Origin of the sequence: Campylobacter hyointestinalis subsp. hyointestinalis (assembly GCF_013372145.1) — a bacterium.
Classification (GTDB): Bacteria; Campylobacterota; Campylobacteria; order Campylobacterales; family Campylobacteraceae; genus Campylobacter; species Campylobacter hyointestinalis.
The window spans coordinates 170,610-283,884 of the sequence record NZ_CP053827.1; the positions used below are offsets into that span (position 1 = coordinate 170,610).

A 113,275-nucleotide genomic window follows, 5' to 3' on the forward strand; every position below is an offset into this window, starting at 1 on the left:
TGTTTTCTTGCTCATTGATAGAAAATGAGATGCTTTTTGCATATTTTGATAATATGCCATCGGATTTTGAGTTTGGTATTGTTGGCTCACCTACAAAGTTATAATTTATATTTATACCAGATAGCTCTAAACTCAACTTTCCAGTTTTGCCTATAAAAGTAGCAGTAACACTGCTGGCAAATAAAAAACTTGCAAAAACTATAAAAACTAGTAACTTTTTCATTTTATACTCCTTAGCTTAAAATCCCAGCTCCATTTATCGCTTGACTTCTATCTTTGGCATAGATTCTTTGGGCGTTTTTTAGATCATATTTCCAGATCGGAGCGTTTGCTTTAAAATCCTCCACAAAGTCATTTATAAGACTTAGTGCTACTTTCCTTTTTGGACTTAGCACACCTGCTATGAAGCTTGAGGCGTGATTTAACACGTCGCCTTTTGAATGTGCCATAAATATAGTAGCATTTTTTTCTTTTGCCTTTTCTTGCCACGCATCAAACCATTTTTTGAGCAGCGGTTCATAGATATCAAAACTAAGGCCGTCTATGCCGTCTTCATCTCGCACAACGCCTACAAAGGTTATGATAGCGCCGTAATTTTTATCTTTATTTTGTATAAACCAGCGGTTTGTTATCTCAGTGACGTTTAGTTCGCCGTTGTATAGTTCCATATTTAGCCCCCACAAACTGGCGGTAATATACAAATTTTATCACCGTTTTTTAAAGGAGTATCAAGATCCGTAACGATCTCGTCATTTAGTGCAACGGCGCAGAGTTTTAGCCACTCTTTGAGATTCTCATTTTTATTTAAGATCTCTTTTAACTGCCTTAAATTTGCTACATCTAGCTCTAAAGCGTCCGTATTTATCGGCCCTAAAAACTCGACTTTTACCATATTTTCTCCTTTAAAATATAATCATATCTTATGATATTAAATTTTAATTCCTACTGTTTTGTAATTTACATAATTTACAAAGGCTTCATTTACGACTTTGACGTTTTGCCTTTTCGTATAATCGACGTTGTAGCTTCCGCGTTCGCTAGTGCTAAAATTTATACAAAGTTTTGCAGCAAAATTTATGATATCTTCACTCAAATTTTGTTTATTTGTCTTTAAGATGACGTGAGCGCTTTTGATATCTTTTAGATGAAACCAAAAATCATCTTTTTTTGCGTTTTTAAGTAAAAATGCATTCCCTTTTTCATTCTTTCCGACACTGATCTTAAACTCGCCTACGTAAAAATCACGAACTATGTCGCTAAATTTAGCACTGTTTTTATTTAGCGATTTTTTAGGCGATATGATGAGTAACTCGCTGCTGGTATTTGCTAGGTTTATAGCATTTTTTAGTTTGAGTAAAAAGTCTATTTTTTCATTTAAATTTGAGCGCTCTATCTCTATGCTTGCTGCTTTTTGTTTTAGCTTTTTACTTTCTTTAAACATAGCATTTGCACTATTTTTTGGAGTATCATTTAGCTTTAAATTTATATTGTTGCCATCTTCGTCAATCAAATTTAACTCTCTTTGAAATCCTTGTAAAAGATATAAATTTGAGATTATAAGGCTCGCGTTTTTATTTAGCTCTTTACTCTTTGCTTCTAAAAATTCCTTGCTTTCAAGCTTATCTAAGCTAGCTTTTAAACTCGATATTTTTTTATCTAAGTTCGCCAATTTCGCAGATTTTAAATTTTCTAATCTTTTCGTTTTGAGTTTTAAGAATTCGTTTTGAAAATATTCGTCAAAGTCAGTGATCTGCTCACAATCACTTTCTTTTATGTCAAATGGCTCAAGCATGATTAATTTTTTGGCCGGTTTTATGACTCTTTTATCGTTTTGCATATGCCTTAAGGCTTCTAAGATGATACCGTTTTCATCTGTTAAAATGATATTTGTAAATCGTCCGGTAAATTCTAGATATAAAACTGAATTTACCTTCTTATATGAGCCGCTAAGGCTTGCTTGTATTTTCAGTATCCTGTTGTTTTTTAGCGTTTCTATGCTATCTATCTTGGCTGAGTTTAGGCGTTTTTTGAGCATTATATCAAATGGAGCTTTATACTCTTTAAAAGCTATCTTTTCATCTGTTTTATAGATGCTAGAGCTGCTTTTATTTAGATCAAAAACTAAAGAATAATTCCCATCAAACGTGATTTGCAAAGCCAAATCATCAACTCTTTTGATGTTATTTATTTTTTTAAATTTGGTTAAAAACTCTGAGATACGAGTTAAAATTTTGTACTTCATAAGCCTGATTATACCAAAAATTTGCTACAATAGACCAAATTTAGCTAAGGAAAATCATGAAACAAACTATTACTGAAAAAATTTTTAGCGAGCATGTTGGACACGCTGTTTATGCGGGGCAAATAGTAGAAAGTAAGATCGATATGGTCATAGGAAATGACATCACTACGCCGATCTCTATAAAGGCTTTTAAGGAGAGTGGAGCAAAAAAACTAGCAAATCCAGACGGTTTTGCTATAGTAATGGATCATTATATCCCGGCTAAAGATATAGCAAGCGCAAATCAGGCAAAAATCAGTCGTGATTTTGCTTATGAACATGATCTAAAGAACTTTTTTGATGAAAAAGATATGGGCATCGAACACGCTTTGATGCCAGAAAAAGGTCTTGTAGTACCAGGAGATGTTATCATAGGAGCAGATTCTCACACCTGTACACACGGTGCTCTTGGCGCGTTTAGCACGGGAATGGGAAGCACGGATTTGGCTTATGCTATGATAACTGGTAAAAACTGGTTTAAAGTACCTGCGACCATAAAAGTTGAGTTCGTGGGAAAACCTGCGAAGCACATCTACGGCAAGGATTTGATACTTGAAGTTATACGTCAAATCGGTGTTGATGGAGCTTTATACAAAGCTTTAGAGTTTTGCGGGGACGCTATGAAATATCTTGATATGGATAGCCGTTTTAGTTTATGTAATATGGCTATAGAAGCAGGCGGAAAAAGCGGTATAATCGCAGTAGATGATATAACAAAAGAATTTTTAGCTAGTAAAAATTTACGTTCAAAACCAAAGTTCCACTATAGTGATGAGGACGCAAACTATGAGCAAATTTTACGCATAGATGTGAGTAAGCTTGATCCTGTTATCGCGTATCCGTTTTTACCGAGCAATGGAAAAAGCATAAATGAGGCTTTGAAAGACGACCTAAAAATAGATCAAGTGTTTATAGGAAGCTGTACGAATGGACGTCTTAGCGATCTTAGGATAGCTGCTGGAATTTTAAAAGGAAAAAGAGTAGCTAAGCACACTAGGCTCATCATCACTCCAGCTACGCAAAAGATCGCACTTGCAGCGCAAAAAGAAGGGCTTATGGATATCTTTGTAGAAGCAGGAGCTGTGGTCAGCAACCCTACATGTGGAGCTTGTCTTGGTGGATATATGGGGATTTTAGGGGCAGGGGAGAGATGCGTGAGCACTACAAATAGAAACTTTGTAGGCAGAATGGGCGATAGAACTAGCGAAGTGTATCTTGCAAACTCTGCAGTCGCGGCGGCTTCTGCGATAGCTGGTAAGATAGCAGATCCAAGAGTGCTATAAGAAAGTCAAACGTGAAAAATGCACTGATTTTGGCAGGAGGAAAAAGTAGCAGAATGGGAAGCGATAAAACGCTTCTTGCTTACAAAGATTATCCTAGCATTACGCACTTTTTATTTGAGCGTTTAAGCAAGATTTTTGAAGATGTTAAAATCAGCGCAAAAAATGATAAATTTGAGCCTAAACTTCCTGTTTTGATCGATGATTTTGGTGAGTTTTCCGTCTTAAAAGTCATAGCAAATTTAGATAAAAACTATGATGAGCCGGTTTTCATCATAGCTGCAGATACACCGTTTGTAAAACTTGAAACGATAAAAGAGCTGTATTTAAATTTAAAAAATAACGATATATCTCTTCCAAGAGACGGCGAGTTTGTGCATGGGCTTTGTGGATTTTATAATCCTAAAGTGAGCCTAGCAGCGCAGTCTTTGTTAAAAAATGGTATGCAAAAAGTCTCACTTTTGCGAGATCTTTGTCCTACTGCTATGACTGAATTTAAAGATAAAAAGCAGTTTTTAAATTTAAACACTCAGGCTGATTATGAGCTTGTAAGATGATGTTAAAGATATCTGTTTTGATTTCAAGTTTATGCTTGATAGCTTATGCAAACTCAGCTGATGAGCTATACAAAAAAGCTGGTGAATTTGAAAAAAATGGAGATACGAAAAATGCACTTTTTTTCTATAAGCAAGCAGCGAAAGCTGCTTTAGATATAAAAGATCTAAGCGAGGAGCCGCAAATCGATAAAAAGCAAGATCATAGCATGAATTTTGCTCATACAGATGAGCCGATAACCGGTTTTTTCGGTCTTGAAACTTTTCATACAAATTATCTTTTACCAGCAACTTATACAAAAAATATACCAAATGACGGACGCAAGAAATTTGAGACTAAATTTCAAATAAGTGTTAAAAAACCTCTTGTTAGAGATATTTTCGGTTTAGATGAAACCTTATATTTTGGTTATACTCAGCGTTCGTGGTGGCAAACTTCAAAAGATTCATCTCCATTTAGAGAGAGTAATTATGAGCCTGAATTCTTTGTAAATTTTCCTACAGATATCTTAGAAATTCCGAGTTTAAAAAATTTCCAGCTTGGAGTTTTGCATAGTTCAAACGGTAAAGACGGCGAGCAGTCGCGTTCTTGGAATAGGGTTTATCTAAGGGGAAATTTTGTTTATGATAATTTTAGCATAGCTCCGCGTCTTTGGTGGAGAATCCCAGAACACGATGATGACAATCCAGATATTAAGGATTACGCAGGAAATGGCGATGTGAGTATGTTCTATAAATTTAACAAGCATATATTTAGTCTAAAGCTTACAAATAACCTTCATTTTGATAAAACAAATAGAGGATCTGCTGAGCTTGGATGGATGTTTCCACTATTTTATACGGGACTTTATGGATATATCCAGTACTTTAACGGTTACGCAGAGAATTTAGTGGATTACGATAAACATACAAATAAAATAGGCATAGGATTTTTGTTTTTTAAATAAGCTAGATTTTCTAGCTTATTTAAGGATGAGAGTATAGCCGCCCTCGCTTTGTCTGATACCATAATGATAGTTTCCATCCAGCCATATAACTACTCTATAAAACTCTTCGTGCGATCCAAAAGTTATCTTTTTTACTACCCCTTTATCCACTTTTAACGTTTTAGTATTTAGGCTTGTTTTTGGTCTTTTAAAGTCTATGACGATCTTGTTTGGCTGATCGATGATAAAATCACGGATCTTCTCGTCTTTGGTAAAGATATTGATTTTTGAGTTATAAATATCAAATTTAACAAGTTTTGAAAAATTTACGTTTTTAAGTGGGGGCTCTATTTTAGGTGCTTTTGTGGTATTTAGACCTATATTTACATTTTCTTTTTTGATATCTGGTTTGCTGGTTACTGATACGTCTAAGATCTTTGTGGCGCTTTTGTTTGGATTTGCTTGATTTCTTAGCACGAACTCATCGTGCCAATCAAAACTTCCATTTATATCTATGATCTTTTGTTTTATGCTACCGTCTATACTTTTATAATAAAAAACCGCATGAGTTAGCTCTCTAGCATCGCTTGGAAATTTGATTATCTTTGTTTCAAATGCTGGAGCGCTCTCAATGACGTTTGATGCGACCATATCAGTTTCATTGATATCGCTCGGTAAAAATGGATTTTCACGTCCGTAAAAAATAGACGCAAAAGCTAATAAAGTTAAAAATCGTTTCATATATTGCCCATTTATTTGTTGTAATTATCCGGATCTAAGCCTATAAGCTCAAAATACTCTTTTTGTAGTGCCGAGTTTGCCTCTTGTAGTTTTTGTACTTCTGTTTTCAAGCTATTTTTTTGATTGTGAAGATCTATCATCACATCAAGAGAGCGTGAACCAAAAAGTGCATTTCCTACGTAAATTCCTGCGACAACTACAAAAAAAGCTGCTCCAAGATATAATATTAGAAATTTAAAAGAGCTATTAGTCTTTTTTTTAGGGACGCTTAGCTCATCTAAAATTTCATTCAAATTTTATCCCCCAAATACTCACTAGTTTCAAGCTCGATCTCAAGTAAACGGTTGTATTTTGCGTTTCTCTCGCTTCTGCTTGTAGCTCCTGTTTTTATCTCGCCAGTGTTTAATGCTACTGCAAAGTCAGCTATAAAGCTATCTTCACTCTCGCCACTTCTGTGGCTCATAATGCAGCGATAACCATTTCTTTGAGCTAGACGCACTGTTTGCATGGTTTGACTTACTGAACCTATTTGATTTGGTTTTATAAGTATAGCGTTTGCTATGCCTTTTTCTATACCGACTTTTAGGATTTTTTCATTTGTTACAAATAGATCGTCTCCGACGAGCTGAACTTTGCTACCAAGTCTATCTGTTAGCAGTTTCCAGCCCTCCCAATCGTCTTCGCTAAGTCCGTCTTCGATAGAAAATATCGGATATTTGTTGCAAAGTTCTTCATATCTATCTACTAGTTCTTTGCTTGTTAGCGTTCTACCCTCAAGTTTATAAACACCGTCTTCGTACAGTTCGCTACTAGCTACGTCAAGAGCGATTTTGATCTGCTCTCCGGCCTTGTATCCGGCTTTTGCTATAGCTTCCATAATGATTTTTATGGGTTCTTCATTGTCTTTTAAATTTGGAGCAAATCCGCCCTCATCGCCAACGGCCGTGCTATGTCCTAAGTCATTTAGGATCTTTTTAAGTGTTTGGTATATTTCAGCTACGGCACGCAAAGCATCGCTAAAGCTTGAAAAACCAAAAGGCATTACCATAAATTCTTGAAAATCTACACTGTTGTTTGCGTGAGCTCCGCCATTTATTATGTTAAACATAGGAACGGGCAACGTGCAGGCATTTGTGCCGCCAAGGTATCTATAAAGTGGCAAATTTAGACTATTTGCGGCTGCGCGAGCTACTGCCATCGATACGCCAAGAACTGCGTTTGCACCTAAATTTGAGTAGTTGTCTGTGCCATCAAGTCCTAGCATAGCATCGTCTATAGCTTTTTGGTCGAGCGCGTCCATACCGCTTACTTCTTCTGCTATTAACGTATTTACGTTATTTACGGCTTTTAAAACGCCTTTTCCGCCGAATTTGCTTTTGTCGCCGTCTCTTAGCTCTAAGGCTTCTCGTTTACCGGTACTTGCACCGCTTGGCACGATAGCATCACCAACGCTACCGTCGCATAGTTTTACTTTTACTTTTAATGTTGGATTTCCTCTACTATCCAAAACCTCTATCGCTTTTACACTTTTTATAACAGGCATTATTCTTCTCCTAAATCTTCTTCATCTATATCCGTGCTACTCATAACACCATCGTCCATGTTTGCACGTATTTTTTCTATGATTGCTTCTGCTACTGCTTTGTTTTCTTTTAAAAATGCTTTTGAGTTTTCTCTTCCTTGTCCTAGCTTGCTGTTGTCATAACTAAACCAAGCGCCGCTTTTATCGATAATATCAAGTTTTACACCATAGTCTATTATCTCACCTTCTTTGCTTATACCTTCACCAAACATTATGTCAAATTCGGCTTGTTTGAATGGAGGCGCGACTTTATTTTTTACGACTTTTACTTTTACGCGGTTTCCGATAGGCTCGTCGCTCTGTTTTAAAGTGGCGATTTTGCGTACGTCAAGACGAACTGAAGCGTAAAATTTGAGTGCGTTTCCGCCAGTCGTAGTCTCAGGAGTACCATATCCCATGGCACCGATTTTCATACGAATTTGGTTGATAAATACAACCGTAGTCCCCATTTTATGTACTATGCCAGTTAGTTTTCTAAGTGCTTGACTCATAAGTCTTGCTTGAAGTCCGACGTGTTGATCTCCCATATCGCCTTCTATCTCGCTTTTTGGAGTGAGCGCCGCGACGCTATCTATGACTATGAGATCAACTGCGCCGCTTCTAGCTAGAGTTTCTACGATATCAAGAGCTTGTTCGCCGAAATCTGGTTGTGATATATATAAATTTTCAGTATCAACGCCTAAATTTCCTGCGTATTTTACGTCTAGTGCGTGCTCTGCATCTACAAACGCGCAAACTCCGCCGGCTTTTTGACATTCTGCTATGAGGTGTAAAGTAAGAGTTGTCTTACCTGAGCTTTCAGGTCCGTAAATTTCGATAATCCTACCTTTTGGAATGCCGCCGATGCCAAGAGCGATATCAAGTCCTATAGAGCCTGTACTGATACTGTCGATTGGCTCAAACTCTTTATCTCCTAGTCTTAAAATAGTGCCTTTTCCAAAAGCTTTATCGATCTGCTTTAAAGCTAAATCTAAGCTTTTTTTCTTATTTTCATCCATATTTTTCCTTGCAAAAATTTGAGCCATTTTATCAAAAAGTATTAAAAATTAAGCTAAATTTGAATACACTGCTAACAAAAAGTCAAAAAAAGGTGCAATTTTGAAAAATATAACAGTAGCTCATTCTCCAGATGCCGATGATATCTTTATGTACGAGGCTATCAAATTTGGTTGGATCGGTAGTGAAAAACTCTCGTTTTCTAATACCCCATCTGATATCCAAACTCTAAATTTCGAAGCGTTAAAAGGCACTTATGACACGACTGCTATAAGCTTTGGTCTGTATCCATTCATTTGGGAAGATTACGCACTTCTACGGACTGCTGTGAGTTTTGGTAATGGGTATGGTCCAAAACTTATCAAGAAAAAAGGCGTGAGCTTAAAACCGAATTTCAAAGTTGCTTTAAGCGGCGAGCATACTACAAATGCGCTTTTATTTAAGATAGCCTATCCAAAAGCTAGGGTGATTTATAAGAACTTTTTGGAGATAGAAAGTGCTGTTTTAAGTGGTGAAGTAGATGCTGGCGTACTTATACACGAAAGTATTTTGGACTTTAGCAGTGAGCTTTGTGTGGAGCGTGAAATTTGGGATATCTGGTGTGAGTTTAGAAATGATGATACTTTGCCATTGCCACTTGGTGGAATGGCAGTGCGAAGAAGCTTGCCTCTAACTGACGCTATAGAGTGTGAAAGAGTTTTGACAAAAGCCGTAGATATCGCAAATAAAAATAAAAAATTACTTTGCAAAATGCTTTTAGAGCGAAATTTAGTCAGAGTAGATGATAAAAAACTTGAAATTTATCTAAATTTATATGCAAATGATAGCTCTATAAGTATGGACAAACTTCAGATAAAAGCGTTAGATAGGCTTTTTGAGCTAGGTTTTGAACACGGATTTTATCCTAACCTTATAAAAGCAGAGCCAAATTTTATCCCTACTGAGTATTTAGAAAGCAGAAACGCCTGATGCAAAGCGATCTTATAGGGCTTGGAGTCGAGACTTTTAAGCTTACTCTTATGATAAGTCTCCCTATGCTTTTAGCCGGTCTTATTGCCGGACTTCTTATTAGTATATTTCAAGCTACGACTCAAATAAACGAAATGACTTTGAGCTTTGTACCAAAGATCATTTTAGTCGTCGTGATAATCATCTTCCTAATGCCTTGGATGATGAACCAAATGACGGATTTTACGGCTAGAATTTTAAATATGATACCGACTTTTATACAATGAAGATCGACTTTTCTAAATTTAGCTCTGTTAAGATCGGCGGAGTTTTTGATGTAGAACTTATAGACGAGATACGTGAATTCAGCGGAGTGATGATAGGCGGTGCAAATAATATTTTGATCTCGCCAAATCCACCTAAAATGGGGATTTTAAGCTCTAAATTCGACTATATCAAATTTGAAAACCGTATCTTAAAAGTGGGCGCAAAAACTAGCAGTGCAAAGCTTTTTAAATTTGCCAAAGATCATAATATCGGAGGATTTGAGTTTATAAAAAAAATCCCTGGTAGCATTGGTGGAATGATCACTATGAACGCCGGAGTAAAAGAGCACGAGATCAGCTTGAACTTAAAAAATATAACCACTAGTTATGGTGAATTTTCTAAAAAAGAGTGCGGCTTTAGCTATCGTCATTCAAATATCAAAGGCGTGATATTTGAAGCTAGTTTTGAAGTGATACGTGAGTTTGATGATGAACTATTTAAAGTGTTAAATGCAAAAAGGGCAAACCAACCAAAAGGCGCTAGTTTTGGTTCTTGTTTTGCAAATCCGCCAGGACATTACGCTGGAGCTTTACTCGAGAGTGTTGGGCTAAAAGGATTTAGGATAGGGGATTGCGGATTTAGTGAGGTGCATGCGAATTTTTTGATAAATTATGGTGGTGGTAAATTTGAAGATGCTTTGAGCCTTATAAATTTAGCCAAAGAGCGAGTTTTAGACAAATTCGGTGTAGAGTTAAAAAGTGAAGTCGTGATCTTGTAACGTTTTGATATTTTATTTTGAGCTTTTTATGTTTTGAAATGTTGTAGCTTAGTAAAATTCGTATTTTAGTTTTGTGCTTAAAAATAAATCAATGTTATTGACAAACAAAAAAGTTTTAGGTATAATTCCCACTCTTTTTTATTCCGGATTAGCTCAGCGGTAGAGTAGTCGGCTGTTAACCGATTGGTCGCTGGTTCGAATCCAGCATCCGGAGCCACTTTTATTAAAATCATATAAATTCCATAAAAATATCTTTGGCTACATTAAGCACAATAAAATAAATATTATTTTTTCTTCGCATACCCATTTATATTTTATTAAATTTATTAAAATAAAGCTGTTTTTTGTGGTATAAATAGTGCCGCGGATATGGATATTTCACGTAATTTTTCTTTTTAATTTACCGACTTTAGTTAAAATGCCGATATAGATAAAAAAGGAGATGCTATGGCTATAACTCCAGTAGGTGGAACTATCTACGTTAATCAAAATGCGCCAGCAGTCGCTAGCGTACAAAGTGATTTTCAATCAAAGTTGGAGCTCCAAAACGTCGTTGCCGCAGAGCTTGCTAATGAAAAGAAAAAAGAAGTTGCCCAGATCAGACCGACTGAAGAGACTTATAAGATAGATCCGCAAAATGAGCATGAAAAACAGCATGAGCGCGAATCCTTAGAAGAGCAAACCAAAGATCAAAATGAAAAAAAAGAAGAAAATAGCGATCAAAAAGATGAGCTAAGCAGCGAGCATAAGTTAAATATAGTCGTATAATGATGAAAAAAGTTTTATTATTTTTTATATTTTTGACTGTTTTTACTATAAATTTAAATGCTTCAAATATCAATAAAATCAGCATTATAAGCATTAGCCAAAGAACTCTTTACGCAAAAGTATTTGGGACAAATACAAACTCTTTGCTAGTTATGTACAATAATGAAAATCAGGGATCTAAATGCAGTTTGGTAGCTGCAGGCGCGTCTTTTGATGGGATCATTAGAAAATGGACGCTTAAATGTAAGCTTCCTAAGAGCTCTGGCAGACTTGTTATTTCATTCACAGATAGCTTTGGCAAAAGACAAGAAATTTCTAAATTTATCGAGTGATTTTCAGACTAAATTTAAAGTAATGTTTTAGTTAAATTTAGATAAAATCCCGCCAAAGGAAGTTCTATGAAAAATCGTATAATCATCGGCTTATTGCTTTTTGTTCTGTTTTTGGGCATAGCTTTGCTCGATATATTTTGGCTTAATTTTTTGATATTTGGTATTATATTGGCTACTGCGTTTTTAGAAAGTCTGAAGCTTTATAAAATAGAGCAAAAAAATCTCGTTTTTATAGCTCTCGTTTTTTATGGTATTTTACCATTTTTGCAAGGAATTAATGATATTTTTAAAGTAATACTTCTAAATTTGATCATCATATCGTCTGTTTTAGCATACACAAAATCAGATAATATGAAGCTTATATTACCTTTTTTGTATCCTACGGTGCCGATATTTATGATGTTTGCATTGTATCAAAACTACGGTATAGAGTGCTTGTTTTGGCTTATTTTTACTATAATAATCAGCGACACTGCGGCGTATTTCGTCGGGAAATACCTGGGAAGACATCCGTTTTCGGCTTCTAGTCCAAATAAAACCATAGAGGGCGTTATTGGCGGAGTGGTTTTTGGTAGCGTATTTGGAACTGTATTTGCGTTTATTTTTGTTGATGTAGGCTATTTTATGGCTGCTAGTTGTTCTATTCTTTTAACTATTTTTGGCGTATTTGGCGATCTTTTCGAGAGTTATTTAAAAAGAAGAGTAGACATCAAAGATAGCGGGGCTTTGCTTGGAGCTCATGGCGGTATTTTAGATAGAATGGACGGATATTTATTTGGCGTTGTGGCTATGTTTTTGGTGCTTGCATGATTATTTTGGGAAGCACAGGAAGTATCGGTAAAAATAGCGTAATACTAGCTAAAAAGCACGATATAAAAGTAAAAGCTCTAGCTTGTGAAAAAAACTATACAGAACTAAATCGTCAAATAAAAGAACTAAATCCAAAATTTGTTTATATAAAAGATCCTAGTTTAAAAAATCTAGTAGATCATGGCAATGTTTTTACATCTAATGATGGCATAGATACTTTTTTAAAAGCTATCAGCGACGAGTTTGACCCTACTTCTTGCATTCTCATAAACGCTCTTGTGGGCTTTAGTGGTTTAAAGCCTAGTATAGTGGCGCAAGGCCTTGGATTTAAGCTATGTTTAGCAAACAAAGAAAGCTTAGTAACCGGCGGTAAATTCTTAGATGCTAAAAGCATAGAACCTATCGACAGTGAGCATTTCGGGCTTAAATTTTTACTAAAAAACAGACCTAAAATTCAAAAACTTATCATCACTGCAAGCGGCGGAGCATTTTATAAATTTCCTTTAAAGTCTCTTAGCTCAGTCACTCCAGAAATGGCTTTAAATCATCCAAACTGGAACATGGGATCAAAGATCACGATAGATAGTGCGACTATGGCAAACAAGCTATTTGAAGTGCTTGAAGCGTATCATCTTTATTCTGTTAAAAACATAGACGCGCTCATAGAGCGAACTTCGGTTGTACATGCTCTTATAAATTTTTATGATGGCTCGACTACGGCTCATATCTCAAAAACAGATATGAAACTAGCTATCGCGCACGCCATAGGTTTAGGGGGCGAGCAGACGCTAGAATGTGTGGATCTTTTAGGCTTAAAAAGTATCAAATTTAAAGAGATAAACTTAAAAAAATACCCTATATTTTCATTAAAAAACGATGTTTTAAATAATCCAGATTTAGGCGTCATCATAAATGCGGCAAATGAAGAAATGGTATATAAATTTTTAGGTGGCCAATGTGGATTTTTAGATATAGCAGGAGCAATTTTTAAAGCGCTTGATAAATTTGGTTCGCCTAGAGTAGATGACATTGAGGGCGTTTTTGAAATAGATAAAAAAGTAAGAGAGTTTTGTAAAGGATTTTGATGAACGATAAGGGATTTTATGACGGCTACCATTTTAGAGCCGGTGATGCTTTATTTGGTGCTCAGTTTTTATTTGTAGCGTTTGGCGCTCTTGTGCTTATGCCGATCTTGACGGGGCTTGATGTAAATGTAGCGTTATTTACTGCTGGAATTGGTACTTTGATATTTCAAATTTGTACTAGAAAAAGAGTCGTTCCGATATTTTTAGCTTCAAGCTTTGCTTTTATAGCGCCTATTACTTTTAGCGTGGCTCAGTGGGGTATGAGCGCTACTATGGGAGGGCTTGTGGCTGCTGGTGGATTTTACGTAATCCTTAGCTTTATAGTTAGATTTAAAGGTCAAGATTTTATCTATAAACTTCTCCCTCCTGTTGTCGTAGGTCCTGTCATCATCACTATAGGTCTTATACTATCTCCAAGCGCTGTAGATATGGCTATGGGCAAAGGCGCTAGCTACTCTAGTCAGACTTCTCTTATCATAGCTGGGATCTCGCTAGTAGCTACTATCATAGCCATTACTTTTGGAAAAGGCATGATGAAGCTTATTCCGATTTTGATAGGTATTTTTGTCGGATATATTGTTTCGATATTTTATGGGATAGTGGATTTTTCTCCTATTACAAAGGCTAGTTGGTTTAGTATACCAAATTTTAGTACCCCTACGTTTGAGCTAAATGCTATGCTTTATATGATCCCAGTCGCCATAGCTCCTACTATCGAGCATATAGGAAATATCCTAGCTATAGGCAATGTGACAAAAACCGATTTTATAAAAAATCCTGGGCTTAAAGATACACTTTTGGGTGATGGTTTAGCTACGTCTGCGGCTGCGTTTTTTGGTGGGCCGCCAAATACGACTTATTCAGAAGTGACAGGCGCAGTAAGACTTACAAAAGCTTACAATCCTGGCATTATGACCTGGACTGCTATAGTTGCTATCTTGCTTGCTTTTGTGGGGAAGCTGGGTGCGCTCATTGCTACGATACCAGCTTCAGTCATCGGAGGCATCATGGTCTTGCTTTTTGGTATCATAGCAAGTGTCGGTATGGAAACTCTCATAAAGCATAAAGTCGATCTTGCCGATCCTAGAAACATGATAATAGTATCGCTCATACTCGTATTTGCTATAGGCGGTATGGTGTTTGATTTTGGCGTGGCTAGTTTTAGCGGTATAGGACTTGGCGCGTTCATAGGCGTGATATTAAATTTAGTACTACCAAAAACAGATAAATTTAGTGGATATAATGGATATTGATCTGATTTAAATTTAAAAAACGGAGTTTAGCTTGAGAGGGATTTTTATTAAATTTTTTATTTTAATAATTTGCTGTTACGTCTTAGAAGCAAATAATTTACAGTATTCTCTTATAAAAAAAGGTACGCTTGATGACAATACCGTTCTTGTCATAGGCGGGATCCAAGGAGACGAGCCTGGAGGCTTTTTAGCTGCTAGTTTGCTAGCTACTGAATACAACATTACAAAAGGCTCTTTGTGGGTCGTACCAAATTTAAATTTTATCAGTATCATCAAACGAGATCGCGGAATTTACGGAGATATGAACCGTAAATTTGATAAGATAAAAGAGAATGATCCAGATCTTAAAAGCGTAAATGGTATACAAAGTCTCATCGTAGATAAAAACGTTTCTATGGTATTAAATTTACACGATGGAAGCGGATTTTACAGAGATCACTATATAAATGAGTTAGAAAATCCAAAACGCTGGGGAAATAGCTGTATAATTGATCAAGAAAGTCTTGAAGGCTCCAAATACACCGATTTAAAGGGCATAGCTTTAAGAGTTATGGATAATATTAACCAAAATATCTTAGACGCCAAACATACGTATCATCTAAAAAATACGCAAACCGCAAAAGGCGACAAAGAGATGTTGAAATCTCTTACTTATTTTGCTATCAAAAATAATAAATCCGCATTTGCGAATGAAGCGAGTAAAACCTTACCTAGTCATCAAAGAGCGTATTATCATCTACTAGCTATCGAAGAGTATCTAAAGGTAGCTGGAGTGGAGTTTGAAAGAAGTTTTGAGCTAAATCCGCAAAATGTAAAAGAAGCTATAGAAAAAGAGATAGAAGTCGTACTATTTGATAATAAATTCTATCTTAGTCTAAATAATCCAAGGGCGAAGATAGGCTATGTACCGATACCTAAAAACACGGCGCTTGAGTATAACTCTACAAATCCGCTAACCGCTCTTATAGAGGACAAAGGCGGATACGTCGTGCATTATGGAAATAAAGTTCTTACAAAACTTATCCCTGAATATTTTAATTATTCAGATATAGAAAGTAGCGTAAAAATAGAAGCCGATGGTGTTTTAAAAGAGATCTCTCTTGGTTCAAAAATTAATGTTGAAGAAAATATAAAAGTCATAAGTCGTCCTAACGTAAGAGTAAATATCATAGGTTATAATTCAAAACTAAAAGACGAATCAGACATCACAGTAAATAAAAAAGACATCATCAGAAACTACTCTATAGATAAAAAAGGCAAAATCTTTAGGATAGAGCTTTATGAGCAAACAGACGGCGCTAATGATAAATTTATCGGTATGTTTTTGGTAGAATTTGCCATGCTAGATCTACCAAATGATGGAGCCTTATCATGATACTTGGTATAGAAAGCAGTTGTGATGATAGCTCGGTAGCTTTGATGAAATTAGGTACTTTTGAGCTTAAATTTTATAAAAAAATCACTCAAGAAAATGAGCATAGTAAATACGGCGGCGTAGTTCCAGAACTTGCGGCTCGTCTTCACGCCGCAGCTTTGCCGCGCTTGATAGAAGAGATAAAGCCATATTTTAGTGGTATTAAAGCCATCGCAGTTACAAACGAACCGGGTCTTAGCGTCAGTTTGATCAGCGGTGTGAGCGTCGCTAAATCCTTAAGTGTAGCTCTAAATTTACCTATTATCGCAGTAAATCATCTGATAGGACATATTTACTCTTTATTTTTGGGTAATGAGCCGGTTTTTCCGCTTGGAGTTTTGCTTGTCAGTGGCGGACATACGCTCGTGCTAAATATCGATGAAAACGGTGTTATAAGCATACTTGCTACTACTAGTGATGATAGTTTTGGTGAGAGTTTCGATAAAGTAGCAAAGATGATGGATCTTGGCTATCCAGGTGGAGAAGTTATACAAAATTTGGCTAAAAGTGGTGATAAAAATCGTTTTAAATTTAGCGTTCCTTTAAAATACGATAAACGTTTAGAATATAGCTTTTCTGGGCTTAAAAACCAAGTACGCGTTCAAATTGCGAATTTAGGAGATCTTGGCGAACAAGACATAAGTGACGTAGCTGCTTGCTTTGAAGAGACTGCCGTAAATCATATAATCGATAAATTAGAAAAGATTTTTGATAAATTTGAATTTAAAAATTTCGGAGTGGTAGGTGGAGCTAGCGCGAATTTAAATTTAAGAAATAAGCTAGAAAAACTTTGCTCTAAATTCGGTTCAAATTTACTTTATGCGCCTCTTAAATTTTGTAGTGATAATGCGGCTATGATAGCGCGCGCTGGAGCCACTAAATTTAAAAATGGCGAGTTTGAAGACGCTTTAACGATGCAGATTCATCCACGTTCAAATTTAGAGCTCATAAGACTTAAATGATAGTTATGATATAATTTAAAGATGAAATTTCTAGCATTAATAATTTTTGTCAGCGTTAATGTTTTCGCGTTTTCTCTTACGATAAACAGCGGTAGGCAAAACGGTAACGATTATTATGTTTTACATTTAGAAGATATCTTTGATATAGAATGCAAGGCAGAGCAAGACGCACAAAACATTTATACTTGTAAAGTTTTAGGTAGTCTTGATGATAAGATCAGAAATCAAAATTTACCGTTTGCAGATATTTTATTTGAAAAAAGCGGCGATAGTTACAATGTTATCATAAGAGCAAAACAAAAATCTAGGCTTATAAATGCTGGCGTGAGTCTGTTTAATACACAAAATCCAAAGCAAAAAACAGCTGATTTTTCTAAACATTTTACTATACTCATCGGACAAAACATAATAGAATCGCCGAAAAATAGGGGCGTCGGTATAGATTTTCCTATCACGTTTTTTAATGTTTTAAGACCTAGTATAGGTGCGCTAGATCTCAATAAAGAGCCGTTATCTTATGGAGATGGCGCTGATGTGGGCTCATACCTTAGTATCAAAAAAAGCTATGATAGCAAAGCATATAGCGAAGCGTTAAAAGATGCTAAAAAAGCACTTGAGCTTCATCCTCAAAGTATCTTTGCAAGTGAGTTTTGGCTTTATTATCTACGCTCTTCGCAAAAGTTGGCAAAAAGAGCAAACGACTATAAGCTAGCAGAGCAGTACGCTGATGATATAATAAATAGTGGTAAAAGGTGGATGAAAAACTATCCTTCTGATAGAAATTATCCTGAAGTTTTATATCTCATCACAGAAGCTTACCTTGATAAAGATATGACAAGTGATGCAAATTACGCTCTTGATATACTTATGACGGAGCATCCAGACTCGCCTTGGACGAAAACTACCATACTAGCTTACGCAAACGCTCTTTTAAATAAAGGAAAATTAGAAGATGCGGTGCGACTTTACGAAGATGTTTTATACTCGACAAGCGATCTCGATCTAGCAAGCAGAGCAGCCATAAAGCTAGCAGATGCTAGTATATCAAAGCAAAAATTTGATGATGCAAAAGAATATATCCAAAAGGTTATAGACTCAAATCAAAAGTATTTTGCTGAGGATCTTGCAAACTCTATGGAACAAGCCGCCGCTTTTAGGGATAAGGGTATGCAAGGTATTGCTTCACAAATTTATAGGATTGTTTTTGAATACTCAAAAAGAGGTGACAACTTTTATGAAACAGCGCTTCGAAATTTAGGCCTAAGCTTGTCAAAAATATCTGGGGCTAAAGAAGCTTATGAGTACTTGCAAAGATATCAAAAAGAATTTAGCGGTAGCGAGTTTATACCTGAGGTATCAGTCGCTTTAGATAGATTGTTTTTTGATTTAAACGGTACAAACGAAGAAAAACATAAAAACTACGCTCAGCTTATGGACAAATACAAAGGCTTAGATATAGGGAAAAAAGCTTTAAAAGAAGAAGTTAAGCTTAGCTTTGAAGAGAAAAATTATAAAAAAGTTTTAGGTTTTGGTGAGCAAATTTTGGATCTAAATGATAGTGATTCTACAAAATTTCTTAAAGATTCGGCTAGTTTTTTAGCAAATTTAGCAAATCAAAGCGGAGATTGTAGAACGCTAGTAAATATAACAAATAAATACGATTTAAAAGATGCTATAAAAGATAAGTTCAAGCTTTTTAATTGTCTTATGAGAACTGCAAAATACGATGAAGCGTTGAATTTAGCAGTATCTCACATCAGAGATGATGACTTGCACGATAGAGTCGAGTGGCTCTCAAATACAAGCAGGGCTCTTTATGAAGTAGGCAGGTATGAAGAGTGCATAAGGGCTTGCGATGAGGCTATGAGCCTAGCTTCTACTATAAAATATTCCGATCCGACAGCGGCGATTTTTTACCGTTTTTATTCGCTTTTAAAGCTAAATAGATTTGAAGAAGCACTAAGTAGTATAAATGCTCTTGAAAGTTTAAGGGGAAATGATATACGTTTAGTCGAAATTTACGATGCTGCAGCAAAATATGCAAAAGACAAGGGCTTTGATAGTGCTGCGCTTAATTATTCAAAAAAAGCTATTGATATGCAAAGAAAATTAGGCATTAGTACGTTTAGTCCAGATATTGATTTTATATATATATCATCACTCTTAAAAATAGCCAAATTTAATGAAGCCTTAAGTGTGGCTAGAGCTTTGCTAGGCATTAATATGCCTCCGCAGAGTAGAATCAGAGCCTTATATCAAGTGGCTGAAATTTATATCTCTATGAATGAGCCAAACTCGGCTAAAATTTATGTAGATGAGTGCTTGAAGATGAGACTAGACTCGCCTTGGAAAAACCTATGTGAGCAGCAAAGTAAGCTTATAAATTAGCTTTTATATCGGTCAGAATTTCATCAAATCCGCTTTGGAATTTTACTTTTTTTGTATTTGGGAACTGAGATTTATTGAACGTGCGTTGCCTTTTTGCTAGCTGGATAGTATGAGTAGCTATAAGCCAGTAAAGCTTATATACGCTAGATTTTTGGTTTTTAAGCTCATTAAGAATGCAGTTTTTATCAAATTTATCTGAATTTAGATCATTCAAACCGAAATTTTCGAATTCTCCCTTGCCGCGTAAGAATTCCCCACATTCCTTAAGCCCTATACATTTTAACGATTTTGCTTCAAATCCGTATTTGTCAAAAAGCAGATGAGCTTCGTTTAAAAGCCCTACTTCAAGCATCTTTTTGGTTCTTAGATATATCCTATCTTTGAGCTCTTCTTTATCCCAGCAGATCTCATAAATATCGATATTTTCGATAACTTTTTTATTTGTGTTTTGTTCTAGCCAAATAGTTGGAATACACTTTGAAAATTCATAAATTTGATACCATTTGTGAAGTCGAAATTTATCATTTTTACTAAATTTAGCACAAAATTTCTCATCGATTTTTAAGGCTATTTCCCAGATCTCATCATCGCTTAGTTTTATGTCGCATTCTGGAATTTTGGGGCTTAGCCCTTCTAGCATAGCTTTTAGATAAAAACCGCTTCCTCCTGTGATGATGAGCGGACAATTTTTAGATCTCGCGTAAGACACTGCTTTTTTATACTCGTCTATGAAGTTTCCTACACAAAAATGCTCGTTTGGATAGACTAAATTTATACCAAAATGGGTTATCTCTTCTAATTGTTCTTTGCTAGGTTTTGCGCTTGCTATATTGATATCTTTATAAAGACAGAGCGAATCAAGGCTCAAAATGACAGCGTCAAGCCTTTTTGCTAGTTTTATCCCCAGCTCACTTTTACCACTAGCAGTCGTTCCGATAAGTGCAAACTCAAAAAACACGAGCAACCTTTTTTTGGTTTAATTTTATCAAAAAAATATCAATAATTATAAATTTATGAAATATTTGCTACAATGATAAACTTAAAGGAAAATAATGAGCAAATTTATTCAAATTTTAAAAGATATAAATGAACTTATAGTTTTTAAACATTCCGTTTTTGCATTACCGTTTATATTTATGGCTATGATAGTTTCTAGTAAATTAGTAAATGGTACTATGTGGTTTGGTTTGTCGTTGCTTTTTTTAGGAATTTTGTGCGCAGTTAGCGCTAGAAACTACGCAATGGCGCTAAATCGTTATCTTGATGAGGATATCGATAGGCCAAATCCAAGATGTGCTTCTCGTCCTAGTGTAGATGGTCGCATAGGTAGAAAAAATTTACTTTTATTTATAATCGCAAACGCTGTTATTTTCGTTGTTACCGCATATTTTATCAACTCTTTGGCTTTTTGGCTCAGCTTTGTATTTCTTATCATTTTAGGCGGGTATTCTTATTTTAAGCGTTTTTCTCATTTAGCTCATCTTGTTTTAGGACTAAGTCTAGGACTTTCTCCTATAGCCGGCGCCATCGCTGTAAGTGGCACTATACCGCTTTGGTCTATTTTATTATGTCTTGGAGTCGTATTTTGGGTGGCTGGATTTGACGTGCTTTATTCATTACAGGATATGGATTACGATAGAAAAACAGGACTTTATAGCATACCAGCGATATACGGACAGCAAGCATCTATGTTTATATCTGCTTTGTTTCACGGCTTGTGCGTTCTGTTTTGGCTGCTATTTATAGGTGCTAGTCATTTGGGCTTTTTTGCGTATTTAGGAGCTATTATAGCGGGATTTATACTTTTTAAAGAGCATAGGATAGTAAGGGCCGATTTTCAAAAGATCGATAAAGCTTTTTTTACGTTAAACGGTTACTTAGGCATTATGTTCTTTGTTTTTATTTGGATTGACTTATGGTAGACTTTAGACTTATAGCTTCGCAAATTTCAGTGAAATTCGAAGAGGATGATGGTAATAAGTTTGAGCTTGAGTTTAACTCGTCTCGTGCAAATATAGAAGAGTGGCTTAGTCTAGCAAAAGCTAGAGGCGAGGCTGAAAACTCAGATCCGCTTACTTTAAAATTGCTAGTTGAGCTTTATAAAAAAGTAGATGAGCTTTCAAATTTAATAAAACATGAAAAGTCGCCGCAGACTCCTTTAAAATATCATGAGATTACGAGTTTGATAGGATTTGAAGGTTTTGAGTTTAAAAACGAATGCTTAGATCCTAGCAAAATCTACTTTGCAAGAGTTTCCTTGCCTCTTTTTATAAAACGTGACATTCTTTTGTATTTTGAAGCACTAAGTACTAAGACTGCAAAGATAATAAGAGTATCAAGAAATGATGAAAAAGAGTGGTCGATGTATGTAGCAGAGAGTGAAAGACTAGAGATAAGGAAGCAAAAAAGCAATGGGTAGTGAGGTTTTGATCTACATATGTTTTAGCGTGATTTTAGTAGTGATGTTTGTTTATATAAATTTGAAAGATAAAGAAGCTAGGAAAAAGTTTTCTAAATTTGAGATAGTTTTAGAAGAACTTATAAAAGAAAATTATCAGCTCAAAAAGCAAATTTCATCTCTCCCTAAAACCCAAGTAAATGACGATAGTGGTATTATAAAAGTCGCTTTAGAGCATGTTGATGAAGCGTTAAATTTAAAAGTAGCGCCGATGTTAGAGAGTCTAAAAAGCATAGAAAAAGTTATAGACGACTTTCAAAATGATCAGCAAAATAGACTTTATAGCTTAGAAGAGCGAACAAAAACATTTACTAAGATCACTCCGCCTAGCTTTGATAGTGAAGAAGATAGGATAATAGAGCTTTATAACGCTGGAAAAAGCGTAGAAAGCATAGCAAGAGACCTAAGGCTAAGCGTCGGAAGAGTAAATATGGTCTTAAAATTTCATAAGGTGATTTGATGTTAATTGATAGTTATGGTAGGGTTGTTGATTATCTTAGAGTTTCGGTAACTGAAAGGTGTAATTTTCGCTGTCGTTACTGCATGCCAGAAGAGGGCATTGAAAATATCTCTCATCAAAATGTGCTAAGCTACGAAGAGATGTTTGAGTTTATCAAAATTTGTTTAGATAACGGCGTTACGAAGATCAGGCTAACGGGCGGCGAACCGCTTGTTAGAAAAGGTGTTGAAAACTTTGTGGCTATGATAAATAACTATAAGCCAAATCTTGATCTTGCTATGACTACAAATGGCTATCTTTTGGCAAAAAAAGCAAAAGCCCTGAAAGAGGCGGGACTCAAACGTTTAAATATATCTTTAGATACTTTAGACAGACAAAAAGCTGCTTTTATAGCTAGAAAAGATGTTCTTGATGAGGTTATAGATGGTATAAATGAAGCTGCAAATTTGGGCTTTGGGGTTAAGCTAAACACTGTGGCGTTAAAAGGTGTAAATGATGGCGAACTTCTTGATCTAATGGAATTTGCAAAAAGTAAAAACGCCCAAATTCGTTATATAGAATTTATGGAAAATAGTAGCGCTTGTAGCGAGTTAAGAGGGCTTAAAAAAGATGATATTTTGAGCTTGATCTCAAAAAAATATAAAGTAAAAGAGATAACAAAAAGTCCACATAGTCCATCAAGCCTTTTTGAGCTTGAAGACGGTTATAAATTCGGTATAATCGATCCACACAAACATGACTTTTGTGCTACTTGTAATCGCCTAAGACTCAGCGCGGAAGGGCTTTTGATACCATGTCTTTACTACGAAGATGGAAAAAGCATAAGAGAAGCAATGAGGGCTGGAGACATCAAAAAAGCATGCGAGATACTAAGAGAAGTCATAGAAAAAAAGCCAGAGAAAAACAAATGGGAAAATGACGGTAAAGGCGAGATATCTAGCCGTGCATTTTACCAAACAGGCGGCTGATGGTAAGAGTAGTCGAGCATTTTACTAGCATTCAAGGCGAGGGTAAATTTAGTGGTCGTTACTCACTTTTTATCCGCCTTGGAGGATGCAACCTTTCTTGCAAGGGTTTTGGCGTCAAGACAAGGTCTCCAAAAACAGGCGAGATATTAGTCGGTTGTGATACGATCAAAGCGGTGCAAACATCGCATTTTGGGCATAGTAAATTTGATTATAAAGCTCTTGTAAATTTAGTAAAAGAAACGGAGTTTAAACCTCTCATCGTGATAACGGGCGGTGAGCCGCTACTTTGGCATAAAGATGAAGATCTGATCAAATTTGCACAGTGGTGTTTTGAGCAAGATTATGAAGTGCATTTTGAAACAAACGGCACTGTTTTTGTGGATTTTGATAAATTTGAAGTGTATAAAAAGTCTAAATTTGCAGTAAGCGTAAAACTATCCATAAGCAGTGAGCCAAAATCCAAAAGAATAAATCAAAAGGCCTTACAAGCGATCTTTGCTAACGCTGATGCATTTTATAAATTTGTGATTTGCGGAAGTGAGATTGATGAGATAAACGAGATATTGGAGCTACAAAACGGCGAAGTTTGGTGTATGCCTCTTGGCAAAGACCGCTTTGAGCTAGGCAAAAACGCCTTAAATGTAGCAGAGTTTTGTATCAAAAACGGTTTTAACTACTCTGATAGACTCCACGTGCGCTTATGGAATGATAAAGAAGGCGTGTAAGTCAGCTTCTAGGTAGGGCTTTGTCTTTTTGGTCTATTGTAAATATAGGTTTTAAGCTTAGCACTCTAAAAGTATCTGTTTTACAGCTTTATAGTCGATATTTTCGTGTTCTCCCGCTATTAAATTTCTTTGCTTAAAACGTTCACTTATCAAATTTGCAACGCTATTTTTTTCTAAGCCGATTTGTGCTAGAGTAGTTGCTATGCCAATGCTTTTAAAAAAGCTTTCGATCTCGTCTATACAGCCTTTTGCTGTGTTTAGCTCGTCTAAATTTAGCCCAAAAATTTCACGCCCCATTTTGGCTAATTTGGCTTTTTTAAACTTGAGATTATATCTTAAAAGTCTAGGCGTAACGATAGCAAGGCTTAGTCCATGATCCAAACCATAAACCGCGCTTAGCTCGTGACCTATGGCGTGACTTGACCAGTCCACAATACATCCTACATTGCACCAGCCATTTAGCGCACAAGTTGCAGCCCAGCATAAATTCGCTCTCGCATCATAGTTTTGCGGATCATTTATGGCGATTTTTGCGTTTTTTATCACGGTTTTTAATACTGAAAAACAAAATCCATCTTGTACGCTCGTATTTAAATCTACAGTCGCATACTGTTCTAGTATATGTACGAAAGTATCAACTATACCGTTCTGAATTTGGGCTAGCGGAAGGCTAAAAGTTGTTTTTGGGTCTATGATGCTAAACTTAGGATATAAAAGCTCATTTCTAAAGCTTCTTTTTATCTTTAAGCTATCATTAGATATAACCGAAACACAGTTCATCTCGCTTCCAGTAGCCGGTAAGCTCATCACACAGCCAAGCGGCAAAGCTTTATCAAAATACACTCTTTTGCCGACTATATCCCAAGGATCCCCATCAAATTTAGCTGCAGCGGCTATAAATTTAGTGGCATCCAAAACACTTCCACCCCCAACACTAAGTAAGAAATCTATACTCTCACGCTTTATTAAATTTACAGCTTTTAAACAAGTTTCGAGTTTAGGATTTGGCTCTATACCCCAAAACTCGCTTATGTTATGCTTATTTAGAGCGTTTTTTACTTGTTCGTATATGCCATTTTTTCTTACGCTTCCGCCACCGAAAATAACTAGTATTTTTAAATTTATTGGCACTAAATTTGATAAATTTTGTATCGTATCGCTACCGAAAATCACCCTTGTCGGACATATAAAATTAAAATTGTTCATTTAAAACCACGCTATAAATTTGATAATTTTTTTCATTGTATCTTAAATTTTCTAAAATTATACAATTAGGTTATTCAATGCATGAAGCTAAAATGATCTTATTTTGTCCAAAATGTAGACAATCTACATATAATTCTATAAAATCTCTTAGGGTAAATACGCTATCTTGCTGTCATTGTGGCGAGAAATACTATGCAGATGCATTGCCAAAACTAGCTTTCAAATTAAGCAAAGAGTGGCATAGATTATTCAAAAAACACGCCAATGCCTATTTTTATTCTAGGATAGAGTTTGAAGGGATTTCAAGCAATACAACTCCACATCAGAAATTTTTTTTAAAGAAGTAGATAACCATCAAGACAAAAACTATAAAATACACATTTCCCCAAGATTTGATATAATCGGTTATCAATTTAAATGTATAAATACAAGTGTAAAGATGTTTTTACACGATGATAGTATATTAGACCCTAGATATTATGATATACCAGCGTTTTATAATTTTTCATATACTTTTAGCGAAATTACGGAAAAACCATATTATAAAGCTTCGCATAAAGATCTTTCTAGCACAAATGATGAATTTGCTGGATTATATCTTCTTGACTATTCGGATCTAATCCATTACACAAAATTGTACAACGCATATCTTCTAGCTTTTTGCACGGCCAATAAGACTTTTGCGATGTTTTTATATTAGCAATTTGTTTTGTTATTTCAAAATCACAACGCTTAATAAAGTCATAATTACACCCCATAAAGCTGAGTGTTTTTAAAAATCTTTCCGCTACCTTACCTATCTCTTGACTATCCATACATCTATTGCACGATTCAATACGACATCTTTTATTCATCTCACACCTTTCTTGCCAACTTAACAATAAAAATTTAAATAACATTTGTTAAATTTATCTTTTTGTGATAAAATTTTTAAATTGATTTCAAAATTATAGTATAAAATTTTAGACTTGTCAAGGTATTTTAATGAATTTAGCTCAAAAAATTAAACTTTTAAGATCGGAAAAAGATTGGACTCAGTATGATTTAGCACAAAATAGCGGAGTATCATTACAAAGCATAAAAATGTATGAGGCTGGAAAAAATAAAGGTATTACAACTACTATATTAAAAAAAATCGCTAATGCTTTAAATGTAAATGTAGAGTTTTTTCTAGACAGTGAATTTGGTTCGCCAATAAGTTCGCCAATAAGTTCGTCAAAAAATAAAAAATTGTCGTCAATAGTTCGTCAATCGCCAAATTTGTCTCCTAGTAAGCCTTTAAACGCTCCAAACCTTAAAAAGTCACAAGATACTATAAATATACCTTATTTTGAAGATACTTACGCTAGTGCAGGATCTGGAATTATAAATTATGATGAAACTCCTATTATCATGAGTTTTGATATAAATTTTTTGCGTGTATTTTTAAAGATTACTGGCTCTTTAAATAACTTGCATATCATAAACGCAAAAGGCGATAGTATGGAGCCTACTATAAGCGGTGGGGAACTACTATATATAAATCCTTACGAGAATGAACAGGGCGTTATTAGTGGGTGTATATATGTGATAAACTATGATGGCGATATTTTTGTTAAAAGAGTAGATAAAAATCCAGTCACAAAATCTCTTACGCTCATTAGTGATAACCCAAAGTATGAACCTATTAAGATAGAAGTAGCAGATCTAACAAATTGCAAAATAATAGGAAGAGTAGTAGCTCATACTTCTAGGATTTAAAAGCGATTTAATGGGCTTTTAAATGATTTTTAAAAACTTTGTAAAGTTTATGGAAAGAAAATGCAAAGAAGTGTAAAGTTAAATTCATTAGTTTGATTTTGCTAAAAATACTCTCAAATATCGCTAAAATCAATCTCTAAGCCATTTTTATATCAGTTAGATTTTAAATAACTCTTTACAGAATAAAAGCGGATGAAATCAATAAAGAGAACATCACAAAGCCGTTAAATGAGTTTAATAAAAAAGTGGAATACTTATCAAAGAAATACGATTTTTTAGAACCACGGGCAAAAAATAGCAAAGTAAAAGAGCTATATGGATGCAATATAGCCAAATTTAGAGAAATAGAGACAAAAGTAAAATGTTTAGCAGGAATGAGAGAGTGCTATAAAAGACTAGATATTATCTGTAGAAAGATAGAAAAAGATTATTCAAGACAAAGATAAAAAGGGAAAAAATGGCCGTTTTTTAAACTTTAAGACTTATATAAGCTTATAAAATATAGCACTAAAGCCGATAAAATCGCTATTTAATAGTATTTTATGAATTGCTATTTTTTACAAAATGTTCTAAAAAAGTAAAAAAAAAGGGGGGGGGATAAAATATGGATAGACGTTATAATATATTTCAAAGGGCATACGAGACAATGACCGAGCTATCAAATACTCCTCTCCCTTTTGAGCAAATAAGCAATATGAGCGACAGAGAGATTATGTTTTTAAAAAAGACCATAGGGATGATGGCAAATTATCTTGACTCAATAGGCTTCGAATTTAAAGGTTTAAGCCAAGAAATCCTAACGTTTATCGATGAAGAGATAGAACAAAGAGGACAATCAAACTCGCTTTTGAATTAAAAACTCAATAATTAAAAAAGCACCGCTAAATATAACAGCAGTTCAAGACAAAGATAAAAAAGGAAAAAATAGCCGTTTTTTGAACTTTAAGCATTACGTAAGTTTTTATAAAGTTGTGTTTTACCACCTTTTTATAGGTATTTGGTGGAGTTTTTGGGCTAGTAAATTTTTACAAAATCTCAACAAAATGTCGGAAAATTTAGCGAAAATTTAGCAAAGTTTGGTGGGGCTTGATTGAAAATATCAAATGATACATAAAAAATTAATCTTATATATGTTTTTTATTGTTTTAATATATCTAAATTATACTTTAAAATATATTTTTATTATTTGTTTTTTATATGTTTTTAAACTAATAAATGATATAATTCATAAAATTTCAATACGCAAGGAAACGCAATGATTGTATCAATTTGTAATGAAAAAGGGGGAAGCGGGAAAAGCACTCTAGCAACAAATATTGCCATTAATCAAAGTCTATCTAAAAAACGAACTACCGCTATTAATAGATACGGATCCACAAAAATCAATAGCTACATTTTTAAATATAAGAAATGAAGAAAATAACCCAAAGGTTTTTGATTTTACATATAAATACGGTGAAAATTTAAAGGAATTTTTACAAAGTTATAATAGTAATAAAGACGTGATAATTGATACAGGCGGAAGAGATAGTAGAGAGATGAGAATAGCTATAGCTTTAAGCGATATGATTATAATTCCAACAATCCCAAGTCAATTTGACGTCAGCGTATTAGATAAAATGGTGAATATAATCAAGATGGCAAAGGAGCAAAACGAAAAACTCGTAGCCTATATAGTAATCAATAGAGCCTCGACAAATCCATTTTTATATAAAAAAATTGAAAGTCTAAGAAACTTTATAGAAGAGATAGAACAAGATTATATAAAACTGTCTCAAACAATCGTATACGAGAGAGAACGATATAAAGTAGCAACCCAACTAGGTCTTGGTGTAGTTGAAATGAAAGACGGCAACAAAGCTGAACAGGAGATAAGAGATTTATGTAATGAGATTTGTACCTGATATATAAAATAACAAAAGAAGAGCGGTAATGGCAACTGTAGAAGTAACTTCAGTAGCACTGATTTTGCTAACATATTTAATGCTTTGGGATTAAGTGGAGGATACGTTCACAAAGATAAAATAAGAGAACATTGCTTTGAGATGAGCGATGGAGTATATAAAATGGATAGAGCACTATCACGCTCTATCACAAGCATCTTAGTAAAAAATTAAAAATAAAAAAAGGATAATAAAGATGAATTTTAAAAAAACTACAAATTCAATTGAAAATTTAGATGCGTTTATAGATGGGGCAGATACACAAAAGGATACTTCAATAGATAAAAAAGTCTCAGTTGTTACAAAGATATCTAAAGAGTTAAGCAATAAAATTAAACTAAAATATCCAAAAATGCCATTAACAAAATATATAGAACAGGCATTAATGGTAAAAATTCCACATATAAATGAAGATATACTGCTAACGATATGCCAACAAGCAGAATGGTTTAACACAAGCATAGCGGACTTTGTGCGATATAAAATGGGATTAATGGAGGCACCAGAGCCAAATGAGCTAAATAAAAACGAAGAAAAACTTGAAAATAAAATTTTATATGTTAGCAATGATAATAAGAAAATTATAAAAAGAAATGCAGAGAATATAGGCTTAAGCCTATATAGGTATTCAGAAATTAAAATTAAGGCAACCTATGAACTAAAAGATATTTTTACATTTGAAGAATTGATGCAATTTAAAGCAGAAGCGATGAATTACGATCTAGAATTAGATGAATATATTGCAATGAGAATAAAGGGATGATATAAACAATAAAAAATGCATGAATGATAGAAAACACTAAAGTTCCTACAAAGTAGGGTGACTCTCTACACCCTCAAATCATCTGCTTTATCTGGTGGAAGACAATATGAGAGCTGTAACTATTCCTATTATCATAAGTGAGCAAACGCCAAATATAGCAAAATTCTCAAATGTCATTTCTAAAGAATGCAAACTTTCTCTTGCTATTTGCTCTATGGTTTTATTACTTTCTTCTATCATTTTCAATCATATTCAACCAAGTTATTCAAAAAGCTCAATCCAAATTTTTGTAAAAACAACACCTAATAAGAATGCAATAACGTACATTGCAAGAAATCCTACTAACTCGTCCATAATCAATAATTCCTTATTAGTCTTAATTTGTAAGCTCTGTATTTTATGGCAATTTATTATTTATTATTATATCCATTCTCTATGAAGCATCTTTTAAAATAAATTTAAAAGAATAGCCGATAACATTTTTCTTTGAGCCATCTGCTATTTTCTTTTCAAAAATAATCTTTTTAAAATAGCTTTCGTCAAGTTCGCTAATGGATGGTTTTATTACAAAGCGATCTAGGTCGGTGACATTATAGGTCATAGGAGTGCTCATAAATTTTTCAAAATCATCTCTACTAAAATTTACACATTTAAAACCATCTTTGTCGGCTTTGATGTTATCATATTGATGTAGCAAGCGATACAACGTCTTAGCAAATTTACCACGAATGGAGACAAAGTCGTTTAAATCTATTCTCATAAATTTAAGAGTACTAAATAAAACATCAAGAGCGATAGGATTTAATCTAAAGCTTAAAGATTGTTTATTTCTAAAAATTTTTATATCAGTAAAAAATACGCCAACAGTAGTTATTTCATCATCTTTGGTAATTTCAACACTTCTATAAATGGCAGCACCATTTTGCCCCAATACCTTAGATCTAAAATTCTTTACTTCATCATTAAATCTAGTTTTATTCAAGCCAGACGGCATAAATCTACAAATTTCAGAGTAAGGCATTTCTATGAAGCCTCTATTTTCAACATATCCTTTTTGCTTTGCAAACCAACAAATCGTAAAGAATATGTCATAATCTCTAGCTGTAAAATTAACAGGGAAAAGAATAGAATTCATCTTATTTTTAAAAACAAGAGAACCATCTGATTTTTTGAAATTCTTTTTTGAGACCTCTAACACAAATTCACCTTTCTCAAAATAGAAAGAAAAGTCGCTCATATTTATACCTCATAATCTAAAATTTGATTACGATTTTAAAATACTTTTAATGTGTTAAAGCTTAAATTTAAATAAATTTAGCTTCCGCTTCTATTTTTCTCTATTTCTGCCAAACTTGCGGATACTTCTGCTATTTGGGATAATAGACTACTTGCTTTTTGAGATAGAGTTTGAACCATATCTTGAGCATATTTGTTCGTATCGTTTTGATACTGTGCTATTTGCTTTTGAATAGTTTCGAGCTGTTTTTGTAGCTGTTCTAAGCGCTTTTCTAACATTTTCTTTATGGCTTCTATGCTGCTAGAACTGCTACTTGTTTTGCTTGTTTGAGATGAGCCTGAAGATCTGTTTTGATCTGCTTTAACACTAGGTTTTAGTGAGTTTTCATTTTGTGATACAACTCTATTTATCTGAGAAATATTTAAATCATAAGACACTATATATCCTTTAAAATAAAATATCTAAGTTATATATCGTCAAATTTGATTTTATTGTGATTTTTAAGTGTGAGTAGAAAGATAAATAAAAAGCAAGCCTTTTTAAGGCCTGCTTAGCAACGATTATAGTTTATCGCCATTTTCGCTAAGATAAGAAGCAACACCATCAGTAGAAGGTTTCATACCCTTATCGCCTTTACTCCAACCAGCAGGGCAAACTTCACCGTGCTCATTTGTAAATAGCATTGTATCTACCATTCTTACCATTTCATCAATGTTTCTTCCAAGTGGAAGGTCATTTATAACAGCGTGTCTTACTGTTCCGTCTTTATCTAGTAAGAAGCTACCTCTTAGAGCAACTGCCTCATCAAATAATACGTCAAATCCTTTTGCCCACTCTTTTTTAAGATCTGCAACTAATGGAAATTGAACTCTGCCGATACCACCGCATTTTACGTCAGTCTCTCTCCATGCAAAGTGGCAATACTCGTTATCGCAACTTACACCGATAACTTCGATGCCTCTTTCTTTAAATTCTTTATATCTATGATCAAATGCTATAATCTCACTTGGGCAAACAAAAGTAAAATCTTTTGGATAGAAAAATACTACCGCACCTTTTGGTCCTATATTTTTGTAAAGTTCGAAATTCTCTTCGATTTGTCCATTGCCAAGTACTGCTACACCGCTTAGTTGTGGTGCTTTGTTTGTTACTATCATAAGTAATCTCCTTAATAATTTTTATTTGTACGTATATTATATTAAATATAGTTTAATTAATTTTAAACGCTACTACCTTTTTTAGGTTATTTATACAAAAACATACAAATTTAGTACAAAATTACACATTTAATATATTTTTATTGAATTTAAATGCAATTTTTCTTTAAAGATAAATTTGGCTAAATTTAGCTATAATCGACCAATTTTTTAATGTAAGGAAAAAAATGTTTGGTGACTTTTTTTCAAAAATAAGACGAAAACAATCAGATCCTAGCGAAGCACCAACCCACTGGATAAAGTGTAATAGCTGTAACTCTTTAATGTATTATAAAGAAGTCGAAGCATGCTATAATGTATGCCCAAAATGTGGCTACCATATGAGACTTAGCCCTAAAAAAAGAATAGAACTAATAGCAGATGATGGAAGTTTTGTTGAATTTGATTCAAATTTAAAGCCGATCGATCCACTTAAATTCGTAGATAAAAAATCATATAAAAAAAGAATTAGCGAGAGCGAAGAAAAGACGGGCAAATCAAGCTCCGTTATCTCAGGAGAGGCCACCATAGACTCGGTTCCTATACAGCTAGTTGTGTTTGATTTTGGATTTATGGGAGGAAGTCTTAGCTCAGTAGAAGGCGAAAAAATCACAAGAGCTGCCAAAAGAGCCATAGAAAAAAGGCAAGCTCTTATTATAGTAAGCGCCAGTGGTGGTGCAAGAATGCAAGAAAGTACGTTTAGCCTTATGCAAATGAGCAAAACAAGTGCTGCCCTCAAACTTTTAAGTGATGAAAAACTTCCATTTATATCTATTTTAACAGATCCTACTATGGGCGGAGTTTCAGCCTCATTTGCTTGGCTTGGTGATTTGATCATCGCAGAGCCAGGAGCACTTATAGGATTTGCCGGCCAAAGAGTGATCGAACAAACCATAAAAGCCAGCTTGCCTGAGGGTTTCCAAAGAGCAGAATTCTTACTTGAGCATGGTCTGATAGACGCCATAGTCCCTAGAGGCGAACACAAAAAATACATTGCAGATATGGTAAGATTTTTAACAAATAACCCAAAAATAGAACAAAAGATAGATTTTAAATTTAAGGCGGTTTGATGCAAATTTTAGTTCATTGTATTCAAAAAAACAGTGATGATTTTAAAGAAATAAACGAATACATAAAAATGAGCTCAAAATGGGCCGATATAAAAGATATAAATAAATTTAATTCTCAAATAGCAAAAGCACAAAGCCTATCAAAACAAAATGCTCACGTTGCTTATGACAACGTTTATATGCCTTGTGTAGATGGTTTTTGCATAGGGCTTGACGAAAAAGGCGACGAACTAGACAGCCCACAGTTTGCAGATCTTCTAAAAGACAATCAAAAAATTTCATTTTTTATCGGCGGTGCTTACGGTCTAAGCTCGGAATTTAAGTCAAAAATGAACAGGTTAGTAAGTCTATCTAGGCTTACTTTGGCGCACAAAATAGCAAAGCTTATGCTTTTTGAACAAATTTTTCGTGGTCTTTGCATAAATGCAAATCATCCATACCACAAATAAAGGAATTCGATGACAAACAGCGATTTAGAGTATTTTAAAAAACTTCTTGAAGAAAGAAAATTACAAATCAAAAAAAATATCTTAGATGCCACCGATGAAATAAATGGATTAAGAGACAGCGGAGCAAGTGATGAGTTTGATTTTGCAAATATAAGCGCAGACTCCATTTTAGAACAGTCTATCTCTTCAAAACAAAAACAAGAGTTAAACGAAATAGGCGTAGCTTTAACAAAGATAGCAAACAAAACTTATGGAATTTGTGAAATGTGCGAAGATGACATAGACATAGAACGTCTAAAAGTAAATCCTCACGCACGCCATTGTATAAGCTGTAGAGAACTGATAGAAAAAAATAATAAAAACAAGGATTTAAGATGAAAGCAAGAAGATATATACTGTATTCTATTTTATATGTTGCCTTGGTTTGGGTACTAGTTTTCACATTTTTTAATGGACGTTTTACGATAAGCGTACTTGAATACAGTATAGACTTGCCTATCGCATCATGGGTCATCTTACCAGTAGGGCTATTTGCGTTACTTAGCATCTTACATATGAGTTACTACGGGTTTAAAAACTTTTTAGATGCTAGAGCAGTAAGAAGCGATCTTCAACTCTATAACATACTTGCAAAAGAGGTTTTTTTAGGGCTTGAGTCAAATAAAGAGTTTAAAACAGATCTTTTTTTAAATCCTAGCGAGGCTACTAAAGCACTATCTCCATGGCTAAATTTAGGTGAACCTAAATTTAATAATGATGATCTAAAGCTGGCTTACGAGACTTCGCAAAAGATCAAAAACGGTGAAGCTTGTGAAATTAAAAAAGTTAAACTTTTAAAAACAAATCCACTATTTATACAAAATGAAAAAAATAAGATAAAAGCCGACTATAAGTACGCCTTGAGCGTATTATCCACAAAAGGCGATATAAACGAAAGTCTATACAAAGAAGCATATAACGCCTTGATAGAGTATGGAACTTACCTAGAAATATCTAAATTTGATCTAAAATATTCTAATGAAGATATCATAAAACTCATAAATAGATATGTTGAAGATAAAAACTTTGAGATAGCAACTTCTGATCTGTTTAACATCATCAATAAAAATCAATTTGAGTGTGAAGAATATATCAAAATGGCTATAAATTTAAAAACAAAAGTAGCTCCAGATAAGCTAATGGGCATATTTGACAAGCTTAGAAATGAGCATTCAAATGCTAGTGAAGCTTACTTATATCTGCTTTATGATTTTCAAATGATAGAAGAGCTAAGAGAAGCTTTGGCAAGCTCTCAAAACGATGATTTTGACAAATTAAAAACTCTTATGTTTTTAAGAGATAATGGAAAAATGATATCCGCAGATATTTTCTATAAATGATAGACTTTAGCTCAAAGCCTCTGTTTTTAGCCCCTTTGGCCGGATTTTCTGATATCGCGCTCAGGGGCGTAGTCAAAAAATTCGGTTGTGATGTTACGACAAGTGAAATGATAAGCTCTAACGCTTTGGTTTATGAGTCAAGCAAAACTCTTGCTATGATAGAAAAAAATACGGCAGAAACGCCATATATAGTTCAAATAGCAGGAAGCGACAAGCGCATTATAGAACAAGCCGTTTTGATATTAAATGATATAGAGGGTATAGACGGTATAGATCTAAACTGTGGATGTCCAGTTCCTAAAGTAGTCAAACAAAATGCCGGTTCTGCTCTTTTAAACGATATAAATTTACTATGTGGCATTTTAGAAACTATCAAAAAAACTTCCAAAAAAAGATATACATCGGTTAAAATTCGTCTTGGATTTAACCAAAAAACGGCACATTTGATAGCGCGAGATCTACAAAACGCCGGATGTGATTATATCTGCGTTCATGGACGTACAAGAGCCGGTGGATACAGCGCAAAAGTTGATTATGATGCAATCGCTAAAGTGAAACAAAGCGTAAATATACCAGTCATTGCAAATGGCGATATAAACAGTAAGAACATCGAAGAGGTTTTTGAACAAACCGGCTGCGATGCAGCGATGATAGGAAGAGCGGTAATCGGTCAGCCGTGGATCTTTTATGAGATAAAAAATAAAAAAAGTATAGATCCTAAGCTCAAAAAAGACATTATTATAGAGCATTTTGATCAGATGATAAAACATTATAAAGATCAAGGAGTAGCGATCTTTAGAAAACACCTACACGAATACTCAAAAGGTATAAACGGTGCAAGTTCTTTTAGAAACGATATAAATTCCATAAGAAACAAAGATGAAATGCTCCAAGCCATAAAAGCCTTTTTTTAGATGCAAGGCTATATATTGCGCGTACAAAAGGTGCGTGATGAGGACTGTTTAGTCTTTATACTTACCGAAAATAAACTAGTAAAATCATATAGGTTTTACGGCGCAAGACACCCTGTTATCACTCAAGGCTTTAAGCTTGATTTTGAGCTTGAAGGCGGAGGAGTATTTTTACCCCACCTTAGAAATACTATGCATTTAGGATTTAAATGGCTTTTTGAAAGAGAAAGACTGCTGGTTTGGCAACATTTTATGAGATTGCTTTACGAGCATTTAAAGGACGTAGAAGAACCTGGTGATTTCTACTATAATTTACTAGATGTATGCGCGTATAAATTTGAAAAACAAAATCCAAAACGAGTAATTATAGAGGCATATCTACAAATTTTGGATTTTGAAGGAAGACTGCATAAAGATATCTACTGTTTTTTATGCAATCAAAAAATAAAAGGAGAGCTATCTTTAGCTAGGAGTTTTCTACCATCCCATATCAGTTGTCTTAATAAGACCAAATTCTTGCATCAAGATATCACAAAACTATTTTCTTCAAAAAAATGTGCGCATATTAGCGATAATGACATAGACAGCCTTTATTATATCGTATTAGAAGGTCTTTAGCTAGTCAAAAGTTATAGCAAAAATAGCGGGTTTAAACAGTTTTTTGATATTATCTTTTACCATCGAAAAGTTTTTTATACCCTTTATATGCAACGTATGATTTATAAACTCAAGACCTACTTCATCAGATACGCTTAGAGATTTCGCAAGTCCTAGCAAAAAGCTTAGCCACCAGACATCGCTCACATCAGGAAGTAAATTTGCAAACTCACCAAGATCCGTAACTTGCTTATTTTGATACTCTATGATAAGGGCTATCAAGGCTTTTTGCTCGTGAGTATAACCGTAATTAAGTCCATTTTGAACTAAATAACTACTATGTGCATGTTCTGAATAAAATCCGATAGACCTACCTATATTATAAAGTTTAGTCGCACAAAGCAGGTCTGGAAGATATCTATCATCGACTTTATGGATAGGTTTTAAGATATCAAACAACCTTTTTGCATATCTATATGTATTTTCATTGCCTCTTTTAGAAAATCTATCTTGCAAACTTCTAAGGCTTGGATTAAAGTTTTTTGGAAATTTGATACCAGGTCTTAGTATATTTGTAAGAAATATGCCTTCTCTAACTCCAGCACCACTTGTATATATAGTTTTAGCCCCTAGTTTTTTACTAAGTTTTGAAAAGATTATCGCGCCTTCTCTAATGGTATCATATCTGTCTTTTTTTATAGGAAAATCCTTCATATCAAAGATATTTGAATTTGCTAATTTTTCTATAAATGCAGAATGTTCAGCGTAAGGGTAAGAAAAGTTATGAACAAGCTTTAATGGATGTTTTTGTATCTGCATAATAGCATTTGATATAGCTCTAAGACTTCCTCCTATAGCCACTATATTGTTACTGGCAAACTCTTTTGGTAAGTTCTGCAAGACTTCATCTATAAATTTAGAAGCACCTGCTGTATTTTTCTTATCAAAAAATAGCTCTTTTATCCTCACTGTTCCTATATTTAAAGATATAGTATTCTCTATCTTGCCGTTTTTTATCTTAGCTAACTCAGTAGATCCGCCGCCTATATCTATAGTAGTAGCCTCATCAAGCGGAGAAAGTAAATTTAGCGCGGCGATCCCACCGTAGTACGCTTCTTTGTTGCCATCTATCACTTTTAGTCCGAGTCCAAGCTCTTTTTTGATCCTATTTATAAAGATATTTGAATTTGGTGCATCCCTAAGGGCCGAAGTACCTGCACATAAAACCTTATTAACTTTATAAAGTTTTATAAAATAGCTAAATTCTTTAAAAGCATAAAATACCTTATCCATAGCCGCGTCTTGTAACACTCCGCCGTTTTCATACGCGCCCTCTCCTAATCTTACTTTGATCTTATACTCACGCAATATATAAAATCCTAGCCTACTCGTACGTTCAAAAATAGCCATTCTAGCCGAATTTGAACCGAGATCGATGACTGCTACACGTTTAGGCATTAATTCCCTTCTAAATACTGTTCATGTTTAAATTTAAGCTCTTCTGGAGTTTCGATGTTGTCTGGATCTGGAATGATACAATCAACTGGACAAACCACGATACAAGCCGGTTCGGCATAATCGCTAATGCACTCGCTGCATCTATCTGGATCTATCATATATGTAGGCTCATCTTCATAAATAGCCTCATCTGGGCACTCTTCGCGACACGCATCGCAACTTATACAATCTTTTGTTATCATTAAAGACATTTTTAACCTTTCAAAGTAATTATTTCAAAGCAGGTTTATACTATATTTTCACTTTAAAATATTTGAATTTGGCATAATTTAACGCTTTTTTAAATTTACTGGTATGGTTAAAGTCGCTATCGCTCCGCTTAAGTCTTCTTTGTTTTTTATACTAACCGTGCCACCCATAGCCTGAGCAGCACCTTTTGCTAAGAAAAGCCCAAGTCCCGTGCCACCTTTATCGCCATATCTTTTAAATGGCGCAAACAGATCCTTGCTCTCATCTATCCCGCTACCGCTATCTATAACATAGACGCTAAACTCATTTCCTACTAAATTTGATCTGATCTCGATAGTAGCTCCAGCTGGAGAAAATTTGATCGCATTTTGCACGAAATTTTGTATCACGTGTAAAAAAAGCGTTTGCTGGACTAATATCTTTAAAGCTTGCGGTTTTAAATTTAGTTTTATATCTTTATTATCGCCTCTAGCTAGTATCAAAAAGTTATTTCCTATCTCATTTAGATAGGCTATGATATCGATATATACGGGCTTTTCAAACTGAGCTCCTTCTTGACGACCTATTTCTAAGATAGAAGTGATCATTTTATTCATTTGATTTATGGATTCGTTATTATTTTTCAGAGCTTCGATATATTTTTCAGCCTCTCTTTGTTTTATGAGCGTAACTTCATTTTTAGTTTTCATAACAGCAAGAGGGGTTTTTAGCTCGTGAGCGGCACCGACAAAAAGTTCTTTTTGATATTTAACAAACGTAAGTATCCGTCCGATCAGACGATTTATACTATCACCAAGAGGCTTAAACTCATCTGGAAGCTCATCTACACTAACTTCTTCTAAAAATCTCTCGTTTAATTTACTAAGCTTTAAACTCAAAAGCTTTATAGGAAGCAGCAACATCCTAGATAAAAATAGAGCGTAAAATAGTACTAAAAATATAGCAGTCGCGTTTATTATCAAAATATCAACCAAAATTTGATTTACTATATCGCTGTATTCCGTAGTATCTTTTTCTATCACCAAAAGCATAGTATCTTTAAATGGATAATACAGTGTTAAAAAAGTACTTTCTTCTCTTTGAGTTTGGATAAATTTAGGACGTGAAAGATTTTCTGAGTTTTCTTCTATTTTTATAACAGTCAAATCTTTGATATTCGGATAATAAAATTCCATATTTCCGATCTGCAGAGATTCGTTTGATAAAAGTATATTTTTAGCTTGTAAAGTTAAGCTTCCTACTATGTTTTCAAATATAGTGATCTTGATATAATGATACAACATCACCGAAAAAATTACAATCAGCATCGCTCCAGCAGATGCTAATTGTAATGCGAATTTAGTCCTTAAGCTTTTTTGGGAAAGCAAAATCTATATCCGCGACGTCTTACTGTTTCTATAGTAGAGATATTTAACGGTTTATCCATTTTTTGACGAATTTGATTGATAGCAACTTCGATAACGTTTGGAGTAACTAGCTCAGGTTCTTCCCAAATAGCATCTAAAAGCTGTTCTTTACTTACTATTTGATCGCTATGACGCGCAAGGTGAGTTAAAACTTCAAAAGGCTTTCCTTTTAGCTCTATCTCTTGACCTAGATATGTGATCTTTTCTTCATCTGGATCTATGGTTAGTTCATCTATCTTAATAACATTTGTACCACCAAAACGAAGTCTAGCTTCAAGACGAGCTACCAAAACATCAAAATCAAACGGTTTTTTGATGTAATCATCAGCGCCAGCTCTTAAAGCCTTTATTTCGCTTTCTTTATCGTCTTTTGCTGAGATTATGACAGCAGATGTACGCGGGCTTTTTTGTTTTATAACATTGATCAGATCTACGCCATCTCCATCAGGCAGCATCCAGTCGCTCAAAACTAGATCGTAATTTCTAATACCTATATAATACTCGGCGTCTTTAAAGCTTTCTGAGCTATCTGTTTGGTAACCAAATTCCTGCAACCCCTCCGCTATGGTTTTATTTAGCGTAACTTCGTCTTCTACTATCAAAATTCTCATTATGTTTTCCTTAAAATACAAATTTTAATCGTGATTCTACCATAAATTAAGTAATATTTCAAGTTATTTTAAAGTAAATTTAATAATACTTCTCTATCTGAGCCCCAACTCTAGCATTTGGTATAATATCTATTTTTGAAATTTTCATATAAAAATATCTTAAAGTAGGAAATATTTTTTTAAATTTTTTTCTAAAATGTTTCAATGCTTCTTCAACAGTTTCAAATTTCATCTCGTTAAACTCGGCAACTAAATACTCACAAACCAAAGCATAATCAACAAATTCTTTAGCTCTAAATTTAGCATCAACGACGATGTATTGCGGCGTTATCCGCTCAAAATCCAAAAGCCCAATTATGGTTTTAAATTTAAGTTCCTCAATAAAAATAGTCGTCAAATCACTCTCTTTTCATCGCCTAAGATCAGCCTCTTGATGTTTGGTATGTGCTTGTAAAATACGATAAACGCTATGATAAACACAGGAGCATGAGTATTGATAACTGGCATATCATAATCAAAAATAAATGAAGTTATCACTAGAGTAAGCAGGGCAAATAAAGAAGCCAAACTTGATATCTTCAAGACCTTTGCGACCAAAAACCAAACTACAAGAGCGCAAATGAGCTCGATAGGTAAAAAATATGCAAGCACTCCAGCTCCTGTCGCGATGCCTTTCCCGCCTTCAAATTTAAGATACGGCGAAAAGCAATGTCCAACCACGCTAAGAACGCCCATAGTCCATAAAGTCTGCTCACTAAGATCAAAAGCGAATTTAGCTACTAAAATCGGAACAATGCCTTTTAGAGCATCGAATATTACCGTGGATAGCGCTACTTTTTTTGCTAATTTCGGATCTTTTTCTTTAAGAACTCTTAAAACATTTGTAGCTCCGATACTATGGCTGCCTTCTTTTGCTATATTTGTCTTACCATAGATCATACCAAAGATCAAGCCAAACGGAATTGCGCCTATCAAATAAGCGAGCAGATAAGCGATTATATTTTCATTCATTTTTATCCTTTTTATTTTTGCTACGCGTAAAGCTTTACTTTATTATTTAGCTCTTCTAACGTCTCAATTTCCCTTTGTTTTGCAAACTCTATTATATCTTGTTTTACGGCTTGCTCTTTTATTATCTCACAGCAATATCTCATAGAACCTTGATAATTAAGTGCTATCACAAGACAAACTTCAAGACAAACTTTTATCTTTTTACCATCTTTTGGCATAGTCAGTTCAAACTCCGCTAACAGATCATCTCCACTACTAAATTTACCATTTTCCAAACTAACAACACTGATACCGCCTTGCGAAATATCATAAAGTTTTCCATTTATGATAGTGCCGTTTTTATTTTTAAGCGTTACGCGAGTAAGGGCATTTGGATGAACTCTTGGGTATCTTCTTTGGTTGGCAAGCATCTTTTCTATATGTACGAAATTGCCTAGCAAAACAGTGTTATTACTTAAATTTATACTCAAGATATCGGCTTTTGTATTTCGTAAAAGCCCGTCTTTCTTGACTATATAAGCGTTTCCTTCTTCTTTCATAGCTACTATTTGCATCAAAGTTACTTCACATAAAATGTTATTTTCGTCTATTTCTACTATCCTACCGCTACATTTTATAGGAACGCCGTTGTATAAATTTAAAAAATCAATACTCTCATTGAGTGCTTTTACATGTTTAAACTGATCTATACTGCTAGAAAAAAACATCGAATTTGCATCTGCATTGAAATTTATAATCTTTTCTTCGTCGTTTTCTTCTTCGTCTAAGATTTTAGCTTTTATAAATAATTTTCCAAAAGCTTCAATCGCATTTTGTAGATAAATGATATAGTCTATAGCTTTAGCTATGTTTTTTACGGCTAAACTAAAACGTTTTAGCAAGAAAAAGAAGGAATTTAAAATGATATATTTAGTATAATTTTTATCATCATTAAAAAGTTTATAAACGTCTTTTAAAATCAAAGAATTATCTGATTTTTGACTATATAAAGAGTCAAATATCAGAGAAAAAGCCTCTTCTAGATCATAATGATCTACATATATATCGCCTTGTTTTACCAAATTTGTGACGTATTTAAGATAATCGTCTTTGACATCTTGTAAGATATCCATACAATCCATAATAAGTATCTCTCTACCAGCGTAGTCCAAGAAAATCCTTTATAAATAAGAAGAGATTATATCACAGTAATGTAAATCCGAGTCGATAAATCTATCTACCACCAAATTTTATAAGTGCCGAACCCCAGGTAAATCCGCCGCCAAAGGCGTCAAGCAGTATCAAGCTTCCGTTTTTTAGGCGACCTTGCTCATAAGCATCATTCATAGCCATAGGTATGGAAGCTGAGCTTGTGTTACCGTAGTTTGCTACTGTCACGACACACTGCTTATCAGTGAAATTTAATCTCTGTTTTACTGCTTCTATAATCCTAAGATTTGCTTGATGAGGGATAAAAAGATCTATTTTATCACTGGTTATCGAGTTTTTTTCTAAAATACCTTCAACATCTTTAGTCAAGGTTTGAACGGCTATTTTAAAAACTTCATTCCCAGCCATATGAAGATAATTTAGTCTATTTTCGATAGTCTCTTTGTTAGCTGGATGAGCTATGGCGCAACCAGGAGTTATAAGAAGATCTCCCTTAGAACCATCACTTGATGTATGGACATCTATGATATAGTTATCTTTTGCTTCGCTGATTATAGCAGCTCCCGCTCCATCTCCAAAAAGTACGCAGGTGCTTCTATCTTGCCAGTCGATTATAGCGCTTAATTTTTCGGCGCCTATTATGAGAACATTTTTTTTAGCACCACTTTTTACAAGCGAATTTGCAAGCTCTAAAAGATAGATAAAACCAGTACAAGCAGCACTTATATCAAACGCAGTTATATCATACAATCCAAGTTTATTTGCCACTTTACAAGCAGTCGATGGCATACAAAAATAATCAGGAGTTATAGTAGCGCAGATGATAGCATCAATATCGCTTTTGTTGATATCTGCCCTATCTATAGCAACCAAAGCGGCTTTGTAAGCCAGATCGCTAGTAAGATCATCTTTTGCTATATGTCTTGTTTTTATACCAGTACGTTTTACAATCCAATCGTCGCTAGTTTCAACTATTTTTTCAAGGTCTGCATTTGTCAAAATATGTGGCGGAACATAGGCTCCTACCGAAATCATCGATGCTTTTTTCATATATTACCTAAAGTTTATCTCGCAAAATGCGATAATTCATCTTCAATAGTCTTATTTATATCAGACCCGGCAAATTTTAATGCTTGAAAAATAGCATTTTTAACTGCCTTTGGACTACTTTTTCCATGGCTTATTATAACACACTCTTTAACACCAAGAAGCGGTGCTCCGCCATACTCATCATAGTCAATCTGAGTTTTTAAATTTTTAAATATACCTTTCATCAAAACTGCACCTAGCATCGCAAAAGGTGATTTTTTAACATTTTCTTTAATAATTTTTTTGATGGCGCTAGCCACGCCTTCACTTGTCTTGAGCAAGATATTACCAACAAAACCATCACATATTATCACATCCACGCTACCATCAAAAATTTGATGCCCTTCAACGTTTCCAACAAAGCTATCAAGCTTAGACATCATCAAGAACGCATCTTTTGTGACTTCGTTGCCTTTACAGTCTTCTTCACCGTTGCTAAGCAGTCCAACTTTTGGATTTTGGATTTTCATAATTTGTTTTGAGTATGCTTCGCCCATGACAGCAAACTGAAACAGATGTTCAGCTTTGCAATCCACATTGGCTCCAACATCTAAAACGAGAGTTTTTTTGCCTATACTTGTTGGCATAAGAGTAGCGATCGCCGGTCTTGCAACACTTTTTAGCCTACCTATTCTTAGAGTAGCTAAACTCATAGTAGCACCGCTGTGACCGGCTGAAACTACTGCTTTACATTCGCCATTTTTTACTAATTCTATAGCTTTAAATATACTGCTGTCTTTTCTTTTTAAAACATCAGTAGCACTTTCTCCCATAGAAAATACTTCGGTTGATTCTACAAAAGTTATAAACTTTTTGTAATTATCTGGTATAAGGGGCTTGATCTTTTGGATATCGCCGACTAAAACAGCATGAAACTCCTTTGTTTTTAGAGCATCGATCACGCCATTTACAATAGGATCCGGACCAAAATCCCCTCCCATAGCGTCTATTGCTATACTAATCATAGTATTTATCAATATTCGCCGGTTGTTTTATTCATACGATGTGGCATCTTCCAGCTACCGTCTTTATCTTTTACAGGCATAGGAAGAGTTACTTTATAATGAGTTCTACGTTTTGCTGCACGTGTATGACTCACTCTACGTTTAGGTACTGCCATTTTATTCTCCTTCTAAAATTTTACATTCATCACAGTAAAAATAGCCGCTTTTATAAGCTTCTATCTCACTTTTAAAAATTTCATCGATGTCAATCTCGCCATCATAAAATTCAATAGTATCACTAAGCACGTTATCTAAATCTTTATAAATACCGTTACTTAAATTTACAATTATATCTTCATCTAAATTTAAAATCAGATCTTTACCGCATCTATCACAATAGTGGTTTAATCTGCCAAAAATCTTTGCTTTACACTCTACCATTTGCGGATTATTTTTTCTAAAATTCCCAGTAAATTTAAGATCTTCATATATAACTTCAAATGGATATAGTGAAGTAGTTATTTTATCAAATGGTATTTTCAATGTTTATTCTTAAAAATTTAGCAAATTTCTCTTTTTGCGAAGAAAAACGCTATCTCTATAGCTGCATTTTCCAAGCTATCGCTTCCATGAACCGCATTTGCATCTATACTTTCTGCAAAGTCTGCTCTTATAGTGCCTTTAGCAGCTTCTTTTGGATTTGTAGCTCCCATAAGCTCACGATTTTTTGCAACCGCATTAGCACCTTCTAATACCATAACAACAACAGGTCCGCTAGTCATAAACTCAACTAATTCGCCATAAAACGGTCTAGCAGCATGAACTTCATAAAATTTTTTTGCATCTTCTGTGCTAAGTTGAACTTTTTTTACAGCCGCAATTCTTAATCCGTTGCTTTCAAATCTATCGATTATTTTACCGATAACGCCTTTTTTTACGGCATCAGGTTTGATTATAGATAAAGTTTGTTCCATTAAATCTCCTTCTCAATGATGGTTGAAATTTTTTACAGAACGGTGATTATATCAGATATTAACTTAAAAAAATAATAAAGCCACTTAAATGTGGCTTTATTATTTATGCGATAACTGGAGTTTGTGAATTTCTTAAGCTTGCGTCTATATCACTTCTGCTTGGCTGACCAGCTACTACTTCGCTCCAAACGATACAGCCATCAGTCGGACAGGCATCAGCACAAGCTGGAGTATCATTGTGACCTACGCACTCTACGCATTTATCTGCATAAACATAGTATGCATCCTCACCTGTCGGGTTATCACTATCATCAACTATAGCGCTCACTGGACACTCGTCAATGCAAGATCCACAGCTTATACATATATCTGTAATTTTTACTGCCATAAATATCTCCTGAATTTAGATTTAGTTTATAAGATTATCAAAATTTGACTAAAATATGACTTAATATACCATTTATTTATTTGACTTCACTGATGATGTCAAGCACGGACATTTGGGCTTTTTTATCTTTTATATCCACTCTAAAATAGATTTTAGCTAGTTTAAGATCTGAATTTTTTATTTTTACACTATCACCAAATGATGAATATCTAAGTCTTTTTGGATCTATACCATTACTTATAAGCATTTTTAAAACATTATAGGCTCTATCAGATCCTAATTTATAATCATCTAATTTGTTATCGTAGTCATTAGCAAATCCCCTGATCTCCACAGATACTGACTCTGGCATTTTATTTATTATCATAGAGATTATCTTTATGAAATTTATCATATCTGGATTATAAATTTCAGCACTTTTATCATCAAATTTAACGCCGGTAGGAAGATCTATAGCTACTTGATTTTCTGCTTGATCTAAAGAAACTTTATATCTTTCGTTATTTGTATTTTGCTGCTCTATCGTATTGTCGCTATTTTGCATAGCAATACCAGGACCATCAAACTGTTTTTCACTTTTTGAGTTTTTAGAACTCTCTTTTACGCCCTTAGAGTCTGGAAAATCAAATATCTTTATAATCTCAGTTTTTAGAGCTTCAACTTTTGCGGTATTTACGGCTGATATCGCGTAAAGTGCGATAAAAAGAGCAAGAAGAAGTGAAAGAAAGTCCGCGTACGGAACAGCCCATTTTTCACCAGCTGGACACTCCGGACATTTCTTTTTTTTAGCCATTTGTTTTCCTAATTAAACTGTGAAACTCTAGGTTCATTTTTATCTAAAAAGTTAAAGAGCTTAGCCTCTAAACTTCTTGGATTTGCGCCCTCAGCTATACCGACTAAAGCTTCTATTATCATAGTCTTTTCTTTTACTATATCTTTTGCGTTTCCAAGTATTTTTTGCCCCCATGGTCCAAAAAAAGCGTAAGACCCCATAATTCCAGTAACAGTTGCCGTAAATGCTCCTGCGATACCTGCTGCCATCGCTGCTGGATCATCTAGTAGTTGAAGGGCGAGCATAAGACCCATAACGGCTCCTACTAGCCCAAACGTAGGGCAGCTTTCGCCGGTTTTTATCCAAAAGTGTCCGCACTCATGATAATACTCTTCGGTTGTTTCTATGGCAAGCTCAAGATTTTCTTTTACCTCATCTATAGGCTGACCGTCAACTAGCATACTAAGTCCGGTTTTTAAAAACTCGTCATCTATCTGAGCGGCTTTTTGCTCTAATGAGAGAATTCCATTCTTACGAGCGAGAGTACTATACTCTACCATTTCTGATATACGCTTTGACATATCAACGCCAGAGCCTTTAAATGCGACTTTGAGCTCCTTAAATGCTGCCTTTACGTACTTTTTATTTGTAGCCGTAACAGCAGAAAACAGAGCTGTCGGGATAACGATCAAAACCGAACTTATGTGTATAACATGAAGCGGGTTTCCGCCTTCTAGTATATCACCCACAGATATACTAGTTATAGCAAGTACCATACCGAATATAGTTGATAAATCCATAAAATCCCCGATTGTTAAAATGGCTAATTATCGCATAAATAAGCAAAAAATTAACTTAATTTTAGCTTTAATACAAATAATTGCTTTAAATTTACTTTAAATCACCCCAGTTTTTAGCTATAGCCCAGTTAGCTATCAAAGGTACTTTTAGACTTACGGCGTTTTGCATAAGCTCTTTTACTTGAGATGCAAAAGGCTCTGCTTTTTCATCACGCACTTCAAAGATAAGCTCATCGTGAATTTGCAAAAGCAGTCTTGCATCATCATTAAGAAGATCTTGAACTCTGAGCATGGCTATTTTTATGATATCGGCTGCACTACCCTGAAACTTCGTATTTACTGCTTCTCTTTCGAACATCGCAAATTGCATAGGTGATGCATTTGAAAAATCAAACAGACGTTTTCTACCTAGTAAAGTTTCGATAAAACCATTGTTTTTAGCTGATGTTTTTAAGCTTTCTAAAAAATCTTTTATCGTTGAAAAAGCTTTAAAATATAGTTCGATATACTCTTTTGCACTTTTTTTATCGATCCCCAACTCGCCACTTAGTTTATTTGCTCCCATTCCGTAAATCAAACCGAAATTTATCGATTTTGCTATGGCTCTATTTTTAGGATTACTCTGTCCAAATATACTTATGGCCGTTCTTGCGTGGATATCCTCACCACTGAAAAACGCATTAAGCAAAGCCGGATCTTCACTAAAATGTGCCAGCAATCTAAGCTCTATCTGCGAATAATCAAGAGAGATGAAACTATACCCCTTTTTAGCTTCAAAAACAGATCTCATCTCTTTAGCAAGGCTTCCTCTAGCAGGTATATTTTGTAAATTCGGATTTTTACTAGAAAGCCTTCCGGTTGCTGTTCCAGTATGTATAAAATTCGTATAAACTCTATGATCTTCGTCTTTTATGGCTAAATTTAAAAGAGGTTCACAATACGTACTTTGAAGTTTATAAAGCTCCCTATAAACTAGTAATTTTTCTATGACGGCGTGAGTTTCTTTAAGCTCTAAAAGCACACTTTCATCGGTACTATATCCCGTCTTTGTCTTCTTTTTAGTAGGAAGCTTAAGATGTTCAAACAAGATAACGCCAAGCTGTTTAGTGGAGTTGATATTAAACTTTTCGCCGCAAAGCTCATAAATTTCAGAGGTTAAAGCTCTTAGCCGCTCGGCATTTTGCGCTATCAAATTTCTAAGCTTAAATGTATTTATACCGATACCATTACTCTCCATATCAAGCAAAACACGGATAAATTTAAACTCTATCTCATCTGCGATCTTTATCAAATTCTTATCCATAGTATTCATAAAAGTACGGTAAAATCTAAGAGTTATCCATGCATCTTCACTAGCGTATTTTAGTGCGTCTTCTAGATCTACACTCGCAAATGTTTCACCTTTTTTCACGATACTTTCAAATTTGATAGTATCATAATCGTAAAGTTTTTTTGCCAAATTATCCATACCTACGCTACTTTGCGGATCATTTAGCCAAGCTAGTATCATCGTATCTGCGTAATGTTTTGGCGGATTTAATCCAAAGTTATTTTTGATGATTCTAAAATCATATTTTAAATTTTGCCCAACTACAAAACCTTTGTAAATTTGACTTATAGCCCATTTTGCGCTGCTTATTGAAATTTGCTTTGGAGCGCCTAAATAACTATGATTTAAAGGTACATAATAGCTTTTTTCTAGGTTAAAACAAAAACTAAATCCGACTATTTTCGCAGTTTTTGCATCTATACTTGTGGTTTCAGTATCAAAGCTAATCAACGTATCTTCATCTATGCTTTGCAAAATTCGCTCAAGCTCGTTTTCGTCATTTAAAAGCGTAGGTTCAAAACTCATCTCTTTTACTTCATTTGATGATTTTAATGACGCCAAAAGCCTATTTAAAGAGTAGTCTTTTAAGGTTTGTGTAACTTTTATGAGTGGATTTTCTTTTGGAAATACAGCCTCATCTAAACTAGGCGTAGCAAGCCCGTCATATAAAGTAGCCAACCGCTTTGACACAAAGGCACTGTCTTTGCTCTCATACAACATATTTTTCATGCGTTCATTTCTGACTTGTGATAGATTATCATATAAAGTCTCTATGCTTCCAAATTCGTCAAGTAGCTTTTTAGCACCTTTTTCACCTATGCCTTTAACTCCTGGTATATTATCGGCGCTGTCGCCGCAAAGCGCTAAGAAATCTCTAACTTGCTCGGGATAAACACCGTATTTTTCATAGCAACCATCTCTATCATAAAGCTCTTTTTTTGCAGGAGAAAAAATGCTAACCCGGTCGTCTATTAGCTGATACAGATCTTTATCGTGAGTTACGACTCTGATCTGAAGATCTTTGTTTTTGTTATTTTTGATAAAACTTGCGATGATATCGTCTGCTTCATAGCCTTCTACTCTTAGGCTACAAAGCCCCATTTGTTCTATCATTTCTATACAAACTGGAAGTTGAGCTTTAAGATCCTCTGGCGGACTTACGCGATTTGCTTTATAGTTTGGATCTATCTCATTTCTAAATGTTTTGCCGCCACTATCAAGAGCAAAAACTATATAATCGCTTGGGAAGTCTTGTTTTAGGTTGTGAATAAAATTTGCAAAACCATGCACCATACCACTTGGTTTACCATCGCTACTTTTTAGTCCACTCATCGCGTAATAAAGCCTAAAGAAAAATCCAAATGTATCTATAATAGTAACTGTTTTCAACGTTTTCTCCTAAATTTATCACAAATCTTACAAAATCCAGCTGCTCGTTTTGCCATATTTTTAAATCCATAAAGAAGTACCAAACCTATGTAAGTACCAAAAAAATCTTCAAAGAAATATATAAAGCTCTTTTGTACTCCCAAATACGGCTCACTGATCAATAATCCACAAGATAAAAGAAACGCAAAAAATAAAAATAGCCACTTTTTGTATCTATTTATATCCCAAAAAAATCCTATGATAAATCCAGGTAGTAAGCACAAGATCGCATGCGTGATACAAACTAAAAGCAATAAAACTATAGCCATATCGTCCTCTTTTATAAAAGCATTTTAGCAGCTACGCTTATGATAGCGGTGTTTGATCTAAGGATATTTGGCGAGTTTAAAGCGTAACTTTTTGCAAATTTAGTTCGTTCAGCATCGCTAAATCCACCCTCGCTTCCTACAAAAAGTATCTCATTTTTAGAAGCCATATCTAAATTTACTCCACCAAAATCCACCAAACTCACGTTTTTATAAGCATTTAAAAGCTCACTTACACTAGCAAAAGTTTCAAATTTGATTATAGAATTTCTACCGCATTGCTCAGACGATCCTATCAAAATACGCTTAAATCTATCAAAATCAAGCTTTATATTTTTTTGTGAAAAATCAGTATAAACAAAAAGTATTTTTCTAACGCCTATTTCATTTAGGCTAGGCAAAGTTTTTTCTATCACGCTTGGCTGGACTACAGCCCACGCTAGGGTAAGATCACTTTCGTAATTTTTAGCAAGACTTTTAAAAACTAGCTCACAGACCGCTTTTCTACTAAATTCTTTTATTTCATAAAGATAGCTATAGCCGTCTTTTAAATTTCTTATATCTAAACGCTCACCTACGCTAACGCGCCTAGCTTTTAGGTGATTGAAATTATCGCCTTTTATCTCTAAGAAGTCATTTCCGGCATTTTCATCGTATAAAAATCTCAAAATAAAACTCCAATCAAAGTAGCAAAAACTACAAGAGCTATCTCGCACACTATTTTTACTAGCATAAATTTCTTAAATTTATCAAATTCCTTTGTAACTTTGACTCTTTTTAATCTTTTAAATCCTATAGCTCCAAGCGGGATCAAAGCAATCCAGCAAAATATCATAATCCAAACAGAAATTCCTACACTAAAATGCGTAATAGCCAAATTCAAAATGCCGGTAAAAAACACAAAAGCCATAAAAAGATAGTAAGTAGGTAAAAAATACATAAGCCTTTTTATATAAGCAAATTTAGCCGTGTCACCTACAAAAACGAGTAAAATATGAAGTATCAGTAGCCCAAAAAGCACCTTTATAAAAAGCAGGTGCAAATTTAGACTCATTTCATAAACTTCACTCATAACTCACTCCGCTACTGGAGATGGCGGAAAATCTTTATCTATGGTGATGTTTGCATCGCTTTTTGCGATAGGCACATCAGGCGGGGGCGTAGTTTGATTTATATCTATAGATATAGGTTGTTTTTCGTCATTAGAACAGCTTACTAAAAATAGAGCTAAAAATAGCAATAAAACTTTCACTAACACTCCTTTGGATTGGTAAATTTAACACCGTTTTTTAAATTTTCATAAAAGTCTTGTTCATCCCATTCTTCTTTGATACCGTCGCTAAAAATGATATCTTCTAAGTTTATCTTACCCATATTTGGATTATAAGCATCTTCTCTAAAACACTGCGCGTAACCAGATGCTGTTTCATGCACGATGATGCTATGAAGCTTTACGCCCTTTTCTCCGTTTATCATATCAGTAAGCTCTAAAAGCCTGTCAATGAGAACGAAAAACACCCTGCTAAACTGCTCGGCGCTTGGATTAAAAGGTAGTTCTATCCAACGACGCGAATGCCTTTTTATATCGTTTTTATACCCAATGTCATCTTTTGCATAAAGCGTAGTACTGTGATCAAAACTATCAATTATGGTTTTGATACCTTGTTTCATAAGTCCGAAATCATAAACCATTTCAGCGTTATCAAGATAGTTTGAGCTTAGCAACACTTCACATTTATAACTATGGCCGTGGATACTTTCCTTGCATCTTTTTGAGCTACAAAATCTAACTATATGAGCATTTTCATAATCATACAATTTTCTAATAATCATAAATTTCCTACGTAGTTTTAAGTTATTTTATCCAATCTTTTATTAAATTTAAAGTATTTATTTATGAGTTATCTGAATTTAGCTATTTAAATTCAGATACGAGTTTTTATTGTTTTAGACTATTTTTTGGTCTAATATCAAATTTTATCCATTTACTCTTTGGAATTCTTTCATAAATTCTATCAAAGTTTCTACTTCTTTTTGAGAAACTGCGTTGTATATCGAAGCTCTAAGCCCCCCAAGAAGTCTATGTCCTTTTAGTCCTATCATAGAGTTTTGCTCTGCTTCTTTTACAAATTTAGCATCAAGTTCGGTACTAGGCGTAGTAAAGCTTACGTTCATAAGCGATCTTGAGCCTTGTTTTGCGTGAGCTTTATAAAAGTCTGAGTTGTCTATAAAACCGTAAAGTGTGCTAGCTTTTTTCTTGTTAGCAGCATTTATAGCGTTTAGTCCACCTTGATCTTTTATCCAGTCTAAAACTAGATCAAACATATATATACCAAACGTACAAGGCGTATTTGCCAAAGAGTTTGCTTCTATCTGAGTCGTATAACGAAGAGGAGTCGGGACGCTATCTTTTACTCTGCTAGCTAAATCTTTGCGGATTATAACGATGGTTATACCAGCAGGTCCTGCATTTTTTTGAGCTCCACCGTAAAACATACCGATATTTTTTGAGTTAAAGTCGATCTCACGGCTTAAAAGATCACTGCTGCTATCTACTACTAATGGGCATTTTGTAGTTGGAATTTCATCGTATTGCGTACCGTAGATCGTATTGTTTGAACATATATATCCATAGTCTGCATTGTCGCTAAATTTGATATTTTGTGGAATTCTATCAAATTTAGTATCTTCGCTTGATGCTACAACTTCATAGTTTATATTTTGAATTTTTGCCTCTTTTATAGCTTTTGTAGTCCAAACGCCAGTATTAACGTACTGTGCTACTCCGCCATTATATAAATTCATCGGAACTTGGGCAAACTGTAAAGTCGCTCCGCCTTGTAAAAATAATACGGCATAATCGTCATTTAAGCCGTAAAATTTTTTTACTTTAGCTATGGCATTGTTGTGAAGTTCATCAAAGACTTTTCCCCTATGGCTTACTTCCATTATGCTAAATCCCATACCTTTGTAGCTTATAAACTCATCTCTTGCTCTTTCTAAAACACTAAGTGGCAAGGCACTAGGTCCTGCACTGAAATTTAAAACTCTGTTCATTTTATACCTTTCTAAGATTTTATTATTGCTTGTTTTTGTGCATTTTGCGAGTAAAGTTTTACAACATCATCTTTTTTTAGCTTTTCAAGTGAGATTAATTTACCATCTTTTTCTATTTGAACCATATTTTTTGTGGCTTTAAAAAACTGTTCGCGCTCATAAAATATCAGTTCAAACTCTCTTAATTTATGCGTCTGATTTACCAGTTTTGATTGCACTATATTGTTTAAATTTGACTTTTTATTTTCTAAGCTTATGGCTAATTTTTCTATCTTTTGGCTTAGTGCTTGATTTTTTAAATTTAATATTTTTAAATCCAAAGTATTTTGGCATTCTTGTACTTTTTGATTTACACAGTTTGTTAAAGTGTCAAATGCCATATCTAAACCTTGCATTAAATTTAACTCATCAGGTAAAAGATCCATCATCGCAGCTGTTGGAGTAAGGCTTCTGTGGTCACTCACAAAGTCGCTTATGCTATAGTCTATTTCGTGTCCGATAGCTGAGATAAGTGGAGTTTGCAAAGCAAATATAGTTCTTGCCAAACTCTCGTCATTAAAGCACCAAAGATCTTCTTTGCTTCCGCCGCCTCTTGCTAAAACTAAAGCGTCAAAACCCATTTTATCAACTTTATTAAGCACATTTATGATGTTTTCAGCGGCATTTTCGCCTTGAACTAAAGTGTTAAATGCTACAAACTCGCACAGCTTAAATCTTGATCCTATGACTTTTAGCATATCTTGGTAGGCTGCTGAAGTAAGGCTAGTGATGAGAGCTACTTTTTTGGGAAATTTAGGGAGAGATTTTTTAAATTTGAGATCGAAAAGTCCTTCTCGCTCTAATTTTTCTTTTAGCTGATTAAATGCAAGCTCAAGCTCACCAATCCCCTCAGGTAGCATTTTATTTGCTAAAAGCTGGTAGCTTCCACTTGGCGGATAAATAGTTAGTTTTCCTTGCAGTGTGACTTTTAGCCCGTCTTTTACATCAAATTTGACTGATTGGTTGCTAAATTTATACATAGCGGCACTTATGACGCTTTTTTCATCTTTTAAGCTAAAATACCAATGCCCAGAGCTGTGTTTTATAAGTCTAGAAATTTCCCCAGTGACTTCAACAAAGCTAAAGTGGGTTTCTAGTAGAGTTTTGGCTTGTTCATTTAGTTCACTAACAGTCATTTATTTTACTTTTTTTGCTACGAAGAGCGTGCTGACTTCAAAGCTATAGCCTTTGCAGATTTCTACTTCAAATCCGGCTTCTTCAAGCAAGGCACAAAAAGCCGTTTTATCCAAAAAGTTTTCTATGCTGCTCGGTAAATATTTGTAAGCTTCTTCATTTTTGCTGATGAGAGCGCCTATTTTTGGTAATATCTTGCTCAGATAGAAATCTCTTATTTTTGATATAAATCCGCTATTTTGACGTTTTGTAAATTCCAATACAGCGACGTATCCACCTGGTTTTAATATCCTGTTAAACTCATTTAACGCCTCTTTTAGCTCGACTACGTTTCTTATACCATAGCTGATACTTACTATGTCCGCAAAGTCGTTTGGCAGCGAAGTTTTGTTTGCAAATGCGGTTATAAAGTTGTAGTTTGGAAATTTTTCTTTGGCGACTTCAAGCATCCCGGTGCTCGGATCAACTCCAGTCATAGAAGAAATTTTTATACTTTTTTTCTTTGCCATTTGCTCCCAAATACCCATCATATCGCCTGTTCCGCATGCAACATCTACTATATTTATATCACTGGTTTTTAGCTTATCCAGTAAGATTTCACATGCGTTTTTTCTCCAGCTTATATCAACTCCAAAGCTAAGAACTCTGTTTGCTTTGTCATAAGTCGGCGCTATTTGGTTGAACATTTCTATTATTTTTTCTTGTTTTTCCACTTAAATTTCCTTCTGATAATAAACCTTCAAATTTCTTGATAATTTATGTAAATTTTTTATGATATTTTTGGATTTTTTAGCTATTTTTTTGTTTGATTTTTTGATTTGAGAATTTATATTTTTGTTAAAAGTATCTAAATTTTGACTAGATTTTAGATCAAATTTGATGTCCAAAAATACCTTGCATTCTGAAATAAATTTATATATTTTTATTATTTTATCTGTTTGTTTAAGGAGCTTGCTCTCGCATTTTATCATAAATAAATCCTCGAAGTATCCTAAAAAAACATTTAGTTTTTTACACTCAGAGAATGTATTTTTGGAGTTTTGACTTCTTAGGCTTTTTATGACTTTTAGACTAAGTTTTCTAAGATTATACGCGACACTTGATTTTATAAGAATTCTATAGTTGCTTGATACGTAAAAATCATTTTCGTCGCTAAGCACGATTTCCCACTCTTTTATTAGCTCATCAAAACCTTCAGAGCTAAGACATAGTCTTATCTCATCTTCTAGAATTTGCCTTTTTGTGATAAATGCTTTTTCTAACTCAAATCCGGCGGCTCCGGCGCATTCAAGGGCATAATTTAGCTCTATCAAATTTGATATTTTAGAATGTAAAATTTCAAATTCGTTTATAAATTTACTTACGACTTTTTCATCTATTACATTTGTAAAAGTTTCTAAGAAAAATAGAGTTTTTTCCATATCAAAACAGAGCTTTTCAAGTGAGTTTTTATCTTTTGATTTTAGGTAGCTTAAGTTGTTTTTTAGCATAGATCTGCAAATTTGGAAAAGTACCATTCTAATGGCGTCGTAAGTGCTTATAGATGAAGCAAAAAATAGCTTGAATTCGCCCAGTTTTTCTATAAGTTTTAGTGAGTTTTTATAGTTGAATTTAAAATCTGGCTTTCCAAAAAGTGCTAAATTTCTATCTGTGTAATTTTCATCCTCTGTTACCTCTTTTAAGACACGGTTTTGTAAGAACTCAGGCAACATAAACTCATTTGCATCATCTCTTGTCATAAATTCTATCTCAAATATAAAAAGTCCGCAAAGCTCGTCTTTATAGATATCTATGCTACAAGGCTGATTATTTAGTTTAAAGCTAAATCTGCTTTTTGATATACGTGGATAAACTCCACAATCTAAAGCGGCTTCAAACTCTTTTTTTGATATTGGCTCTTGTTTCTCTTCTTTTATGAGACCTTTTTTGATCGTTTTTGTTTTAGTATAAAGATCTGCGACTTTTTTAAATTTTATCTCTTCGTTTGATGAAATTTTTGTGTAAAATTGCAAGATGTCTATTTGTTTAAACTCTGCACCGTCCTCTTTTAGAGCTGGTTGTAACGGTTCATCAAGTAAAAATTTACGTTTTATTTCCAAAACCAAAGCTAGTCCTTATTTTTTATAAAAACGCAAACATTTTAACTAAAATCTACTAAAACATAGCTTTATATGCGGTTCGTCATTCAGAACTATTTAACGCCCGTAATTGTATAATTACGCTAAATTTTGTTTTTTGGAGACGGGCTTGAAAAAGATCTTGCTAATTATTTTAGCGTTTGTTTTGGTGTTTTTGGGTTATAAATTTTATGAAAAACAAAATGCCCCTGATACCAAAGTTTCCGTATTTTACGGAAATGTGGATACAAAAACGGTTGATCTTGCTTTTAGATTTTTAGGTAAGATAGAAAAGATAAGCAAAAAAGAAGGATTAAGTGTTCAAAAAGGCGAAGATATCGTATTTATGGATGATTCGTATCTTAGAAACTCTTTTTTAAATTTGCAAACAAAGATTAAACTTGAAGAGATAAATTTAGAAAAATTAAAATCAGGCTATAGGGTTGAAGAGATAGAACAAGCAAAAGCAAAATACGAAATGGCTATGGCAAATTTAAAAGAAGCGCAAAACACTTTTGATAGACAAAAGAAGCTCATGCAAGCAAACGCTACTTCAAAAGAGATATTTATGAACTCGCAAACTACGCTTGAAGCGATGAGAGCAAATTTGAACTTATCTAAAGCAAATTACGAGCAGTTAAAAAACGGTTACCGAAAAGAGGATATTTTGGCTCAGAGTGAGCTTGTAAATTCCCTAAAGATACAGCTACAAAGCGTAGAGTTAGACTTAAATAATTCAGTTTTAAAATCCCCTTACGATGGCGTTTTGCAAAAAATTTACAAAGAAGCAGGAAGTATGGCAGGAGCAAACGAGCCAGTTGTAGAGATAGCTAGAATGGATAAGTTTTTCATAAGGGCTTATATAGACGAGCCTCGTCTTGGAAGTCTTAAACTCGGGGCAAAAATGAGAGTTTTTAGTGACGCAAAAAAAGAGCCTTATGAAGGATACGTGAGTTTTATTTCAAGTGTTGCGGAATTTACTCCAAAACATATCCAAACACAAGAGCTTAGAGCTGATCTTGTTTATAAATTTGAAGTTACTTTGAGTGACGCAGATGAAAGGATAAAACAAGGAATGCCAGTACATATTAAATTCGGCGATGATAAAAGCAACTGATCTCTCAAAAGTTTTTCATAAACCGCTCACTAAAGCTTTAAGTGAGTTAAACTTTAGCGCTACTTGTGGGATAACTGGGATAGTAGGACCTGATGGTGCAGGAAAGACTACTCTTCTTAGACTATGCGCCGGACTTTTAAGCCCAAGTAGTGGAGAGCTAGAAGTGCTAGGAGGCAAGATGAGCTCTCAGGAGTTTTTAGATAATATAGGTTATATGCCACAAATGTTCGGACTTTACGGTGATCTTAGCTGTGAAGAAAATCTAAAACTTTATGCAAAACTCAAAGGTATAAAAAACCCAAACGATAGAATAAACGAGCTGCTTGAATTTACGAATTTAAAGCAGTTCAAAGATAGACTTGCAAGTAGTTTGAGCGGTGGAATGAAGCAAAAACTCGCATTTGGCGTGACACTCTTAAAAAAGCCTAAATTGCTTTTATTGGACGAACCAGGAGTAGGTGTAGATCCTATATCTAGAGCGGAGCTTTGGGATATGGCAAGAAGTCTAAATGACGTTTGCATACTTTGGGCTACTTCATATCTTGATGAAGCTAGCTTGTGCGATAAAGTCATACTTTTAAACAAGGGTCAAATTCTATATGATGATAGTCCAAAAAAGATAGATCTTATACTTGAAAATAGGGTGTTTTTGGCTAGAACTAAAGTAGATAAAAGAGAGCTTTTAACAAAACTTTTGGAGTATGAAAATGTGCTTGATGCTTATCTGATAGGACAAGATATTAAATTTATACTAAAAACAAAAGATAAGGTATTTTTTGATGATTTTAAAGATGTTAAATTTAAAAGTATTAAACCGAATTTTGAAGATGCTTTCATAGACATACTAAAAATAAAAACAAAAGCTCATTCAGAGCTTAGCAAAGTCTTAACACCAGCTCGTAAGACAGATGGTTTTGCTGTGCAAGCTATAAATTTGACCAAGAAATTTGGTTCATTTGTAGCTACAAATAATGTAAGTTTTGAGATAAAAAGTGGTGAGATATTTGGATTTTTAGGACCAAATGGAGCAGGAAAATCAACTACCTTTAAGATGATATGCGGACTTTTAGCAAGAAGCAGCGGAGAGTCTTTAATATATGAAAAAGATATAAATGATATGAAAGGCGCCATAGGATATATGGCTCAAAAGTTTTCTTTATACGGAAATTTAGGTCTTAAAGATAACCTTGAGTTTTTTGCTGGACTTTATGGTCTAAAAGGAAAACAAAAGAGTGAGAAAATAGCTTCTATGATAGAAATTTTCGGTTTAAAACCGTACTTAGAAAACAAAGTAGATGAGCTAAGTCTTGGGCTAAAACAGCGTTTGGCACTTTCTTGCTCGCTTATGCACTCGCCGCTTGTGTTGTTTTTAGACGAGGCGACAAGCGGTGTTGATCCTATCACTAGAAAAGAGTTTTGGAGACATATAAATGCTATCTCAAAGCTGGGCATTAGCGTTATGATCACGACTCATCTTATGGATGAGGCTGAACTTTGCGATAGGATCATGATCATAAATAAAGGAACTTGTATAGCAGTAGGAACGCCAAGTGAGATAAAATCTAAATTTGGAGATGATATCAGTATGCAAGAGGCGTTTATCAGACTTGTAAAGGGTTCAAATGAGCTTTAAAAGGATTTTTGCTCTGGCATTAAAAGAGAGTTTACAAGCTCTTCGTGATCCTAGCACGGCTCTTATCGCTCTACTTTTACCGCTTATTTTGCTATTTTTAATGGGTTACGCCGTATCTTTAGACGCAAAAAATATACCTTTTGGCTTGGTGAGTTTTAGTGGTTCTAAAGATGCAAAAGAGATAACGTCTAAATTTAGCGCTTCAAATTTTTTTGATACTAAAATGAGCTATGATAAAAATGAGCTAATAAAAGATCTAGAAACAGGCAAGATAAGTGGATTTTTGGTTATAGACGATGATAAAAGTGGCTTGAAATTCCAAATTATCACTGATGGAAGCGAACCAAATAGTGCAAATTTGATAAAACAATATGCAAGCAGTATTATATCATCAAAAAATACTATAGACAGCAGGTTTTGGTTTAATGAAAAGCTATCAAGTAGATATTTTTTGATACCTGGATCCATAGCTGTGATTATGACATTAATAGGTACGCTTCTTACTTCTCTTATAGTTGCTAAAGAGTGGGAGAGAGGGACTATGGAGCTACTTATGACCACTCCTTTATCGAATTTAGAAATAATTTTAGGTAAGCTCATACCGTATTTTGTTTTGGCGATGCTTTCTGTGCTTATATGCTTTTTTGTGGCATATTTTTGGTATGAAATCCCTTTTCGTGGCAGTATTTTTATACTTTTTCTACTAAGTTTTATCTATCTTTTTCCGGCACTTTGTATAGGACTGCTTATATCTACTTTGGCTAAAAATCAGTTTGTAGCAGCTCAAGTCTCCATACTCGTAGGATTTCTACCTGCGTTTTTGTTATCTGGATTTATATTTGAGATAAATAATATGCCAAATTTGTTGCAATATGTCGCAAAAGTAGTTCCGGCGACTTATTTTGTAAGCTCTTTGGGAAATATATTTTTAGTTGGAGATAGCTATGAGATATTTATCAAAGATGCTTTATGTATGCTTTTGATAGGATCTGTGCTGTTTGCATTTGTGATTTTGAAGTCTAAAAGGAGGCTGGATTGAGACTACTTGCACTCATCAAAAAAGAGGCTTTGGCTATAAGAAATGATAGGCGAAGTATGTTTGTCATCATCGTACCGCCTCTTTTGCAGATACTGATTTTTGCATTTTCTGTTACACTTGAAGTTAAGAATTTAAATTTGGCTATTTTAAATTTAGATGGTTCAAGCTACGCTAAAGAGGTTATCACAAAGCTTGAGAGTGCTAAATTTATAAAAAGCATAACAATGGTAAAAAGCTATGAAGAAGGTAAAAGACTGATCACAAATCAAAAAGTTTTAGCATTTTTAGTGATACCAAAAAACTTTAGTAAGGGTGAAAACTTAGCGCTCGTGATGGATGGGAGGTATTCAAACTCTGCTCAGATAGCAAATGGCTATATTGAGCAAGCTATTTCTGGTTTAAGCATAGATGCGAGAAATTTTTATAACCCAAATTTAGATAATTTTTGGTGGATAGTTCCGAATTTATCGTGTTCTATCCTTATGGTAATGTCTATAGTTTTAACATCTCTTAGTATATCAAGAGAGCGAGAAGTAGGCACTTTTGATCAGATCATAGTTTCGCCTTTGAGCTCATTTGAGATACTTCTTGGGAAACTTTTACCTGCATTTTTGATAAGTTTGGCTTTATCAAGCGTAGTTTTGTTTATAGCGTATTTTTTCTTTAAAGTGCCTATAGTGGGTTCTTTATGGCTTTTGTATCTAGGGACTGCTATTTTTATATTTTGCGTGTGTAGTATCGGGCTTTTTATATCCGTATTTTCAAATACGCAACAACAAGCCATACTAGGAGCTTTTGTATTTTTACTTCCTTCGTTTATGCTTTCTGGGTTTGCTACACCGATAGAAAATATGCCTTCATGGCTTCAGCCAGTTAGTTACTTCGTACCGCTAACTTATCACATAACTTTTGTGAAAGGCGTACTTTTAAAAGATATAAGTTTTACGCAGTCTTTAGAGTATATCTTGCCTATGGCTGTTTTTGGTATAGTTATTTTTATGATAACTTTGATATTTTTTAGAAGAAGCATTCTAAGATAGATGATCCGACTTTTGTCGGATTATCTACATTTTTTGCAGCCTGATGTCGTAGCTACGATGCTTAGTCTGTCTATAAAGTTGCCTATTTTTTTCTCTAGGTGCTCTTGATATTCTGTCATTTTAGCATCATCGCAACTTACATCGGTTACCGAGCCGCAATTTGAGCAAACTACGTGAATATGCGGTACTTCGTATATGTCGTATTTTGCTTTTTGGTTAGGCGTATTTACTTCTATGACTAATTTTTCGTCAATCAAAGTATTTAAATTTTTATAAACCGTAGCTAAAGATATAGAAGGATAATCCTTTTTTATCTCAGAGTATAGTTCTTCTATAGTTGGATGGGTGTGTTTATCAAGAAGTTTCAAAACACACAACCTTTGCGGAGTAGCTTTTAAATTTGCTTGCTTAAGCATTTCGATAAAATCCATACTATTTTCCTCTTAAATTTTTGTAGTTGATTTTATCAAAAAAAAGTTTAAGAATAGATTATAATAAATAATATTTTTTATCTTTTAAAATGAATTCAGAAATTTTTTCTACGCTTATACCTAAGCTATCCTCGATAAGAGCGTGATTTCCATGCTTTATAAATTTATCTTCGTATTCAAAACTTTTTATACTGATATTAGGTAATAATTTTTCTTGTAAAAATCCAGCTAATATCTCGCCAATCCCACCTTTTTTTGCGCTATCGCTAAAAATATACCAACGCTTAGTTGTTTTGGCAAGATCCAAAAGTATCTCTTCATCAAGTGGTTTTGCAAACACTAGATCTATGATCGTTCCTTTAAAATCTAAATTCTTAGCAACTTTTAGAGCTTTTCCGACTGCATTTCCATATCCTATGAACGCCACGTCACTATCTCCTTGCTGAAGGATCTGAGCTTTTGCGAATTTTATCTCTTTTGCTTCAAACTCATTGCCTAGCATAAAGCTTCCTCTTGGATATCTGATGGCTAAAGGTGCGTTAAAAGAGTATGAAAAATCCATAATTTTTGAGAAAGTTGCGGCGTCTCTAGGTGCTATTAGCGTTAAATTTGGTATTGTATTTAAAAAGCTTATGTCAAATACTCCTTGATGAGTTTCGCCGTCTTCTCCTACTATACCTGCTCTGTCCATACAGATGACGACTGGCAAGTTCATAATTGCCACATCGTGAATAACTTGATCATAAGCCCTTTGCATAAAAGTTGAATAAATAGCAATATATGGTTTAAAGCCTTCTTTTGCCATAGCCGCCATAGATGTAACTCCGTGTTGCTCGGCTATAGCCACGTCCCAAAAACGCTCCGGATAGGCTTTTATAAGTTTATCAAGTCCGGTTCCGCTTGGCATAGCAGCAGTAATTCCCACAACATTTTCGTGTTTTTTAGCTAAGCTTAAAAGCAGATCGCTAAATATAGAAGTTGCATTTTTTGTACTACTTTTTTTTGTACATTCTCCGCTTTGTGGATCAAACGGGCTTACTCCGTGCCATTTTTCAAATTTACCCTCAGCTGGCTCATATCCCTTGCCTTTTATGGTCTGGACGTGAACTATGACTGGTTTATTCATTGTTTTTGCAGTATTTAAAGTAGAAATGAGCGCTTTTAAGTCGTGCCCATCAACTGGTCCTATATACTCAAGCCCCAGCTCTTCAAAAAACATACCCGGTGTTATGAGCCTTATACCTTCTTCTAGGCGTTTTGCCATATATGCTGCTGAGTCTGGAACGTAGCTTAAGAACTGATTTACGCGGGATTTAAATTTTTGATAAAACTGTCCTGCCATCATTTGAGATAGATACTTGCTAAGAGCTCCGATAGGTTTAGATATGCTCATTTCGTTATCGTTTAGTATAATGACGCAAGGATACTTTCTATCCCCAAGCTCGTTGAGAGCTTCATACGCCATACCAGCACTCATCGCCCCATCTCCTATTAAGGCTACTGGAAGTCTTTTTTCGCCTTTTAGTTTTATGGCTTTACAAGCACCCACTGCGATACTTATAGAAGTAGAGCTATGTCCTGCTACAAAGTAGTCAAATTTGCTCTCGCTTGGTTTTGTATATCCACTTATGCCGCCAAATTGTCTAAGAGTATCAAAATCGTCCCATCTGTCTGTTAAGAGCTTGTGAGTATAGCTTTGGTGACTTACGTCAAATATAAATGGATCGTTTTTTGGATCAAAAACATAGTGCATAGCCACGCTCAGCTCTACCACACCCATATTTGAGCTAAGATGACCTCCGTTTAAACTTACTGTTTTGAGTATTTTGCTTCTGATATCTTTGCATAAATTTGAGAGTTCATCTATGCTTTTTGATTTTATGTCCATTTCTACTCGCTTAGTATTTTTTTGATTTTTTCAAATCTCTCAGCAACGCTTCCGTCTATATTTCCTATATCGCTCAATATGATAACACCACCTCTGTTTATGGCATCATCAGCAGATACTTTTAGGTTGCTAGATAACTTGATATTTTCTTTGACAAGCTCATAGTCTCCTGGGTTTGTTTTTATTTCTATTTGCGAAGCATTTTCTAGCTCCCCAATCAAATTTTTTGCTATATTTGATGCTATGGTTGCCGAGCTATCTTTTATCTCTTTTAATATCACTTCTTTTGCTATATCTATGGCTGTGCTTGCTATCTCTTTTTCGCTTTTTTGGTATAGTTTTTCTAATTTATCTTTTTCTTCATCAAGCTTTTTGATAGAGTTTGTATATTTTGTCTCAATTTCACTAAGTTCGGCGTCAAATTTGGCTTTAGCTAAACTCTCTCCTTCTTTTAATGCATCTTCTTTTGCTCTATTTACTTCAGTTTCAAGCCTTTCTTTAAATTCTTTTTCTTGATTTTCTATCTGTAGTTGAAGTTTTACTATATTTTCGCTAAGCTCTTCAGTTCGTTTTAGAAGTTCTTCTATAAAACTCGGCTCTAGCTTCGTATCTTCTGATGAATTTACAGCTTTTGGAGCGTCATCTTTTGTTGTTTCTGCTGTAAGCTCAGGCTGATCTTCTTTTATAGGTTGCTCTGTTTGCTGCTCTGTCCCAGAGTGCGAAAATGAACTTATTACCTTAAATCTATACTGTTCTACGATATGTTCTTTATTTTCTTCTTGATTTATGACGTTGCTTAGTATCATTCTATCATCTCATCGCTTTCACCGACTTGGAATATTCCTTCTTCGGAGAGTTTTTGTACCATTTCTACGACTCTTCTTTGAGCTTCTTCGACATCTTTTACACGAACCGCACCTAAGAACTGCATCTCTTCTACAAATGCTTCGCTTGCGCGTTGGCTCATATTTGATAGGAATTTTTGCTTTAGCTCTTCGCCACTACCTTTTAGTCCTATCATTAGATCTTTTTTATCTACTACTTTTAGTATCTCGCGTATAGCGTTGTTATCAAGCGTGTTGATATCTTCAAACGTAAACATCATCTCTTTTATAGTTGTTGCAAGAGTAGCGTCTGTTTGTTCGATGATGCCGATAGTAGATTTACTAGCTTTTTGACCAAGACGGTTAAGTACTTCGGCAACGGCTCTTGGGCCTCCGACTTCGACTTTGTAGCTAGTAAGACTTTCAAGTTTGCTCTCAAGTACAGTTGAAACTCTTTTTACTACAGACGGGCTTATATCGCCTAAATTTGCCATACGGATTATCACTTCGCTTCTAAGCTCATCAGGAAAATATACAAGCGTTTCAGCTGCGCTCGTAGCGTCCATATGTGCTACTATAAGAGCTATGGTTTGAGGGTGTTCTTTCATGATAAAATCAGCTAGTTGCTGAGGTCTGACTTGACTTAAGTAGCCAAAAGACTTAGTTGTTTCCATGGATTTTTGAAGTTTATCCATGATTTTTTGTGCGATCTCAGGACCAAAAGTACGAAATAAAATTTCTTTTGCGTATTCGATACCGCCACTTTTCATATACTGATTTGATTGCATAAGGGCGTAAAACTCTTCTAAAACAGCTGCGGCGACTGTTTTATCTATAGTTTTAGCACTTGCTATATATCTTGATATTTCGGTGATAACGTCGATATCCATATGAGAAAATATAAGCGTTGTAGCGTCTTCACCAAGTTGGATCAGGAGTATTGCGACCTTTTCTGGCATACTAAGGTCATCATAGATCATCTTTTGTTGTTCGTCCAGCTTTGTCATCAAAACTCCTTGCGAGAACTAAAGTCAGAGTCGTTTTTTATCATACCTTGAAGTAAATTTGCTATCTCTTCACTTCTATCTGATACGATAAGTTTCATTTTTTCTAATAATACTTCGTATTTTAGTTCATCTTCGTTGAATTCCTCGCCGATACCGAGCTGTTCTTCAACTTTTTTTCTTGCTGCTTTAAATTTCTCTAAAACGTCTTCTGTTTCTTCCTCGACTTTCGTATCTTCTTTTTGAGGTATAAACTCGTCTTCTTTGACGTCTTTTAGCATTTTTTCTAAGAACGGAGTTATGACTTTTTTGTAAAATACAAAGAGTATTATTAATGCTATGAGATATTTAAATAATGGCAATAAAGGACTTAAATAAGTATTTACAAACGAGTCTACTTTTGAGCTTTGACTTTTTGGTGATAGCTTAAACTCGAAATTACTAACAGTGACTTCATCTCCTCTGTTTTTATCGTACCCTATGGTCTGCTCAACTAAAGATTTAAGCTTATCTAGCTCTTCCGTGCTTAATGGAACGTACGCTAAGGTATCGGTAAATGCGCCATTTTCGTCTTTTGTGTTTTCATATTTGCCATCGACTACTACTGCTGCAGTTACTCTTTTTATGGTTGCGTATTGATCTTTTACTTTTATAATTTTTTTTGATATTTCGTAGTTTGTATTTGCTACGTTTTTAGAGTATAGCTCGTTTGGTTTGTTGTCTTCTAGCCCTTGTACCGGTCCTATGTTGCTAACTGCGCCTGGGACTCCACCTACCTCTTTTTCTTGTCTGCCTTCTCTTTTTTCTTCTATATTTTGTTCACTTCTAATGACTGAGTTTGGATCGTAAATTTCACTATGGCTATCTTTGGTAGAAAAGTCAAACTCGATGCTGACTTTTGCCGTGACTTTGTCGCGCCCTCCTATAAATTTACCTATCATATCTATGATCTTTTGCTCATAGGAGCTTTCAAATTCTCTTTTGTATTTTATCTGAGCAGCTACTAGCTCGTTTTCTAGGGCTATTTCGTCTTCTCCTACTGCTACGCCATCGCTAGTTACTATTTTTACGTCTTCTAGTTTTAAATTTGATACAGAGCCGGCGACTATTCTTTTTATACCATCTATCTGTTTTCTATTTAGTTTTTCACCATCTTTTATCTTGACTACAACTGAAGCAGTAGGTGGGACTTGACGTTCGGTAAATACGCTGTCTTTTGGAAACGCTATATATACAGTAGCTCTTTGTATCGGCTCAAGGCTCTCGATAGTTCTAGCAAGCTCACCTTGTATGGCTCTTTGGAATTTAACTCTTTGTTCGTTATCAGTAGCTCCAAAATCTTGTTTATCAAATATCTCAAAACCGTTTTTGCCTTCTTTTGGAATGCCAAGACTCGCAACGGCGATCCTTTCTTTATAGACGCTTTTTGTAGGAACTAGTATCGTTCCTTCATTTGCAAGCTTGTAGCTTACTCCGTCTTTTTCTAGCTGGTCGATGATCTGCGCTGAGTCTGCTGGATTTAAATTTCTAAATAAAACACTATATCCGTCGTACTGTTCGCCCCCGCTTGTGCTACTTTTATACAGGCTTAAAAATACCAAAAACCCAACTACGACAACTATGCTACTAGCTGCGACTATCTTCTGTTTTATCGTTAGATTTTGATATAGCTGACCGACTTGATGAAATAGCGTTTTAAAATCCATATTTTATTAAATTTCCTTCTTTAACTCAGCCAAAACTCGTTTATTTTGCTTCTTTTTGCCTATCGTGATTCTAATGGCATTTAGTCCGTAACTTTTTAAATTTCTTAATATAATACCTTTTTTAAGAAGATTATCTGCTATTTGTGACGCATTTTGCTTTTTATCAAACACAAAAGTGATAAAATTTGTATAACTAGGGATAAATTCTATACCATTTTTCTTTGCAAATTTTTCATATACTTTCATCTCTTCAAGGTTATTTTTAAGAGTTTTTTCTATAAATTTTTGATCATTTAAAGCTTGCAATGCTGCTGCTAGACTTAAAGTAGTGATGTTAAAAGGGGCTCTTAGTTTGTGAAGAGCGGTGATTATCTCTGTATTTGCTATACCATATCCAACTCTCATTCCACCAAGACCATAAGCTTTTGAAAACGTACCTAAATATAGTGTATTTTTAAATTTGCTTATAAGCTCTTTTGGATTTATAGCTTTTTTGCTATCTTTAAATTTAGCAAATTCCATATAAGCACAATCAGTCACCACTAACGTATCTTCGCTAACGATGCTTATAAAATCCATCACTTCTTTTGCATCGGGACATTCGCCTAAAGGGTTGTTCGGCAAACATAGAAATATAATGCTAATCTCATCTTTATGAGCAAGATAGAGTTCTTTTAGCTCCTTTAGATTATGCTCTTTACTTTTTGTTTTATAAATTTTTGCGCCGACGTGTTTGGCATAGATCTCATACATAGCAAAAGTTATACCTGCTGTTAAAATCGCGCTTTTCTCGTTCGCTTTTGCATGTAGTGCAAACTCTATGATCTGGTCGCTTCCACTACCGATGATAATGTTCTTTGAGCTTACTTCATATAAGTTTGCTAGAGCATCTTTTAGCTCATAAAAACTATCATCTGGATACAAACTAGCGTTACTGGCTTTTTCTTTTATGATAGAGATTACTTTTTTGCTGGTTCCTAGTGGATTTTCGTTGCTAGCTAGCTTGATAACGTCTTTTGGATCTATGCCAAACTCCCTAGTGACTAGCTCTATAGGTTTTCCGGCTTCATAAATAGGTAAATTTTGCAAATGTGTGTTGAACTTCATTTTTATCCTTCTTGATTGATGTAACTACCTAGCCAATGAATTTCATGGTTGTTTTTACCGGCTAGCTCTATAACTCTTTGCACGTTTTCATCATCTATATGTCCTTCAAAATCTATATAAAATACCGTTTTGAAGTCTTTTTGTTTCACCGGACGACTTTCTAATTTCGTCAAGTTTATGCCTTCGTTTCTAAACATAGAAAGCAGCTCGATAAGTCCGCCTGGTCTATGGTCTGTTTTTGCTAAAATGCTAGTTTTGTTGTGTTCGCTTCTTTGGTTTTTAAAATCGCTTAAGACAAAAAATCTAGTACGGTTTGCAAGGTTGTCTTCTATGGTGTCAAACATTATAGGAACGTTGCTTATATTTGCTGCTATTTTCGAGCAGATAGCAGCAGACTCGCTATCCTTTGACGCTTTTAGAGCTGCTTCGGCTGTAGATTTGGTCGGGATAAATGCTATCTCACTTAGGTTATGATCTTCTAGGAATTTTCTGCATTGATTGTATCCTTGAGGATGTGAGTAAATTCTTTTTATATCTTTTAGATTTTCATTTATGCTAACAAAACTATGGTGAATATCCATATAAATTTCAGCTACGATTTTTACTTTTTCATATTTTCCAAGGCAATCAAGCGTTATACCTACGGCTCCTTCGGTGTTGTTTTCTATAGGCACTACGCCGTATTTTGCTTCGCCGTTATTTAGCTCTTTGAAAACTGCTTCTATAGTGGCTAGTGGTGTGTAGTTGCTCATAGCGCCAAATCTACTTTCGGCTGCTTGATGCGTGTATGTGCCAATAGGCCCTAAAAATGCTACTTTTTGAGGCATTTCAAGGTTTCTGCTAACTGCAAAAATTTCTAAATAAATCGCTTCTATGGCTTCTTTGCTCAAACGGTTATATTTTTGGTTTTCTAAACGCGAAAGTATGGCACGCTCACGCTCAGGGCGGTATATCGAGGTCTTCGAGTTTTGTTTTAATTCGCCGATTTTTTTGACATAGTCCATTCTCTCGTTTAGTAGAGTTAAAATTTGGTTATCTACCAAGTCTATTTTAACTCTTAAATCATCAATGCTAAGCATTTATAACCTTTATATAATTTTGTACATCTTTATAAATTTGATCTATCATATTCTCTTTTACACCTGTTTTTGCCGCGTCGCTTACTTTACCGCTTAGTACTAAAACAGTTTTCATTCCAAGCTCTTTTGCTCCTACGAGATCACCTTTCGCATCGTCGCTAATGATAGTTATATCGCTAAATTTAACGCCTGGTTTTTGTAAATTTATGAGCCTTAAGGCTTCGTTATAAAATGCCATACTAGGTTTCCCAATCGCCTTATAGCTAGCTCCTGTAGAGTATGATACCATTGCGGCTATTGCTCCTACTCCAGGATAAAGACGTCCGTTTTTTTTGTAAATGCTGGTTTCATGCATAGCGATAAACTCGGCTCCATTTAATATCAGCTCGTTTATGCTGGCAAAATCACTAAATTTAAAGTCGTCCCAGCTGGCGATGAGTACGGCTTTTGGATTTTTTAGATCTTGCATGTATCCTAAGCTTTGCATAGTGGCTATAAACTCGCTCGCTCCAAACATCGCGGCATTTGAGGGACTTAATGTCTCTTTTAAAACGCAAAACGGATCAAGGTAGGCGCCATCTTTTATATTTAATCCTTTTTTGTGTAGATCTTCTAAAAAGTCATCGCTTTTTGCTTTTGTGTTATTTGTGATAACAACGTATGGAATGTTTTTTAAATTTAAGATATCTATAAGCTCACAAGCGCCATTTATAGGGCTTTTATCGCTATCGCTTATAAGTGTACCTTGTACGTCTATGAAATACATTATATAAACTCTTTTTCATTTTTGATTAGATCTTCGAAATTCTCTCTTTTGCGGATCAATCTATCTTTTCCGCCTTTTACCTCGATCTCTGCGGCTCTTGGTCTTGAGTTGTAGTTGCTAGACATTGAAAAACCGTAAGCTCCAGCTGATTTTACGACTAGTATATCTCCTGAGCTTAGTTCTGGTAAGCTTATGTTTTTACCTAAAAAATCTCCGCTTTCGCAAACAGGTCCTACGACATCGCAAAGCTCGCTTTCGCCTTCTTTTAAAGCGTCTATCTCATGATATGCTTCATAAAGACTAGGACGAATAAGATCATTCATCGCGCCATCTACTATCACAAATCTTTTACGGGACTCAGGCTTAGCGTCATTCGTTTTTTCATAAAGTACTTTAGTGATAAATACTCCGCAATTTCCTACTAAAAATCTTCCTGGTTCGCAGATTATGGTTACGTCCATTCCTTTTAGCGCTGATAAAATTCCTTGAGCGTAAGCGTATAGATCAGGATCATTTTCTTGATCGTATCTGATACCAACGCCGCCCCCTACATCAAAGAATTTGATACCTATCTCAAGAGCTTTTAGCTCTCTTAAGAGCTTGCTTACGATGTTTGCTGCTTCGACTACTGGAGAGAGATCTGTTAGCTGACTTCCTATATGAAAATGAATGCCGACCGGATCTAAAAATTCGCTTTTATGCGCGTAGAGATACATTTTACGAGCTTTATCTATGCTGACTCCAAATTTATTTTCGCTAAGTCCAGTTGAGATATAAGGGTGTGTTTTTGGATCTACGTTTGGATTTACGCGTACTGAAATTCTAGCTGTTTTGCCTAGTTTTTCAGCTATTGACTCCACTCTTTTCATCTCTTCTTCGCTTTCTAAATTTAGCATCAAGATATCTAAATTTAGAGCTTGCTCTATCTCTTCATCGCTTTTACCGACACCGCTATATATGATCTTATAGTTTTGTGCGCCTGCCATAAGCGCTCTTTTTATCTCACCTATGCTCACGCAGTCAAAACCAGCTCCTTGCGCGGCGATATGTTTTAAAACGCTCAAATTTGAGTTTGCTTTAACCGCGTAAGCTATGAGAGATTTTCTAGCGTTAAATTCTTTTTTTAATTTATTATATTGATTTTCTATATAGTCAAAATCATAGGCATAAAGCGGCGTACCGTACTTTTTGGCAAGCAGTAAATAATCCATCACGTCTCCAAACAATATATAATTGGTCGCTATTTTATCTAAATTTGTCTAAAAAAAAGCTAACTATTTTGATAAAACTTTTTAAATGCAAAAATGGCTAGTAAAATTATAGGCGCTATGATGCCGATCTCGGGAATTATCACTCCATTTGAGCTAAATCTGATAAGCACAAATAAAACTCCCCATAAGCAAAGTGTAACTATAATGTGTATAAAACTAGCAAGAGCTAGATTAAAAAATCTACCTGTGATTGGTAGATAATAATACAATATCATCACCATAAGTGGTGCAAATAACGGAAAAAATAGTAAAGAATACAGGGTTGATTTGATTTTATTTAAATTCAAATTTTCGTTTTTAAGAGCTAGAAGAGAATCTATGGCATCAGTAATTGAATAATTAGCGTTTGATTGGTATATGTTATCGATTGTTTTTGGTTTAAATCCGTTTAAAACTAGAAGTTCTTTTTCTTCAGTTTTCGTATAACCGCTTTTATTTAGGTCAAGATTTTGTGGTAAAGTGATGATGGAAACACCTTTTAGCACCCATGTATTGTCTTTAAAATCAGCCTTTTTTGCAAATATCTTACTTGTTATCTCGCTATCTGTAGTCTCAAATATCTTGACGTTATTTGCAACTCCTATCCCAGGAAGCAAGGATTCGATATATATAAATTTATTTTCGTATTTTAAAAATATACTATCTTTAGATATGCTTGAAGGAGACTGGAAATTCATCAGATTTTTTTGGTAATCTCTAGCATAAGCAAATGGCGTGGATGAAAGAAAAATGTAAAAAAACGTTATAAACAAAGAGATGAGAAAAGGGGATATTATAAGTGCGTTTTTACTAATGCCAAGTGAGTAAAAACTGACTAGTTCATTGCTTCTTATCATATTTATTTTTGAGACTATGAGTGCAAAAATAAGACTTAGAGGCAATACGTAATTTATCGCTGTAAGTGCTGTTAAACTAACATAAATGAGAGCTAAATTCGCACTTTTTGGAAAATCTTTTAAATTCGTTAAAGTATCTATACCTACATAAAATAGCTCTAAAGCTATAAAAATAATAAAAAAATATTTTAAATAAACCGCGCTAGTATATCTTGCAAATAATTTCATAATATATCCAAATTGTAACTTAAAGCTTGATTTTAGCAAAATTTGACTTAAATTATTAACTAAAACAAGCTAGAATTTGCCAGTAATTTCATCTGTATAAACGTAGGCGGCTTTGATTTTACGGTCTTTTATGTGTATATATTAAAATTATTCGTAAAAATAAAATAGATAAATAGGTCAAATAATGACAAATAAAAATATCGTTAAATTCTGTATACTTTGTACTTTGTGCTGTATCTGCGTAATTGTTTATCTAAATTTAGATACCGAAACTCTAAGATTGTACATAGAAAAACAGAGTAAATTTAGTGAGATTATTTATATACTTTTATGGATTATTTTACCTATTTTTATGTTTCCAGCAGCTGTTTTAGCCGTAGTTGGCGGAGTCTTTTTCGGTCTTTTCAAAGGTCTTGTTTTGACTATGATAGGAGTTGCTATAAACTCGGTTATTATGTATTTTATAGGCAAATATTTAGGTAAAGACTTTTTGGCTAGATTTTTTGACGTGAGTAAATTTAAAAAGGCTTATATAAAAGATGAGTTTTTTACTATATTTTTACTTAGACTTATCCCGCTTATCCCATATAACGCCATAAATTATTTTGCTGGAGCGTTTGCTTTTAGATTTTGGAGATTTTTTTTGGGAAGTTTTTTAGGCAAAATAATAAGTAGCGTTGTCTTTTTAAATTTGGGTTTAAACGTAACTGATATAGGCTCGACAAAGTTCTTTTGGGCTGTTTTTTGGGTGTTTGTTTTGGTTATTTTATCTGTTGTTTTAAGATTTGGATATGATAAGATCTATGAAAAAGATAAATCTTAGATTAAGCCGTTTTTAGTAAAATTCTACTTTTTATTTTTTAAGGAAAAACCGTGAAAATAGTTCTTGCGACAAACAACAAAGATAAAGTAAAAGAGATAAAAGCATTTTATAAGGATTATGAAATTTATGCCTTGAGTGAAATTTGTGAGCCTTTTGAAATAGAAGAAAACGGAAAAAGTTTTAAGGAAAACGCGCTTATAAAAGCAAGAGCAGTCTATACAAAGCTTTGTGAGCTTGGACTTGAAAATGAGTTTGTAAGTCTTAGTGATGATAGTGGGATAAGCGTAGAAGCGCTTGGTTTTGCACCAGGAATTTACTCGGCAAGATATAGCGGTGAGCGTGCTACTGATGCAAGCAATAGAGAAAAGCTTGCCTGTGAACTTCATAAACTCGGACTGACTAAAAGCAGAGCATTTTATACTGCTTGTATAGCAGTCGTGAGTAAATTCGGTGAGTTTAGTACGCATGGATTTATGCATGGCACGGTTATAAATGAAGAGCGTGGCGATAATGGTTTTGGGTATGATTTTATGTTTATACCAGACGGTTTTGATAAAACAGTAGGGGAGATAGAGCCTAAAATAAAGCTGGAGATTTCTCATAGATCAAGGGGCTTAGAGCTAGCAAAATACGTATTAAAAAGTCTTAGTAAACACTACAAATAATCCAGTTAAGTCTAAATTTATATAAAAATTTAGACTTATTATCTACAAAATATACAAAAATATATAAAATGTGTAGAATATAAACATAACGCTTGATATTTTACTAAATTTTATGTTACTTTCGTTTATCAAATTTATGAAATTAATAAAATATACTGATAAAATATCTATATATAGATAAATAAAACTTAAAATATAAATTTTAATATTTTTAAAAAAATGGTTATAATGACAAATCTAAATTTTTGAAAGGATTTGAATTTATATGAAAAAACATCTATTTTTAAGCTTTGCTCTTTGCTCTGTTTTATTTGGAGCTGATGATGTATTTGATCTTGGTGTAGTCGAGATCAGCACCAACAAAAACGCTACACCCCCCCCGGTGTAGAAAAGATCTCAAAATCCCAGATGGAGCTAAATAACGCTATCAGCGTAACAGACGTCGCTATAGCTACGCCAGGAGTTAGCATAAAGGGTGCTAGTGGTAGCAGAAATGAAAGTATGATAAACGTACGTGGATTTACTTCTACTAGAGTTCCTATTTATATAGATGGAATTCCTGCTTACGTACCATACGATGGAAATATGGATCTTGGTAGATTTACGACTGCGGATCTATCTCAAATCGACATTTCAAAAGGTGCAAGTAGTGTTTTATACGGACCAAACTCGCTTGGCGGCGTTATAAATTTAGTTTCTATAAAGCCTACAAAAGAGCTTGAAGCAGAGCTTCACTATGGTATGAAATACGGCTCCACAAAAGGCGAAGCTAGCAAAAATTTATTTGATAGCCAAGAGGATTTTAGAGTAGGAACTAAGCAAGAAAAGTTTTATTTGCAAGCTACTGGCTCATTTAGAGAAGGCTACAACGGTCCTACTCCTGATGGTCTACATTCAACTACTGATCTTAGCCATTCAAATGAAACAAGAGATAAAAAGATAGGGCTAAAAGCAGGTTTTACTCCAAATGATACGGACGAGTATAGCCGCTAAACAAGAAGGTGATAAAACAGGCAAAATTTATCAAGGAGAGGATCCAAATAGCTTAGGAAAAGATAGGTATTGGTATTGGCCTGATTGGAATAAAGAGAGTTGGTATTTTCTCTCAGATACTCAGTTTGATGGCTGGTATATCAAAAGCAAAATTTACTATGATAAATTTATAAATGAGCTACAAAATATGGCTAATAGCAAATTTAATACCATAGCAAACGGTAAGCAAGGATGGGTAAGCTATTATGATGATTATAGTTTTGGCGGTGGGATTGAAGTAGGTGTAGATACAAGCGATAATAATATTATCAAATTTGCCCCTAGTTTTAAAGAAGACTTGCATAAAGAACGCAATCTATATCCAAAATTACCTACGAATAATGAGCCGTCGCAAAAAAGCAAAGATAGGATGTATAGCTTTGCTATAGAAGATACATATAGTTTTAGTGAGATGACGTCTTTAACCATTGGCGCTAGATATGATAAAAGAGACGCTGTATCTGCTCAGGAATTTGGAGTGCCTGAGTGGGGTTCTGGATCAGCTTACTATCTATTTAACTTCCCTACAAAAGACGATGACGCATTTAACTATCAAGCACTTTTAGAGCATAGTTTTGATGATAAAGACAGCATTTATGCAAGTTTTGCTAAAAAGACATATTTTCCTACGCTAAAGGAAAGATATAGTTCAAGATTTGGTAAAAACTTACAAAACCCAAATTTAGCTCCGGAGCAATCACTAAATTATGAGATAGGCTACAAAAGAGACTTTGATAGCTTTGATATTAGTTTAGCACTATTTTACTCAGATATTAGTGACAAGATCGAAGCCATAAAAGTAGGGGTTCTAGAACAAAACCAAAATGTTGGCAAAGCTGAAATTTACGGTGTTGAGCTAGGAGCCAATGCTATGCTTCTTGATAACCTAAAAATTGGAACAAACTATACTTATATGCACTCAGACGCAAAGCAAGAGAGCATATATCTCACAGATATCCCAAAACATAAATTCTTTGCTTATGCAGATCTCAAACTTAACTCTAAATTTAGAGTTTATTTGAGCGAGTATGGACAAACTGGTGCCAAATCAAATAGCAACGGCACTTACTCTCCAGCAGGTTTTGCAGTGACAAATCTAAAGCTTATCTATGACGCTACAAAAAATCTTAGTTTTGATTTAGGTGTTGAGAATTTGTTTGATAAAGCTTATGCTTATACAGATGGTTATTATGAAAATGGTAGAACTTTCGTGTTTAATGCGAGGTACAAATACTAATGAGACACGGGATCTTTGCGTTATTTGAAAATTTAGAAAATGACGAGAAAAAGAGTTTTAAAGAGGCGTTTAAAACTATAAAATTTATAGAAAAATTAGGCTTTGATGAAGCGTGGATAAGTGAGCATCATTTTAATAGTTTCTCTCTTACTTCTAGTCCAGTTGCTCTTGCGGCCTATGCTTTGGCAAAAACAAAACGCCTTAAAATCGGCGTTGCGGGATTTATACTTCCTGCTTATGACACTCTTCGCTTAGCTAGTGATATAAGCAATTTAGAAGCGATCAGCGGCGGTAGATTAATAACTGGTTTTGCAAAAGGCTCTTTTCCTATCATCGATAAAGTTCAAGGCAGAAATCCAAATTTAAACAGAAAAATTATGCTTGAAAAGCTTGATGAGCTAAATTTTATGTTTGATGAGCTTAATATCACTCCAAAAGTTAATAAACCGCAGTTTTATATGGCAAGTGTGCATGATGAGAGCTTGGGATTTGCTGCTAGACGCGGATATCCTATTTTAGCAAGCATTAGATCAAGTATAGATGATGTTTTGAGCATAAAAGAGCGTTATAAAAAAATAGCTGGATTTTATCCGAAAATGGGACTGATCAGAGCTATAAATATAAACAAAAACAAGGATAAATCAAGCCTTGAAGCTAGCAAAGCTATAAGCTTTTTCTTTAAAGCGATGACCGGAGCGCAAAACGAAGCTACATTTGAAATGGTAAAAGATAGTGAGTATGAAAAACTTAGAAATGAGTTTTTTGATCCCAAATTGCTACAAAAATTTGCCATAACAGGAGACGTAAAAGAGTGTAAAAAGCAGGTTTTAGAGCTAGTGAAAGCTACTAATATAGATCATATCATTTTAAAACCAGCAGCTTTAAGCTACAAACGCCATAAAGAAATTTTAAAAGATTACGCTAGAAAGATAATGCCTTATGTTTAAATTTATACTTTTGTGTTTTTTAGCTATAGCGGCTAATGCGAGTTTGATTTTAGGTAAATTTGAGTGTCAAAACTGCGAAAATTTAAATCCGCAAAATATCAAAAAAGTCTATGCGAGCAATCCGACTTTGCTTTATTGCCTCTATAGCTTTGATAAAAGCTTGATAGCTGGACTTGTTTTTGAGTTTTGGGATATCGAAAAAAGATATCTTGATAAAAATGTGTATAGTTTGCCAGTTGTAGGTGGATTTTACGGACAAGGTAGAGTGCCAAATATCGAAATGGTTTTAAGCTTAAAACCAGATCTTATCATAACTAGCAGAGGCACAAAAGACGATCCAAAATACGGAGGAATTTTTAGAGCTTTAAAAATCCCAGTTTTGTATATAGATGATGAAGATAGCTTTGGAGTTGAATTGTACAAGGCATTTGGAGAGGTTTTTGGCAACCAAAAAAGAGCAGATGAGCTGATATCTTACGCCGAGCAAAGTAAAAATTTGGCTAAAAGTTTAGCTGGTCTTAGCTTAGATAAACCAAGCGTATATTACGCTTTTGGTAGTGATGGGCTTGAGACTGAGTGCGCAAGCTCAAGTTTTATAAAACTCGTAGATCTAGCAGGTGGAGACAGTGCCAAATTTAAATGTAAATCAAAAAACAAAATGAGCCGAGTAAAGGCGGATTTTGAAAAAATCTTGGCGGCAAACCCTGAAGTCATACTAGTCTATGAAAAGGAATTTTTTGATAAAATTTGGAGTGATAAAAAGTGGAGCTTGATAAACGCAGTTAAAAATAAAAGAGTCTATCTCATACCCAGAAGCCCTTTTTCGTGGGTAGGAAAACATGCTAGTTTTACAAAGCTTTTAGGGCTTAGATGGCTTATAGATGTTTTGCATAAAGACGCTTTAAACTTAGATGTAAGGCGTGAAGCTAGTGAGTTTTACAGGCTATTTTTGTATGTGGATCTAAGTAAAGACGATCTGGATTTTATATTAAATGAAAAAAATTAGTTTTATTTTTATTTTTGCTCTGCTTGTTATATTTAGCGTTATATCTTTGACAAATGGTAAATTTGATATAAGTATGAGCGAATATCTAAGAGTTTTTACGGGGATTTTTAGCGGTGAGCAAATTCCTGCTTCTGTTATCGTGCTTGATATCAGGCTTCCTAGAGTGATCGCAGCTATCATCATAGGATCAGCACTTGGCGTAGCAGGTGGTGCTTATCAAAATATGTTTATAAATCCATTAGTAAGTCCGTCTATCCTTGGAGTTTTGAGTGGTGCTAGTTTTGGCGCGGCGCTTGCTATGGTGATGGGTTTTGGTGTGTTTCATCAGATGCTTTTTACTTTTATATTTGGTTTTGTTGCTGTTTTTTAGCAGTGATCATTGCTCTGTTTGGCGGAAGCAAAAATATGATAATGCTAGTTCTTGGCGGCGTTATATCAAGCTCTCTTTTTAGTTCGTTTTTAGCAGTTTTAAAGTATATAGCAGACCCAAATGAAACGCTTCCTGCGATAACTTATTTTCTTATGGGAAGCCTGAGTTTTGCTACAAAAGAAGTTGTTTTTGTCGTTTTTATACCTATGGTTTTTGGTACTTTATCTCTTATATTTTTTGGCAAGCAGATAGACGCTCTTAGTATGGGTGAAGAAGAAGCAAAAAGTCTTGGGGTAAATGTGAAGATGCTTAAAATTTGTGTTATATTTTTTGCTACTTTGATATCTGCTTTAAGCGTAATGCTAGCTGGAATCATAGGCTGGATAGGACTTATCGTGCCTCATATAGCTAGATTCGTTTATGGGGCAAACTCACGCACTATGCTGTTTAGTTCGGCATTTATAGGAGCTTTGTTTTTGCTTGTTTGTGATCTTTTAAGTAGGGAGCTTTTTACTTACGAAGTTCCTATTGGTATAGTTTCAAGCCTATTTGGAATCCCTATATTTTTAGCTGTTTTACTTAGGAGAAGATCTTGATAAAGCTAGTAAATTTAAACGTGAAATATGCTAAAAAAGAGGTATTAAAGCAAATTTGTTTTGAGTTTGAGGGTGGAATTTTAAATATACTTGGTGAAAACGGCTCTGGCAAGTCGAGTCTTTTAAAAGCTATTTTGGGGCTTATCAAATTTAGCGGAGATGTTTTGATAAACAGAGCTAATTTACGTTCTTTTAGTTCAAGAGAATTAGCAAGCCTTATAAGCTATATACCTCAATCAAATTTCACTCCGTTTAACTATAGCGTACTTGATATGGTTTTGATGGGAAGACTTGCGTATAAGGGGCTTTTTGATAACTACTCTAAAAACGACCGACTTATAGCTATGCAATCCTTAGAAAGTCTTGGTATATTAAATTTAGTAAATGACGAGTTTTTAAACCTTAGCGGAGGACAAAAGCAGCTTGTTTTGATAGCTAGAGCTCTAGCTAGCAGAGCAAAAACTATCATAATGGACGAGCCTATAAACGGGCTTGATTTTGGCAATCAAATAAGGCTTTTAGAGATGATAAAAATGGTCGCTAGTAGCGGGTATGATTTTATCATAACCACACATCACCCAAGACACGCTAGATTTATCGGTGGAAGGGCGATTTTGATAAAAAATGGTGAGATATTTAGAGACACTGCTAGTGAGCTTTTAGATAGCTCTTTGATATCCAAATTATACGGAGTTGATTATAAAAAATATGAGGAGTTACTATGATGATGAGTTCAAATTATGATGAGATAGATTTTGCTAGACTTTATATAGAGCAAAAAAAGATAAGCACTTTTAAGCCAAAAAGTAGTGCGGACTGGGATAAAAAAGCTTCTAGTATGAATGAAAGTGTGCATAAAAGTCATTACGTTGATGATTTTATCTCTAAGATAAAATTTGATAGTTCTACTAGTGTTTTAGATATGGGATGTGGTCCTGGAACTATAGGACTTAGGCTTGCAAAAGATGCTAAAAACGTACTTTGCTGCGATTATAGCGACGAGATGCTAAAATGCGTCAAGCAAAATGCAAAAAATTTAAATTTAGATAATGTAAGCGTTAAAAAGATATCATTTGAAGATAGCTGGAAAGAGCTTCCAAAATGCGACATAGTCACTGCTTCAAGGTGTCTTGAAGTGGATGATGCAAAAGACGCTTTAAAAAAGCTTATTAGCAAAGCAAATAAAGCAGTCTATATAACTTACAATATCGGAAGAAGTTTTTTAGGCGATGAGATAAGCAATATCTTGAGTGATAAAGTCTATCCAAAGCCTGATTATATTTATATTTTAAACATACTTTATCAGATGGGTTATCTTGCAAAAGTTGATTTTATAAGCCATAGTGATTGTAAATTTAAAGCTAGTAGTTTTGATGAGTTTATCGCTGCAGTGCAGTGGAGTTATGGTAAAAATGTGAGCGAAGCCGATAGGCAAAATTTAAGAGTTTATTATGAAAAAAACAGCACTATATATAAAGAAATGAATTGGGCTTTTATAGAAATTTTAGTTTAAGGTTTGCATTATGGAAGCGGTTCTGTTTTTAAAGCAAAATGTTGTCATTATGGGAATTCTGGGTTTTATGAGCTTTTTCTCACTATATTTTAGCATAGAAAGAGTTCTGTTTTATAGCTTGATCGATACTAAGCATTATAAGAGCGCTAAAGAGCTTGAGATAGCGCTTACTAAAAATTTAACTTTTTTGTATGTGATATACTCAAACGCTCCTTACGTAGGGCTTTTAGGGACGGTTTGTGGGATAATGATAACGTTTTATGACATGGGTGCTTCAGGAAACATAGACGCAAATACCATAATGATAGGACTTTCTTTAGCCCTTAAAGCTAGCGCTCTTGGTATAGCAGTGGCGATCCCAACTTTGGCGGTATATAATTTGCTAAATAGAAAAGTAGATGTTTTGCTCGCTAAATTTGAGGAAACATTTTGAGACTTCCTAAAAATGACGGTCTAAATATAGTTCCTTTTATAGATATTATGCTAGTATTGCTCTGCATTGTGCTTAGCATATCGACGTTTATAGCTAGCGGACACATAAAGCTAAGTTTGCCAAATGCAGATTCTAGTATAAAAAATATAGAAAAAAGCCAGATTGTAATAAGCGTAGATAAAGAAAACAACTTATATTTTAATGACGGATTGGTAGATAAAGAAGCCTTAAAAAACGAAATATTTAAACTAGAAAATAGTGATTTTATAGAGATAAAAAGCGATAAAGAGAGTAAATTTGAGACTTTCGTGTGGATCATTGATATATTAAAAGAGAAAAACCATGAGAATTTCTCCATCGTCACAAAAAACGATTAGTATAAATTTACTAGCGTTTTTGATATCGGCCGTTTTGCACGTTTGCGTTTTTGCTTACACTCTAAATTTGGATATCAAAACTCCAAAAGAGCAAACTAAACACAGCCTTAAGCTATCTCTCAATAAATTTGAAGCTTTAAATGACAATGTAAAAAGTGATGAAAAAGCTGAGAAGCCAAAAACTATTCCAGAAATGGCTAAAAAACTAGAAGAGCCAAAACAAGAATCTAACCCAAAAATTCCTAAAACTCCTAAAAAACCTATACCAAAAAAAGTGGAAAAAAGCAAACACCAAAAGAAAACATTTCAAATAAAGCAGATAATACAACCCAAAAAACGGCATTAGATCAAAACGCAATAGACGTAAATACAACTTCAAGCGCTCTTTTGCAAGATGAAAAAACAACTACTACTGGTGATATCTCAAAGCCTATTTATCTAAAAAATGATGACGAGCTATTTATAAAGATAAAAAACGAGATCGTCAAAAACGTAACTTATCCAAGAACAGCAAGAAAACTAGGGCAACAAGGCGTGGTAAAAGTGGAGTTTGTCTTGGATAAAAATGGGCTAAAGAGCTACGGACTAAAAAAACAGAGCCGCTTTAGCTCACTAAATGCCGCAGCTCTTAAAGCTTTGAAAAATGCGAGTTCAAACTTTCCAAAAGTAGATAGCAAGTATCAAATTTCACTTGATATCGCTTTTGAACTCAAGTAAAATGCTACTAAATTCAAAGCTCAAGCATTTATATTAAGTGCATTTGCGCCTAACTCTTCGATCCTTGAAGCAACTTTTTGTATGGCTTTGTCTATGGTTTGATTTGATATATCAGGAAGTTTTCCGCCCCAAAGTTTGCTAGCCTCTTCAAAACCTCTTTTCATACCTTCAAAACCCTTTTGTAGTTTATTTACGTCGTCTCCTGCGCCACTTATAACGAAATTTGCGATGCGTTCGCTTGTTTTATCCACGCCAAAAAATCCATTTTCGCCTACTAGCTCTTGAAGTTCATCTTTATTCATCGAGCCTATATCTTTGCCCTCATAGCCTACTTGTGCGGCTAAATTTGATATCAAAGCCTTGCCTTGTTCGTTTGCACCGCTAAGTATATCCATAAGTGAGCTTTGAGCTTGAGTGTTGTTTGAAGAGAGGCTAAGACTTTGCTGTGAAAATTCCATAAAATACGCAGTGCTTATACCTTTAGCACCCATCTGTTTTAGTTCATCTATGCTTTTATCTTTTGTGTTAAAAGTAGAACTTTTGTTGTTTGAAGTGGCAAATGTCTGATCATATCTGTTTAAAGCCGTATTGATTTGCATAATTTCTCCTTGAATTTGTATATATAATATCGTTCAAATTTGATTTGATTTAAGGCTTGTCTTATATGGTATTTTAGCAAAAATTTGATACAATTGCTAAAAATTTATCAAAGGATGAAAATGAGCCATATTTTGATCATCGGCGCTGGCGGCGTGAGCCAAGTAGCGACCGTAAAATGTGCTATGAATACAAAAACTTTCACAAAGATAACTCTAGCAAGCAGAACAAAAAGCAAATGTGAAGCAATAGCTAAATTTATAAAAGAGCGTTTAAACGTGGATATAAACACGGTCAAAATAGACGCTGATGATACAAAAGCAGTCGTAAATTTGATAAAAGATATAAAAGCCGATTTGCTTTTAAACGTTGCTTTGCCTTATCAAGATCTAACCCTTATGGACGCTTGCGTGGAGGCTGGAATTCCATATATCGATACTGCAAACTACGAGCATCCAGATACTGCTAAATTTGAGTATAAGTTGCAATGGGCAAAAGATAGTGATTTTAAGAGTGCTAACACTATGGCGCTTCTTGGTAGTGGATTTGATCCGGGCGTGACAAATGTATTTTGTGCTTATGCAAAACAAAACTTGTTTGATGAAATTTATGAGATCGATATCTTAGATTGTAACGCTGGAGATCATGGATACGCTTTTGCTACAAACTTTAATCCTGAGATAAATTTGCGTGAAGTAAGCGCAAAGGGCAGATACTGGGAAAATGGCAAATGGATAGAGACAGATCCTATGGAGATAATGTTTAAATGGGACTATCCAAAAGTAGGCGTAAAAGATAGCTATCTGCTCTATCACGAAGAGCTTGAGAGCTTAGTAAAAAATATACCTACGCTTAAAAGAATTCGCTTTTTTATGACATTTGGGCAAAGCTATCTGACTCATATGAAATGTCTTGAAAACGTTGGAATGCTACGCATAGACGAAGTAGAACATAACGGCGTAAAAATCGTACCTATACAGTTTTTAAAGACACTTTTACCAGATCCTGCTAGTCTTGGGGAGCGTACAAAAGGTAAAACAAACATCGGCTGCGTGATAACAGGTATAAAAGATGATAAGCCAAGAAAAGTTTATATCTACAATGTCTGTGATCATGAAGAGTGCTACAAAGAGACGGGCGCTCAAGCAGTGAGCTACACCACAGGAGTTCCTGCGATGATAGGAAGTATGATGGTCGCTAATGGAATTTGGAGCAGTAAAGGCGTATTTAACATGGAGGATTTTGACGCAAAACCATTTATGGACGAGCTAAATAAACAAGGTTTGCCGTGGGAAATCATCGAAATGGATCCAAATAGCAATAGGATAGTAAAATGAAGCATATCATCGTCATATCTCTCTTTTGTGTTTCTTTATTTGCCAGGAATTTAAAGATAGACTTTATAAGCGAAGATGGTCTAAAACTCACTATAGATGCCAAAGACTATTTGGCTTTAAATTTACCTTGCAAAGGCTGGAAAATAGGTGATGAACTTGAGATCTTAAGTGGCGATAAAAATGCAAGATGTCTAAATGCTGAGTATTTAAATTTACGTACTAAAACATCTTGTGAACTGCTTTGCGATGCGAAGTAAATTGAATTTAAGATTATTTAGCTATAATGCCAAGTTTTATAAAATTTAAAAGGACAAGCAATGAAAAAAGATATACATCCAGAGTATGTTGAATGCACAGTTACTTGCGCTTGTGGAAACACATTTAAAAGCAAGTCAAATAAACCAGAGATCAGAGTTGATATCTGCAACGTATGCCATCCGTTTTTTACAGGTAGCGAAAAGATCGTAGATAGTGCAGGACGCGTTGATAAATTCAAGAAAAAATACAATATGAAATAAAACGTTGCTCTATTTTCTTCCGACCCCGATAGGGAATTTAGATGATATCTCAAAGAGATGCCTGGACGTCTTAGAACTTTGTGAAATCATCATCTGCGAAGATACTAGAGTAACAAAATCCCTCATAACTCTTTTGAATGCTAAATTTGGTTTGCAGATCAGCCCAAAAGAGTTTTATTCTCTTCATACTCACAACGAAAAAGATTTTTTTGATAAATTTGATAAATCTAAGCTTGAAACTAGGATTTGTGTTTATGCAAGCGACGCAGGAATGCCTTGTATAAGTGATCCAGGAATTTCACTAGTGAAATTTGCTCAGCAAAATAGTATAAAATATGAAGTTCTAAGCGGCGCAAACGCTCTTCTACTAGCAGCTGCAGCTAGCGGGATCATAGAAAAAGAATTTACATTTTTAGGATTTTTACCAAATTTAGGCAAAGAAAGACGCATAGCGATCCAAAATGCGTTAAATTCACTATATCCGGTGATCATATATGAGTCTCCAAAACGAATTTTAAGTCTAGTAGAAGATATAGCAAAATTATCGCCAGATAGAGAGATCTTTGCCATAAAAGAAGCTACGAAGAAATTTGAAACCAAATTTAAAGACAATGCTACAAATTTACTCACTATCTTAAAAGAATCAAATTTAAGCGGAGAGTGGTGCGTAGTCGTAGATAGATCTCCTGTTAGTGCATTTGAGCGCATAAGTCAGAGCGATATCTTAGCTCTTGATATACCACCAAAACAAAAGGCGAAATTACTTTGCAAAATCACAGGCGAGAACTCAAAAAAAATATATCAAAATTTGATAAAATAAGCTAATTTTTAACGGCTTTAGGATATCATCATTCTTATGATTATTTATGGAAAACAATTATTTTTACATTTATTAGACAAACATAAAGATAAGCTTATAAATATCTACTTAGCTAAAGAAGTTGAAAAGGATATCTTTAGTAAGATCGCTAAAAGTGGTATCAAAATTCAAAAAGTAGACAATAAAAAAGCTCAAGCTTTGGCTCGCGGTGGAAATCATCAGGGCTTTTTGGCCGAAGTCAGTGAGTTTGAGTTTGCAAATTTAGATCTTATCAAAAAGCAAGATTTTATAGTGGTTTTATATGGACTTAGCGACGTTGGGAATATAGGCGGTATAGTGCGAAGTGCTTACGCACTTGGCGGGGGCGGCGTTATCATAGTAGCAAAAAACGCTGCTATGGAAGGTATAGTTAGAACTAGTAGTGGCGCTGCTTATGAGATCCCAGTAGCTTTAGTAAATGACGGGTTAAGTCTTTTAAATGAACTAAAACAAGTGGGATATAAAATTTACGGCTCTGATGCCAAAGGTAAAAATCCTAGCGAGTGTAAATTTGATAAAAAAACCGTACTTGTGATGGGTAGTGAAGGCGAAGGAATCCATAAAAAAGCTCTTGAAAAATGCGATGAAAGTTTAGGCATAAAAATGCGTGAAGGCTGGGATAGTTTAAATGTCAGCGTAGCGTTTGGAATATTATTTGATAGGATGATAAATGGCTAACGATATATTGAAAATCAGGGATATGGGTGCAAAGGAAGTATCAAAGCGTACGCATATAGAAGCCGAATATTTGGAGTATATGTGCGATAAAAACTTTGATAAGCTTAAAAAGCTAAACGCGATAGGTTTTGTTAAAATTCTATCAAGAGAGTATGATTGGGATCTTAGCGATTGGACTGAAGAGTTTAAGGCTTATTGTCTAGAGCATCCAGAAGACGGTGACTCTATGTTCTGTGTAGCTCCAAAAATTCCTGCTTATACATCTACTAGTAGTTCTAATAGCAGCTCGTGGATATGGGTTGTTGTCTTTGTTATCATTATTTGTGGATTTATATGGCTGTTTGGTTTTACAAAATATTTTGACGATATCGGCTCGTTTTTTGATGATAAAAATAAAAGCGTTACGTACTCTACTAGCCCAGTAGTAGAAGATGCTAAAGAGAATTTAAAAATAGAAACAAATATAACTATTCCTTTTGATGAAAAGATCATAGATGCAAATATCACGGATATGAATGAATCTCAAAGTAGCCAGATGAATGAAGTATCTGCTGAACAAGTGGCTATGCAAACAGAAGACAACATCACTTCATCGCAAGTAGATGATATACTAAAAATTTCAAGATCAAATTTATTTGCTACTATAAATCCTAAAAAAAGCGTTTGGATAGGCATCAAGTACCTAGATACAAATGAAAAAAGTTCTAAAACTACAAATAAACCTTTTGAAATAGATCTAAATAGAAATGCTATAGTAGTAGCGGGGCACGGTGATATAACTCTTGAGCTTAGTGATCAAAATAGAAGTTATAATTCAAAGAATTCCATCAGATTTTTAGTTCAAAACGGTGAAATAAGACAGATAGATTACGATGAGTATGTTAATATAAACAAAGGCAAAGAGTGGTAAGGGTATTACTATTTTTTCTTGTTTCAAGCCTATGTTTTAGTGCAAATTTAGATCTGAATTTAAAGAATTTATTGGGCGACAAAGTTTATGAACAAAACTCCGGTAAACTTAGAACGCTTTTTTCAAATGAAGCTATGTTTTTGGACGAAAACTCAAATCCAAACTACGATAAGATCACAAATTTACTAAGAACAAATTCTATTTTAAGCTTGAATTATTCATCTCCTGCATATATGGATCTTACGTTTAAAAGTACTAGTTCTACCATACTTTTTTTAAAAGTCATAACTCAAAGTTTAAATAATCTTGGATATAACTACTTTCTTACAAAAAACTTTTCTACTCAAAACTCACAAATCTCATGGCTTGTGACTATAAATACTCAGTTTATCTTAAATCCTGGAAATTTATATAAAGAGCTAAAACAAAATAATGTATATATAAAAGGTATTCACAAAACAGGTACGTTTTCTTATACTTATGATATAGATATGAGTAGGGCGATTTTAAAAACATTGCCTTATGAATCAGACACAACAGTTGAGCTTTCTAAACCACTAGAACCGTATTTTTTAAATATCAACGGTAAAAAAAATATAGAAATAATGGCAAATCCGGCTGATAATTGGATATCGCTTGTAAAAATATATGATAGAAATTTAAAACTCATCAGTCAGATAAAATCTGATATAAAAGAAAAAAGTTTAAATATTGAATTTCCGGACGATGCATTTTATATACTAATAGATGATGCTTTTAGTTTGGAAAATATAAAACGCGGTTTAAAAATTTATATAAAATCATAAGGAGTTTTTATGTTTGACGAGATTCGTTTTAATACAATTGAAAGACTACCAAACTATGCCTTTGCCGAAGTAAATGCTATAAAAATGGCTGCTAGGCGTGATGGTGCCGATATAATCGACTTTTCTATGGGAAATCCCGATGGCAGAACGCCAGAGCATATCATAGATAAACTTTGTGAAAGTGCTAAAAAAGACAAAACTCACGGTTATAGCGTCTCTCAAGGTATATATAAACTTCGTTTAGCGATTTGCAATTGGTATAAAAGAAAATACGGCGTTTTGCTTGATCCTGAAACTGAAGCAGTCGCAACTATGGGAAGCAAAGAGGGTTTTGTTCATTTGACTCAAGCTATAGTAAATCCAGGAGATGTCGCGATCGTGCCTGATCCTGCTTATCCTATACATACTCAAGCATTTATCATAGCTGGTGGCAATGTAGCGAAGATGCCTCTTGACTATAATGCCGAATTTGAGCTCGATGAAAATAAATTTTTTGAAAATTTACAACATACTATCGATGAAAGTATCCCAAGACCAAAATATATAGTAGTAAATTTTCCGCACAATCCTACGACTGTAACTTGTCAAAAAAGTTTTTATGAGCGTTTAGTTGCAATGGCAAAGAAAGAGAGATTTTACATCATAAGCGATATAGCTTACGCAGAACTTAGTTTTGATGGATATAAAACCCCTAGCATCTTTGAAGTAGAAGGTGCAAAAGACGTTGCAGTCGAGTGCTATACTCTATCAAAATCATACAATATGGCAGGCTGGAGAGTCGGTTTTGTATGTGGAAATAAAAAACTAGTTGCTGCTCTTAAAAAGATAAAATCGTGGTTTGATTACGGTATGTTTACTCCTATTCAAGTAGCAGCTACTGTAGCACTTGATGGCGATCAAAATTGCGTTGAGCAAATTCGTCAAACATACGAAAAAAGAAGAGATATATTGATAGATGCATTTTGTTCTGCTGGATGGGAGATAGCAAAACCAAGAGCTAGTATGTTTGCGTGGGCAAAGCTTCCTACTCAAGTAGGAAATATCGGTAGCAAAGAGTTTGCAAAACAGTTACTAACAAAAGCTTGCGTAGCAGTTAGCCCTGGCGCTGGATTTGGCGTAGCGGGTGATAAATACGTAAGGATCGCGTTTATAGAAAATGAAAACCGTATCAGGCAAGCTGCGAGAAACATCAAAAAATATCTAAAAGAATTTGAATGAGAGTAGCGATACTTGGAGTAGGAACCGTTGGCAACGAGGTTGCTAACGTTTTGCTTAGAAATCAAAAATTAATTTCGGCTAGATCTGGTATGAATATAACTCCTGTTGTTGGTGTTGTTCGCGATCTAAATAAAAAAAGAGATTCTAAAATACCTCTAACAGATGATATAAATAGCGTGATCGATAGAGATGATATAGATGTTTATGTCGAGCTTATGGGTGGTATAGATGGGCCTTATAAAATCGTTAGCAAAATCTTAGAAAAGAAAAAGCCTGTAGTTACCGCAAACAAAGCTATGCTTGCATATCATAGAAATGAGCTTGAAAAACTAGCTGGAGATACTCCTTTTGGTTACGAAGCTAGCGTAGCTGGGGGTATTCCTATCATAAAAGCTTTAAGAGAAGGTTTAAGTGCAAACCATATCCAAAAGATAGTCGGTATTATGAACGGTACTAGTAACTATATACTTACAAATATGATGCAAGGTGGCGTTAAATTTGATGAAGTGCTTAAAAAAGCTCAAGAATTAGGTTATGCCGAGGCCGATCCTACATTTGATATTGGTGGTTTTGATACTGCTCATAAGCTGCTTATTTTAGCAAGTCTTGCGTATTCTGTTCATGCTAAACCAGAAGATATACTGATAGAAGGTATAGAAGGCATTACGAATGAAGATATATATTTTGCAAATGAATTTGAGTATGCTATAAAGTTATTGGCTATAGCAAAAAGAAGAGAAGATAAAGTAGAACTTCGCGTACATCCAGCACTTATTCAAAAAGAAAAAATGATAGCAAAAGTAGATGGTGTGATGAACGCAGTAAGCGTCACTGGAGACGCTGTTGGCGAGAGCTTGTTTTATGGAGCTGGAGCTGGGGGAAGTGCTACTGCAAGTGCTGTTATAAGCGATCTTATCGATATCGCTAGAGAAGTTAAAAATCCTATGCTAGGCTATAAAGCTCCACTAGAAGTTTTGCCTCTTGGGCTTTTTAAGCCAAATGAGATAAAAACAAAGTATTATCTAAGGCTAAAAGTGGCTGATGAAGTTGGTGTTTTAGCTAAAATCACAAATTTAATGAGTCAAAATAATCTTTCTATAGATAGTTTTTTACAAAAACCTAGAATCGATAAAAGCCTTGATTTTAGTACTTTGTATTTTACAACGCATACTTGTTTAGAAGCTGATATGCTAAGAGTAGTAGGTCTTCTTGAGAGCGAGAGCTTTATAAAAGGTAGGCCTTTTATGATACGAATCGAAGAGTAAATTTGGGTTTAAGAGAGTATATTTTCGGATTTCATAGTGAAGATCTGGCTGCAGATTATCTTAAAAGTTTGGGTTTTGAGATAATCTGTAGAAATTTCCACTCAAAATTTGGCGAGATAGATATAATCGCAAAAAAAGATGATGTGTATCATTTTATAGAGGTTAAATCTACATCTAAGGATTATGAGACTGTATATAGAGTCACTCAAAAGAAAATTTATAAGATAATAAAAACTATTAACTTTTATATGTTAAAATCTAGCATAAATTCAGATTATCAGATAGATTTAATATGCATAGAAAATGGTGAATTTAAATTTTTAGAAAATATAAGTTTTTAAAATTTATATTGTCTTTTAATTTAAGCTTTTTAATGTATAATTTTTTGAAAATTTATTAAGGAGAAAAAAATGGGTAAATATATTGAACTTACTTCAGAAAACTTCAATATAGCAAAAGAAGGCGTTGCGTTGGTTGATTTTTGGGCACCTTGGTGCGGACCTTGCAGAATGTTGGCTCCAGTTATTGATGAGCTTGCTGGTGAGTTTGAAGGAAAAGCTAAAGTTTGCAAAGTAAATACGGATGAGGCTCAAGATTTGGCTGTTGAGTACGGTGTTCGCTCTATTCCAACTCTACTTTTCTTTAAAGACGGACAAATAGTGGATCAAATGATAGGCGCTCAATCAAAAGTGGCTATCGCAGATAAAATCAATTCACTTTTATAATCTAACTAAAAAAAAGGGGAAGATATCCCCTTTACGCTCACTATCTATCAATCTGATTTCAAAATTTAAAATTTATTTTTTTATAATTATCAATTTTACGTAATTATACATGTATAAATTTATATTAAGGAGTTTAATTATGTTAGATGTAGCAATAATAGGTGGTGGACCAGCAGGACTAAGCGCAGGACTTTACGCGACTAGAGGTGGACTTAAAAACGTGGTTATGTTTGAAAAAGGAATGCCTGGTGGTCAGATCACTAGTAGTTCTGAGATGGAGAACTATCCAGGCGTCGCTACTGTGATGGACGGTATGAGTTTTATGGCTCCATGGACTGAGCAATGCACTAGGTTTGGTTTAAAACATGAGATGGCAAACGTAGAAAAAGTAGCGAAAAATAGCGATGGAAGCTTTAGTATTTTTTTAGAAGGCGGTAAAGAAGAAAAAGCAAAAGCAGTCATTGTTTGCACCGGTTCTACTCCAAAAAGAGCAGGATTTAAAGGCGAAGATGAATTCTTTGGAAAAGGCGTTTCTACTTGTGCGACTTGTGATGGATTTTTCTATAAGAACAAAGAAGTTGCCGTTTTAGGTGGTGGCGATACTGCTCTTGAAGAAGCCCAATACCTAGCAAATATCTGCTCAAAAGTGTATTTGATACATAGAAGAGATGAGTTTAGAGCAGCTCCTGTTACTGTGGAAAAAGCTAAGAAAAATCCTAAAATCGAGTTTATAACAAGTGCTAGTGTAGATGAAGTTTACGGCGACAATATAGCCGGAGTAAAAGGTATAAAAGTCAAACTAAAAGACGGTAGCATACGTGATCTACAAGTTCCTGGTATATTTACGTTTGTTGGACTAAATGTAAGAAATGATGTTTTAAAAGGCGAAGACGGTAAGTTCATCTGTGATACTCTACCAACTGGACAAGTAAGGGTAAATTTAAAAATGCAAACAAATATTCCAGGACTTTTTGCAGCGGGCGACCTTAGAGAAGACGCTCCTAAACAAGTCGTTTGTGCAGCGGCAGATGGGGCAGTAGCAGCACTTTCAGCGATGAGCTACATAGAGAGTTTGCATTAATATAAATAAGATTTTATTTAAGCCAAATTTATAGTTATCTGATATAATTAGGCTTAAATTTATCAATTAAGGTATTATAATGAGAACATCATTTAAAGCCATACTTAGCAGTGTCGTTGCGGCTTCATTGATAGCTGGTTGTGCTACTACAACCTTGCAAACAAGCGCTAAAATGACGCAAAGTATATTTATAGATCCAGTCGCTAAAGACAAAAGAGTCGTCTTTGTCAGTATAAAAAATACCAGCGGACATGACATAAATTTGGAACAAAAAATTATCCAAGGTTTACAAGCAAAAGGTTATACTATAACAGATGATCCAGAAGTCGCTACTTACTTGTTGATGACTAATGTTTTGTATTGCGATGAGAAATCAGAAAATAATGCTGTTGGCGGTGCTGTGGCTTTAGGTGCCACAGGAGCTGCTATCAGCGGTTATAACAATGGTGGTGCTGGTAGTATGATAGCCGCAGGAGCCGCAGGAGCTTTGGTGGGCGGAGTATTAGGAAAGCTTACAGAAGACACTATTTGGCAGATGCAAGTCGATATAAATATCAGACAAAAAGCAAAAAATGGCACTGTTCTTAGTGAGACAGGAAATGTAAGCGGACAAGCTAGCGTGAAAGATAGAGCAAAGTCAGGCTTTACAAACTCATTTGGTGGCGATATAAGAAACGTAAATGCCACAGGAGCTTTACAAAGCAATCAAATAGATACTAAAAATCAGACTTATGAGACGGATTATATAGAGAAAAAAACTATGATATTTGCCGAAGCTACGAAAACAGGACTTCAGCTTCCAGAAGCAACTCCTATACTAGAAGAAAAGATAGCTTCACAGATAGTAGGTCTGTTTTGATCATCAGTCGGAGATGCCCTCCGACTTTATATACGAAAATTATCCAAATTTATTAACCGTTTTATAAATAACTTTATGCTAAAATCCACGAAAATTACACTTAAGGTTTAGTATGATAAAGATCGGCATACACGGCGCAAGCGGTAAAATGGGCACTGAGATAATCTCAAATTTAAAAAATAGTGATTTAGCAAAAGTCAGCGTAGCTTATAGCATAGATCCAGTGCTTTGTGATACGGGCGATGCTTTAGTCACTGATGATTTAAAAGTTTTATTTGATAATAGCGATGTTATCATAGACTTTACTATAAAAGAAGGTGCGCTAAATTTGATAAACTACGCAAGGACCTATCCAAAACCTTTAGTTATCGGTACAACTGGGCTTGGTAGTGAAGGCGAGGAGCTTTTAGGACTTGCAAGTTCTCTTATGCCTATACTTCAAGCTACAAATATGAGTTTAGGCGTAGCCGTACTAAACAGACTAGTAGGGCTTGCTAGTAAAGCTCTTAGTGAGTTTGATATCGAGATAGTAGAGATGCATCATCGACATAAAAAAGACGCTCCTAGTGGCACAGCACTTACCTTAGCTACTCACGCAGCAAAAGCTAGAAATTTAAATTTAAGTAGCGTCAGGGTGAGTAGTAGAGATGGAATGGTTGGAGCGAGAAGCAAAGACGAGATAGCTGTTATGGCTCTTCGAGGCGGAGATGTAGTAGGTCGCCATACCGTAGGATTTTACAATGATGGGGAGTTTATAGAGCTAAATCATACCGCAACTTCTAGAGCTACTTTCGCAAAAGGTGCTATAAAAGCTGCGATTTGGCTAGAGGGCAAACAAGCAGGGCTTTATAGTATATATGATTGTTTAGGAATTTAAGCCAAATAAGTTAAAGACGGATTTGACTTTAGAATTCGTCTTTTGTAACTAAATTTAATCTTTATTTTTATCTTACGTTTGTTTCATTAGCAACTCTTTTTATATTTTTTCATTTTATACCATTACTTTGTTATTTTTAGTCTATATTGCTATAAAATATATTTTAGTGGTTTTTATAGTACCTTTTACTATCTTTTTTAGAGGGCATATCCTTACTATGATTTAAGGTGTTATTACTTTGCTTAGTTCAAAAAGCTATTTTAGATGTTTGATGACAAATTGTATGATTTTTAAGGTTTATTTTATCTTATGTTTTTGGCAAATTCCAAAATTGTTTTGACTTTTAAGGCTTTAAAATACTTTTTATAGTAAAATACATATTTAAGATCATAAATTTAAGGCAGACAATGTGTGCAATAGTCGGGGTTATAAATTCAAAAGACGCTGCAAAAACGGCTTATTACGGGCTATTTTCTATGCAGCACAGAGGTCAAGAGGCTAGTGGTATCAGTGCAAGCAATAATCATCATATCAAAACTATAAAAAATCGCGGTCTAGTAACTGAAGTGTTTGATAGTAGCAGCTTTGAAGTGCTAAAAGGTGAAATGGCTATCGGACATAATCGCTACAGTACAGCTGGAAGCGACAGCGTGTTAGACGCTCAACCTGTGAGCGCTAAGTATTCTTTAGGCGAGATAAGTATAGTCCATAATGGAAATTTGATAAATAAAGATGAAGTTCGCAAAAGCCTTGTTGAAGATGGCGCTATATTTCAGTCAAATATGGACACAGAAAACATACTTCATTTGATAGCAAGAAGCAAAAAAGAGCATCTGCAAGACCGCATAGTAGAAGCCGTAAAGCAGATAAAAGGAGCTTACTGCCTTTTGATACTTAGTAGATCAAAAATGTTTGTTTTACGTGATCCTTATGGCATAAGACCACTGAGTATCGGTAGGCTTAAAGATGGTGGATATATAGTATCTAGTGAGACTTGTTCATTTGATCTTGTTGGAGCTACTTTTTTAAGAGATGTAAAGCCAGGCGAAATGCTGATTTTTGAAGAGGGAAAAAGTGAGTTTAAGAGCATACAACTTTTTGGACAAACAGATCCTAGAATTTGCGCTTTTGAGTATATATATTTTGCTAGGCCAGATAGCGTGATAGATGGTAAAAATGTCTACGATATCCGTAAAAAGCTAGGTCAAACATTAGCTAAAAAATCAAAAATAAAAGCCGATCTTGTCATCCCAGTACCAGACTCAGGCGTGCCAGCAGCTCTTGGATATGCAAGGCAGAGTGGAATTCCTTTTGAGATGGCAATAGTAAGAAACCACTATGTAGGAAGAACATTTATCGAGCCTACTCAAGAGATGAGAAATCTCAAAGTCAAACTTAAACTAAATCCTATGAGTGATGTTTTAAAAGGTAAAAGCGTAGTCGTGATAGATGATAGCATCGTAAGAGGAACGACTAGTAAGAAGATCGTAGAGCTTTTAAGACATGCAGGGGCAAAAGAGATCCATATGAAGATCGCAGCTCCAGAGATAAAATTTCCTGAGAAATACGGTATAGACACACCGAGCTTTGCCGAACTCATAAGTGCAAATATGAATGCTAGCGAAGTATGTAAATTCATAGGTGCTGATAGTTTGGAGTTTTTAAGTATAGATGAGCTTACAAACGCTCTTGGAAATGAGAGAAAATACTCGCTCGTTAGCTTTGATGGGGATTATTTTATAAAATAATCCTAATGACAATAGAGTTTATAATGATAAGTTGGGGTTCTAAAAGTAGCTGGGTAAGGTAAAGAGACGCTAAAAGCTCTTGACTCGCTCGGCTTTAAATTCGTGCCTATCTTGAACTCCATCTCTACTGAGCTTCTGGCTTCTGGCTTGGATTTTAAAGTATCTAAAAAGCCTTTTTGTTTAAATATATTTCCATCTAAAACGCCTTTTTCTACCGGTGAGTTTGTGAGTTTCATCTCAAGAGTACAACTCGTGATAGTGTAATCCCCGATATTTCTTATGGTGCCGAAAAATACCATACTTTCGTTGAGCAAAACTCGATCGTAATTAAGATTTTCTATCCTAGCTTTTTTTGTATATTGATCTATGCTAAGCATGGCAAATATCGCTAGACAAGTCATCACGAATATATTTAGTCCTACCATACTGATTATAACAGATATCCGTTCTTCTTTTTTTAAAGCCAAAATCAAAAATAGTATGAAAAATACACAGATAATAACTAGCGCTATGATATGAAAAATTGTAAAATACATCAGAAACACTCCGAATTTATAGTTGTATTATAATCTATCGGCTTAAAATTATTTATGATTAGCCTTAAGTTTTTTGTAGTGTTTATGTCTATCTGCTCGTTGATAACGCTTTTTTGTACCTTAAAGGGCTTTAGAGAGTTTATATAATTTTTAAATTTATTATCTGAATGGGTGTAGAATTTGACTTTTACACTACAATAAGAAAATGGTTTTTTGGATAGATTGGTTAAATTTAAATCTACTATAAGAGTATCTGAAAAGCTTAGCTGCTTGATAAAATTTAGATCCAACTCTCTTTTCCTTATATTTTCATCAATTATCTTATGTGTGTAGATGATACCAAAAATGATAAAACAGACATCTAGTATGAGTATAAAACTAGCAAAAAATGGTCTTTTTACTACCAAAATGATAACTAAAAAAAGTACTACTAAAAAAATAAGTAAAACCCAAAGTATGGCAAAATAGTCAATAAATACAAAATGTGCCGTATAAAATCGCACCATCTCTTTTAGACTATTTATCGCGTGCATTTTTCTCCTCTATGCCGCTTATCCCCTCTCTTCTTTTTAGTTCATCTATAATACGCGATGGATGTAAATCGAAGTTTGCTAACGCAACTACGATATGAAAAAATATATCTGCGGCTTCGTATATCACGTCATAGCTAGGGTCGCCAACCTTATGTTCGCCAAAACTTTCTTTGCCAAGTTCCTTGTATTTTTTAAATTTAGATAGATCTTTGAGTGCAAAACAAAACTCTCCGGCTTCTTCACAGATTTTTTTGAGATATGCGTTTTCGCCTTTTGAGTAGAGTTTTGCTATATACGAGTTTTGTGTATCGCAGTTTAGTTTTCTATCAAGCGCGACGTGGTATAGATGATCGAAGATATCGTATTTTTCATTTTTTATAAATTCGGTATTTGTAAGCGTTTTTGAAGTGAGTGAAATTTCATTGAAAAAGCAAGATTTTTTACCGGTATGACAAGCTACACCGCCTTTTTGTTCGACTTTTATGAGTAGCGAGTCATTGTCACAGTCGAGTAAAGCGGATCTGATTATTTGGATATTTCCGCTCTCTTCACCTTTTTTCCAAATTCTATTTTTTGTGCGTGAAAAATAGTGGGCAAAACCTGTTTTTAGGCTTAAATTTAAAGCTTCTTCATTCATATAAGCCATCATCAAAACTTCATTTGAACTCTCTTCTTGAACGATAACAGGTAAAAGCCCGTCTATTTTATCCCAATTCACGCACACCTTTATTCCTTTTTATTTTTGTTCCATCACGCTTTGTTTAGGCCTATCTTTCGTATCTACCCAGATATTTGGCACGGCTCCTCCAGGAGTTAAAAATATCTTAGCATCGGTATTTACTTTTAGAGCTTCGTTAAACTCTTTTTGAGTTTGAATTTGTTTTAGTTGTAGCAAGTTATTATCTAAGCTTTTTGCCACTTCTTTGTTCGCATAAGCTTGAGCGTTTGCTTCTATCTTAACAGCGTCTGCTTTACCTTGAGCTTCTATCTTAACAGCGTCTGCATTACCCTTTGCAAGAGCTGCTTTTTTGAGAGCTTCTTGGTTTGCTCGTTCTACTTCGTATTTTGTTCGTTCAGCTTCTTGTTTTGCTATTTGAACGCGTTCTATCTGCTCTTTTACTTTTGGTGGAAGTATTATTTCACGAAGTTGAACACTTAAAAGCTCAACTGGCTTGTTTTGCTGACTGTCTATGTCTGTCCTTATGCCATTATCTATGGCTACTGCTATATCGTTACGACGCTCTGGAAGCTCTTCTGCGGTGTATTTACCAGTCACGTTTCTAACGACGTTTCTAACGACTGGATCTATGATCTTACTTTCCCAGCTAAAGCCCCACGCAGCGATAGTTTGAGGCGCGTTTAAGGGATTTAGTCTGTACTGGACTGTTATATCCATACTGACTGGAAGTCCTCTAGAGTCAAGAACTGAGATAGTATCTTTAGTTTCGATACCGCTACCACGGTAATTTGCTTCATTTCTACCTTCGCTTGAAGTATAGTTTATGATACGAACTTTAGTATCGACGATCCTAACTTCTTGTATGAAAGGTATAAAAAAGTGAAAGCCTGGCTGAAGTGGGCTTGGATCAAACTTACCCGCTGTGGATTTGATACCGACTTCACCTGAGTTGATGACGACAAATGGCTTTGCTATGGCCAGAACAGCGATGATAATGATAATGGCATAAACTACGCCACTTACTTTACTAAAACCGTTAAAATTTGGAATATTTGGCTTTTTAAAGTTAAAATTCGGCTTATTATCGCCTCCGCCACCGTTTCCGTTTTTTTTATTAAAATAATCATTTAAATCTGCTGGCAAATCGTTTCCTTTGTAAATTTATTTTGCGTATGTTAAGAAATGCTCATATTTTGGATTTTTACCCATTACAACATCAAAATACGCTTGTTGTAATCTTGTAGCTACTTCGCCTCTTTTACCGCTACCGATGATTCTGCTGTCTATATTGCTGATCGGAGTGACTTCTGCTGCTGTTCCAGTAAAAAATGCTTCATCTGCATTGTAGGCTTCATCTCTAGTGATGCGGTGACGTACGACTTCGTATCCTAGGTCTTTTGCTATGGCTATGACTGTTTTTTGAGTGATGCTTTCTAAGCTTGTATCGTTTGGTGGAGTGATTATAACGCCATCTTTTACTATAAAGAAGCATTCGCCGCTACCCTCAGCGATAAATCCTTGCGGATCAAGAAGTAAGGCTTCATCACAACCAGCCTCTTGAGCTTCGAAATTTGCCATTTGAGAGTTGAAGTAATTTGCACTTGCTTTTGCTTTTGCCATCATAGAAAAAGGAGCTGGTTTCATCCAAGATGAAATCTTGACTTTGATACCTTTTTCAAGTGCTTCATCGCCCATATAAGCACCCCATTGCCACGCTGCGATCGCGACATTTACAGGACATCCGATATGACTAACGCCCATTTTACCATACCCTAAAAATACAAGTGGGCGGATATAGACGTTATCGTTATAAGTGTTGCTTTTTAGAAGTTCTACGTGGGCTTTATTTATCTCTTCTTGTGTAAAAGGTATTTTTATCCCACAAGCTTTTGCAGACTCAAAAAGTCTTTTTGTATGTTCGGCGAGTTTAAAGATAGCCAAACCTTTTGGAGTTTGATACGCCCTTACGCCTTCAAATACCGCATTTCCGTAGTGTAGTGAGTGAGACAAAACGTGAACGGTCGCGTCTTTCCATGCTATTAATTTACCATCAAACCATATATGCTCTGCTTCTAGTAGTGCCATTTTTTACCTTTCGTTATTATAAATTTTTGCCTGATTTTATCCTAAATTTGATTAATATCTTTTGAATAATGCAAAATTTGACCTAGTCTTTGACGAAGTTATAGAAATGTCTAAATGATTGGTAGTTATATTTGTGCTATTAGATTCGTTGTTTAAATTTTTTAAATTTAAAATGCTATAATCCGTGCATTAAATTTAAAATAAAGGGAATAATATGCCGATTATAAACATAAAGCTTACTGCTCCTATGCCAAGCCGTGAAAAACTAGATGAAATCGCAGTCAAAATCACAGATATAATGGTAAATGATCTAGGTAAAAACCCAGCTAGAGTAGTGATAAATTTCGATGAAATTCGCCCTGAGGCGACGTATTTTGGAGCCAAATCAGTCCAAGCGATAAAGGAGGGCAAATAAATGGCGTGTTGCAAGAAAAAAGATCCAAGTTGCCCAGTAGAAGTAAAAGCGTCTGCTCAAACTTCGGCTTTTTTGCCTGAAGATATAGAGAGAAAAGTCACGTTGGCTTCTGGTGAGCTCGCTCCAGACTTTGAGCTAGAAAACGCAGATGGCGTAAAAATCGCACTTAAAGATTTCAAAGGTAAAAACGTAGTTTTATACTTTTATCCAAAAGATAACACTCCTGGTTGCACGACTGAAGCGTGCGAATTTAGTGCAAATTACGATGATTTTATCGCTAATGATACTATAATAATAGGCATTAGCCCTGATAGCGTCAAATCACACTCAAATTTCACCCAAAAACAGAGTCTTAAACACATACTTTTAAGCGATCCAGATAAAGAAGTGGCAAAGGCTTATGGAGTATGGCAAGTACGTAAAAACTACGGTAAAGAGTATCTTGGCATAGTACGAACGACTTTTGTTATAGATAAAACAGGACGTATCGCAAAAGTATATAAAAGCGTAAAAGCTGCCGGTCACGCTCTTAAAGTTTTAGCAGATTTAGTAAAATAATTTTAAAAAGATTTAAAGCGCTTTCAAAGTGCTTTAAATCTATATATTATTGCGCAATCAAAACGATTTTGTCACTTTGTTTTTATATTTATTTTCATAGATACTTTTTTATCTTCTTTAGCTCCGTTAGCATCAGTTATATCAAGGACTTCTATCTGACTTTCATTGACACCGCTTTCTAGCAATCTTTTACGTAGATTCTCCACTCTTTTTGCCGCTATATTTAAGATCTTGTCTTCTGAGACTTTTGTCAAATTTATGAGCTTTTCTATAGCAACGTCGGCATTTACAAAGTTTTCGTTGTTTATTTTTTGTCTAAAGAGCGTTTTTGTAGCATTTTCATAGTTTAGATCTTTAGTATTCATAATTAGAGTTATCTCTCTTTGTACGGCTCTGCTTGCTATGGCGTAAGTATCTGTTTTAGTGCTGTATGTAGGTGATAAAGTAAATACGATATCTGGTTTTTTCTGAGCGATATCTGCTAATTTTTTGATTTTATCTTCGCTTGTCTCTAGTAAAAATGCACTTCCAGGAGCAAAGTCTATACTGCTAAGCTCATCTACGCTTATACCAAGTGCGTTTCCTATAAATCTAAATGGGCTCGTAACTACATCGCTAAATAGTTGAAAAATAGCTTTCCATACTATACTTGCATAGCTAAACTCAGGGCTGTTTAGATCGCCCCAGATAGGTAGATCGACGTCTATTTGGTTGTTTGAGTCCTTTAGTATAGATATAGCTAGCTTTAAAGGAAGACTTACGGCGTCTTTGCTAGGAATTTCGCGTCCTAGAGTAAGGTTATCGAAATTTAGCGAGTTTGAGGCATTTAAAATGGAATTTTTTATCTTATAGTTTAGATTTACGTTGAGTCTGCCATCATCTATCTCATATCCTAAAAATTTGACCGAATACGGCGTAACGTTTTTCAAATTTATATTTTTAAATCGCAATATAAGATCTGTATTAGAAGTAGGGTTAAAAGGCATAGTGGTGACCAAGATCTCGCTAAATCCGTAGTTTGCAACAACCCCGTGAAGTGCGATATTGCTAGTTTTGTTACTTGATATCTCGTTTATGGTTGTTGAAATTTTAGTTATATTTGTATCAAAAACTATAGGTAAGCTTTCATCTTTAAACTCCAAAGAACCATTTTTTATATTGATGTTTTTTAAATTTATGTTTAAAGCTGGATTATCATTGCTAGTTTGCTTTGCATCTTTTGTTTTGATGAGATTTAAGATATTTAGCTCTTTTTGCTTTGAAACTGCTAATTTAAGATTAGGATTTTCTAGTTTGATATTTGATATAAAAAGGTTGTTTTTTTGGAAATTTATATGCCCCGTAAGGCTTTTAAACGAACCTAAAAGTTCGTTTTTCTCATCATTTATAGAAAAATTATTTATGGCAAGGTCTGCTTTTGTTTTTATGAATTTATCAAAGCTTGTCTTTGCATTTAGGCTTAAATTCGCATTTAAATTTTGCGTGTTTATATGTTCTTTTAAGTATGGTTTGATAAAATGCAAGTTGTGTAGCTTAAGCTTTAAGTTTGAGTCGAATTTTAACTTGCTAGTATCTATTAAATTACTACTTTTTAGATCCAAAATCGGATCTTTTATGTCTAAATTTAGTGCAAACTTATCTTTATTTTGGATATTTTTTGCCGTTATTTCTATATTTTTTAGTTTGTTTTGGCTAAATGGATCACTGAGGTTTAGTGAGCCATTTTTTAGACTGAAATTTTGTACGTTGTAGTCAAATTCTTTACTATTTTTGCTTGTTTTATTGCTACTTTTAGGTATTAAATTTAAAAAAGAATTTACGAGTTTAGAGCCTTTATCGTCTATAAAGCTAGCAAAATTCGGGTTTTGAACGCTTACGTTTTTTATGGAAAGATTATTATCCAAAAAATTTAGATCATCTATGATAAATGATTTAAGTTCTAGATGATTTTTTTTATCTAGATGTGAATTTGCTTCTAAAATGGAGATATTTTTTGCGCTTATAAGTTCGTTTTTTAACTCAAATTTACTTAGATCAAACTTACTTATATCTAAATTTAATCCTTGTTTTGCGGCGCTAAAATTTGCCAACTTTAGTAGATCTATATTTAGATTGGTGCCGAATTTTTGGCTATACGTTATAGTTTGGTTTGTTAAGTTCATATCACCTAGTTTTGCATCAAATCCTTCAAATTTAGTTTTAAATTTAGAAGCCACGATCTCTTTTGCTTGTACTTTTATGTTGAAATCTTCATTACTATTTTCAAGCTCAAGGCTAAAGTGTGGGACATAAAAAGAGCTAAGCGCGAATTTATTTGTATTTTGAGAGATATTTAAGTCTTTTATGAGTGTATTTACATCTGCTTTTATACTTAAATTTTCATCAAAAACCAGCTTATAATCTATCTTTGAGCTTAAAGTTGCACTCTCAACGCTAAGGGGCATATCTTGTAAAAATGAGACCCAAATAGGATTTATCTTTAATTCTCTGAGTTCTAAAATTCCGTCTATTTTCACTGGATTAAAACTAGCATTTGCATCAATAGTTAGGTGATTTGCTAGGTTTGAATCAGCTAAGAGAGAGTGAAATCCCAGCTTTTTATCTTTTGTGGATAAATTTGACAACTTATAGTTCATATTTTGCAAATTAAGCTTAAAACCACTCTTTAGATCTAGATAGTCGAATATTGCGTTTGTTATCTCGAGATTTTTTATCTTATACTCAAAGTTTAGTCCGTCGCTTTGCGGCTCACTTTTGCTTGTTTGATTAACATCATTTTGGAGTAAAAATGAAAAATTAAAGGTGTTATTTTCATCTTTTTGGACAAATACTTGAGGATTTTGGAGTTTTAACGTTTTTATATTTATGGTTTTATCAAATAAATTTGATGGTTCAAGATCTACGTAAATAGCGTCAAATCTAATGATAGGCAATTTTTGCGAAACCTCTACGCCAGTGATGTTTGCTTCAAACGTGAAAGGATTTATCCAAATATCTTTTAGTGTTAAGTTTAAGTCTTTTTCAAGAGCGATTTTCGTAGCGTAATGAGTTATAAGTTTTGGGGCTATAAAAAAGCCAAATGCTGCGTATAGTGCAACGAGAAAGCAGATAATCACCGCAGTTATTTTAGTTTTCATAGATCTCTCCTTTTTAGTGCTTAATTATATAAAAAAATGAGTACAAAGTAGATAAATTTAATAAATTTAAAAACCGCATTTTGCTATCATAAAAACAAAAAGGTTTAAATTTGTTAGTCCATATATGCTGTAGCGTCGATAGTCACTACTTTTTACAAAAGCTTAAAAAAGTATATCCAAACGAGCGAATTATCGGTTATTTTTATGATCCAAACATTCATCCTTATAGCGAGTTTTTGTTGCGTTATAAAGACGTAAAAAGAAGCTGTAAAAAGCTAGGGATCGAGCTTATATGTGGAGACTATGACTATGAAAGTTGGCTTAGCGGTACGAAAGGACTTGAAAAAGAGCCTGAAAAAGGTAAAAGGTGCGAGTATTGTTTTGATTTTCGTGTAGGAAATTCTGCTAAAATGGCGTTAAATTTAGGCTGTAAAAGGCTTACTACAACGCTTTTAATGAGTCCAAAAAAAGACTTTACTCAGCTAAAAAATGCACTAAAAAATGCCGTAAAAGATACGAGTTTAGAACCTGTGGCAGTGGATTTCCGTAAGAATGGCGGGACAATGGAACAGTTTGATCTAGCTAAAAAAGATAAGCTTTATCATCAAAATTACTGTGGTTGTGTATTTGCTCTAGAAAAACAAAGAGCCAAAGATGAGATCTTTGACGAGCTTTTTGAGCCTTTGGGCGGGCAGGTTCAGTTTGGCTCTATAAAAAGCCGTTTAAAATTATATAAAAAAGTTAGAAAATATGAAAAAAACGGTATAGAATTTGATCTAGTGAGAAAAAAAATACTAAACTATCGTCTGAAATTTGCAAAAGTTTGTGTTGATGGTGTTCTTGTGCCTAGTTATATGCTGTTTTATTCGCATTTTGGTAGAAATACGCTTAAATTTACTCTTCATAGTGGGGGTGAGCTGATAAATGTAATGAACGAGGGCGCTAAGCTCTTAAGTCTTGCTAAGTTTAATGAGCTTGGCGGATTTGATTATAAAGATGTTTTGAAGCTTATGAGATGTCCGCCTAAATTAGGACGCGAACTAAAAGTAAGAAAACTTATAGAAGTCGGTTTTAGCTTATCTCCTATCATCGTACTTGATGAGATAAGGGCTGGAAAGTTTGAAGTACAAGCTAGTAGTGTTATCTATCCGCAGATCATAGAAAAGGTAAAAATTTAAAAAAGCTCTTTAAATTTATGAAAGTATGTTTTACTAAGATCAAGTAGAGTTTTATTTAAGCTAATTTTTATTGACAAATAAAAGGCTTTTGGGTATAATTCATATTCTTTTTTATATGCATTCCGGATTAGCTCAGCGGTAGAGTAGTCGGCTGTTAACCGATTGGTCGCTGGTTCGAATCCAGCATCCGGAGCCACTATCTATCATCTTTTTTTGATCCCATTATTATTTCAGTTTTTGTTCTAAGCTTTTTATTTATAAATCTTTTCTCTCTATCACTTAGCTTATCTTTGCTATCTTCATCTTCTTTTAGAGGTTTTGATTTTTGTGGTCTTTGTTTTGATAGTCCAAATAAAATATATATCGCAAAAAATATACAAGATATAGACAATATCCACTTTGCAAAAAGTGCATATCCTATGATATCTTCTTGCTTTGTTAGCTTGAGATATTCTATTACGTCGGCATATATGAATTGTGAAATGAGCACTAAAAATATAAGCGTCAAGATCAGTGCAAGTCGTTTTCTAAATTTGTAAATAAACGTCCAAAATATGGCTGATTTTATACCTTTTATCACTGTTTTTCCTAGACTAGAAAATCAAGCCCTAGTATAGCTAAAGCCGCTACTATGGTTTTGTTCTTTAAGCTATCTACTATACGACTTTTTTCATCTGTTAGCATTATCTCAAGCTCATCATCGTTAAAATCATCAAAACTTTTGTGATTCATAGCCAGTTTGGCTTTTAGGGCAAGAACTGCTTTTTCTTGTATCTTTGTATCTACTTTATTTTTAAGTTTGCTACCGCCAAGCTTTGCATAATCAAATGTTTTTTGTAGTTTTGAGCTTGCTGCTTTGATAGCTCTGTTTGCTTTTATTTTTTTAGTTATATTCAAAATTAGACCTTTAAATTTTTAAAATTATATTTGAAAAGTGTAAATATTTATAGTTTGAGATAATAAGGCTTTGTTTTGGTATGATAAAAATAAATAATAAAAAGTAAAATTGCCCCTATAAAAAAAGGGGCAAAATATTAGTGTAATTTAGACCAAATTTTCTTTTTCCAAAGTAGTGCAAATATACCAAGTATAAAGAAATAACCCATCATATATAGACCAGTTGTTTCACGCTCAGCTTTTTTGCTATCTCCTGCTTGGCTCATATAAGCAATTGCTTGATTTTGAGCCTTCTCATTTAGTCCGACACGTGGCATAGAAGTGCCAGGAAGAAGTTTTTGAGTATCGTTTATAAAGTTATGCAAGTAATCAATACTTCTTGAACGGATATACATAGAAAGATCTGGAGGCGTAGTGCCAAGATAGCTTGCTATGCTTTGTTTGTTACCGTTTGTATAGACGCCCTCATATTTCATATCATGACATCTCGCACAAGCATTTACAAATACTTCTTTATCGCTCATCTCTTTTGGAGCTATACTTTTAAAGTAAGCTACTAGGTCAGCAATCTCACTGTTTAGATCACCGCCAGCACCCATAAACGCAGTCATAGGGAATGGATTTTCATCGCCGAATTTATGACCGACTTTTAGTGCGGTAACCGGATCTTTGATAAGAGCGGCTAGGAATTTAGGATCATAAAGATATCCAGCAGTGCTAAGATCAGGAGGAGCTACGCCAAAGCTTTCACTAGCGGCTCTTGGATCCATAGGCTCAGGAACATTTGCTGATGCTATACCGTGACATCCTGTACAACCTGCTGCATTTACGAGCTCGGCACCTCTGTTTGCGTCGCCTTTAGCAAGATCTATAGAGTTTATATCATCCCAAAATGCTGTATATTTGTCCAAAGTAGCTTTGTCTATATCTGCTATTTTTTGAGCTGATTTTATAGCTTCTTCGTTATTGCTCGCTTTTGCTGTTTGCAAGGCGGCTTGAGAATTTGCCGCGTTTAATTTAGCAAGGTCTATATCTTCTTTTGCAAAATCAAAATTTGCCGGTTCTACGTGAGGGTGCAAAACTGAATGTGCGTAAGGCTCAACTCCCCAGTAGATGATACCAGTGACTATTACGACTACGATGAACGCCTTTAACTCTTTCATTTATTCCCCTTTCTTTCGCGTATTGTTATGATAGGCAATACTACTAACAATAAAACTAGATAACCAACAGAAGCATAGAAGCCTACCCAAGCATTAAAGCCTGTTGGAGGAAGCTTTCCATAAACTGTTAGTATGATCAAGTCGATGATAAGAAGCCAAAACCACACGAAGAATGCCTTTCTTTTGTGGGCTGGAGCAACTACATCGCTTCTATCATAAAGAGGCATAAAAAATAATGAAATACCGGCAAATGCGAATGCAAGCAAACCAATATCAGCAGCTTTCATAGGTCCTATATCAAAGAAGAATCCACGTAAAATTTCATATTGCCACAAGAAATACCACTCAGGATAGATGTGAGTAGGAGTTTTTGAAGCGTTTGCAGGATCAAAGTTTATAGGATCCATAGCAAAGCTAAAATGGAAAGATACCAAATAAGTAAAGAAAATCATAAAAAATGATATATACATAAAGTCTTTACTTAAAAATCCAGGCCAAAATGGTATGACTTTTGAATTTTTTGTGTCACCGCTTAAGTATTTTTCAGCTTCAAGTTCAAAGTCTATCTCTTCACCTTCTAGGTTATTTACATGAGGAACTCTTAGAGTGTAGAAGTGGATAACTACAACCATGATAATTACTATAGGAAGTAAACAAACGTGTAGCATAAAAAATCTAGTAAGAGTAGGATCGCTAACTGCGTAATCTCCTCTTATCCATTCAACGACTGCTTCACCTATAACAGGAATTCCGCCAAATAGTTGAGTGATAACTTGTGCTGCCCAGTAGCTCATTTGTCCCCAAGGCAACATATATCCGCTGAATGCTTCAGCTGAAAATATAAGGAAAAGAAGCATACCGCTTATCCATATCATCTCGCGACCTTTTTTGTATGAACCATAATAAATTCCTACAAATGCGTGGATATAAAGTATCAAAAATATAACTGAAGCCGCAACTGCGTGCATATGACGCCATAGCCAACCATACTCGACTTCTTTCATAATAGTGTAATTTACGCTATCAAAAGCCAAATTTGCATCTGGTTTGTAGTACATAACTAGCAAAAGACCAGTCACAAACAAAACTGTAAATAACGTCGTAAGGATAACACCCATTGCCCAAAGGAAATTTATATTTTTTGGGATCCAGTATTGTCCAGCTAAAACATTCCATAACTTAGTGATAGCGATACGTTGCTCGAACCAATCATAAACACTAGTAGCTTTTGTAATATGTGCCATTTTCTCCCTTTCTCTTAAGCTAAGCCGACGAGTTTCTTGTATTCAGGACCTTCTTCGCCTAAAACAAGTTTTGTACCGTCGATTCTAAATGGTGGGATATCTAGTGGGCGTGGTGGCGGTCCAAAAGTATTCACTCCACTTGCGTCAAATTCACCTCCGTGACATGCGCATTTAAAAGTATTTTGACTAGCTGACCAGCTAGGGATACAGCCAAGGTGTGTGCAAAGTCCGATAGCTACCATGTATTTATCGTTTCCGATAACTATATCTCTATTTGGATTTGCTTTCATTTCATCATTTTTTTTGATGATGAAAATAGGTTTTTTACGCCATTCTACTTGGCGGAACTCTCCAGCTTGCATAGGGCTTAGATCAACAGTCGTAAATCCAGCTGCCTTTACACTAGGAAGCGGATCCCATGTTTTTTTCATACCAACAAGAGCAAATGCGCCGCCCACTGCAGCGACTGCGCCAAATGCCATGCCTATGAAATCACGTCTTTGCTTCTCTACAGACATTTATTTCCTTTCGATTTGATTTATTATTTGTTTTGATCAAATTTGGTTTTAGTCAAGCTCATCACGTAATACTAAATTTAAATAATAGTAATGCAAAATCACCTGATAACTTGTAATTATAGTATTTTAAAATTAAAAAACTATTTAATCTGTTTATTTAAATTTTATATATATGAGCAAATTCATTGCATATTAATATTATTTAAATTTTTAACGCTTTTATGAAAACAAAAATGTAAAAGCTAAGATCATCATAATGACGCCCGTGATAAACTCAAGGATTTTCCAAGATATAGGTTTGTTAAATAGTGGTATCAATACTCTAGCGCCGTATCCTAAGCTAAAGAAAAACAGAAAAGAAGCGCTCATAGCTCCGAGTCCGAACATCCATGCTAAACTCCCAAAGCTAGTAGAAACACTACCTAGTAAAATCACAGTATCAAGATATACGTGAGGATTTAGCCAAGTGAATGCAAGTACTAAAAGAACTGTTTTTAGTCTGCTTGAGCCTAAATTTTGTGAAGTTTGCATGCTATGTGAAAGTCTAAATGACGAGTAAAAGCTTTTTAAAGAGTAAATAAATAAAAATATAAACGCAAAATATCTTGCAAATGTTTCTATGTATTGAAATTTTTGGATAGCAACGCCAAATCCCAAAATTCCAGCCCATATCATCAAAGCATCGCTAAAAGCACATATAAGGCAGACTAGAAATATAAATTCCTTTTTGATGCCTTGTCTTAGCACAAAGGCGTTTTGAGCGCCTATAGGTAAAATCAGCGAAAGCCCAAGCAAGAAGCCTGAGATAAAAGCGTTTATCACTTACTTTGCTTTTGGAGCGATTTTATGGCTATATGGAGTATATCGATAGCTGCTGGAGTTATACCGCTGATGTTTGAAGCCGCCGCTAGCGTAGGCGGAGCAAATTTATTTAGTTTTTCGACGACTTCATTACTTAGTCCGCTTATACTTTTAAACTCAAGATCTTTAGGAATTTCAACATTTAAAAGTCCTTTCATCTTTTCTACTTCAAGGCGTTGTTGAGAAATGTAATGGTAGTATTTTGCCCCAGTTAGAATTTGGTTTAGGCTATTTTCATCTAAATTTGCAAAAAAGTCATCTAGTTTTTTTAACTTTTCTATAGTAAATGTTTTGCGTGCGACTATCTTTTGTAGTGGCATTTTTTCGTTGATATTGTCTTCGTTTAAGCTTGCTAAAAACTCTAAGTTTTGTTTTGTAGGACTTAGCTCTTTTGTAAGCAAGATTTCCATACCTTTTTTTAAATTTGAACGTAAATTTAGCATATCTTCGTACGCATCTTTTGGTAAAAGTCCTATGTTAAATCCATACTCGCTAAGACGCAGGTTTGCATTATCTTCACGTAAAAGCAAACGATACTCGGCTCTGGACGTAAACATTCTATAGGGCTCTTTTGTACCTTTTGTGACTAGATCGTCGATAAGAACGCCTATATAGCTCTCATCACGGCGCAATACCAGCGGATCTTTTCCTTGCAAACTTAAAGTAGCGTTTATGCCAGCCATTAGCCCTTGAGCTGCGGCTTCTTCGTATCCTGTGGTACCATTTATCTGTCCTGCTAGGTAAAGTCCGCTAACTTTTTTTGTTTCTAAGCTATGTTTAAGCTCTGTAGGCATCACGTAGTCATACTCTATAGCATATCCGTGGCGAACTATTTTAGCATTTTCAAAGCCTTTAACAGAGTGTAGCATATCTACTTGAGCATCATAAGGCAAACTTGTTGAAAAACCATTTATATAGTACTCTGTAGCTTCTATAGTCTGAGGTTCGATGAAGAGATGATGGCGATCTCTATCGCCAAAACGATTTATCTTGTCTTCTATACTAGGACAATACCTAGGACCGATCCCTTCTATCTGACCTGTAAATAGTGGGGCTCTATCAAAATTTGATCTTATGATATCGTGAGTAGTTTCATTTGTATAGGCTATATAACAAGGTAGTTGAGTTGGATTAAAATCTTTTGTGCGGAAGCTAAACTGAGCTGGATTTGCGTCGCCTTCTTGAACTTCTAAAACGCTAAAATCTATGCTGCTAGCAAGTACTCTAGGGCAAGTGCCGGTTTTTAGTCTGCCCATTTCTAAATTTAAGCTTTTTAGTGAGCTTGAGAGATTTTTACTGCTTAGTTCTCCGACGCGTCCGGCTTCAAGTTTGGCTAGTCCTACGTGGATGAGCCCATTTAAAAATGTTCCTGTAGTGATGATGAGTTTTTGTGTTTTGTATCTGTTATCTAAGTGAGTTTTTACGCCTGAGATTTTTCCATTCTGTGTCAAAATCTCAGTAGCTATCTCTTGAGTGACTTCTAAATTTGGAGTATTTAAAAGTAAATTTCGCATATAAACTCTGTATTTATCCATATCGATTTGAGCTCTACTTCCGCGTACTGCTGGACCTTTGCTTTCATTTAAAAGACGAAATTGAATCCCGCAAGCATCCGTAGTAAGAGCCATTTGTCCCCCAAGAGCGTCTATCTCTTTTACCAAGTGACCTTTGGCTAGGCCGCCTATAGCAGGGTTACAGCTAGCTGCTCCGATCTGCTCTGCAAGTATGGTTATAAGCATTGTTTTAGCGCCCATTCTTGCCGCTGCTAAAGAGGCTTCTATACCGGCGTGTCCTCCGCCCACGACTATCACATCATAATTCATCATTTCAAACCTTGTTGTTTTTTTAAGCGAAGGATTGTATCAAATTTAGTGTAAAAAAAGTATAAATTTAAAGGCTATGTTTTTATTAAGTATTGAAATTTAAGCTTTATTTTGCTAAAATATCTACATTAAAAATAGCACAATAAAGGCGGTAAAATGGCAACTTCTAACGCAGAACTTGAAATCGTAAAACAGCTTTTTAGCACTCTAAGCGATGATGATAAAAAATCATTTCTAAAATCTATCAAAAACAAAGAAAAATCAGAGCAAAATTTAATACTCTCAAAAGAGATAAAAGCGTGTCCGCATTGCAAATCTACTAATTTTGTGAAAAATGGAAAAAAAGATGGCAAACAAAGATTTATGTGTATGGATTGTCATAAGACATTTACTGTTACAAATAACTCAATCTTTTTTAAAACCCAAAAAGACCTTGAAATTTGGCAAAAATATATCCATTGTATGATTGAAAAATACTCACTTAGAAAAACCGCTGAAATTTGTGGCATTGCACTATCTACTGCGTTTTTTTGGCGACATAAAATCTTAGACACATTGCAAAAAATGCAAGATGAAGTAAAACTTAATGGCATAGTAGAAGCAGATGAAACATTTATGCCTATCTCATATAAAGGTCATCACAAGGATTTTAACTTTCCACGCTTAGCAAAGAAAAGAGGAACTGCAAACACTAAGCGTGGCTTATCAAAAGAACTTGTTTGCATACCTTGCGTAGTAAATTTAAATGGCAAATCAATAGCAAAAATATCTAATCTGGGTAAGCCAAATATTGCTAGTTTATCCAAAGTAATACAAGGCAAAGTTGAGAAAGAAAGCGTATTTGTAACTGATAGCCTACGCTCATATTTAAAACTATCAAATGAAATGAGCCTAAACCATATCTGCATACCACGAAACAAACATAGTAACGGCTCGTTTAATATTCAAGTCGTAAATAACTACCATAGCAGACTTAAATCAATGCTTGTGTATAATTTTAAAGGTGTGGCTACTAAGTATCTAAATAATTATCTTGTCTATCACAACTTTGTAAATTTTGCAAAAGAGAGTAGAAAAGATAAAGAACAAATTTTGCTAAACCATATACTAAACACAAATTGCATAAGCCAAAGCATAAGCGTAGCAAATAGACCTGCCGTGCCGTTATTGGTAGCGTAAGCTGTAAAAAATTTAAAAAAGGAATAAAATTGTCATATAAAAAATATTTAAACAATGTTACATTGGGTGATTGCTGTGAGCTAATGAAAAATATTCCTAATAATTATATTTCAGGCTGCATAACTGACCCACCATATAATTATGAATTTTTTGGTAGAAATTGGGATAATGTAGAAATAAAACGCAGAAAAAATAAAGCAAATAACAATAAAAATATATTGGTAAAAAATATACCTTATGGCAGTGGGTTAGCAGGAGGAGTTAAAAATGAAAGATGGTATAAAAAAAATAGGGATAATATTTTAGAATATCAATCTTGGGTGGAGCATTGGGGGAAAGAGTTATATAGAATTTTAAAGCCTGGTGCGTTTATAATGGTATTTAATAGCAATAGGAGTGTGGCACATATTCAAATAGCACTTGAAAACGTGGGTTTTTATACCAAAGATATGTTTATATGGATAAGAAATAGTGGTATTCCAAAAGGCTTAAATGCTTATGAAAAAATGAAAAAAGATGGATATGAATTGGCAGAAAATTGGAAAGGCTGGCATAGTGCAACAAGAAACAATTACGAGGCAGTATCTGTCTTGCAAAAACCAATAGAAAACAATTAT

Annotated in this window: 131 protein-coding genes, 2 tRNA genes and 2 pseudogenes (2 of these 135 only partly in view); 71 read left to right on the forward strand and 64 right to left on the reverse strand. The window is 34.6% G+C overall.

The window, feature by feature from the left end:
* The 4 genes in view from CHHT_RS00890 to CHHT_RS00905 are tightly spaced (at most 36 nt apart) and all read right to left on the reverse strand, a layout consistent with a single transcriptional unit that may run on beyond the window.
* Window positions 1-223, reverse strand: partial view of a hypothetical protein gene (locus CHHT_RS00890; protein ID WP_034962573.1) — the start only. 242 nt of this gene lie to the left of the window's left edge; the window shows 223 of its 465 coding nt (coding positions 1-223); its start codon is at window positions 221-223; the stop codon falls past the left edge of the window.
* Between the two features lie 10 nt (window positions 224-233).
* Entirely contained in the window at window positions 234-668 is a 435-nt protein-coding gene (locus tag CHHT_RS00895; RefSeq protein WP_034962572.1) for a molybdopterin synthase catalytic subunit, read from the reverse strand.
* A 2-nt stretch (window positions 669-670) separates the two neighbouring features.
* Window positions 671-892, reverse strand: a complete 222-nt coding sequence (locus CHHT_RS00900) for a MoaD/ThiS family protein (RefSeq protein WP_034962571.1) — start codon at window positions 890-892, stop codon at window positions 671-673.
* 36 nt (window positions 893-928) lie between these two features.
* Window positions 929-2,242 (reverse strand): NFACT RNA binding domain-containing protein, encoded by a 1,314-nt coding sequence (locus CHHT_RS00905; protein ID WP_034962570.1) that lies wholly within the window; start codon window positions 2,240-2,242, stop codon window positions 929-931.
* Between the two features lie 56 nt (window positions 2,243-2,298).
* Here CHHT_RS00905 and leuC point away from each other — a divergent pair, with 56 nt between their 5' ends.
* From leuC to CHHT_RS00920, 3 genes are read left to right on the forward strand one after another with little or no spacing between them, the layout of a single operon-like run.
* A complete protein-coding gene (leuC, locus tag CHHT_RS00910) occupies window positions 2,299-3,564 on the forward strand; it encodes a 3-isopropylmalate dehydratase large subunit (protein WP_034962569.1) in 1,266 nt (421 codons plus the stop codon).
* A gap of 11 nt (window positions 3,565-3,575) precedes the next feature.
* Complete coding sequence (locus CHHT_RS00915) at window positions 3,576-4,118, forward strand: NTP transferase domain-containing protein (RefSeq protein ID WP_034962568.1); 543 nt, start codon at window positions 3,576-3,578, stop codon at window positions 4,116-4,118.
* Window positions 4,115-5,062, forward strand: a complete 948-nt coding sequence (locus CHHT_RS00920; RefSeq protein ID WP_051663738.1) for a phospholipase A — start codon at window positions 4,115-4,117, stop codon at window positions 5,060-5,062. The genes CHHT_RS00915 and CHHT_RS00920 overlap by 4 nt, the downstream gene beginning before the upstream one ends.
* Before the next feature lie 15 nt (window positions 5,063-5,077).
* On the opposite strand, the gene CHHT_RS00925 is transcribed toward CHHT_RS00920, so the two are convergent.
* From CHHT_RS00925 to recA, 4 genes are read right to left on the reverse strand one after another with little or no spacing between them, the layout of a single operon-like run.
* Window positions 5,078-5,782: an AMIN domain-containing protein gene (locus tag CHHT_RS00925; RefSeq protein ID WP_034962567.1), complete on the reverse strand. Its 705-nt coding sequence runs from the start codon at window positions 5,780-5,782 to the stop codon at window positions 5,078-5,080.
* An 11-nt stretch (window positions 5,783-5,793) separates the two neighbouring features.
* Window positions 5,794-6,075, reverse strand: coding sequence for a hypothetical protein (locus tag CHHT_RS00930; RefSeq protein ID WP_034962566.1), 282 nt, complete (start codon window positions 6,073-6,075; stop codon window positions 5,794-5,796).
* Window positions 6,072-7,325 (reverse strand): phosphopyruvate hydratase, encoded by a 1,254-nt coding sequence (gene eno / locus CHHT_RS00935; RefSeq protein WP_034962565.1) that lies wholly within the window; start codon window positions 7,323-7,325, stop codon window positions 6,072-6,074. Before eno ends, CHHT_RS00930 begins: the two co-directional genes overlap by 4 nt.
* Window positions 7,325-8,362, reverse strand: a complete 1,038-nt coding sequence (recA, locus tag CHHT_RS00940) for a recombinase RecA (RefSeq protein WP_034962564.1) — start codon at window positions 8,360-8,362, stop codon at window positions 7,325-7,327. Before recA ends, eno begins: the two co-directional genes overlap by 1 nt.
* 100 nt (window positions 8,363-8,462) lie before the next feature.
* Between recA and CHHT_RS00945 the strand changes: the two genes are divergently transcribed.
* The 12 genes from CHHT_RS00945 (at window position 8,463) to CHHT_RS01000 (ending at window position 19,365) form a co-directional block, all read left to right on the forward strand.
* A complete protein-coding gene (locus CHHT_RS00945; RefSeq protein WP_082864060.1) occupies window positions 8,463-9,329 on the forward strand; it encodes a menaquinone biosynthesis family protein in 867 nt (288 codons plus the stop codon).
* Window positions 9,329-9,595 (forward strand): flagellar biosynthesis protein FliQ, encoded by a 267-nt coding sequence (gene fliQ / locus CHHT_RS00950; RefSeq protein WP_034962562.1) that lies wholly within the window; start codon window positions 9,329-9,331, stop codon window positions 9,593-9,595. Before CHHT_RS00945 ends, fliQ begins: the two co-directional genes overlap by 1 nt.
* Window positions 9,592-10,353 (forward strand): UDP-N-acetylmuramate dehydrogenase, encoded by a 762-nt coding sequence (locus CHHT_RS00955; protein WP_034962561.1) that lies wholly within the window; start codon window positions 9,592-9,594, stop codon window positions 10,351-10,353. Before fliQ ends, CHHT_RS00955 begins: the two co-directional genes overlap by 4 nt.
* A gap of 142 nt (window positions 10,354-10,495) precedes the next feature.
* Window positions 10,496-10,570 (forward strand) — tRNA-Asn (locus CHHT_RS00960).
* 230 nt (window positions 10,571-10,800) lie between these two features.
* Window positions 10,801-11,121: a hypothetical protein gene (locus CHHT_RS00965; RefSeq protein WP_034962560.1), complete on the forward strand. Its 321-nt coding sequence runs from the start codon at window positions 10,801-10,803 to the stop codon at window positions 11,119-11,121.
* A 2-nt stretch (window positions 11,122-11,123) separates the two neighbouring features.
* Entirely contained in the window at window positions 11,124-11,453 is a 330-nt protein-coding gene (locus CHHT_RS00970; RefSeq protein WP_034962559.1) for a hypothetical protein, read from the forward strand.
* Window positions 11,454-11,519: 66 nt separating this feature from the next.
* Window positions 11,520-12,263 (forward strand): phosphatidate cytidylyltransferase, encoded by a 744-nt coding sequence (locus tag CHHT_RS00975; RefSeq protein WP_034962558.1) that lies wholly within the window; start codon window positions 11,520-11,522, stop codon window positions 12,261-12,263.
* Complete coding sequence (locus CHHT_RS00980) at window positions 12,260-13,348, forward strand: 1-deoxy-D-xylulose-5-phosphate reductoisomerase (protein WP_034962557.1); 1,089 nt, start codon at window positions 12,260-12,262, stop codon at window positions 13,346-13,348. Before CHHT_RS00975 ends, CHHT_RS00980 begins: the two co-directional genes overlap by 4 nt.
* Window positions 13,348-14,601, forward strand: a complete 1,254-nt coding sequence (locus tag CHHT_RS00985) for a uracil-xanthine permease family protein (RefSeq protein WP_034962556.1) — start codon at window positions 13,348-13,350, stop codon at window positions 14,599-14,601. The genes CHHT_RS00980 and CHHT_RS00985 overlap by 1 nt, the downstream gene beginning before the upstream one ends.
* Before the next feature lie 46 nt (window positions 14,602-14,647).
* Window positions 14,648-15,976, forward strand: coding sequence for a M99 family carboxypeptidase catalytic domain-containing protein (locus CHHT_RS00990; protein WP_051663744.1), 1,329 nt, complete (start codon window positions 14,648-14,650; stop codon window positions 15,974-15,976).
* Entirely contained in the window at window positions 15,973-16,977 is a 1,005-nt protein-coding gene (gene tsaD, locus CHHT_RS00995; protein WP_034962555.1) for a tRNA (adenosine(37)-N6)-threonylcarbamoyltransferase complex transferase subunit TsaD, read from the forward strand. The genes CHHT_RS00990 and tsaD overlap by 4 nt, the downstream gene beginning before the upstream one ends.
* A gap of 21 nt (window positions 16,978-16,998) precedes the next feature.
* Window positions 16,999-19,365 carry a tetratricopeptide repeat protein gene (locus CHHT_RS01000; protein WP_034962554.1) on the forward strand — a complete coding sequence of 789 codons (2,367 nt, stop codon included), beginning with the start codon at window positions 16,999-17,001 and terminating at the stop codon, window positions 19,363-19,365.
* Here the strand turns inward: CHHT_RS01000 and miaA are convergent.
* Window positions 19,355-20,323 (reverse strand): tRNA (adenosine(37)-N6)-dimethylallyltransferase MiaA, encoded by a 969-nt coding sequence (miaA, locus tag CHHT_RS01005; protein ID WP_034962553.1) that lies wholly within the window; start codon window positions 20,321-20,323, stop codon window positions 19,355-19,357. The genes CHHT_RS01000 and miaA overlap by 11 nt on opposite strands.
* Before the next feature lie 94 nt (window positions 20,324-20,417).
* On the opposite strand from miaA, the gene mqnP reads away from it, so the two are divergent.
* The 5 genes from mqnP to CHHT_RS01030 are packed head-to-tail and all read left to right on the forward strand — an operon-like array spanning window position 20,418 to window position 23,976.
* Window positions 20,418-21,287: a menaquinone biosynthesis prenyltransferase MqnP gene (gene mqnP, locus CHHT_RS01010; protein ID WP_034962552.1), complete on the forward strand. Its 870-nt coding sequence runs from the start codon at window positions 20,418-20,420 to the stop codon at window positions 21,285-21,287.
* Window positions 21,281-21,784: a hypothetical protein gene (locus CHHT_RS01015; RefSeq protein ID WP_034962551.1), complete on the forward strand. Its 504-nt coding sequence runs from the start codon at window positions 21,281-21,283 to the stop codon at window positions 21,782-21,784. Before mqnP ends, CHHT_RS01015 begins: the two co-directional genes overlap by 7 nt.
* Window positions 21,777-22,283: a DUF6115 domain-containing protein gene (locus CHHT_RS01020; protein WP_034962550.1), complete on the forward strand. Its 507-nt coding sequence runs from the start codon at window positions 21,777-21,779 to the stop codon at window positions 22,281-22,283. Before CHHT_RS01015 ends, CHHT_RS01020 begins: the two co-directional genes overlap by 8 nt.
* On the forward strand, window positions 22,283-23,251 hold the full coding sequence (moaA, locus tag CHHT_RS01025) for a GTP 3',8-cyclase MoaA (protein ID WP_064019605.1): 969 nt from the start codon (window positions 22,283-22,285) through the stop codon (window positions 23,249-23,251). Before CHHT_RS01020 ends, moaA begins: the two co-directional genes overlap by 1 nt.
* Window positions 23,251-23,976 (forward strand): 7-carboxy-7-deazaguanine synthase QueE, encoded by a 726-nt coding sequence (locus CHHT_RS01030; RefSeq protein ID WP_034962549.1) that lies wholly within the window; start codon window positions 23,251-23,253, stop codon window positions 23,974-23,976. Before moaA ends, CHHT_RS01030 begins: the two co-directional genes overlap by 1 nt.
* Before the next feature lie 57 nt (window positions 23,977-24,033).
* Here the strand turns inward: CHHT_RS01030 and CHHT_RS01035 are convergent, their stop codons facing one another.
* Window positions 24,034-25,182: an iron-containing alcohol dehydrogenase gene (locus CHHT_RS01035; RefSeq protein WP_034962548.1), complete on the reverse strand. Its 1,149-nt coding sequence runs from the start codon at window positions 25,180-25,182 to the stop codon at window positions 24,034-24,036.
* Between the two features lie 77 nt (window positions 25,183-25,259).
* On the opposite strand from CHHT_RS01035, the gene CHHT_RS01040 reads away from it, so the two are divergent.
* Window positions 25,260-25,529, forward strand: a complete 270-nt coding sequence (locus CHHT_RS01040) for a hypothetical protein (protein ID WP_034962547.1) — start codon at window positions 25,260-25,262, stop codon at window positions 25,527-25,529.
* 219 nt (window positions 25,530-25,748) lie between these two features.
* On the opposite strand, the gene CHHT_RS01045 is transcribed toward CHHT_RS01040, so the two are convergent.
* The gene (locus CHHT_RS01045; RefSeq protein WP_034962546.1) at window positions 25,749-26,036 is read right to left on the reverse strand and encodes a hypothetical protein; all 288 of its coding nucleotides are present in this window, start codon (window positions 26,034-26,036) and stop codon (window positions 25,749-25,751) included.
* 130 nt (window positions 26,037-26,166) lie between these two features.
* Between CHHT_RS01045 and CHHT_RS01050 the strand changes: the two genes are divergently transcribed.
* From CHHT_RS01050 to CHHT_RS01070, 5 genes and pseudogenes are all read left to right on the forward strand, one after another.
* Window positions 26,167-26,922: an XRE family transcriptional regulator gene (locus CHHT_RS01050; protein ID WP_064019607.1), complete on the forward strand. Its 756-nt coding sequence runs from the start codon at window positions 26,167-26,169 to the stop codon at window positions 26,920-26,922.
* A 245-nt stretch (window positions 26,923-27,167) separates the two neighbouring features.
* A complete protein-coding gene (locus CHHT_RS01055) occupies window positions 27,168-27,368 on the forward strand; it encodes a hypothetical protein (RefSeq protein WP_034962544.1) in 201 nt (66 codons plus the stop codon).
* 158 nt (window positions 27,369-27,526) lie between these two features.
* Window positions 27,527-27,778, forward strand: coding sequence for a hypothetical protein (locus CHHT_RS01060; protein WP_034962543.1), 252 nt, complete (start codon window positions 27,527-27,529; stop codon window positions 27,776-27,778).
* A gap of 399 nt (window positions 27,779-28,177) precedes the next feature.
* A pseudogene (locus CHHT_RS01065) lies at window positions 28,178-28,826 on the forward strand (AAA family ATPase).
* Between the two features lie 235 nt (window positions 28,827-29,061).
* Window positions 29,062-29,628 carry a hypothetical protein gene (locus CHHT_RS01070; RefSeq protein ID WP_064019608.1) on the forward strand — a complete coding sequence of 189 codons (567 nt, stop codon included), beginning with the start codon at window positions 29,062-29,064 and terminating at the stop codon, window positions 29,626-29,628.
* Window positions 29,629-29,715: 87 nt separating this feature from the next.
* On the opposite strand, the gene CHHT_RS01075 is transcribed toward CHHT_RS01070, so the two are convergent.
* The 4 genes from CHHT_RS01075 to CHHT_RS01090 all read right to left on the reverse strand — a co-directional run bounded on the left by CHHT_RS01075 (window position 29,716) and on the right by CHHT_RS01090 (window position 32,022).
* Window positions 29,716-29,868: a hypothetical protein gene (locus CHHT_RS01075; protein WP_158004709.1), complete on the reverse strand. Its 153-nt coding sequence runs from the start codon at window positions 29,866-29,868 to the stop codon at window positions 29,716-29,718.
* 193 nt (window positions 29,869-30,061) lie between these two features.
* Window positions 30,062-30,865, reverse strand: coding sequence for a replication initiation protein (locus CHHT_RS01080; protein ID WP_002847774.1), 804 nt, complete (start codon window positions 30,863-30,865; stop codon window positions 30,062-30,064).
* A 77-nt stretch (window positions 30,866-30,942) separates the two neighbouring features.
* Window positions 30,943-31,302 (reverse strand): hypothetical protein, encoded by a 360-nt coding sequence (locus tag CHHT_RS01085; protein WP_167540823.1) that lies wholly within the window; start codon window positions 31,300-31,302, stop codon window positions 30,943-30,945.
* 123 nt (window positions 31,303-31,425) lie between these two features.
* Window positions 31,426-32,022 carry a peroxiredoxin gene (locus CHHT_RS01090; RefSeq protein WP_034962541.1) on the reverse strand — a complete coding sequence of 199 codons (597 nt, stop codon included), beginning with the start codon at window positions 32,020-32,022 and terminating at the stop codon, window positions 31,426-31,428.
* Window positions 32,023-32,249: 227 nt separating this feature from the next.
* Here CHHT_RS01090 and accD point away from each other — a divergent pair, with 227 nt between their 5' ends.
* The 6 genes from accD to recO are packed head-to-tail and all read left to right on the forward strand — an operon-like array spanning window position 32,250 to window position 36,488.
* Window positions 32,250-33,131, forward strand: a complete 882-nt coding sequence (gene accD, locus CHHT_RS01095) for an acetyl-CoA carboxylase, carboxyltransferase subunit beta (RefSeq protein WP_034962540.1) — start codon at window positions 32,250-32,252, stop codon at window positions 33,129-33,131.
* Entirely contained in the window at window positions 33,131-33,580 is a 450-nt protein-coding gene (locus CHHT_RS01100; RefSeq protein WP_034962539.1) for a 23S rRNA (pseudouridine(1915)-N(3))-methyltransferase RlmH, read from the forward strand. Before accD ends, CHHT_RS01100 begins: the two co-directional genes overlap by 1 nt.
* A 9-nt stretch (window positions 33,581-33,589) precedes the next feature.
* Window positions 33,590-33,958 (forward strand): RNA polymerase-binding protein DksA, encoded by a 369-nt coding sequence (dksA, locus tag CHHT_RS01105; protein ID WP_034962538.1) that lies wholly within the window; start codon window positions 33,590-33,592, stop codon window positions 33,956-33,958.
* Window positions 33,955-34,959 carry a hypothetical protein gene (locus CHHT_RS01110; protein ID WP_034962537.1) on the forward strand — a complete coding sequence of 335 codons (1,005 nt, stop codon included), beginning with the start codon at window positions 33,955-33,957 and terminating at the stop codon, window positions 34,957-34,959. Before dksA ends, CHHT_RS01110 begins: the two co-directional genes overlap by 4 nt.
* The gene (locus tag CHHT_RS01115) at window positions 34,956-35,873 is read left to right on the forward strand and encodes a tRNA dihydrouridine synthase (RefSeq protein ID WP_034962536.1); all 918 of its coding nucleotides are present in this window, start codon (window positions 34,956-34,958) and stop codon (window positions 35,871-35,873) included. Before CHHT_RS01110 ends, CHHT_RS01115 begins: the two co-directional genes overlap by 4 nt.
* The gene (gene recO / locus CHHT_RS01120) at window positions 35,874-36,488 is read left to right on the forward strand and encodes a recombination protein RecO (RefSeq protein ID WP_034962535.1); all 615 of its coding nucleotides are present in this window, start codon (window positions 35,874-35,876) and stop codon (window positions 36,486-36,488) included.
* On the opposite strand, the gene CHHT_RS01125 is transcribed toward recO, so the two are convergent.
* The 25 genes from CHHT_RS01125 to CHHT_RS01245 form a co-directional block, all read right to left on the reverse strand.
* Window positions 36,489-37,925 (reverse strand): Ppx/GppA phosphatase family protein, encoded by a 1,437-nt coding sequence (locus CHHT_RS01125; RefSeq protein ID WP_034962534.1) that lies wholly within the window; start codon window positions 37,923-37,925, stop codon window positions 36,489-36,491.
* Complete coding sequence (locus CHHT_RS01130; RefSeq protein ID WP_034962533.1) at window positions 37,925-38,176, reverse strand: YfhL family 4Fe-4S dicluster ferredoxin; 252 nt, start codon at window positions 38,174-38,176, stop codon at window positions 37,925-37,927. The genes CHHT_RS01125 and CHHT_RS01130 overlap by 1 nt, the downstream gene beginning before the upstream one ends.
* 78 nt (window positions 38,177-38,254) lie before the next feature.
* On the reverse strand, window positions 38,255-39,481 hold the full coding sequence (locus CHHT_RS01135) for a sensor histidine kinase (protein ID WP_051663743.1): 1,227 nt from the start codon (window positions 39,479-39,481) through the stop codon (window positions 38,255-38,257).
* A gap of 38 nt (window positions 39,482-39,519) precedes the next feature.
* Entirely contained in the window at window positions 39,520-40,191 is a 672-nt protein-coding gene (gene hsrA / locus CHHT_RS01140) for a homeostatic response regulator transcription factor HsrA (protein WP_034962532.1), read from the reverse strand.
* A gap of 79 nt (window positions 40,192-40,270) precedes the next feature.
* A complete protein-coding gene (locus CHHT_RS01145) occupies window positions 40,271-40,588 on the reverse strand; it encodes a dihydroneopterin aldolase (protein WP_034962531.1) in 318 nt (105 codons plus the stop codon).
* Window positions 40,585-41,202, reverse strand: coding sequence for a glycerol-3-phosphate 1-O-acyltransferase PlsY (plsY, locus tag CHHT_RS01150; protein WP_034962530.1), 618 nt, complete (start codon window positions 41,200-41,202; stop codon window positions 40,585-40,587). The genes CHHT_RS01145 and plsY overlap by 4 nt, the downstream gene beginning before the upstream one ends.
* Before the next feature lie 20 nt (window positions 41,203-41,222).
* Window positions 41,223-42,353, reverse strand: coding sequence for a PilZ domain-containing protein (locus tag CHHT_RS01155; protein ID WP_034962529.1), 1,131 nt, complete (start codon window positions 42,351-42,353; stop codon window positions 41,223-41,225).
* Between the two features lie 61 nt (window positions 42,354-42,414).
* Entirely contained in the window at window positions 42,415-43,401 is a 987-nt protein-coding gene (locus CHHT_RS01160) for a beta-ketoacyl-ACP synthase III (protein WP_034962528.1), read from the reverse strand.
* A gap of 14 nt (window positions 43,402-43,415) precedes the next feature.
* Entirely contained in the window at window positions 43,416-44,405 is a 990-nt protein-coding gene (plsX, locus tag CHHT_RS01165; RefSeq protein WP_034962587.1) for a phosphate acyltransferase PlsX, read from the reverse strand.
* 8 nt (window positions 44,406-44,413) lie between these two features.
* The gene (rpmF, locus tag CHHT_RS01170; protein ID WP_034962527.1) at window positions 44,414-44,560 is read right to left on the reverse strand and encodes a 50S ribosomal protein L32; all 147 of its coding nucleotides are present in this window, start codon (window positions 44,558-44,560) and stop codon (window positions 44,414-44,416) included.
* A gap of 1 nt (window position 44,561) precedes the next feature.
* Window positions 44,562-44,927 carry a hypothetical protein gene (locus tag CHHT_RS01175; RefSeq protein ID WP_034962526.1) on the reverse strand — a complete coding sequence of 122 codons (366 nt, stop codon included), beginning with the start codon at window positions 44,925-44,927 and terminating at the stop codon, window positions 44,562-44,564.
* A 17-nt stretch (window positions 44,928-44,944) separates the two neighbouring features.
* Window positions 44,945-45,358 (reverse strand): nucleoside-diphosphate kinase, encoded by a 414-nt coding sequence (gene ndk, locus CHHT_RS01180; RefSeq protein ID WP_034962525.1) that lies wholly within the window; start codon window positions 45,356-45,358, stop codon window positions 44,945-44,947.
* A 103-nt stretch (window positions 45,359-45,461) separates the two neighbouring features.
* Window positions 45,462-45,746, reverse strand: coding sequence for a DUF362 domain-containing protein (locus CHHT_RS01185; RefSeq protein ID WP_034962524.1), 285 nt, complete (start codon window positions 45,744-45,746; stop codon window positions 45,462-45,464).
* A 76-nt stretch (window positions 45,747-45,822) separates the two neighbouring features.
* On the reverse strand, window positions 45,823-46,539 hold the full coding sequence (gene motB, locus CHHT_RS01190; RefSeq protein ID WP_034962523.1) for a flagellar motor protein MotB: 717 nt from the start codon (window positions 46,537-46,539) through the stop codon (window positions 45,823-45,825).
* 8 nt (window positions 46,540-46,547) lie between these two features.
* Window positions 46,548-47,318 (reverse strand): flagellar motor stator protein MotA, encoded by a 771-nt coding sequence (motA, locus tag CHHT_RS01195; RefSeq protein ID WP_034962522.1) that lies wholly within the window; start codon window positions 47,316-47,318, stop codon window positions 46,548-46,550.
* A 91-nt stretch (window positions 47,319-47,409) separates the two neighbouring features.
* The gene (gene polA, locus CHHT_RS01200; RefSeq protein ID WP_034962521.1) at window positions 47,410-50,037 is read right to left on the reverse strand and encodes a DNA polymerase I; all 2,628 of its coding nucleotides are present in this window, start codon (window positions 50,035-50,037) and stop codon (window positions 47,410-47,412) included.
* On the reverse strand, window positions 50,034-50,345 hold the full coding sequence (locus CHHT_RS01205) for a hypothetical protein (protein WP_034962520.1): 312 nt from the start codon (window positions 50,343-50,345) through the stop codon (window positions 50,034-50,036). The genes polA and CHHT_RS01205 overlap by 4 nt, the downstream gene beginning before the upstream one ends.
* A gap of 11 nt (window positions 50,346-50,356) precedes the next feature.
* Entirely contained in the window at window positions 50,357-51,010 is a 654-nt protein-coding gene (locus CHHT_RS01210) for a 16S rRNA (uracil(1498)-N(3))-methyltransferase (RefSeq protein WP_034962519.1), read from the reverse strand.
* Window positions 51,007-51,414 (reverse strand): hypothetical protein, encoded by a 408-nt coding sequence (locus tag CHHT_RS01215; protein ID WP_034962518.1) that lies wholly within the window; start codon window positions 51,412-51,414, stop codon window positions 51,007-51,009. The genes CHHT_RS01210 and CHHT_RS01215 overlap by 4 nt, the downstream gene beginning before the upstream one ends.
* Window positions 51,415-51,417: 3 nt before the next feature.
* Window positions 51,418-51,594 carry a hypothetical protein gene (locus CHHT_RS01220; RefSeq protein ID WP_230937487.1) on the reverse strand — a complete coding sequence of 59 codons (177 nt, stop codon included), beginning with the start codon at window positions 51,592-51,594 and terminating at the stop codon, window positions 51,418-51,420.
* The gene (locus CHHT_RS01225; RefSeq protein WP_034962517.1) at window positions 51,594-52,175 is read right to left on the reverse strand and encodes a 6-pyruvoyl trahydropterin synthase family protein; all 582 of its coding nucleotides are present in this window, start codon (window positions 52,173-52,175) and stop codon (window positions 51,594-51,596) included. Before CHHT_RS01225 ends, CHHT_RS01220 begins: the two co-directional genes overlap by 1 nt.
* Before the next feature lie 144 nt (window positions 52,176-52,319).
* Window positions 52,320-53,399, reverse strand: a complete 1,080-nt coding sequence (gene serC, locus CHHT_RS01230; RefSeq protein ID WP_034962516.1) for a 3-phosphoserine/phosphohydroxythreonine transaminase — start codon at window positions 53,397-53,399, stop codon at window positions 52,320-52,322.
* An 11-nt stretch (window positions 53,400-53,410) separates the two neighbouring features.
* Window positions 53,411-54,574, reverse strand: coding sequence for an exodeoxyribonuclease VII large subunit (gene xseA / locus CHHT_RS01235; protein ID WP_034962515.1), 1,164 nt, complete (start codon window positions 54,572-54,574; stop codon window positions 53,411-53,413).
* A complete protein-coding gene (gene ubiE / locus CHHT_RS01240; protein WP_034962514.1) occupies window positions 54,575-55,285 on the reverse strand; it encodes a bifunctional demethylmenaquinone methyltransferase/2-methoxy-6-polyprenyl-1,4-benzoquinol methylase UbiE in 711 nt (236 codons plus the stop codon). It abuts the gene before it with no gap.
* Window positions 55,286-56,671 carry a CYTH domain-containing protein gene (locus CHHT_RS01245; RefSeq protein WP_141079407.1) on the reverse strand — a complete coding sequence of 462 codons (1,386 nt, stop codon included), beginning with the start codon at window positions 56,669-56,671 and terminating at the stop codon, window positions 55,286-55,288.
* A gap of 148 nt (window positions 56,672-56,819) precedes the next feature.
* Here CHHT_RS01245 and CHHT_RS01250 point away from each other — a divergent pair, with 148 nt between their 5' ends.
* Genes CHHT_RS01250 through CHHT_RS01265 form a run of 4 tightly spaced genes read left to right on the forward strand, consistent with a single transcriptional unit; the run spans window position 56,820 to window position 61,518 of the window.
* Entirely contained in the window at window positions 56,820-57,806 is a 987-nt protein-coding gene (locus tag CHHT_RS01250) for an HlyD family secretion protein (protein ID WP_034962511.1), read from the forward strand.
* Window positions 57,790-59,439, forward strand: a complete 1,650-nt coding sequence (locus CHHT_RS01255; RefSeq protein ID WP_034962509.1) for an ATP-binding cassette domain-containing protein — start codon at window positions 57,790-57,792, stop codon at window positions 59,437-59,439. The genes CHHT_RS01250 and CHHT_RS01255 overlap by 17 nt, the downstream gene beginning before the upstream one ends.
* The gene (locus CHHT_RS01260; protein WP_034962508.1) at window positions 59,429-60,478 is read left to right on the forward strand and encodes an ABC transporter permease; all 1,050 of its coding nucleotides are present in this window, start codon (window positions 59,429-59,431) and stop codon (window positions 60,476-60,478) included. The genes CHHT_RS01255 and CHHT_RS01260 overlap by 11 nt, the downstream gene beginning before the upstream one ends.
* On the forward strand, window positions 60,475-61,518 hold the full coding sequence (locus CHHT_RS01265) for an ABC transporter permease (RefSeq protein WP_064019611.1): 1,044 nt from the start codon (window positions 60,475-60,477) through the stop codon (window positions 61,516-61,518). Before CHHT_RS01260 ends, CHHT_RS01265 begins: the two co-directional genes overlap by 4 nt.
* Window positions 61,519-61,538: 20 nt before the next feature.
* Here the strand turns inward: CHHT_RS01265 and perR are convergent, their stop codons facing one another.
* From perR to CHHT_RS01315, 10 genes are read right to left on the reverse strand one after another with little or no spacing between them, the layout of a single operon-like run.
* A complete protein-coding gene (gene perR, locus CHHT_RS01270; protein WP_034962507.1) occupies window positions 61,539-61,949 on the reverse strand; it encodes a peroxide-responsive transcriptional repressor PerR in 411 nt (136 codons plus the stop codon).
* A 58-nt stretch (window positions 61,950-62,007) separates the two neighbouring features.
* Entirely contained in the window at window positions 62,008-63,837 is a 1,830-nt protein-coding gene (dxs, locus tag CHHT_RS01275) for a 1-deoxy-D-xylulose-5-phosphate synthase (RefSeq protein ID WP_034962505.1), read from the reverse strand.
* A 2-nt stretch (window positions 63,838-63,839) separates the two neighbouring features.
* The gene (gene fliH, locus CHHT_RS01280; RefSeq protein ID WP_034962503.1) at window positions 63,840-64,643 is read right to left on the reverse strand and encodes a flagellar assembly protein FliH; all 804 of its coding nucleotides are present in this window, start codon (window positions 64,641-64,643) and stop codon (window positions 63,840-63,842) included.
* Complete coding sequence (gene fliG / locus CHHT_RS01285) at window positions 64,640-65,668, reverse strand: flagellar motor switch protein FliG (protein WP_034962502.1); 1,029 nt, start codon at window positions 65,666-65,668, stop codon at window positions 64,640-64,642. The genes fliH and fliG overlap by 4 nt, the downstream gene beginning before the upstream one ends.
* Window positions 65,668-67,371, reverse strand: a complete 1,704-nt coding sequence (gene fliF / locus CHHT_RS01290) for a flagellar basal-body MS-ring/collar protein FliF (protein ID WP_034962501.1) — start codon at window positions 67,369-67,371, stop codon at window positions 65,668-65,670. Before fliF ends, fliG begins: the two co-directional genes overlap by 1 nt.
* Window positions 67,372-67,377: 6 nt before the next feature.
* Window positions 67,378-68,478 (reverse strand): histidinol-phosphate transaminase, encoded by a 1,101-nt coding sequence (gene hisC, locus CHHT_RS01295; RefSeq protein ID WP_034962499.1) that lies wholly within the window; start codon window positions 68,476-68,478, stop codon window positions 67,378-67,380.
* A gap of 2 nt (window positions 68,479-68,480) precedes the next feature.
* Window positions 68,481-69,557 carry a prephenate dehydratase gene (gene pheA / locus CHHT_RS01300; protein WP_034962496.1) on the reverse strand — a complete coding sequence of 359 codons (1,077 nt, stop codon included), beginning with the start codon at window positions 69,555-69,557 and terminating at the stop codon, window positions 68,481-68,483.
* Window positions 69,550-70,323, reverse strand: coding sequence for an HAD-IIA family hydrolase (locus CHHT_RS01305; RefSeq protein WP_034962494.1), 774 nt, complete (start codon window positions 70,321-70,323; stop codon window positions 69,550-69,552). The genes pheA and CHHT_RS01305 overlap by 8 nt, the downstream gene beginning before the upstream one ends.
* Window positions 70,323-71,534, reverse strand: coding sequence for a diaminopimelate decarboxylase (lysA, locus tag CHHT_RS01310; RefSeq protein WP_034962492.1), 1,212 nt, complete (start codon window positions 71,532-71,534; stop codon window positions 70,323-70,325). The genes CHHT_RS01305 and lysA overlap by 1 nt, the downstream gene beginning before the upstream one ends.
* A gap of 59 nt (window positions 71,535-71,593) precedes the next feature.
* A complete protein-coding gene (locus tag CHHT_RS01315; protein WP_034962490.1) occupies window positions 71,594-72,658 on the reverse strand; it encodes an LptF/LptG family permease in 1,065 nt (354 codons plus the stop codon).
* Between the two features lie 184 nt (window positions 72,659-72,842).
* On the opposite strand from CHHT_RS01315, the gene CHHT_RS01320 reads away from it, so the two are divergent.
* From CHHT_RS01320 to CHHT_RS01380, 14 genes and pseudogenes are all read left to right on the forward strand, one after another.
* The gene (locus tag CHHT_RS01320; RefSeq protein ID WP_034962488.1) at window positions 72,843-73,481 is read left to right on the forward strand and encodes a TVP38/TMEM64 family protein; all 639 of its coding nucleotides are present in this window, start codon (window positions 72,843-72,845) and stop codon (window positions 73,479-73,481) included.
* 50 nt (window positions 73,482-73,531) lie between these two features.
* Entirely contained in the window at window positions 73,532-74,146 is a 615-nt protein-coding gene (locus tag CHHT_RS01325; RefSeq protein ID WP_034962486.1) for a non-canonical purine NTP pyrophosphatase, read from the forward strand.
* Between the two features lie 265 nt (window positions 74,147-74,411).
* A complete protein-coding gene (locus CHHT_RS09095; RefSeq protein ID WP_255199060.1) occupies window positions 74,412-74,534 on the forward strand; it encodes a hypothetical protein in 123 nt (40 codons plus the stop codon).
* A 20-nt stretch (window positions 74,535-74,554) separates the two neighbouring features.
* The gene (locus CHHT_RS01330) at window positions 74,555-75,139 is read left to right on the forward strand and encodes a TonB-dependent receptor plug domain-containing protein (RefSeq protein ID WP_176318071.1); all 585 of its coding nucleotides are present in this window, start codon (window positions 74,555-74,557) and stop codon (window positions 75,137-75,139) included.
* Window positions 75,114-76,415 carry a TonB-dependent receptor gene (locus CHHT_RS01335; protein WP_051663736.1) on the forward strand — a complete coding sequence of 434 codons (1,302 nt, stop codon included), beginning with the start codon at window positions 75,114-75,116 and terminating at the stop codon, window positions 76,413-76,415. Before CHHT_RS01330 ends, CHHT_RS01335 begins: the two co-directional genes overlap by 26 nt.
* The gene (locus CHHT_RS01340; protein WP_034962484.1) at window positions 76,415-77,362 is read left to right on the forward strand and encodes an LLM class flavin-dependent oxidoreductase; all 948 of its coding nucleotides are present in this window, start codon (window positions 76,415-76,417) and stop codon (window positions 77,360-77,362) included. Before CHHT_RS01335 ends, CHHT_RS01340 begins: the two co-directional genes overlap by 1 nt.
* The gene (locus tag CHHT_RS01345; protein ID WP_172506175.1) at window positions 77,355-78,368 is read left to right on the forward strand and encodes an ABC transporter substrate-binding protein; all 1,014 of its coding nucleotides are present in this window, start codon (window positions 77,355-77,357) and stop codon (window positions 78,366-78,368) included. The genes CHHT_RS01340 and CHHT_RS01345 overlap by 8 nt, the downstream gene beginning before the upstream one ends.
* 73 nt (window positions 78,369-78,441) lie before the next feature.
* A pseudogene (locus CHHT_RS01350) lies at window positions 78,442-79,334 on the forward strand (FecCD family ABC transporter permease).
* Window positions 79,331-80,059 carry an ABC transporter ATP-binding protein gene (locus CHHT_RS01355; protein ID WP_051663735.1) on the forward strand — a complete coding sequence of 243 codons (729 nt, stop codon included), beginning with the start codon at window positions 79,331-79,333 and terminating at the stop codon, window positions 80,057-80,059. Before CHHT_RS01350 ends, CHHT_RS01355 begins: the two are co-directional and overlap by 4 nt.
* Entirely contained in the window at window positions 80,056-80,847 is a 792-nt protein-coding gene (locus CHHT_RS01360; RefSeq protein ID WP_034962481.1) for a class I SAM-dependent methyltransferase, read from the forward strand. Before CHHT_RS01355 ends, CHHT_RS01360 begins: the two co-directional genes overlap by 4 nt.
* A 10-nt stretch (window positions 80,848-80,857) precedes the next feature.
* Complete coding sequence (gene exbB, locus CHHT_RS01365) at window positions 80,858-81,280, forward strand: TonB-system energizer ExbB (RefSeq protein WP_034962480.1); 423 nt, start codon at window positions 80,858-80,860, stop codon at window positions 81,278-81,280.
* Entirely contained in the window at window positions 81,274-81,657 is a 384-nt protein-coding gene (gene exbD / locus CHHT_RS01370) for a TonB system transport protein ExbD (protein WP_034962479.1), read from the forward strand. The genes exbB and exbD overlap by 7 nt, the downstream gene beginning before the upstream one ends.
* A complete protein-coding gene (locus CHHT_RS01375) occupies window positions 81,623-82,003 on the forward strand; it encodes a hypothetical protein (RefSeq protein WP_172506176.1) in 381 nt (126 codons plus the stop codon). The genes exbD and CHHT_RS01375 overlap by 35 nt, the downstream gene beginning before the upstream one ends.
* Before the next feature lie 41 nt (window positions 82,004-82,044).
* Window positions 82,045-82,374: a TonB family protein gene (locus CHHT_RS01380; RefSeq protein ID WP_172506177.1), complete on the forward strand. Its 330-nt coding sequence runs from the start codon at window positions 82,045-82,047 to the stop codon at window positions 82,372-82,374.
* A 20-nt stretch (window positions 82,375-82,394) separates the two neighbouring features.
* Here the strand turns inward: CHHT_RS01380 and CHHT_RS01385 are convergent, their stop codons facing one another.
* The gene (locus CHHT_RS01385) at window positions 82,395-82,973 is read right to left on the reverse strand and encodes a hypothetical protein (protein WP_034962477.1); all 579 of its coding nucleotides are present in this window, start codon (window positions 82,971-82,973) and stop codon (window positions 82,395-82,397) included.
* A gap of 120 nt (window positions 82,974-83,093) precedes the next feature.
* On the opposite strand from CHHT_RS01385, the gene CHHT_RS01390 reads away from it, so the two are divergent.
* The 15 genes from CHHT_RS01390 (at window position 83,094) to purF (ending at window position 95,852) form a co-directional block, all read left to right on the forward strand.
* Complete coding sequence (locus CHHT_RS01390; protein ID WP_034962475.1) at window positions 83,094-84,308, forward strand: saccharopine dehydrogenase family protein; 1,215 nt, start codon at window positions 83,094-83,096, stop codon at window positions 84,306-84,308.
* A complete protein-coding gene (locus CHHT_RS01395) occupies window positions 84,305-84,565 on the forward strand; it encodes a hypothetical protein (protein ID WP_034962473.1) in 261 nt (86 codons plus the stop codon). The genes CHHT_RS01390 and CHHT_RS01395 overlap by 4 nt, the downstream gene beginning before the upstream one ends.
* A 60-nt stretch (window positions 84,566-84,625) precedes the next feature.
* Window positions 84,626-84,826, forward strand: a complete 201-nt coding sequence (rpmE, locus tag CHHT_RS01400) for a 50S ribosomal protein L31 (protein ID WP_034962471.1) — start codon at window positions 84,626-84,628, stop codon at window positions 84,824-84,826.
* Between the two features lie 4 nt (window positions 84,827-84,830).
* Window positions 84,831-85,646, forward strand: coding sequence for a 16S rRNA (cytidine(1402)-2'-O)-methyltransferase (rsmI, locus tag CHHT_RS01405; RefSeq protein WP_074898796.1), 816 nt, complete (start codon window positions 84,831-84,833; stop codon window positions 85,644-85,646).
* A 36-nt stretch (window positions 85,647-85,682) separates the two neighbouring features.
* Window positions 85,683-86,363, forward strand: a complete 681-nt coding sequence (gene rlmB, locus CHHT_RS01410; RefSeq protein WP_034962469.1) for a 23S rRNA (guanosine(2251)-2'-O)-methyltransferase RlmB — start codon at window positions 85,683-85,685, stop codon at window positions 86,361-86,363.
* Window positions 86,356-87,273: a hypothetical protein gene (locus CHHT_RS01415; RefSeq protein WP_167540827.1), complete on the forward strand. Its 918-nt coding sequence runs from the start codon at window positions 86,356-86,358 to the stop codon at window positions 87,271-87,273. The genes rlmB and CHHT_RS01415 overlap by 8 nt, the downstream gene beginning before the upstream one ends.
* Entirely contained in the window at window positions 87,267-88,079 is an 813-nt protein-coding gene (locus tag CHHT_RS01420) for a hypothetical protein (RefSeq protein ID WP_034962466.1), read from the forward strand. Before CHHT_RS01415 ends, CHHT_RS01420 begins: the two co-directional genes overlap by 7 nt.
* Before the next feature lie 9 nt (window positions 88,080-88,088).
* Entirely contained in the window at window positions 88,089-89,297 is a 1,209-nt protein-coding gene (locus CHHT_RS01425) for an LL-diaminopimelate aminotransferase (RefSeq protein WP_034962462.1), read from the forward strand.
* Window positions 89,294-90,562 (forward strand): homoserine dehydrogenase, encoded by a 1,269-nt coding sequence (locus CHHT_RS01430; protein ID WP_034962461.1) that lies wholly within the window; start codon window positions 89,294-89,296, stop codon window positions 90,560-90,562. The genes CHHT_RS01425 and CHHT_RS01430 overlap by 4 nt, the downstream gene beginning before the upstream one ends.
* Before the next feature lie 2 nt (window positions 90,563-90,564).
* Entirely contained in the window at window positions 90,565-90,903 is a 339-nt protein-coding gene (locus CHHT_RS01435) for a YraN family protein (protein ID WP_034962460.1), read from the forward strand.
* 69 nt (window positions 90,904-90,972) lie between these two features.
* Window positions 90,973-91,287 carry a thioredoxin gene (gene trxA, locus CHHT_RS01440; RefSeq protein WP_034962455.1) on the forward strand — a complete coding sequence of 105 codons (315 nt, stop codon included), beginning with the start codon at window positions 90,973-90,975 and terminating at the stop codon, window positions 91,285-91,287.
* A gap of 139 nt (window positions 91,288-91,426) precedes the next feature.
* A complete protein-coding gene (gene trxB / locus CHHT_RS01445) occupies window positions 91,427-92,368 on the forward strand; it encodes a thioredoxin-disulfide reductase (RefSeq protein ID WP_034962453.1) in 942 nt (313 codons plus the stop codon).
* A 79-nt stretch (window positions 92,369-92,447) separates the two neighbouring features.
* A complete protein-coding gene (locus CHHT_RS01450; RefSeq protein WP_034962451.1) occupies window positions 92,448-93,227 on the forward strand; it encodes a complement resistance protein TraT in 780 nt (259 codons plus the stop codon).
* A gap of 112 nt (window positions 93,228-93,339) precedes the next feature.
* A complete protein-coding gene (gene dapB / locus CHHT_RS01455) occupies window positions 93,340-94,104 on the forward strand; it encodes a 4-hydroxy-tetrahydrodipicolinate reductase (protein ID WP_034962445.1) in 765 nt (254 codons plus the stop codon).
* A 407-nt stretch (window positions 94,105-94,511) separates the two neighbouring features.
* Window positions 94,512-95,852 carry an amidophosphoribosyltransferase gene (gene purF / locus CHHT_RS01460; protein ID WP_034962443.1) on the forward strand — a complete coding sequence of 447 codons (1,341 nt, stop codon included), beginning with the start codon at window positions 94,512-94,514 and terminating at the stop codon, window positions 95,850-95,852.
* A gap of 2 nt (window positions 95,853-95,854) precedes the next feature.
* On the opposite strand, the gene CHHT_RS01465 is transcribed toward purF, so the two are convergent.
* From CHHT_RS01465 to CHHT_RS01485, 5 genes are read right to left on the reverse strand one after another with little or no spacing between them, the layout of a single operon-like run.
* Window positions 95,855-96,388 (reverse strand): DUF2393 family protein, encoded by a 534-nt coding sequence (locus CHHT_RS01465; protein WP_167540828.1) that lies wholly within the window; start codon window positions 96,386-96,388, stop codon window positions 95,855-95,857.
* Entirely contained in the window at window positions 96,388-96,921 is a 534-nt protein-coding gene (locus tag CHHT_RS01470) for a DUF2393 family protein (RefSeq protein WP_034962440.1), read from the reverse strand. The genes CHHT_RS01465 and CHHT_RS01470 overlap by 1 nt, the downstream gene beginning before the upstream one ends.
* The gene (gene hisI, locus CHHT_RS01475; RefSeq protein ID WP_034962438.1) at window positions 96,905-97,645 is read right to left on the reverse strand and encodes a phosphoribosyl-AMP cyclohydrolase; all 741 of its coding nucleotides are present in this window, start codon (window positions 97,643-97,645) and stop codon (window positions 96,905-96,907) included. The genes CHHT_RS01470 and hisI overlap by 17 nt, the downstream gene beginning before the upstream one ends.
* Window positions 97,646-97,657: 12 nt before the next feature.
* A complete protein-coding gene (locus CHHT_RS01480) occupies window positions 97,658-98,743 on the reverse strand; it encodes an SPFH domain-containing protein (RefSeq protein ID WP_034962436.1) in 1,086 nt (361 codons plus the stop codon).
* 18 nt (window positions 98,744-98,761) lie between these two features.
* Entirely contained in the window at window positions 98,762-99,685 is a 924-nt protein-coding gene (locus CHHT_RS01485) for a branched-chain amino acid transaminase (RefSeq protein WP_034962435.1), read from the reverse strand.
* A gap of 214 nt (window positions 99,686-99,899) precedes the next feature.
* Between CHHT_RS01485 and CHHT_RS01490 the strand changes: the two genes are divergently transcribed.
* A complete protein-coding gene (locus tag CHHT_RS01490) occupies window positions 99,900-100,100 on the forward strand; it encodes a tautomerase family protein (RefSeq protein WP_034962430.1) in 201 nt (66 codons plus the stop codon).
* Window positions 100,101-100,658: a thioredoxin-dependent thiol peroxidase gene (gene bcp, locus CHHT_RS01495; RefSeq protein WP_083427826.1), complete on the forward strand. Its 558-nt coding sequence runs from the start codon at window positions 100,101-100,103 to the stop codon at window positions 100,656-100,658.
* Window positions 100,659-100,729: 71 nt separating this feature from the next.
* On the opposite strand, the gene CHHT_RS01500 is transcribed toward bcp, so the two are convergent.
* Complete coding sequence (locus tag CHHT_RS01500; protein WP_034962428.1) at window positions 100,730-103,795, reverse strand: DUF748 domain-containing protein; 3,066 nt, start codon at window positions 103,793-103,795, stop codon at window positions 100,730-100,732.
* Between the two features lie 110 nt (window positions 103,796-103,905).
* Here CHHT_RS01500 and CHHT_RS01505 point away from each other — a divergent pair, with 110 nt between their 5' ends.
* Both CHHT_RS01505 and CHHT_RS01510 read left to right on the forward strand, forming a co-directional pair.
* On the forward strand, window positions 103,906-104,973 hold the full coding sequence (locus CHHT_RS01505) for an epoxyqueuosine reductase QueH (protein WP_034962426.1): 1,068 nt from the start codon (window positions 103,906-103,908) through the stop codon (window positions 104,971-104,973).
* A gap of 121 nt (window positions 104,974-105,094) precedes the next feature.
* Window positions 105,095-105,169 (forward strand) — tRNA-Asn (locus CHHT_RS01510).
* Here the strand turns inward: CHHT_RS01510 and CHHT_RS01515 are convergent.
* The 7 genes from CHHT_RS01515 to mnmG all read right to left on the reverse strand — a co-directional run bounded on the left by CHHT_RS01515 (window position 105,170) and on the right by mnmG (window position 111,479).
* Window positions 105,170-105,553, reverse strand: coding sequence for a hypothetical protein (locus CHHT_RS01515; protein ID WP_034962419.1), 384 nt, complete (start codon window positions 105,551-105,553; stop codon window positions 105,170-105,172).
* An 8-nt stretch (window positions 105,554-105,561) separates the two neighbouring features.
* Window positions 105,562-105,870 (reverse strand): hypothetical protein, encoded by a 309-nt coding sequence (locus tag CHHT_RS01520; RefSeq protein WP_034962417.1) that lies wholly within the window; start codon window positions 105,868-105,870, stop codon window positions 105,562-105,564.
* Window positions 105,871-106,007: 137 nt separating this feature from the next.
* Window positions 106,008-107,033: a c-type cytochrome gene (locus tag CHHT_RS01525; RefSeq protein ID WP_034962415.1), complete on the reverse strand. Its 1,026-nt coding sequence runs from the start codon at window positions 107,031-107,033 to the stop codon at window positions 106,008-106,010.
* Entirely contained in the window at window positions 107,030-108,277 is a 1,248-nt protein-coding gene (locus CHHT_RS01530) for a cytochrome b (protein WP_034962414.1), read from the reverse strand. Before CHHT_RS01530 ends, CHHT_RS01525 begins: the two co-directional genes overlap by 4 nt.
* A gap of 14 nt (window positions 108,278-108,291) precedes the next feature.
* Window positions 108,292-108,795 carry a ubiquinol-cytochrome c reductase iron-sulfur subunit gene (gene petA / locus CHHT_RS01535; RefSeq protein WP_034962412.1) on the reverse strand — a complete coding sequence of 168 codons (504 nt, stop codon included), beginning with the start codon at window positions 108,793-108,795 and terminating at the stop codon, window positions 108,292-108,294.
* 219 nt (window positions 108,796-109,014) lie between these two features.
* Entirely contained in the window at window positions 109,015-109,617 is a 603-nt protein-coding gene (locus CHHT_RS01540; RefSeq protein ID WP_232051094.1) for a LysE/ArgO family amino acid transporter, read from the reverse strand.
* A complete protein-coding gene (mnmG, locus tag CHHT_RS01545) occupies window positions 109,614-111,479 on the reverse strand; it encodes a tRNA uridine-5-carboxymethylaminomethyl(34) synthesis enzyme MnmG (RefSeq protein ID WP_034962410.1) in 1,866 nt (621 codons plus the stop codon). The genes CHHT_RS01540 and mnmG overlap by 4 nt, the downstream gene beginning before the upstream one ends.
* 156 nt (window positions 111,480-111,635) lie before the next feature.
* Here mnmG and CHHT_RS01550 point away from each other — a divergent pair, with 156 nt between their 5' ends.
* A complete protein-coding gene (locus tag CHHT_RS01550; protein ID WP_002819562.1) occupies window positions 111,636-112,658 on the forward strand; it encodes an IS1595-like element ISCaje5 family transposase in 1,023 nt (340 codons plus the stop codon).
* 29 nt (window positions 112,659-112,687) lie between these two features.
* A protein-coding gene (locus CHHT_RS01555) for a DNA-methyltransferase (RefSeq protein WP_002819561.1) crosses the window boundary here: on the forward strand, window positions 112,688-113,275 show its 5' portion. 321 nt of this gene lie beyond the right edge of the window; 588 of the gene's 909 nt are visible here — the first part of the coding sequence; its start codon is at window positions 112,688-112,690; its stop codon lies off the right edge, out of view.

What these genes read in the sequence shown, in the direction of transcription:
- CHHT_RS01060 (WP_034962543.1), top strand. Translation starts at nt 27,527, where the DNA reads ATGGATAGACGTTATAATATATTTCAAAGGGCATACGAGACAATGACC.
- exbB (WP_034962480.1), top strand. Translation starts at nt 80,858, where the DNA reads ATGGAAGCGGTTCTGTTTTTAAAGCAAAATGTTGTCATTATGGGAATT.
- CHHT_RS01345 (WP_172506175.1), top strand. Translation starts at nt 77,355, where the DNA reads ATGTTTAAATTTATACTTTTGTGTTTTTTAGCTATAGCGGCTAATGCG.
- fliG (WP_034962502.1), bottom strand. Translation starts at nt 65,668, where the DNA reads ATGACAAAGCTGGACGAACAACAAAAGATGATCTATGATGACCTTAGT.
- serC (WP_034962516.1), bottom strand. Translation starts at nt 53,399, where the DNA reads ATGAACAGAGTTTTAAATTTCAGTGCAGGACCTAGTGCCTTGCCACTT.
- CHHT_RS01390 (WP_034962475.1), top strand. Translation starts at nt 83,094, where the DNA reads ATGAGCCATATTTTGATCATCGGCGCTGGCGGCGTGAGCCAAGTAGCG.
- CHHT_RS01225 (WP_034962517.1), bottom strand. Translation starts at nt 52,175, where the DNA reads ATGATTATTAGAAAATTGTATGATTATGAAAATGCTCATATAGTTAGA.
- CHHT_RS01415 (WP_167540827.1), top strand. Translation starts at nt 86,356, where the DNA reads ATGGCTAACGATATATTGAAAATCAGGGATATGGGTGCAAAGGAAGTA.
- CHHT_RS01470 (WP_034962440.1), bottom strand. Translation starts at nt 96,921, where the DNA reads ATGCACGCGATAAATAGTCTAAAAGAGATGGTGCGATTTTATACGGCA.
- mqnP (WP_034962552.1), top strand. Translation starts at nt 20,418, where the DNA reads ATGAGCAAATTTATTCAAATTTTAAAAGATATAAATGAACTTATAGTT.
- CHHT_RS01305 (WP_034962494.1), bottom strand. Translation starts at nt 70,323, where the DNA reads ATGTATTTCATAGACGTACAAGGTACACTTATAAGCGATAGCGATAAA.
- rpmF (WP_034962527.1), bottom strand. Translation starts at nt 44,560, where the DNA reads ATGGCAGTACCTAAACGTAGAGTGAGTCATACACGTGCAGCAAAACGT.
- motB (WP_034962523.1), bottom strand. Translation starts at nt 46,539, where the DNA reads ATGGCTAAAAAAAAGAAATGTCCGGAGTGTCCAGCTGGTGAAAAATGG.
- perR (WP_034962507.1), bottom strand. Translation starts at nt 61,949, where the DNA reads ATGGATTTTATCGAAATGCTTAAGCAAGCAAATTTAAAAGCTACTCCG.
- CHHT_RS01115 (WP_034962536.1), top strand. Translation starts at nt 34,956, where the DNA reads ATGATAGACTTTAGCTCAAAGCCTCTGTTTTTAGCCCCTTTGGCCGGA.
- dapB (WP_034962445.1), top strand. Translation starts at nt 93,340, where the DNA reads ATGATAAAGATCGGCATACACGGCGCAAGCGGTAAAATGGGCACTGAG.
- accD (WP_034962540.1), top strand. Translation starts at nt 32,250, where the DNA reads ATGTTTGGTGACTTTTTTTCAAAAATAAGACGAAAACAATCAGATCCT.
- eno (WP_034962565.1), bottom strand. Translation starts at nt 7,325, where the DNA reads ATGCCTGTTATAAAAAGTGTAAAAGCGATAGAGGTTTTGGATAGTAGA.
- CHHT_RS01020 (WP_034962550.1), top strand. Translation starts at nt 21,777, where the DNA reads ATGGGTAGTGAGGTTTTGATCTACATATGTTTTAGCGTGATTTTAGTA.
- CHHT_RS09095 (WP_255199060.1), top strand. Translation starts at nt 74,412, where the DNA reads ATGAAAAAACATCTATTTTTAAGCTTTGCTCTTTGCTCTGTTTTATTT.
- CHHT_RS01030 (WP_034962549.1), top strand. Translation starts at nt 23,251, where the DNA reads ATGGTAAGAGTAGTCGAGCATTTTACTAGCATTCAAGGCGAGGGTAAA.
- CHHT_RS00975 (WP_034962558.1), top strand. Translation starts at nt 11,520, where the DNA reads ATGAAAAATCGTATAATCATCGGCTTATTGCTTTTTGTTCTGTTTTTG.
- fliF (WP_034962501.1), bottom strand. Translation starts at nt 67,371, where the DNA reads ATGGATTTTAAAACGCTATTTCATCAAGTCGGTCAGCTATATCAAAAT.
- CHHT_RS01135 (WP_051663743.1), bottom strand. Translation starts at nt 39,481, where the DNA reads ATGCTGATTGTAATTTTTTCGGTGATGTTGTATCATTATATCAAGATC.
- CHHT_RS01100 (WP_034962539.1), top strand. Translation starts at nt 33,131, where the DNA reads ATGCAAATTTTAGTTCATTGTATTCAAAAAAACAGTGATGATTTTAAA.
- recA (WP_034962564.1), bottom strand. Translation starts at nt 8,362, where the DNA reads ATGGATGAAAATAAGAAAAAAAGCTTAGATTTAGCTTTAAAGCAGATC.
- CHHT_RS01385 (WP_034962477.1), bottom strand. Translation starts at nt 82,973, where the DNA reads ATGCAAATCAATACGGCTTTAAACAGATATGATCAGACATTTGCCACT.
- CHHT_RS01425 (WP_034962462.1), top strand. Translation starts at nt 88,089, where the DNA reads ATGTTTGACGAGATTCGTTTTAATACAATTGAAAGACTACCAAACTAT.
- CHHT_RS01080 (WP_002847774.1), bottom strand. Translation starts at nt 30,865, where the DNA reads ATGAGCGACTTTTCTTTCTATTTTGAGAAAGGTGAATTTGTGTTAGAG.
- CHHT_RS01015 (WP_034962551.1), top strand. Translation starts at nt 21,281, where the DNA reads ATGGTAGACTTTAGACTTATAGCTTCGCAAATTTCAGTGAAATTCGAA.
- trxB (WP_034962453.1), top strand. Translation starts at nt 91,427, where the DNA reads ATGTTAGATGTAGCAATAATAGGTGGTGGACCAGCAGGACTAAGCGCA.
- CHHT_RS01255 (WP_034962509.1), top strand. Translation starts at nt 57,790, where the DNA reads ATGATAAAAGCAACTGATCTCTCAAAAGTTTTTCATAAACCGCTCACT.
- hsrA (WP_034962532.1), bottom strand. Translation starts at nt 40,191, where the DNA reads ATGAGAATTTTGATAGTAGAAGACGAAGTTACGCTAAATAAAACCATA.
- dxs (WP_034962505.1), bottom strand. Translation starts at nt 63,837, where the DNA reads ATGGACATAAAATCAAAAAGCATAGATGAACTCTCAAATTTATGCAAA.
- xseA (WP_034962515.1), bottom strand. Translation starts at nt 54,574, where the DNA reads ATGACTGTTAGTGAACTAAATGAACAAGCCAAAACTCTACTAGAAACC.
- mnmG (WP_034962410.1), bottom strand. Translation starts at nt 111,479, where the DNA reads ATGAATTATGATGTGATAGTCGTGGGCGGAGGACACGCCGGTATAGAA.
- CHHT_RS01045 (WP_034962546.1), bottom strand. Translation starts at nt 26,036, where the DNA reads ATGAATAAAAGATGTCGTATTGAATCGTGCAATAGATGTATGGATAGT.
- CHHT_RS00900 (WP_034962571.1), bottom strand. Translation starts at nt 892, where the DNA reads ATGGTAAAAGTCGAGTTTTTAGGGCCGATAAATACGGACGCTTTAGAG.
- CHHT_RS00980 (WP_034962557.1), top strand. Translation starts at nt 12,260, where the DNA reads ATGATTATTTTGGGAAGCACAGGAAGTATCGGTAAAAATAGCGTAATA.
- CHHT_RS01215 (WP_034962518.1), bottom strand. Translation starts at nt 51,414, where the DNA reads ATGAGTGAAGTTTATGAAATGAGTCTAAATTTGCACCTGCTTTTTATA.
- CHHT_RS00925 (WP_034962567.1), bottom strand. Translation starts at nt 5,782, where the DNA reads ATGAAACGATTTTTAACTTTATTAGCTTTTGCGTCTATTTTTTACGGA.
- CHHT_RS01330 (WP_176318071.1), top strand. Translation starts at nt 74,555, where the DNA reads ATGGAGCTAAATAACGCTATCAGCGTAACAGACGTCGCTATAGCTACG.
- plsY (WP_034962530.1), bottom strand. Translation starts at nt 41,202, where the DNA reads ATGAATGAAAATATAATCGCTTATCTGCTCGCTTATTTGATAGGCGCA.
- rpmE (WP_034962471.1), top strand. Translation starts at nt 84,626, where the DNA reads ATGAAAAAAGATATACATCCAGAGTATGTTGAATGCACAGTTACTTGC.
- CHHT_RS01130 (WP_034962533.1), bottom strand. Translation starts at nt 38,176, where the DNA reads ATGTCTTTAATGATAACAAAAGATTGTATAAGTTGCGATGCGTGTCGC.
- CHHT_RS01500 (WP_034962428.1), bottom strand. Translation starts at nt 103,795, where the DNA reads ATGAAAACTAAAATAACTGCGGTGATTATCTGCTTTCTCGTTGCACTA.
- CHHT_RS01110 (WP_034962537.1), top strand. Translation starts at nt 33,955, where the DNA reads ATGAAAGCAAGAAGATATATACTGTATTCTATTTTATATGTTGCCTTG.
- CHHT_RS00905 (WP_034962570.1), bottom strand. Translation starts at nt 2,242, where the DNA reads ATGAAGTACAAAATTTTAACTCGTATCTCAGAGTTTTTAACCAAATTT.
- recO (WP_034962535.1), top strand. Translation starts at nt 35,874, where the DNA reads ATGCAAGGCTATATATTGCGCGTACAAAAGGTGCGTGATGAGGACTGT.
- CHHT_RS01360 (WP_034962481.1), top strand. Translation starts at nt 80,056, where the DNA reads ATGATGATGAGTTCAAATTATGATGAGATAGATTTTGCTAGACTTTAT.
- CHHT_RS00970 (WP_034962559.1), top strand. Translation starts at nt 11,124, where the DNA reads ATGAAAAAAGTTTTATTATTTTTTATATTTTTGACTGTTTTTACTATA.
- CHHT_RS01070 (WP_064019608.1), top strand. Translation starts at nt 29,062, where the DNA reads ATGAATTTTAAAAAAACTACAAATTCAATTGAAAATTTAGATGCGTTT.
- CHHT_RS01490 (WP_034962430.1), top strand. Translation starts at nt 99,900, where the DNA reads ATGCCGATTATAAACATAAAGCTTACTGCTCCTATGCCAAGCCGTGAA.
- moaA (WP_064019605.1), top strand. Translation starts at nt 22,283, where the DNA reads ATGTTAATTGATAGTTATGGTAGGGTTGTTGATTATCTTAGAGTTTCG.
- CHHT_RS00920 (WP_051663738.1), top strand. Translation starts at nt 4,115, where the DNA reads ATGATGTTAAAGATATCTGTTTTGATTTCAAGTTTATGCTTGATAGCT.
- CHHT_RS00955 (WP_034962561.1), top strand. Translation starts at nt 9,592, where the DNA reads ATGAAGATCGACTTTTCTAAATTTAGCTCTGTTAAGATCGGCGGAGTT.
- CHHT_RS01550 (WP_002819562.1), top strand. Translation starts at nt 111,636, where the DNA reads ATGGCAACTTCTAACGCAGAACTTGAAATCGTAAAACAGCTTTTTAGC.
- CHHT_RS00965 (WP_034962560.1), top strand. Translation starts at nt 10,801, where the DNA reads ATGGCTATAACTCCAGTAGGTGGAACTATCTACGTTAATCAAAATGCG.
- CHHT_RS00895 (WP_034962572.1), bottom strand. Translation starts at nt 668, where the DNA reads ATGGAACTATACAACGGCGAACTAAACGTCACTGAGATAACAAACCGC.
- CHHT_RS01090 (WP_034962541.1), bottom strand. Translation starts at nt 32,022, where the DNA reads ATGATAGTAACAAACAAAGCACCACAACTAAGCGGTGTAGCAGTACTT.
- CHHT_RS01465 (WP_167540828.1), bottom strand. Translation starts at nt 96,388, where the DNA reads ATGTATTTTACAATTTTTCATATCATAGCGCTAGTTATTATCTGTGTA.
- CHHT_RS01525 (WP_034962415.1), bottom strand. Translation starts at nt 107,033, where the DNA reads ATGAAAGAGTTAAAGGCGTTCATCGTAGTCGTAATAGTCACTGGTATC.
- CHHT_RS01125 (WP_034962534.1), bottom strand. Translation starts at nt 37,925, where the DNA reads ATGCCTAAACGTGTAGCAGTCATCGATCTCGGTTCAAATTCGGCTAGA.
- lysA (WP_034962492.1), bottom strand. Translation starts at nt 71,534, where the DNA reads ATGGATTATTTACTGCTTGCCAAAAAGTACGGTACGCCGCTTTATGCC.
- CHHT_RS01375 (WP_172506176.1), top strand. Translation starts at nt 81,623, where the DNA reads ATGAGAATTTCTCCATCGTCACAAAAAACGATTAGTATAAATTTACTA.
- CHHT_RS01040 (WP_034962547.1), top strand. Translation starts at nt 25,260, where the DNA reads ATGCATGAAGCTAAAATGATCTTATTTTGTCCAAAATGTAGACAATCT.
- CHHT_RS00985 (WP_034962556.1), top strand. Translation starts at nt 13,348, where the DNA reads ATGAACGATAAGGGATTTTATGACGGCTACCATTTTAGAGCCGGTGAT.
- CHHT_RS01320 (WP_034962488.1), top strand. Translation starts at nt 72,843, where the DNA reads ATGACAAATAAAAATATCGTTAAATTCTGTATACTTTGTACTTTGTGC.
- dksA (WP_034962538.1), top strand. Translation starts at nt 33,590, where the DNA reads ATGACAAACAGCGATTTAGAGTATTTTAAAAAACTTCTTGAAGAAAGA.
- CHHT_RS01530 (WP_034962414.1), bottom strand. Translation starts at nt 108,277, where the DNA reads ATGGCACATATTACAAAAGCTACTAGTGTTTATGATTGGTTCGAGCAA.
- fliH (WP_034962503.1), bottom strand. Translation starts at nt 64,643, where the DNA reads ATGATACTAAGCAACGTCATAAATCAAGAAGAAAATAAAGAACATATC.
- ndk (WP_034962525.1), bottom strand. Translation starts at nt 45,358, where the DNA reads ATGGAACAAACTTTATCTATAATCAAACCTGATGCCGTAAAAAAAGGC.
- CHHT_RS01340 (WP_034962484.1), top strand. Translation starts at nt 76,415, where the DNA reads ATGAGACACGGGATCTTTGCGTTATTTGAAAATTTAGAAAATGACGAG.
- rlmB (WP_034962469.1), top strand. Translation starts at nt 85,683, where the DNA reads ATGATTATTTATGGAAAACAATTATTTTTACATTTATTAGACAAACAT.
- fliQ (WP_034962562.1), top strand. Translation starts at nt 9,329, where the DNA reads ATGCAAAGCGATCTTATAGGGCTTGGAGTCGAGACTTTTAAGCTTACT.
- CHHT_RS01050 (WP_064019607.1), top strand. Translation starts at nt 26,167, where the DNA reads ATGAATTTAGCTCAAAAAATTAAACTTTTAAGATCGGAAAAAGATTGG.
- CHHT_RS01485 (WP_034962435.1), bottom strand. Translation starts at nt 99,685, where the DNA reads ATGGCACTACTAGAAGCAGAGCATATATGGTTTGATGGTAAATTAATA.
- trxA (WP_034962455.1), top strand. Translation starts at nt 90,973, where the DNA reads ATGGGTAAATATATTGAACTTACTTCAGAAAACTTCAATATAGCAAAA.
- motA (WP_034962522.1), bottom strand. Translation starts at nt 47,318, where the DNA reads ATGGATTTATCAACTATATTCGGTATGGTACTTGCTATAACTAGTATA.
- CHHT_RS01395 (WP_034962473.1), top strand. Translation starts at nt 84,305, where the DNA reads ATGAAGCATATCATCGTCATATCTCTCTTTTGTGTTTCTTTATTTGCC.
- CHHT_RS01205 (WP_034962520.1), bottom strand. Translation starts at nt 50,345, where the DNA reads ATGGCTATAGTTTTATTGCTTTTAGTTTGTATCACGCATGCGATCTTG.
- tsaD (WP_034962555.1), top strand. Translation starts at nt 15,973, where the DNA reads ATGATACTTGGTATAGAAAGCAGTTGTGATGATAGCTCGGTAGCTTTG.
- pheA (WP_034962496.1), bottom strand. Translation starts at nt 69,557, where the DNA reads ATGCTTAGCATTGATGATTTAAGAGTTAAAATAGACTTGGTAGATAAC.
- CHHT_RS01160 (WP_034962528.1), bottom strand. Translation starts at nt 43,401, where the DNA reads ATGAAAAAAGCATCGATGATTTCGGTAGGAGCCTATGTTCCGCCACAT.
- CHHT_RS01260 (WP_034962508.1), top strand. Translation starts at nt 59,429, where the DNA reads ATGAGCTTTAAAAGGATTTTTGCTCTGGCATTAAAAGAGAGTTTACAA.
- CHHT_RS01450 (WP_034962451.1), top strand. Translation starts at nt 92,448, where the DNA reads ATGAGAACATCATTTAAAGCCATACTTAGCAGTGTCGTTGCGGCTTCA.
- purF (WP_034962443.1), top strand. Translation starts at nt 94,512, where the DNA reads ATGTGTGCAATAGTCGGGGTTATAAATTCAAAAGACGCTGCAAAAACG.
- CHHT_RS01430 (WP_034962461.1), top strand. Translation starts at nt 89,294, where the DNA reads ATGAGAGTAGCGATACTTGGAGTAGGAACCGTTGGCAACGAGGTTGCT.
- CHHT_RS01185 (WP_034962524.1), bottom strand. Translation starts at nt 45,746, where the DNA reads ATGGCAGTAAAAATTACAGATATATGTATAAGCTGTGGATCTTGCATT.
- leuC (WP_034962569.1), top strand. Translation starts at nt 2,299, where the DNA reads ATGAAACAAACTATTACTGAAAAAATTTTTAGCGAGCATGTTGGACAC.
- bcp (WP_083427826.1), top strand. Translation starts at nt 100,101, where the DNA reads ATGGCGTGTTGCAAGAAAAAAGATCCAAGTTGCCCAGTAGAAGTAAAA.
- CHHT_RS01000 (WP_034962554.1), top strand. Translation starts at nt 16,999, where the DNA reads ATGAAATTTCTAGCATTAATAATTTTTGTCAGCGTTAATGTTTTCGCG.
- CHHT_RS01075 (WP_158004709.1), bottom strand. Translation starts at nt 29,868, where the DNA reads ATGATAGAAGAAAGTAATAAAACCATAGAGCAAATAGCAAGAGAAAGT.
- CHHT_RS01335 (WP_051663736.1), top strand. Translation starts at nt 75,114, where the DNA reads ATGATACGGACGAGTATAGCCGCTAAACAAGAAGGTGATAAAACAGGC.
- petA (WP_034962412.1), bottom strand. Translation starts at nt 108,795, where the DNA reads ATGTCTGTAGAGAAGCAAAGACGTGATTTCATAGGCATGGCATTTGGC.
- CHHT_RS01315 (WP_034962490.1), bottom strand. Translation starts at nt 72,658, where the DNA reads ATGAAATTATTTGCAAGATATACTAGCGCGGTTTATTTAAAATATTTT.
- CHHT_RS01035 (WP_034962548.1), bottom strand. Translation starts at nt 25,182, where the DNA reads ATGAACAATTTTAATTTTATATGTCCGACAAGGGTGATTTTCGGTAGC.
- plsX (WP_034962587.1), bottom strand. Translation starts at nt 44,405, where the DNA reads ATGATTAGTATAGCAATAGACGCTATGGGAGGGGATTTTGGTCCGGAT.
- hisC (WP_034962499.1), bottom strand. Translation starts at nt 68,478, where the DNA reads ATGAAGTTCAACACACATTTGCAAAATTTACCTATTTATGAAGCCGGA.